Origin of the sequence: Streptomyces odontomachi, assembly GCF_024435355.1 — a bacterium.
GTDB classification, from domain to species: Bacteria; Actinomycetota; Actinomycetes; order Streptomycetales; family Streptomycetaceae; genus Streptomyces; species Streptomyces odontomachi.
Genome location: NZ_JAMJWG010000005.1, coordinates 1 through 115,343, shown reverse-complemented (window position 1 = coordinate 115,343; position 115,343 = coordinate 1). Strand labels below are relative to the sequence as shown.

Genomic DNA, 115,343 nt, shown 5'->3' with positions numbered 1-115,343 from the left:
ACAGCCGGGCGATCTCGTACCCCTCGTCCACTTCGAGGGCCTGCGTGAAGTCCGCCACGGCTTCCTCGTACCGCCCCAGCGCCTGGTACGCGAGGCCACGGTCCGAGAGCGTGACGCTGTCGCGCGGCTCCAGCTCCAGGGAGCGGCTGAAGGAGATGAGGGCCCCTTCGAAGTCGCCCATGAGGCGGTACGTTTCGCCGCGCCCGTAGTGCGCACGCGCGAGGCCGCCGTCCAGTTCCAGGGCGGCCACGTAGTCGCTGAGGGCCTCGTTGTACCGGTCGGCCCACCGGTGTTCCGTCCCGCGCACCGCGTACGCCAGGGCCCGCTGGTCGAACCGGAGCCCCGGTGCGGCGAGCAGGCGCGTCAGGAGGGTGACGGTGCCGGACTCCTCGTCTTCCGCGGCGTCCTTCAGGTACTGCCCCCAGTCGACGAGGGCGGGGGCGCCGGTGTCCTGCCCGGCCCGCAGGAGGGTCCGCGCCCATGCGCGCAGGGCGTCGGCGCCCGCGTCGGAGTCGCAGACGCTGATCAGGTCCGGCAGGGTGGCGGCCAGGGCCCCACCCGGGTCGGCGCACAGCCGGTCGTAGACGGCGTCGAGTCGGGGGTCCGGTCCGTCGGCCGCCGCATTCCGGTCGGCGTCCAGCTGCCCGTCGGAGCCCGGCCCCCGCGCCACCCCGCCGGTCTCCTGCCGTCTCCGTTCCCCGTCTGATCGCAAGGCTCCCCCGCCCCGTAGCCGAGGGCCGTCCCCCGCCCCCGTGGCCGACCGTGCACGTGCCGTCAGCAGAGCATAGCCAGCGACGGGTACGGGGACGGGCTGCGAGCCGGCCGCGTACGGGGGCGCCGGAGCGGGCCCGTGGGGTCACCGTCCGGGCTCCCGTCCGGCCCCCGGGCGGTCACATCGGCGGCTGGTTGAACCCGGTGACGGACAGCCAGATGGCGCTGAAGGCGACGCTCGGGCGGTCGTTGAAGTCGTCGCCGAGCGGGATCAGGTCCAGCAGGTCGAGCACGGCGGAGAGGTGACCGCACTCCGCTGCCCGTTCGATCAGCTGCGTGGTGGGCATCCGGCGCTTGGCGTGCGGGGTGCGCTGGAGTTCGGCGTACTCCTGGGCCAGGCACGCGATGTCCTCTTCCGAGGGGGTGCGGGGGCGTACCGGTGGGGTGCCGTGCGCGGCGGCCTCGCGGGCCTGGGCGAGCAGGTCGTCGGTGTACCAGTCGTGGCCGCCCCAGGTCTCCACCAGGTCGGCCCGGCCGATCTCGGCGAACACCTCCAGCACCTCGTACGGGACGGCCCAGCCGGGCAGCCCCTGGAACTCGGCGGCCAGGTCCAGGTGGCCGCTGCGGGCCAGGTGCACCAGCCATTCCGACTCGGCGTGGTAGCCCTCCGGCGGATGGCCGGCCCGGTCCGCGAGCAGTTCGCGTACCAGGTCCACGCGTCCGCACTCCAGCATCGCGCGGGCGACGGCGACGTGGTCCTGCCACGGGTTGGGTTCGACGGTGATGACCGAGCGGGCGTGCCGGAACCAGCCGTCGGCGCTGCCGACGTCGCCCAGGAGCTGGCAGGCGGAGGCGAACGCGGCGGAGGCGTCGGGGCCCAGCTCCTTGCCGTCGGCCTCGATGACGAGCGCGGCGGCGAGGTCGAACGCGGTGCGCGCCGGGGCGGGCAGACCGGCTCGGGCCAGGCAGACGGCGACGTCGGACAGCGCGGCGATCCGGTCGGGCAGGTCGGGGATGTCCTCGACCAGGGCCATGGCTCCGTCCGGCGCTCCCTGGCGGGCGCGCAGCCGGGCGGCGGCGCGCAGGTACGGGCCCATGGCGAAGCCCCAGCGGATCGGGTCGAGTCCGACGAGCGCACGGCGCGCCGCCTCGTACAGGTCGTCCAGGGTCGCGGTGTTCGGCGGCGGCCAGGCGGTGGGCCGCCAGGAGCCGGCAGGGCCCACGGTCCCGTCCGGTCCCACCGGTCCCACGGGCTCTTCCGGTCCCGCAAGACCCGCGAGACCGCCGGCGCCGGCCAGCTCCTCCAGCTCCTCCCGGTACTCCTGGAGCAGCTCGGCGTCCTCGGAGTCGGGGAGGTCGGCGGCGGACAGCGCGTCGGGCAGCACCGTCAGGTCGCCCCACCGCACCGGCCAGGCGTGGCGGCGGCCCACCGCCCAGGTCAGGACGGCGTCCAGGTCGTCCGCGCGGCCGGGTGGGGCGATCACGGCGCCGGGGTCCAGGGTCATCGCCCAGGTGTGCTCGTCGAGGGTGAAGATCTTCTCGCCGAGGTCGCAGGCCGCGTCACCCTCCACGGGGCGGGGTCCTTCGGGCACCCGCAGGAAGGTGAAGTCGCCGACGACCTCGCCGGTGTCGGCCCGCACGAACCGCACCCGGGTGGCGCCGATCTGGACGAGGGTGTTGTCGGCGCCCCAGTGCACCGCGTAGGTGTCCTCGATGGGCATGGTGCGCACCCGCCACGGGCGGGCCGGGTCGGACAGGTCCCACACCTCGACGACCTCTTCGGAGGTCATGCAGGCGGCACGCTGCCCGTCGGGCGCCCACGCCCAGGCGTTGCGGTCGCCGGTCCAGCGCTCGCCGTCCTCCCATTCCGGGTGCGGGATCGGGACGCTGCCCAGGTAACGGTCCTCGTCGAAGATGTGGGCCGTGGGCGGTGCGGTGGCGGAGCCGGGGGTGAGGGCGGCGAGCCGGTTGGTGCCGGCGGCCCAGCGCAGCGCGGAGGGGCAGCCGAGGACGTACGGGCCGCAGCGGATCCGGCCGTCGTCCGCGTCGCGGAAGAACAGGCCGCGGCGGGTGACGTGGGCGACGAGGCGGCCGTCCGGGCTGAGCCGGGCGTGCCGGGCCGGCCCGTACCACAGCACCCTGCGGGTCGCGGCGTCCACGCAGATCCCGTTGGACCCGTACAGCCGGGTGCCGTCGGGCGAGAAGACCGGGTCCTCGATCCACTTCCCGACGCGGAACTCGTCGCCCTCGTCGTCGGTCCCGTCCTCGTCGAACGCCCTGCGTACCGCGGGGGGCAGCTGCCGGGCCATCGCGAACGGGTGCTCGCCCGTGAGGCGGTTGGGGTCCCAGTACAGTTCGCCGCGGCCCAGCGGCACGAGGCAGCCCTGGAGCCCGCCGTCGCCGTTCGTCCCGCTGTGGTAGTAGACGCTCCGGCCGTCCGGCGCGAGGGCGTACGGGGACGGGCGGGAGTTGCCGTCGGAGACGCCGATGGTGGCGAGCGGGTCGGGGTCGTCCTCGACGGTGGGGTCCCACGCACCGACCATGTTGGTGTTGTGCAGCAGGGCGATGCGGGTGGCGTCGGCCGACCACTGGACGGTGCGCTCGTAGTCCGGCCAGCCGATGCCGCCGTTGATGCCGGTCACGGTGTTGACGCAGCGTCCGGTGGCGACCTCCCAGATCTGTAGGACGCCGCCCGCGTCGTAGTCGTCGCCGACCCAGCTGCCGGTGGCGAGCCAGCGCCCGTCCGGGCTCAGCGCATGGCCGACGATCTCCACGTCATGGCCGTACGGGTGGCGCAGCGTGGCCTGCCCGGTGTCCCTGAGCCGGCGGGTCGCCAGCCGGTGCGCCTCGGTGACGCCCTCCTCGCGCTCCACCTCGGTGAGCCGTGCCCGCAGCGGCGGCAGGTCGCGGTCCGGTGTGAACGCGGACCAGTCGGCCCCGTCCAGAAGGGCGCGCAGCGCGTCCGAACCGGCGGCGGCGTACGCGCCCGGCGCGAGGAACACCGGCGCTTCGGCCACGACGGACGCGGCGCCGCACCCGCGACCGCTCCCCTCCGCGCGCTCCACCAGGTCCACCAGCGCGTCCTCGTAGAGGTACGGCATGGCCGACATCGTGTCGGTGACCGGTACGGGCCCCCGCTCGCCTTCCGCACAGAAGATGAAGTCCGCCTGCTCGGCCGTGGCGTCCACCACCCGCACGCCGAGCGCCTCCAGCCGACGTATCGCCTCGTCCCGCCCGATACAGTCGAATTCGCCGTACAAGGCGGCGGTGCGCCCCCGTAGTTGCAAGTCCATAGGCATGGAACCCTAGGGGACGCGACTGACATGCCGCGGAATCCGACCGTCCGCCACCGTCCCGTCACCCCCTGGCGCCGGCGACCGCCGCGCTGTCCATGTAGTCGCGTACCCGCGTGAGCAGCCCGCCGCTGACGCGGAGTACGAGCAGGCCGGGGACCTCGAAGGCGGCGCCCCCCGGCAGCGTCCCCACCACCACGTGCTCGGCGACGATCACTTCCGGATCGACCGTCTCGTGGGCCGCGGTCCTCCTGACCTCCGTCACCTGCACGGGGCTCGCGCCCCACGCCGCCCGGTATCCCGCGCGCACGGCCGCACGCCCTTCGAAGCGCGGCGGGAAGCCGGGGGAGACGAACGGGAACTCGTGCACCGCGTCCTCTGCGTACAGGTCCGCGAGGTCGTCCGCGGACTTGTCGAGCATCGCCTGGTAGTAGCGGGCCAGCACCTCGCGTGCGGTGCGCACGCCTGCGGTACGGGCGGCAGGCGGCTTCAGGTCGTTCGGCTGGTCCTCGGACACGGCGTTCCCCCAGTGACTCAACAAGCGTTGACCCAATCACCGTAGCCGGCCGCCGGATATTCGGTCAACGCTCGTAGAGCGAACGTCTGTAGAGTGACGCCGTGCCCGCCCCCCACCAGTCCCGCGCCGACCGCCGACGAGCCACCGAGGCGCGCATCCTCGGCAGCGCCCGGACGCTGTTCGCCGAGAAGGGGTTCGACCGCACCACCATCCGAGCCGTGGCGGCAGCGGCGGGCGTCGACCCGGCCCTGGTCATGCAGTACTTCGGCTCGAAGCGCGAGCTGTTCGGCCAAGCCGTGCAGGCGGTGCCCGAGCCGCCGGCGACGGGGGACACCGAGGCGCTCGTCGATCAGCTCCTGACCTCGCTCGACCTCAAGCTCGGCGGCCTTCCCGAGGGCACCCTCGCGATGATGCGCTCCATGCTCACCGACCCGACGGCGGCCGATCACGTCCGCGACGCCCTCGGCCGGCAGATCGACGGCATCAGCGCGACCCTGCCCCCGTCCGAGGACCCGGAGTTGCGCGCCGCCCTGCTCATCACCACCCTGCTCGGCGTGACCATCGGCCACCAACTCCTGACCCTGCCCCCGCTCCGCGACGCCCCGGCCGACCGCATCGCCGCCCTGCTCCGCCCGGCCTTCGCCGCGTTGGCGGGGCCACCGGACTGAACGCCCGTAAACGCTTTCGTGCGTGCCGCACCCTTCGTGCCCTGGGGCGCATGGGACGACAAATTCGCTGACGCACACGAATACTCCGCAGACCGGATCCGCCACGTATGCGACGTGCTTCCCGGTTGCTCGTGGTCACCTGTGACGCACGCAAGAGACATCCGGCCATCGAGGTACCGCGGAGTTTCTCCGCCACGATCCTCACGCGATCCCCGCTCACCAAGGTGTACGTCGACGGGCGGCGAAATGGCGGCTGACGGCTCGGCGCCGGGCCTGATGCCGTGCCACCGGCTCAGCGGCGGGCTCGGCACCCCTGTCCGGGCGCGTATGCGACCGCGGCTGAATCTCGTAGGTCGCTCACGCAAACCCTGATTCGAGCCAGATCATCGTATCGAGTTAATGTCATCGGCTTTTTGGGCCAGCCGGGTGCACCGGCCACTAACGTTCCACGGGTTCTGGCCGGATTCCCGGATGTTTGCCCCCCTTTTCCTCTTTCCCGGTGGTGGGCACGTGTGTCCGTCACCGCCCTGCCGAAGGAGAGCTCGCCCGATGACCGTTGAGACCAGCCCGGAAGCGCAGCCCGAGTCGACTCAGCCGTCCAGCCTGAGCACAGCGGCTGCCCGCAACCTGGCGACCACGACCAAGTCCGCACCGCAGATGCAGGAGATCACCTCCCGCTGGCTGCTGCGGACCCTCCCCTGGGTCGAGACCAAGGGCGGCGCCTACCGGGTGAACCGGCGGCTCAGCTACACCGTCGGCGACGGACGCGTGGAGTTCGTCCAGGACGGCGCCGAGGTCCGGGTGATCCCCCGCGAGCTGGGCGAGCTGGCCCTGTTGCGCGGCTTCGAGGACGAGGAGGTGCTGACGGCGCTCGCCGGGCGGTGCGTCCAGCGTGACTTCCGGGCCGGTGAGACCCTGGTCGAGCGGGGTGCGCCCGCCGAGCACATCCACCTGATCGCGCACGGCCGCGTCAAGCACAGCTCCGTCGGCCGATACGGCGACGAGGTCGCCGTCGCGGTACTGGCCGACGGCGAGCACTTCGGTGAGCAGGTGCTGCTGGACGAGGACGCGCAGTGGGACTTCACCGCCACCGCCGAGACCGCGGGCACCCTGCTCACCCTCGCCCGCGCCGACTTCGCCACCGTGCTGTCCAGCGCGCCGAGCCTCCAGGCCCACGTCGAGCACTTCACCTCGCTGCCCCAGCAGCGGCAGAACCGCCACGGTGAGGCGGAGATCGCCATGTCCGCCGGCCACACCGGCGAGCCCGACCTGCCCAGCACGTTCGTCGACTACGAGCTGAAGCCGCGCGAGTACGAACTCTCCGTCGCGCAGACCATCCTGCGGGTCCACACCCGGGTCGCCGACCTCTACAACGGGCCGATGAACCAGACGGAGGAGCAGCTCAGGCTCACCATCGAGGCGCTACGCGAGCGCCAGGAGCACGAGCTGATCAACAACCGGGAGTTCGGACTGCTCCACAACGCCGACTTCAAGCAGCGCATCCAGACCTACTCGGGACCGCCCACCCCGGACGACCTCGACGAGCTGCTCTGCCGCCGCCGCGGCTCCAAGTTCTTCCTCGCCCACCCCAGGACGATCGCGGCGATCGGCCGCGAGTTCAACTCGCGCGGGCTCTACCCGAACCACGTCGACCTCGGCGGCCAGCAGGTCCCCGCCTGGCGCGGCGTCCCGATCCTGCCCTGCAACAAGATCCCCATCACCAAGGAGCAGACCAGCTCGATCCTCGTCATGCGTACCGGCGTGGAGAACCAGGGCGTCGTCGGCCTGCACCAGACCGGTCTGCCGGACGAGTACCAGCCGGGCCTGTCGGTGCGCTTCATGGGCATCGACGAGAAGTCGATCATCTCCTACCTGGTCAGCACCTACTACTCCGCCGCGGTCCTCGTTCCGGACGCGCTCGGCGTCTTGGAGAACGTGCAGATCGCCCGCCGGCAGGACTGAGGGAAGAGCCCTGCCCGGCGACCGGCACGGCCCGGGGGCCCCGGGCCGGCCGGGCCGGCCGAGCCGGTCCGGGGTCCAGGGCCGGCCCACCCACTTCACCAAGGAGCCGAGGAGTCAAGGAGCCATGGATGCCTGCCCCTGAGCCGTCCCCCGCGTGCCCTGCGCCCCCCGCGTCCCCCACGCGACCGAGCCTGCCTGCGGCGGCTCCCCACTCGTGGGCGTTCGACGTCCCCGCCGCCGAGGCGCCTGAGGTGCGCGAGGCGGGGACGGTGAGCACCGCTCTGGAACGGGTCCTGCGGGGGCCCAGCGGCCTGGGCACGGCGAGCCTGTACCTGACCCGGTGCGCGGAGCCACCGGCGCCGCCGCCAGCGTCGGAGACGTCGGGCGCACCGGCGGCAACGGAAGCCTCGGAATCCTCGGGCGCTCCGGCGAAGGGCGACCCGATCCCGGGCCTCTACCACCACCCGGTGCCGGAGCCCGACGCCGAGCGGGTGGCGGAGGTGAGCCGCAGGATCAAGGCCTGGGCGCTGGACGAGGTCAGCCTGTATCCCCACGAGTGGGAGGACCAGTTCGACGGCTTCTCCGTGGGCCGCTACATGGTCGCCTGCCACCCGGACGCACCCACCGTCGACCACGTGATGCTCGCCACCCGCCTGATGGTGGCCGAGAACGCGGTGGACGACTGCTACTGCGAGGACCACGGAGGCTCCCCCGTCGGCCTGGGCGGACGCCTCCTGCTCGCGCACACCGCCCTCGACCCCCTGCACACCACGCAGGAATACCAGCCGCAGTGGGAGGAGTCGCTCCACTCGGACGCGCCGCGGCGCGCGTACCGCTCCGCCATGGAGTACTTCACCCGGGAGGCCAGCCCGTCCCAGACCGACCGGTACCGGCACGACATGGCCCGGCTGCACCTGGGTTACCTCGCCGAGGCCGCCTGGGCGCAGGAGGACCACGTCCCCGAGGTGTGGGAGTACCTGGCGATGCGCCAGTTCAACAACTTCCGCCCGTGCCCCACCATCACCGACACCGTCGGCGGCTACGAACTACCGGCCGACCTGCACGCCCAGCCCGCCATGCAGCGCGTCATCGCGCTCGCCGGCAACGCCACCACCATCGTGAACGACCTGTACTCGTACACCAAGGAACTCGCCAGCCCCGGCCGCCACCTGAACCTGCCCGTGGTGATCGCCGAGCGGGAGAACGCCTCCGAACGCGACGCCTACCTGAAGGCGGTCGAGGTCCACAACGACCTCATGCACACCTTCGAGGCCGAGGCCGCCGCCCTGGCCGCCGCCTGCCCACTCCCCAGCGTCCAGCGCTTCCTGCGCGGCGTCGCCACCTGGGTCGACGGCAACCACTACTGGCACCAGACCAACACCTACCGCTACAGCCTGCCCGATTTCTGGTAAGCCGACCAAGGAGAACGGAACTGTCGATGACCAGTACCGACGTCACCCCCGTCACCGCCCCCGCGAACGCCGCCGCGCTCATCCCCACCCCGGCAACGCCCTACCAGGGCGACATCGCCCGCTACTGGGACCGCGAGGCCAGGCCGGTGAACCTCCGCCTGGGCGACGTCGACGGCCTCTACCACCACCACTACGGCATCGGCGACGTCGACCACGCTGCCCTCGGCGACGCCGAAGACAGCGCTTACGAGAAGAAGCTGATCGCCGAGTTGCACCGCCTGGAGTCGGCCCAGGCCGAACTCCTCCTCGACCACCTCGGCCCGATCGAACGCGACGACACGCTCGTGGACGCCGGCTGCGGCCGCGGCGGCTCGATGGTCATGGCCCACCAGCGCTTCGGTTGCAAGGTCCAGGGCGTCACCCTCTCCGCCAAGCAGGCCGACTTCGCCAACCAGCGCGCCCGCGAACTCGGCATCGCCGACCGCGTACGCGCCCGCGTCTGCAACATGCTCGGTACGCCCTTCGAGACCGGCCAGGCCCGGGCCTCGTGGAACAACGAGTCGAGCATGTACGTCGACCTGCACGACCTCTTCGCGGAGCACTCCCGTGTCCTCGCCGTCGGTGGCCGCTACGTGACCATCACCGGCTGCTGGAACCCGCGCTACGGCCAGCCCTCGAAGTGGGTCTCCCAGATCAACGCGCACTTCGAGTGCAACATCCACTCCCGCCGCGAGTACCTGCGCGCCATGGCCGACAACCGCCTCGTGCCCCAGGCCGTCATCGACCTCACCCCGGCGACGTTGCCCTACTGGGAGCTGCGGGCCACGTCCTCCCTGGTCACGGGCATCGAGGAGGCGTTCATCGAGTCCTACAAGGACGGTTCCTTCCAGTACGTGCTGATCGCGGCGGACCGGGTCTGACCTCGCTCCGGCAGAAGGAAGGGCCGGGTCCGTCGGTTTGACGGACCCGGCCCTTCCTTCGGAACGGCGACCTGACCTGCGCACAGCGGTGGTGAACGGGCTCAGGCCCCGGCGACGACCTCCGCGCGCAGCACGGAGTACTGGGCCATGTCGCGCCACACGCCGCCGCGGAAGTAGGCGCCGCGCAGGACGCCCTCGCGGGTGAAGCCGGCCCGCTCCAGGGCGCGCTGCTCGGGGATGTTCACCACTTCCGTGCCCGCCTCGATCCGGTTGGCCTTGGTGTGGGCGAACAGGTACTCGACGAGCTGACGCTGGGCGCGCGTGCCGTGGCCCTTGCCGCGTTCGGCGGTCAGCAGGGAGATGCCGATGTTCCAGCAGGGCGAGAGGAAGCCGTGCCGGACCTCATGCCACTGCACCTCGCCGATCAGCCTGCCCTCGTCCCCGGCGACCGCGAGCCGCCCGCCCTGGGGGGAGAGGAAACCGTTCTCGGCCCACTGGCGGCGCAGTTGCCTCGGATCACGGTAGCCGAAGAAGCCGAGCTCTCCGGCCTCCGCGGGGTCATCGTGAAGGCGTTCGAGCAGGTCGAGGTCCTGCTCGGTGATCGGGCGCAGGTGAACGTGATCGCTGTCGGGCATGGCGCCCAGACTACGGCCGGCGAAACCGGTCCACGGCCCGTCACAATCGCGCTGCACCTCGTGGCAACGTGATGCGCCGGGTCCGGCGGCGGACAACGATGATGTACATGCCACCGATGGATCCCAGGATGCCCGACCCGCGCTCGCCCGAGCCCACTCCGCCCGCGCAGTCCGCCACGCCGCCCGGCATACCGCCGACCGTGCCGAACACCAGGGCACCGGACGGTACCGGACGAACCGTCGGCGGCCGGTACAGGCTGGTGGAACGCCTGGGTGGGGGCGGCATGGGGACCGTCTGGCGTGCCGTCGACGATGTCGTCGGACGCACCGTCGCCATCAAGGAGCCGAGACTCCCGGAGTACCTGAGCGAGGCCGAGCGGGCGAACGCGCACGAGCGGATGCGCCGCGAGGCGAAGGCCGCGGCGGGCATCGCGCACCCCAATGTCGTCAACGTCTTCGACGTCGTGGTGGAGGGCGGCCGTCCGTGGATCGTCATGGAGCTGGTCCCCGGCCGTACCCTCGCCGACGAACTCACCGAGGGCACCCTCGCTCCGGGGCGCGCCGCCGAGATCGGCCTGGCCGTGCTGGAGGCGCTGGGAGCCGCGCACCGCGCCGGCATCCTGCACCGCGACGTCAAACCGGCGAACGTGCTGCTCAACCCCGACGGACGGGTCATCCTCACCGACTTCGGCATCGCCCGTATCGAGGGCGAGCAGCCGCTGACCCGCAGCGACGCGATCATCGGGTCGCCCGAGTACGTCGCCCCCGAGCGGGTGAACGGCCTGCGTCCCGGCCCGCCCGCGGACCTGTGGTCGCTGGGGGTGCTGCTCTACGAGGCCATCGAGGGCCTGTCCCCGTTCCGCCGTGGCACGGCGCTGACCACCATGCTCGCGGTGCGCGACGAGGACGTGCGCCCGCCGCGGCAGGCCGGACCGCTCACCAAGCTGATCACTGCTCTGCTGAAGAAGGACCCCGACAAGCGGCCCACCGTCGCCGAGGCCCGCCGCGCGCTGCGCGCCGCGGCACCGAAGCCGCCGGCCGGCGGGGACGACGACGCACCGCCCGTGCCGTGGTGGCGGCAGCGCCGCGTGCAGGCCATCGGGGGTGGCGGCGCCGTCGTCGTGGTCGCGCTCGTCGTGCTGTTCTCGCTCGCCTCGCCGTTCGGGGGCGAGGACGCACCGGGCGGCTACCGGCGTTACGACGAGCCGCAGTTGCACGCGAGCATCGCCGTCCCCAAGGACTACCGCCGCAAGCTCGCCGGGGGAAAGGCGGCCCAGACCCTTCACTTCACCGAGCCGGGGGGTGTCATCTCCGTCATCCTCTACCGGACGAAGGACAGCGACGACGCGCTGTCCGCGGCCGAGAAGTTCATGGACGGATACAAGGCGGACGACGTCCAGTACCAGTTGAATCAGTACAACACGCCCTCGGACGACGGAGCCTGGGTGAACCTCAGCAACACGCTGGTCGACGGCACGCACCGGTTCCACGGCTCCCGCGTGGGGACCATGGACTTCACGTACCAGAAGTGGGACACGGACTCCGACAAACCGAGCGAGCAGACGTACCGCCAGATGGAGATGGTCGCGGTCGGCAAGGACGGCTGGACGTACGACCTCTACGCGCAGTTCCCCGCCGACGGCACCCCGGGCAAGGAAGGCGCCGAGGTCTACCGAACGGTCCACGACAACCTGCACCTCGACGAACTCTAGAACGCCGGCACGCCGACGTCGCTCACGTCACGCACCCGCTACCTGAGCGCGGCCATGACGATGCGCTCGGCGACCGGGTTCATGTCCGTGCCCTTGGCGTCCGTGGAGTTGACCGAGTAGACGAAGGTGCGGCTCAGGTCGCGGGTGGCGGCGACGGCCGTGCTGTAGCCGTAGCGGGCGCCGGACTTGATCCAGTAGACCTTGTCGCCGTACTCGAAGCGCTGGAGGCCGGCGCTGTAGGTGGCGCCCGCGATGTTCGCGGGGACCGTGAACATCTCCTGCAACTGCGGCTCGGGGACGATCCGGCCCCGGAACAGCGCCGTGATCAGCCGCTCCAGGTCGGCGGTCGTGGAGATCATGTCGCCCGCCGCCCAGCGGTCCGCCTGGTTCCAGTCCGTGATGTCCACGAACCGTGTCGTCCCGTCGGCGTCCGTCACGAGCTGGTAGCCGTGGTTGTGGGGGCCGTGGAGGTACGGGTCCGCGCCCGGGAAGTACGTGTGGTGCATGCCGGCGGGGCGCAGGACCAGGCGGGTGGCCTCGGAGGCGTAGGAGTGGCCCGTCACCTTCTCGATCAGCATCGCGAGGATCGTGTAGTTGATGTTGAGGTAGTCCTGCCGCGTCCCCGGGTCGAACTCCGGGCCCTTGGCCACCGCCGACGCCACCACCTCGGCCGGTGTCAGCGTGTCGAAGCGGTGCGCGTACTGGTCGTCGAAGTCGTCGCCCCAGCCGTCACCGGCCTGGATGCCGCTGGTGTGGTTGAGCAACCGGCGTACGGAGATGGGCTGGAAGGCCGGGGTGAGGAGGGTGGGGAGGTAGTGCTGGATCGGCTGGTCCAGGTCCACTCTGCCCTGGGCGGCCAGTCGTAGCACCGTCGCCGCCGTCACCACCTTCGTCGTCGAACCGGCCCGGAAGAGGGCGTCGGGATCCGCCGCGCGCCCGCTCGCCAGGTCGTGCACGCCGGAGCTGCCCCGCCAGGTGCCGTCGGTGCCGCCGATGCGGACCAGCGCCGCGGTCGCGTCGGAGTCGGGAAGTCCGGCGAGTGCGGCGTTCAGGGCGTCCGCGTCGGGCCCGCCGGTCGTCGTCCGCGGCGTCGCCGCGATGGGCGCGGCGGCGGGCGCGGCGAAGGCGGGCGCCGCCAGCGGAGCGGCCACCAGGGTCAGGACCAGGGAGGCGGCGAGGACGGTGCCACGGCGGTGCAGTCGCATGCAGAACCCCTTGCAGAGTGGAAAGTCGACGTGCGGTTCGTCGACATCCTCTGGCGGTGTGTCGCCGCCGGAATCGTCGGCGAGGAGGGCGTCAGACCCTGGAAGGGCCCTGAAGGAGCCACCCCGCGCGCCCCGGAGTCCTCGGGGTCGCTCCCTAAGGGATCGTCGGATGACAAGGTGAGTGCCGCCGCCCCGGGGTTCATACGGACGGCGTCCACAAACCGGACCGGGCCTTGACTCGTGCGGGGGCCGGTGAGGGCCGGGCGGCGCTCGGCGGCTTGGTGCGAGCGCACGGTGGTACGGGACGGCGTCCGGCTCTCCTGCCGGGACTGGGGCGGGCGAGGGCGGCCCGTCGTCCTGCTGCACGGACCGGCGGGCCACGTCGGCGAATGGCTCTCTCGGACTTCCTCGCCGGGCTCGCCCGAGAGCACCACCACACCTGAGAGCGCCACTGCATCAGCGAGCAGGGTGCGGCGGGGCGGCTCAGGGCCATGGGGTGCCTTAAAGTGCGGCCGTGCACGAGCCGTATCCGTTGTTCGCCTGCCTTCGCGTCCAGCCGGTGCTGATCCACACCCCGGCGGCGTCGGGGTACACCCTGCGCTGCTGTCGGGACGACCACGCCGAGGGAAACGCCGAGGAACACGCCGACGGATACGCCGCGGAGCCGGATCCGGTGTTCCTCGGGCGGGACGGAGCCGTCTTCGCGTTCCGGTCGACGGGCACCCTCGTCGAGTTCCTCGGCAGCGGCGAGGCGCACGACCTTGCCGGGCTGCCAAACTGGGACCCGCCGGACTGGAACGAGGTCGCGCTGGTCGCGGACATCGCTCTGACGTACGTCGCGCACGAGCAGTATCCGGTGTGCCGGCTCGACGCCGACGCCATCGCCGGCGTCTTCCGGAGGGAGCCGTCGTTCGACACGGTTCAGGAGGCGCTGGAGACGTTCGGCGTCGCCCGCGAACTTGCCGTGTGCGCGGACCTCGGCCCGGTGCGGGAGGCGCTCGCGCCCGGGTCGGTACTCCGCCGCTTCGAGGATGACCTGCGCTGGGCCTACTTCACCAAGGCCGGGCTCCAGAACCGGCCGCGACCGGCGGACCACGACCACGACGCCCTCGCTGCCACCTGGGCGGAGGTCGCCGCGCGGGTGGTGCCGGTCGTGCGGTTCCGTGACTGACGGTCGCGACGATCACGTATGCCCTCGAGGTCACCGGGCCCGGCTACACCGCCCGGCGGCTCTTTCCCCGGCTGGCGGCGCGGATGTCGTGAGCAGATGTCGTGAGCGGATGCCATGAGGGAGCCGCTGGGGTCGGCGAGGGTGCGCCCCCGCCGATCCCCGCGGCTCCGGCGTCACCCCCCGTTCCCGTCCCGCTCCCAGTACGGCTTGCGCAGCTTGAACTTCTGGAGTTTCCCGGTGGCCGTGCGCGGCAGTTCGGTGCGGAACTCGACGCGCTTGGGGCACTTGTAGGAGGCGAGGTTCGCGCGGCAGTGCGCGACCACGTCGTCCGTGGTGAGGTCCGTGTCGTCGGTGACGACGAGGGCCGTGACCAGCTCGCCCCACTTGGTGTCGGGGATGCCGATGACGGCGACCTCGCGTACCGCGGGGTGGCTGGTGATGACGTCCTCCACCTCGATGGAGGAGACGTTCTCGCCGCCGCTGATGATGACGTCCTTCTTGCGGTCGGTGATGGCCAGGTAGCCGTCCTCGAAGACGCCGCCGTCGCCGGTGTGGAACCAGTCGTCCTCCTGCGCCGCCGCGGTCGCCTCCGGATCGTCCCAGTAGGCCTCCAGGTTGTGGTTGCTGCGGGCCAGCACCTCGCCGCCGGTGTCGATGGCGATCCGTACGCCCAGGCCGGGGGCGCCGGCCCGGCCGAGCTGGACCGCCTGCTCGTGCGGCTGGAGGTCGTCCCACTCCGCGCGCATGCGGTTCATGGTGAGGAACGGGGACGTCTCGGTGAGACCGTAGAGCTGGATGAACTCCCAGCCGAGTTCGGCACGGACGCGTTCGATGGTGCGGGTGGGCGGAGGGGCGCCGGCCACGACGATACGGGCCCGGTCGCGGCCCGGGATCTCGCCCTGCCAGGCCGGTGCGGCGTCCAGCACGGCGTTGACGACGGCGGGCGCGGCGCACATCAGGGTGACGCCGTGCCGGTCGATGCGGCGCAGGATCTCGGTGCCGTCGACCTTGCGGAGCACGATGTGCGTGCCGCCCATGGCGGTGACCGCGTACGGCATGCCCCAGCCGTTGGCGTGGAACATCGGCAGCGTGTGCAGGTACACGTCGCGGTCGGTGACGCCGGCGTGCCAGCCGAACACCGCACCGTTCAGCCACAGGTTGCGGTGGGTGAGCTGGACGCCCTTGGGGCGGGCCGTGGTGCCGGAGGTGTAGTTGAGGGTGGCGGTGGCGCCCTCGTCTGCCGTCCAGGGACGCGGCTCGGGGGTCTGTGTGGCGCCCACCCCCCAGATCGCCTCGTCGTCCTCGCCGAGGACGAACGTGTGCGGGGCGCCGATCTCCTTCGCGAGGTCCCGTAGCTCGGGGTCGATGAGCAGCACCTCGGCGCCGGAGTGGCCGACGATGTACTGGATCTCGCCTGCGGTCAGCCGGAAGTTGATGGGGACGAGCACCCGGCCCCAGCCGGAGACGCCGAAGAACGACGTCAGCAGTCGGGCGCTGTTCTGCGAGACGATCGCGACCCGACCGCCGACCGGCACACCGAGCCGATCGAGCCACGCGGCCTGCGCGGCGGCCCGGCGGCCGAGGTCGGCGTACGTCACCTCGCCCCAGGACGGGGCGGGCTGCTGCGCTTCGTCGACGATGCCGACACGCTCCGGGTAGACGGTGACGGCGCGGTCCAGGAAGTCCTGGACGGTGAGCGGGAACAACACGGCGCGGCTCCTTTGCCGGGAGAACACTCTGCGCCGAATGTTCCTCGGGTCGGGGTGGGGTATGCCGGTTTCGTTGAAGCCGTCAAGTAGCGGGGGTGCCGGGGCGGCGGGAGCCGGGGCGCGGACGCCGAGTCCGGCGCCGTCGCCGACGACGCCCGCGTGGTCGCTGTGCGCGGCGAGGGGGGAGAACGACGGGCGCGCGAACCCGGTGTTGTTCGAGCACATACGCGAGGCCCATCACCCATTCAGGTGACAGGCCTCGCTGTGGGACTCCCTTGAAATGGAACGTGCACGCGTATATCCGACGTCGACGTGCTGCGCACTCCGGCTCGCAGAAGGAATTCAGCCGATCCCTGAGCGTCCCTTTTCAGCGTTCAACCTTCGAAATCGCGATATCACGATATCGGGGGCGCAATTGCCGGGCGTGGGCGCGGCGTACGGCGCATTTGTTCGCCTTCGCGCCCCCGGTTCGGGGCCGGCCCTTGTGGCTGATCGCCCTGATCGCCCATCCGGCCGAGAGCACCGTCCCTCCCTCGGCACCTCGGCGGGTGGAGCGGGCGGCTCAACACGCGTTGGGCACGCCCCCGGTGCTGTCGCCGCTGAGGGCGATCGCGGTGACGTAGCCGTTGCTGCTGGGCCAGGTGCGGTCGAGCAGGACCCACTTGTTGCTGGTGACGCCGTGGAAGGTGATGAGCTCACCGTAGGTCCAGCAGATCGCGTCGTAGGTGTACCCATTGGCCACGGAGCTGATGACCTCGCTGTAGGAGTTCGGCTCCGAGTGGACGTTGGCGCCGGTCCACGCGTGGACCTGGGTGTTCTGGATCTTCTCCGTCGCCCCTGCGGGCTTCGTCTGCGGTGCCGCATCAGCCTGAGCCGTGGTGCCGGCCACGCCGAGCACGACGGCGGTTCCCAGCGCGCTCAGCGTAATCGAAATCTTCCGCATGAACCGTGCCTTCCATGTCTCAGACGCATCATCTTTCACCAGATGCATCAGATTCTTTCGGTGACGACTCAGCATTGCGCCACGGAAGGCGGCGGGGGAATACATTGCGCCAGAGTTGAGAATTTCGGGGACGCACCATTGCTTATGCCCCTCCCACACACCTGCGGGCGGGGAAAATCGGAGCCATGACGAGGTGGAGTTCGTTACCGGGGGATCTGCCACCGGAAGTCGTCGATCTCATCGGACGGCTCAGGGCCATGAAGGACATCGGCGAGCTGACGCTGGCCGCGCTGGCGTCCAGGACCGCATACAGCAGATCCACCTGGGAGCGTTACCTCAACGGCAAGAGGCTGCCACCCCGGGAGGCCGTGCGGGCGCTTGCCCTGCTGACCGACCCCGAGCAGGTGAAGCCACTGCTGCTGGCCTGGGAGCACGCCACGGGTGCCCAGGCGCACCGGGACTCCACGCCTGAGGTCGCCTCCCGCACGGCCTCGGCGGGTTCGGCTCACGCGCGACGTTCCCAACTGCTGGGCCGGCCGCTGAGGGTGGGCTTCGTCGCGGCGGAGGCCGCCATGCCCTACACCCAGCACATTCTCGCCGAGTACCGCCGTCTGCACCCGGAAAGCGTCGTGGAGGTGCACAGTGTCGACTTCTGCGGTCAGGTTGATGCCCTCCTCCACGGAAAGTTGGACGCGGCGTTCCTGCGCCTCCCGTTGCCCTCCTGCGTGCGCACCCTGCCCCTGGCGCTGGAACCCCGGGTGGTCTGCATGCCCGCCCACGATCCGCTGCTCGCCCGACAGCCTGTGACCCTGGGCGACCTGGCCGGCCGCGTGTTCGTCGACGTGGCCGGAGACGGCATGCGCGCCTGGTGGGACTACTGGCAGATCAATCCGCGCCCGGACGGGAGCCGTGTTCCCTACGGTCCCGTCGTCACCGACATCGAGCCCCTTCTCCTTGCCGTCTCGCAGGGTGAGGGAATCGCCTTCGTGCCGGCTGCCGCCCGCGCACTGTATCCCCGCCCGGGCGTGGCCTACGCGGAACTCACCGGCGTCCCCGCGGCCACCGCGGCACTCGCCTGGCTTCCCCGTCCGCACGCGCACCCCGGTGTGGCCGCGCTGTGCGAGGTGGCGAGGAAGAGGCGACCGTGACGTCGGTCGGGGCGTGGCGACGTGGCGATGGGGCTACCCCTGCCGTGCGTCACGTTCCTAAGCTGTTGCCCCAGGTACGGGCGGCACGGGGCGCGTCACGCGAACGGTGGCGTGAAGGGGGAGAAGTGGACGGCACTCCACGTGCGGGCGATGTGGTGGGCGACCGTTATCGACTGACCCGGCAGCTGGGTGCCGGCGGCTTCGGCCAGGTCTGGGAGGCGCACGACCCGGTTCTGGGTGTCGACGTCGCGGTGAAACGGGTGTCCATCGCCACTTCGGTGTCGGACGCGGAGCGGGAGAGCATCCTGGCCCGCGCCGCCAGAGAGGCACGCAACGCGGCCCGGCTGCGGGACCACCCCGGCATCGTCACGGTGTACGACGTCTTCTCCTGGGACGGCGCTCCCGCCATCGTCATGCAACGGGTGAAGGGCCGCTCGCTCGCCGAGCACCTGGACGCCGACGGGGCCATGCCCAAGGCCCGAGTGCTCGGCGTGGCCAAGGTGTTGCTGGGCGCCCTGGACGCGGCGCACCGTGAGGGCATCGTGCACCGCGACGTGAAGCCGGCCAACGTCATGCTCGCCGAGAACGGCGACACGCTCCTCACGGACTTCGGGATCGCCCTGGGCGGCGCCGACCCCAAACTGACCCGCACCAGCGCGGTCATCGGCTCCCCCGGCTACATGGCTCCCGAACGCTGGCGCGGCATGGACTGCGACGGGCGGGCCGACCTCTTCTCGCTGGGCGTCACGCTCTACGAAGCCGTGGAGGGTGCCGCGCCCTTCCCCGCCGACAACCCCACGGCCACGCTGACCGAGACGCCACGCCCCATGCGGCAGGCCGGGCCACTGGCCCCCGTCATCTCGGGGCTCCTGGAGAAGGACCCGGCGCTGCGTCTCACGGTCGACGGGGCACTGGCGCTCATGGCGTCGAACGGTGCGCCGTCCGGCTCCACGGAGCAGACGGAGCAGGAGGAGCACGACGACGGCTCGTCCGCGCCCACCGAACACATCGACCGCTCGTCCGCGCCGCCGACCCGCCCCTACACCACGGCCGGCGCCTCCGACGCCTCGGTGACCTTCGTGACCAACCGGGCGCGTGCGGCGCTCAGGTCGGTCGTCCAGTTCGGACTGGCCTTCGGGGTCGGCCTGGCCGTCCTCTTGGGTGTGATCGCTTTCATGGCGGCGCTCGCGGGTGAGGATCCGCCGGTGCCGGGAGCGAACCCCGTGGTCAACCTGCTGGCGGGGCTGGGGTTGGGCATCCTCTTCGGCGCGCCCCTGGGCGGCCTGACCGGCCTGATCGTGGGCCTGCGCCTCGCCCTGGACACCGTCACCGTCGACGCAGAGGCACTCAGGATCAACCACAAGGTGCTCAGGTCCAAGGCGGGCAAGAGGCTGATCAGCAACGAGGAGACCACGCTCACGGTCAGATGGGCCACGCTCCAGCGTGTGGCGATCGACCGGGCGTGGAACGGGGACCCGACCATCTCCGTCTGGTACCGGGACGAGAACCAGCCCGCCGAGAAGTGGCTCCACAGGAACCACGTGATCAGGCGCAACGGCGGTGGCTACTGCGTCTACGCCCACAACTGGGACACGCCCGAGGCCGTCCACCCCGAGCGGCTGCGCGATGCGATACGGCGCTTCGCCGGCGAGTTGTACGACGACCCCGACTACGCGCCGGAGCCGTGAGCCATCGGCCTCAGGCCTCAGACGGCGGTGGCGACGACCGCGACGACCAGCAGGACGGCGAGGACGGCCCAGGTCTCCCAGCGGAAGGCGTACCTGAGGACCACCAGCCACTGCGCGGCATCGGAGTGGCCCGACCCACTGGCGTAGTCGTCGGAGGACGTGTCATCGGACGTGTCGTGGGACGAGTCGTCGCTCATTGACTCATCGTGGCACACGGTCGGACAGGGCGGCGGACGACAGCTCCCGGGGCAACGCGCCGCTTCCGGCGCGCAGTTCGTTCGCGCGCCGGCGGACCGCCTGGGGGCCGAGGGCCCTGGCCCGCCATTCGATGATGTCGGGGTCGAGCAGGTGCGGCGCCGTCCTTCGGCAACCCCGCCCACCGGGTCAGGCTGACGTCGTCACCGTGGGGTCGGACAGACGGTGCGCCGTCGGGTCGCGAGACCTAGGCGAATGGTCCGACTCGCTGCCCGATGCGCTTCATCACGCCGACTGGTCGGATGGCAGGGTGAGTGATCTCGCCAACGAGCCAGGACCGGCGATCCGTCTGCGTCTGGCCGAAGAAAAGAACGTCTGGCTGTGCACCGTGCGCCCAAATGGTTCCGCCCACGTCACACCCGTCTGGTTCGTCTACCAGAGCTCCCGATGGTGGATCGGTTCGGACGACGGCTCCGTCAAGATCAGGAACATCCGTGCGGAGCCCCGCGTGTCCCTGGCTCTGGAGGACGGGCGGTTCCCGGTTGTCGCCGAAGGAGACGCCTCGCTGGTCCGTGAGGGGTTCCCCCGTGACGTCGTGGCCGCGTTCGAGCGGAAATACGGGTGGGATGTCTCCGCTCCCACCGGTCCCGGAAGCACGCGTGTGCTGGTTGAAGTGCAGGTACGTCGGTGGCTGCTGGCCGGCACGGCCCAGTGACGGTGATCGCGGCCAGGCATGCGCGGCCACCGGCCGGTGATCCCTCCACCGGCCACCAGGGTTATTGCCGACCGGCAGGAACGACCGCAGTAGTCCCCACTTCGCATCCGTCACGTCACCCCGCCGCACACCCAGGACAACGAGCCAGGGAGTGATCGGGCGGACAGGCCATAGCCGTTTCCCGCATCCGGCGCCAGGCGGAGCAGTAGCAGTGCGAGCACGTCACGGCTACAATTCGGCCAGCGGAAAACCCCGCTGCGGGGTGCAATGCGTGCGAGTGATGGTGCGCCATCGCCGCACCTTCACTCATTCGTCCGCTTCAAGCCGAGGAATGGCGAAACAGGTCATCACCTTGAAGTGATCTTGACTTTGTCCAGGCGACCATCGGCGCCTCAACGTCCACTGCACGGGATAGAACGGGTGGGGGAAACCTGTGAGAAGAACTCTGCGATCAGGCCTGGCTGCCGCGCTGATGGCTACCGCAGCCCTCGGTATCGCAATTCCGGGCACCGCCGACGCTGCCGACGACTCCGCCAGTCCGGCCAGTTCCGCCGCGTTCTCGTACCGCTGCGCGACGGGGTGGGCGGTATCGCTGGCCGACGGCGTGAAGATCCGGACCCAACCGAGAAATGACGCCGATGTCCTGGTGACCGTGACAAAGGGCAACGAGAGGCAGTGCCTTCAGGGTTATTACATTACCGGAGATCACTACAACGGGTGCGGGGTGTACGACGCCAGCGCTTGGATCTACCTGTGGACCCCATCCGGAAACGGCTATTCCGCCATGACGTGTTGGGGCGACGTCTATTCCTAGGAGCTGTCCGGTCGCTCGTGTGGCTGCTGCCGATGGCGGGATCACCCGCTGGCGATCGACGGGATCCTGACGAACCCCCATGCGAGCCGCCTCGGCCGTACGTCCACACAACACCCCGCCCCCGGCACGGAGTACGGCGCCGGGGGCGGGTCCCTGGGGACGGGGTTCGAGGGCGGGTGCGAGCCCCTGTCAGGCGCGCTTGGCCAGCAGCAACCGGTGCATCGGTGTGTCGATGAGCGCGATCCGTCGCAACCCCGCGTCGGCGAGCCAGCCGTCGTACTCCTCGACGGTGTACGCGTCGCCGCCGCCGGTCGCGAGCATCGAGGCGGCGAAGAGGCGGAAGAAGCGGTTCTGCACGGAACCCGTGCCGGCCGCGTCGGCGCCGTCCGACACGCCGGGCGCGCCGTGCGTGTCCTCGACGACGATGTGGTCGGCGATGGCGATGACCCCGTCCTCGTTGATCTCCTTGGCGGCCTTCAGCATCAGCTCGCGGGCGGACTCGGCGGTCTGGAGATGGAAGATGTTGACGAAGAGCGCCAGGTCACCGCCGCCCCAGGAGTCGTGGAAGAAGTCCACGACGGTCGGCTCGAAGCGGTCCGCGACGCCGAGTTCCTTCGCCTGCCGGATGGCGATGGGCGTGATGCGGGCGACGTCCAGGCCGCGCGCCGTCAGGAGCGGGAACTCGCGCAGCAGCAGCTGGCTGTAGATGCCGGTGCCGCAGCCGACGTCCAGGACCTTCGCGCCGTCGCCGGTGCTCCAGCCCTGCTCGCGCAGCGCGTCGGCGAGGGCGGAGACGATCGGCGGGGCCCAGAAGTTGATGCCGCGGACCAGGCTGGTGTACTCCTCCTCCGATATCTGGTTGAGCTGGTGCCCGCCCTCGGCGTCCCGTGCGCCGGTGCGCACGTTGTGGGCCAGGTCGCGCCAGGCATTCCAGGCCAGGCTCCGGTCGTAGTTGATCTTGCCGGCGAGGCTGTAGAGGCCGCCGGGCGAGAAGACGTCGTGCAGTTCGACCGGCAGCGTGTAGCGGATCTCGCCGTCCTCGGTCATGGCCCGCTCGACGATGTCGTACGCGTGCAGGCCGTCGAGCAGGACGCGGGTGGCACGCGGGTCGGTGTCCAGGGTGCGGGCCAGTTCTGCCGCGGTGGCGGGCCCCGAGGTCAGCGCGGCGAACGCGCCCAGGTCCTGGGCTGCCTCGATGACGCCCGGCGCCCACAGGGCGACCAGATGCTCGTAGACGCGGTGGGCCGCGCTCGACTGGGCGTCGGTGCCGGCCAGCCGGGACCGGTCGACCATCGGGTGGATGGAGGAGGCCGGTGCCGGTGCCGGCGCCGCCTTCGGCGTCGGCGCGCCTGCCGCGGCCGGTGTGGTGGTGGGCCCCGCGTGGGCGGTCAGGTCGGTCAGTACGGTCATGACGGGTGCTCCTTGCACTGTGGCTCGGGTCGAGGTCGGTGCGCTCGCTGCGATCGGCGCCGGCGATGCGGTGCGCGGGGTCACAGGACGATGCCGCCGTCGATGTGCAGCACGGACCCGGTGATGTACGCGGACTTCTCGGACGCCAGGAAGGCGACGGCTTCGGCGACCTCGTCCGCGGTGCCGAACCTGCCGAGTGGGATGGCCGAAAGGGCCTGCTTGCGCTGGGTGTCGGTGAGCGAACCGGTCATGTCCGTGTCGATCATGCCGGGGGCCAGCGCGTTGACGCGGACGCCGTAGCGTCCGACCTCCTTGCTGAGTGCCCTGGTCAGAGCGATGATTCCGCCTTTGGACGCGGAGTAGTTGCCCTGCCCCGGGTTGCCGTGCACGCCGGAGACGGAGGACAGGGTGACGATCGATCCAGACTTGCGCTTGACCATCGGGAAGAGCACGGCGCGGCACAGGTGGGCCACCCCGTCCAGGTTGGTGTCGATGACCTCCTGCCACTCCTCGTCGGACATCATCAGTAACGGCTTGTCGCGGGTGACCCCGGCGGACGCCACGGCCGTGGTGATCGGGCCCAGGTCGCGCTCGGTGCGGGCCACCCAGTCGCGTACGGCCGCGGGGTCCGCGATGTCGAGGCGGTGGGCCAGGGCGCGCACGCCGAGCTCGGCCAGCTCCTTCTCCAGGCCCTCGGCGGCCGACTCGTCGCTGCGGTAGCCGAAGCTGATCGCATGACCGTCGCGGGCGAGGCGCAGCGCCGCGGCGCGGCCGATGCCGCGCGAGCCGCCGCTGATCAGGGCGACCCGCTCGGTGTCACGGTGGTCGACGGATGCGCTCATCGGGCCTCTCCCAGCAGTCGCAGCACCGCGCAGGCGACGGTGCCGTCACGGTCCACCGAGGTGAGAACCGCGGTCCTCCCCGCCGCGGTGCCCTCCTCGGGTTCGTCTCCGGTTCCGGGCGCCGTACCGGCTGCCTCCGCCGCCGCCAGGGTGGCGGTGAGCTGGAAGGCGCCGGACGCGCCCGAGGTGTCGCCGAGCAGCTGGTGCACCGGGACCCGGTGCACCGCCGGCGCGCCGAACAGCCGGGTGAGCAGCGCCTGCTCGGCCGCGCCGGCCGGTCCCCCGAGCCCGCCGGGCACCGCGGCCCAGACGTCGCCGGGCGTGCTGCCGGAGTCGGTGAGCGCCGCTTCGACGCAGGCGGCGAGCGTGCCGGCCTGGTCGTCGTCGACGTCGGCCCGGGAGTCCAGGGCGAGCAGTTCGGCCAGCGGGGTGCGGCCCGCTCCGATCGCGTCCGCGGGCTCCATGAGCAGCACCGCGCAGCCCTCGCCGAGCGGTACGGGTTGCTCCTGCGGGCCGCGCAGGTGCCGCTCGTACGCGGCACGGGTCGGCGAGTACTCCTCGACGGCACCGACCAGGGCGCGCTCGGCGCGGCCTGCGGCCAGCAGCCGCCGGGCGTAGCCGAGGGCGAGCAGGCCCGCCGGACGGCCGCCGGCCAGCGTGGTGTTCGGGCCCCTGAAGCCGTAGCGGATGGCGCTGGCCGCCGCGGCGCAGTTCATCAGCACGCTGGGCATGAACTGGGCCGGCACGTCGTACGGCTTCTCCCCCTCGAACGAGGCCTGGATGAAGTCGTGCTGGCCCTGCACGCCGCCGACGGTGGTGCCGAGCACCAGCGCGGTGCCGGCGCCGGCGGGCACGGGTGCCCGGTCGGCCTCGGCCTCGGCGAGGAGTTCGCGCACGGCGGTGGCGGCGAGCCCGGTGGAGCGGTCCATGGTGCGGGTGCCGGCCTTGCCGAGCACCTTGCGCACCTCGAACCCGGGCACGAGCCGGTCGCCCGGCTCGCCGGCCGGCGCGGTCCCGGCGGGCTCCTGGTCCACGGCCTGGTCCACGGGCGCGGCCGGGGCTCCGGTCGCGAGGCCCGCGCGGTGCGCGGCGCGTCCCAGGCCGAAGGCGGAGACGGCCGACCAGGCGGTGATCACGGGGCGGTCCGTGCGGACCGCGGCACTGGTCATGAGCGGGGCTCCCGGTGTGTGCCGAGGACGACGGAGGCGTTGTTGCCGCCGAAGGCCAGTCCGTTGTTGATGACGACCCTGAGGTCGGCGTCGACGGCGTCGTTGGGGACGCAGTCGATGCGGCACTCGGGGTCGGTGCTGCGGTGGTTGACGGTGGGCGGGATGAAGCCGTGGTGCAGGGCCAGCGCCGAGGCGGCGGCGCCCAGCGCGCTGGCGGCGCCCATGCTGTGGCCGAGCATCGACTTCAGGGCGACGGTGCGCGGCGGGTCGTCGCCGAACACCTCGCGTACCGCCCGGGTCTCGGTGATGTCGTTGGTCGGGGTGCCGGTGCCGTGCGCGGAGACCAGGTCGACCTCGGACGGCTTCACCCCGGCGTCGTCCAGCGCGAGCCGCATGCAGCGGCCGACGTTCTCCTGGTCGGGCGCGGTGGGGTGGTGGGCGTCGCAGTTGAGGCCGTAGCCGAGCACCTCGGCGTAGATCCGGGCGCCGCGTGCCTGGGCCGTCTCCAGCGGCTCCAGCACGAGGACGCCGGCGCCTTCGGCGGTCAGCAGGCCCTTGCGGTCGGTGTCGAACGGGCGGCACCGGTCGGGCGCGACGAGACCGAGCCGGACGAAGCCGGCGAAGGTCCGCCGGGTCAGCGCGTCGGAGCCGCCGACCAGCGCGAAGTCGGCCTCGCCTGAGCGTACGGCGTCGTAGCCGTCGCCGATCGCGTAGTTGCCGGCGGCGCAGGCGGTGCCGAGGACGGAGGGCGCCGCGCGGCGCAACCGGAGCTCCTGCACGACGGCCAGGGCGAGCCGGTGGAACGGCAGCCGGCGCACCGTGACCGGGTCCAGGTCGGCCTGTGCGATGCCGCTCGTCTCGGCCTCCACGAGGTCGTCCAGGGTGCTCGCCTCGCCGTCGGTGGTGCCGACGGTGACGAGGCCCCTCTCGTTCCGGAGGTCGTCGGGGGCCAGGCCCGCGTCGGCGACGGCCATGCGGGCGGCGGCCACCGAGAACTGGGTGGCGCGGCCGAACCGGTCCGGGCTGGTGCGCTGGAACCACGCGGCCGGGTCGAAGTCCCGTACCTCGTGGGCCAGCGTCTCCCGGAAGCCCTCGGTGTCGAAGAGGGTGATGGGACCCGCCCCGCACCGGCCGGCGCGCAGACCCTCGGTGAAGGCCGTGACGCCGTTGCCGATGCTGGACAGGACCCCGATCCCGGTCAGGACCACGCGGCGCATGGTCATCGGGCCTCGGCCTGGGACAGCACGTCCAGCACGGCCCGCAGGTGGATCATGTTGGCCAGCTCGCTCTGCTCGATGGTGACGCCGAAGGCCTTCTCCAGGCCCGCCAGCATCTCGATGGCGCCGAGCGAGTCGGCCCCGTACTCCTCGGTGAACAGGGCGGTGGGTTCGATGTCGTCGGCCTCCATGTCCAGGCAGTCGGCGACGATCGCGCGGACCTTGGCCTCGGTGGCCGCGTCGATGGTGACGGCGCTCATGGGGTGTCCTCCGTTGGTGTTCTTCGGTCGGGTTCTTCGGTCGGGTTCTTCGGTGGTCCTGCCGGTGGCGTGATCGCCGGTGGGCGGCGGGCGCGTGGGTGCCCGCCTGTCGAACGTCCGCCGGGCCGTCAGGCGCCGGCCGCGATGAGGCTCTTGGGGCGCAGGTCGGTCCAGGTGCGCTCGATGTAGTCGAGGGCCTCCTGGCGGCTGCCCTCGGGCTTGACGACGTCCCAGCCGGCCGGGACCTCGGCGAAGGCGGGCCACAGGCAGTGCTGGCCCTCGTGGTTGGCGAGCACCAGGAAGGCACCGGACTCGTCGTCGAAGGGGTTGCTCATGGTCTCTTCTCTCCTTTCGATTGCTTTCCGGCTGCTTCCGGTTCCCGGCCCCCGGGAATTTTTTTCTGATAGTTCCAGGCGTTATTCGCTACCGCGTCGCCGCGGTTTTCCGCATGACTTCGTTGAGTACCGTCGCGATATGTGCGGCGGGCCGCGGATCGAGCAGGTCGTCGTGGGCCGCGTCGATGTCGTAGCGGACGATGCGGCCACTCACGTGGGGGGCCCAGGCGCTCTCGGTGGGGGCGCCGGGGGGCAGGTCCTGCGTGGCGGCGAAGAACAGCACGTCGCCCTGGACCGGCCCGGGGCGGTGGGTCGTGCTGATCTCGCTGAGGTGCCGGATCACCGAGGTCAGCTGGGTGATCCGGGTGTCGTCCAGCTCGGCGATGACCTTTCCGGCGGCGGCGAGGCGAGCCCTGACCTCCTGCTCGTGGATGGCTGCCACACCGGCCGGGGCGGCCTCGGCGGGGAAGCCGTCGAGGTTCGCCAGCAGCGCCACCTGGTGGCCGCGGCGCTGGAGCTGCCCCGCCATCTCGTGCGCGACCAATGCACCGAACGACCAACCGAGAATATGGTAAGGGCCGTTCGGCTGAATTTCCATCACCTTTTCCACATAACTCTTCGACAGCTCCGTAACATTCGCGGGCAGCGGCGCGGAAGTTCCAATTCCGGGCGCCTGGAAGGCGTATACGGGAATGTCGTTCGGCAGGTGCGCCGCGAGTTCCATGAAAGGCCAGCCGAGTCCGCCGCCGCCGTGCACGCAGAACAGCGGGGGCCGGCTGCCGGACGGGCGGATGGGCAGCAGCACGTCGAAGGCGCCGTCGCCGCTCCCCCCGCCGGCCGCCGCCCCGCCCGTCGCCCGCGCGCCCGTCGCCTTCGGGTCCGTCATCCGGGCGACCGCCGCGAGCCCCGCCACCGTCCGGTGCACGAAGACGTCGGCGGGCGTGAGCAGGTAGCCGGCGGTGCGGGCCTGCTGGACGAGGCGGATGGCGCGGATGGAGTCGCCGCCCCGGTCGAAGAACCCGTCGTCCGGGGAGAGGTGCGGGACGCCCAGCACCTCGGCGGCGATCCGGCACAGGGCCGCCTCCACCGGTGTCGCGGGAGCCCGGCCCGCGCTGGTGGTGGCGGCCGGGGCGACGGTGCCGGCGGGCGCGGGCAGCTGCTTGCGGTCCACCTTGCCGTTCGGGGTCTGCGGCAGCTCCGGCAGCGTGACGTAGTTCGCCGGGACCATGTAGTCGGGCAGATGGGCGGCGAGGTGGGCGCGCAGTGCCTGCTCCTCGCAGGTGGCGTGCGGTGCGGCCACGAGGTACGCCACCAGGCGCGGCTCGCCTGGCTGGTCCTCGCGGACCACGACGGTGGCCTGGGCGACGTCCGCGTGGCGCAGCAGCACCGCCTCGATCTCACCCAGCTCGATACGGAAGCCGCGGATCTTGACCTGGTGGTCGACCCGGCCGAGGTAGTCCAGGATCCCGTCGGGGCGGCGGCGCACCAGGTCGCCGGTGCGGTACATGCGGGAGCCTGCCGGCCCGTACGGGTCGGCGACGAACCGCTGCGCGGTCAGCGCGAACCGGTCGTGGTAGCCGCGGGCCAGGCTGATGCCGCCGATGTACAGCTCGCCGACCACGCCGTCGGGCACCAGGTGCAGGGCGCCGTCGAGCACGTAGGTGCGGTTGCCGGCCAGCGGGCTGCCGATGGCCGGGATGGGCAGGCTCCCGGAGGTCGGAATGGGGGCACCTCCCAGGCCCTTAAGGCTCTGGGGGACGTCCAGGTCGGCCACCGTGGACCAGATCGTGGTCTCCGTCGGTCCGTACAGGTTGGTCAGGCGGCGGCAGGCGCGGGCCAGGTCGGCGGCGAGGGTCGGGCTGATGGCCTCGCCGCCGGTGAGCACGTGGAGGTTCTTCAACGCCTTGGGGTGGGCGCTGACCAGGGCGTGCCAGAGGGTGGGGGTGGCCTGCATGGCGGTGGCGCGGGTGACCCGCAGCAGGGTGGCGAGCCGGTCCGGGTCGCGTACCGTCTCCTGCTCGGCGAGGACCAACACGCTGCCGGAGAGCAGCGGTACGAACAGCTCCAGGTTGGCGATGTCGAAGCCGAAGGTGGTCACCGACAGCAGCCGGTCCTCGGGGCCGAAGTCCATCAGCCGCCGCGCCTCGGTGAGGAAGTTGACGAACGTGCCGCGGGGCAGCACGACGCCCTTGGGGCGGCCGGTGGAGCCCGAGGTGTAGATGGTGTACGCGAGGTGCTGCGGGCCTGCGACGCCGTTGAGTTCGGCGTCGGTGAGGTCGCCGTCGGGGAGTCCGGCCAGCTCGGCACGGACCGCGGGGTCGTCCAGTTCGAGCCGGGCGACGGTGGCCAGGTCCGGGACGGCCGCGGTGACCTCCGAGGTGGTCAGCGCCAGCGCGGGGCGTGCGTCGGCCAGCATGTAGGCGATCCGGTCGGCCGGGTAGGTCGGGTCGATGGGCAGGTATCCGGCGCCGGCCTTCAGCACGGCGAGCGCGGCCACCACCATGTCGACCGAGCGCGGGATCGCCAGGGCGACCAGGCTGTCGGGTCCCGCACCGCCGTGCACCAGGGTGCGGGCCAGCTGGTTGGCGCGTGCGTTCAGCTCCCGGTAGGTCAGCGTGCGCCCCCCGCAGAGCAGTGCGGGACGGTCGGCGTGGGCCGCGGCCCGCGCCTCGATCTGCCGGGTCGTGGGGACGTCCATCGGGTGCGCGGGCGCGCTGCCCCAGACCTCGAGCAGCCGCTCGCGCTCGCCGGGCAGCAGCGCGGAGACGGTGCGCAGCTTCGCGTCGGGCACCGCGGTGACCAGGCCGAGCAGGTGTACAAGGCGGTCGGTCAGCGACCGGGCCGTCTCGGCGGTGAACAGGTCGTGGCTGAACTCCAGGCGCCCGGCGACACCGGCCTCGGCGCCGGTGGCGTCCTGCTCCTCCACCAGGTCGAAGGTGAGGTCGAAGCGGGCGGCGCCGGTGTGCACCCGGTCCACCTCGGCGGTGAGGCCCGGCAGCTCGACTCCGGCGGCGGCCGTGTTGTGCAGCGCGATCATGGTCTGGAAGAGCGGGTTGCGGGCCATCGAACGGGCCGGCGACAGCTCGTCCACCAGCCGCTCGAACGGCACGTCCTGCTGCGCGAACGCGGCCAGGTCGGCGCCGCGCACCCGCTCCAGCAGCTCCCGGAAGGTGGGGTCGCCGGAGACGTCGGTACGCAGCACCAGCGTGTTCACGAAGAACCCGATCAGCTGCTCCAGCGCCTCGTCGGTGCGGCCGGCGACGGGCGTGCCGAGCGGGATGTCGTCGCCCGCGCCGAGCGCGGACAGCAGTGCGGCGAGACCGGCCTGGAGCACCATGAACAGGCTGGCGCCGCCGTCCTTGGCGAGCGCTGCGGCCCGCGCGTGGACGTCCGCCGGGATGCGGAAGTCGACGGTGCCGCCCCGGTAGGAGGCGACCGCGGGACGCGGCTGGGCGCCCGGCAGCACCAGCTCGTCGGGGATCCCGTCGAGCGTCTTGCGCCAGAACGCGATCTGCTGCGCCTGGAGGGACTCGGGGTCGGCCGCATCGCCGAGCAGCTCGCGCTGCCAGAGCGTGTAGTCGGCGTACTGCACCGGCAGCGGCGGCTGGGCGGGGGCGCTGCCGGTGAGCCGGGCCGCGTACGCGGTGCACAGGTCACGGGCGAGCGGGCCGCTCGACCAGCCGTCGGCTGCGATGTGGTGCAGCACGAGGACGAGCAGGTGGTCCGTCTCGCCCGTCGAGAACACGGCGGCACGCAGCGGCAGGTCCTGCGCGAGGTCGAACGGGATCGCAGTGAAGGCGGCGACCGCGGTGGCGCACTCCTCCGGGACGATCCTGTGCAACGCCAGCTCCACGGAGGCGTCCTGCCTGATCAGCTGGTACGGCTCCGCGGTGCCGTCGTCGTCGCGGAACACGGTGCGCAGCGCCTCGTGGCGGGCCACCACGTCGTTCAGGGCCGCGGTCATGGCGGCGGCGTCCAGCTGTCCGGTCAGGCGGACCGTCCACGGCATGTGGTAGGCGCTGGACTCGCCCTCGAGGCGGCTGAGCACCCACATGCGCTGCTGGGCGAAGGAGAGCGGGATGCGCGCAGGGCGGGTGGTGGGGTCGAGCGCCGCGCGTGGGGTGGCGGCGGGCGCGGTGTCGGTTGCCGCCTGGCGGGCCGTGCGCAACGCCGCGCGAGCCGGTGCCGCGCCGGTGAGCAGGGCGGCGAGCCGTTCGGCGGTGCGGGCCTCGAAGACGGCGCGCATCGGCAGTTCGGCGCCGAGCAGCGTACGGATCCGGCTGACCAGCCGGGTCGCGAGCAGCGAGTGGCCGCCCAGGTCGAAGAAGTCCTCGTCGGCGCCGACCTCGTCGATGCCCAGCACCTCGGCGAAGGCCCGGCACACGGCCTCTTCGCCGGCGTTGCTCGGGGCGCGCCCCGCGGCGGTCGCGAGGGTGGGCTCGGGCAGCGCCTTGCGGTCGACCTTGCCGTTCGGGGTGAGCGGCAGGGCGTCCAGGTGGACGAAGGCGCTGGGCACCATGTACTCGGGCAGTACGGCCGCGGCGGCTTCCTTGACGGTGGCGGTGTCCGCCTCGCCGGAGACGTAGCCGACCAGGCGGGCCTCGCCGCGTGCGTCGCGCACCACGACCACCACCGCGTCGGCGACCCCGCGCTGGGCGCGCAGCACCGCCTCCACCTCGCCGGGCTCGACGCGGTGGCCGCGCACCTTGACCTGGTGGTCGCGGCGCTCCAGGAACTCCAGGCTGCCGTCGGGCAGGCGCACCACCCGGTCGCCGGTGCGGTACATCCGGGCCCCGGGCACCCCGACGAACGGGTCGGCGACGAACACGGACCCGGTGCGGCAAGCGTCGCCGAGGTAGCCGCGGCCCACGCCCGCACCGCCCACGTACAGCTCGCCGGGCACGCCCGCGGGCAGCGGGCGCAGGGCGTCGTCGAGGATGTACAGGCCCGTGCGGCGCACCGCCTTGCCGATGGGAGCAGTTACCCCGGGTACCGTCTCGGCGTCCGCGATCACGGCGTGCGTGACGTCGTCGGAGCACTCGGTGGGCCCGTAGGCGTTCACCATCGGGATGTCCGGGAAGTAGCCGAGCCAGCGCCGGCACAGGTCGGTGGGGAGCGCCTCGCCGGTGACGACGAGCTGGCGCAGGGTGCCGAGTTCGGGCAGCGCCGCGCCGGAGTCCCAGCTGTCCAGGGCGGCCCGCAGCAGCGACGGCACCACTTCGAGGACGGTGACGCCGTCCGGCGCGACGGTTCCGAAGAGCGCGGCCGGGTCGCCGGCGGTCTGCTTGGAGACCACCCGCAGCCGGCCGCCGGTGACCAGCGCGGTGAGCATCTGCCAGACGGAGATGTCGAAGGTGACCGGCGCGTTGTGGACGAGCACGCTGCGCCCGTCCATCGCCAGGTCCTCGATCTTGGCGTGCAGGTGGTTCACCATGCCGGCGCGGTGCACCATGGCGCCCTTGGGCTTGCCGGTGGACCCGGAGGTGAAGATCACGTAGGCGAGGTCGTCGGCGGCGCCGGTGACCGCCGGCAGGTCGCGGGGGCGGGCGTGCCGCCCGATGCGGGTGATGCCGGACAGCGGGGTCACGGGCAGGTCGAGCCCGGCGAGGGCGAGCGCCTCGGACGCCAGGTCCAGGTGTGCGGCGTCCACCAGCAGATGGCGGACCCCGGCGTCCGCGATGAGCGCGGCGATCCGGGCGGTGGGCACGGTGACGTCCAGCGGCACCCAGCCGGCGCCGGAGCCCAGCACGCCGAGCACCGCGGTGACGAAGTCGGCGCCGGGCGCGGCGAGCACGCCGACCAGCGTCCCGGCGGCGGTGTCGGCGCCGACCAGCCGGCGGATCACGGTGACCCCGGCGAGGTCTTCCGGCGCCAGGTCGGTGGTGTCGCCGCCGATGTCGCGGGTCAGGGCGCTGGAGCCGGTGCCGACCAGGCGGCGGGCCTCGGCGGTGGCCCCGGCGCGCAGCACCTCGCGGGTGACGGTGCCGGCCCGCTCGACCAGGTCGCGGTAGGTGAGCTGCTGGGTGTCGTCGACGACGGCGAGGGCTTCGGGACGGGTGGCCGCGAAGTGCCGGACCCGCTCGACGACGTCCGTGAACCGGTCGGGTGCGGCGGGCTCGGGCAAGGCCAGGAGCTGGGCACGCTCGCCCCGCACCAGCGCGTCCAGCTGCCCGAACGGCCTGTCGGGGTGGGCGATGGCGGTCCGCAGCAGGCCCTCGATGCGGGCGGCGACGACGATGGCGTCGTGCGCGGTGTACCGGTCGGGGTCGATGGAGACCACCAGCCGCAGCCGCTCGCCGGGCAGCACCATCAGGCTGAGCGGATAGTGCGTGGCGTCCTCGGCCTGGAGCCCGGTGACCCTGAGGCCGGGCGCGGGCGCGTCCAGCTCGGACGGGTCCATCGGGTAGTTCTCGAAGACCAGCACGGTGTCGAACAGCTCGCCCATGCCGACGGCCTGCTGGATCTCGGTGAGGCTGACGTACTCGTGCGGCAGCAGCCCGGTGCGGCGGCGGTTCAGCTCGTCGAGGATCTGCGGGAAGGTGGCGTACGGGTCCAGGTCGACGCGGACCGGGCAGGTGTTGATGAAGAGACCGACCATGGACTCCACGCCGTCCAGCTCCGGCGGACGCCCGGAGACGGTGCCGCCGAAGACCACGTCGCGCTGCCCGGTGAGGGTGCCGAGCACCGCGGCCCAGGCGCCCTGGAGCACCGTGTTGAGGGTGTGGCCGCGGCTGCGCGCCCAGGCGTTCAGCTCGGCGGTGAAGTCGGCGGGCAGGTCGAAGGTGTGCCGCTCGGGCAGCGTGCTCGCGCCGGTGGCACCAGGGGCGACCAGCGTCGCCTCGCCGAGCCCGTCGAGCGCCGTGCGCCAGGCGTCCAGCGACGCGGTGCGGTCCCGGCCGACCAGGTGCGCCAGGTAGTTCTTGTACGGCGCCGGGCTGGCGAGCGCGGAGCCGTCGTCCGCGTACAGCGCGAACAGCTCGCGGATGATCAGCGGCATGGACCAGCCGTCGAACAGCATCTGATGGGCCGTCAGCACCATGCGGTGGGAGCGCGGCCCGGTGCGCAGCAGCAGGTAGCGCATCAGCGGCGGGCGGGTCGGGTCGAACGGCTCGTCGCGCTCCTGGAGGGTGAGCAGCTGGATCCGAGGCGTCAGCTCCGGCTCGTCCAGGCCGCTCAGGTCCACCTCGCGCCACGGCAGGTCGACGCTGTGCGGCACCAGCTGCACCGGCTCGCCGTTGTCGCGGTAACGAAAACCCGACTTCAGGTTCGGGTGGCGGTGCAGCAGCCCCTCGGCGGCGCGCCGCAGGCAGTGCGCGTCCAGCACCCCGGCGAGGTCCAGGACGAGCTGCACGGTGTAGACGTCCAGCTGTTCGCGGCCGGAGACGGCGTGGAACAGCAGCCCTTCCTGGAGTGGGGTGAGGGGCAGGACATCGCTGAGATTCGAGCGGTTCACCCGCTTCAGCCGGGTATTCACAGTGCGGCCCCCCATTCGTCCATTTCCTTCTCGAAAGCGTCGATCTCGTCCTGGGTGAGCCGCACCAGCTCCACGTCGGACGGTGTGTGGCCGCCCGCGTCGGGCCGCCGGGCGTGCGTGACCAGGGCGCCGAGCGCCCGGAACCACGACTGCGCGAGGTCGTGCACGTCGGTGTGGGTGAGCACATCGGCGGCCCAGGTCCAGGTGGCCACCAGGCGCGGCCCGGCGGGCCCGTCCTCGGTGAACGCGTTGACGCCGAGCGCGTGCGGCAGCGGCATCGCGGCGTCGGCGCCGGCCGCGACGTCGGCGGACTCGGGCGTGGGCGCCCAGTCCTCCTCGGTGGGTGCCGGCAGCCGGCCCAGGTAGTTGAAGCCCAGCTCGGGGCGGCGGCCGGCCAGTTCGGGCAGGCCCGCCAGATGGCGCAGCAGGCCGTGCCCGAGGCCGTGGTCGGGCAGCGCCCGCAGCTGTTCCTTGACCCGCTTCAGGGCCTGCCCGGCGGCCGGGCCGCCCTCCCACGCGTCGGCGGCGTCGATCGGCCCGAGGTCGAGCCGTACCGGGTAGGCGGTGGTGAACCAGCCGACGGTGCGGGACAGGTCCACGCCCTCGGCGAACTCCTCGCGGCCGTGTCCCTCCAGCTCCACCAGCAGCGCGTCATCCTGCCGGACACGCTGGCCGCGCCGGCTGCGCCAGTCCCCGACGGCCAGCGCGAGCGCGGTCAGCATCACGTCGTTGACCTCGGTGTGGTACGCGGTCGGCACCTCGGTGAGGACGGCCTGGGTGGTGGCCCGGTCCAGGGTCAGGCGCAGGGAGCGGGAGGTTGCGGTGATGTCGCGGGTGGGGTCGAGCGGTGCGGCGCCGATCGCCGGCACGCTCTCGGCGAGCTCCTGCGTCGAGCGCCACAGCGGCAGTTCGGCGCGGCGTGCCTCGCCGGCGGCCTCCTCGGCGAGCAGGCCAGCCCAGTGCCGCAGCGAGGTGCCGACCGGGCGCAGCCGGGCCGGCCGGCCTGCGGCGGCTGCCGCGTAGGCCTCGGCCAGGTCCTCCACCAGGATCCGCCAGGACACCCCGTCCACGACCAGGTGGTGCAGGGTCAGCACCAGCCGTCCGGGGCGGCCGGCCCCGGCCTCCAGCCAGATGGCCCGCAGCATCGCGCCGTCGGTGGGCGCCAGCGACGCCTGCGCGGCCGTCGCCTGCCGCCGCACCAGCGCCGCCACGGCGTCGTCCGGAAGGCCGGCGGTGCTGTGCAGGTCGAGCAGCCAGCGGGCCTGCACCGTGCCGCGCTCGCGCACCCGCAGCGTCCAACCGCCGTCCTCGGGGGAGACGTCCAGGATCATGCGCAGCGCGTCGTGGTGGTCGATCACCGTTTGCAGCGCCTCGGCCAGCAGCGGCCGGGTGGCGTCGGCCGGGGTGCGCACCACGACGGCCTGGTGGAAGCCGTGCATCGGGCCGCCCAGGTCGCGCAGCCAGTGCATGATCGGGGTCGGCCGGAAGGTGCCCACGCCGTCGTCGGTACCACGCACCCGGGGCGCGTTCGCGCCGGTCCCGGCGGGCCGTGCGGCGCTCGCCAGGGCCGCCGGGGTGCGGTGCGTGAAGACGTCCTGCGCGGTGATCACCAGGCCGGCGGTGCGGGCCCGGCTGACCAGCTGGATGGAGCTGATCGAGTCACCGCCGAGGTCGAAGAAGTCGCTCTGCGCGCCCACCTTCGTGAGGCCCAGCACCTGCGCGAACACCCCGCACAGCGCCTCTTCCTGGGCGGTGCGCGGCCCGGGTCCCGCGGTGGCCTCGTCGACCGGGGCGGCCTGCGGCGCGGGCAGCGCCTTGCGGTCCACCTTGCCGTTGCCGGTGAGCGGCAGCTCCTCCAGCGTGACGATCGCCGCGGGCACCATGTAGTCCGGCAGCGAGGCCGCGACGTGCGACTTCAGCTCCTGGACGGACGGCGCGTCGCCGGCCGGCACGACGTACCCGGTGAGCCGCTTGTCGCCGGGGCGGTCCTCGCGGACCACGACGACCGCGCGTGCCACGCCCGGGTGGCCCAGCAGCGCCGTCTCGATCTCGCCGGGCTCCACCCGGAACCCGCGGATCTTCACCTGGTCGTCGGCCCGTCCGACGTACTCGAGACGGCCGTCGGGCAGCCACCGCACCAGGTCACCGGTGCGGTACATACGCGCCCCCGGCGCACCGAACGGGTCGGCGGTGAACCGCGTCGCGGTCAGCCCCGGGCGCCCCAGGTACCCCAGCGCGAGACCGGCGCCGCCCACGTACAGCTCCCCGGTGACGCCCACCGGAACCGGCGTCAGCGCGGGAGAGAGCACGTACACGGCGGTGCCCGCGAGCGGGCGGCCGATCGGTGGCTTGCCCCCGGTCAGGGGCTCGCTGACGGTGGCGCAGACGGTGGTCTCGGTGGGCCCGTAGGCGTTCAGCATCCGGGTGGCGGCGGCCCAGCGGCGCACCAGCTCCGGCGGGCAGGCCTCACCGGCGGTGATCACGGTGACCCCGGCGGGCATGCCGCGGTCCTCGGGCCAGGCGGTCAGCACCGCGGGCGGCAGGCACATCACGTCGATCCGGGCCCGGGTGACGAAGTCGGCGAGCGGCTCGCCCGGGGTGCGCTCGATGTCGTCGGGCAGCACGAGCGTGCCGCCGACGGTCAGCGTGGTGCACAGCTCCCAGGCCGCGGCGTCGAAGCTGAGCGCGGCGAACTGGAGCACCCGGGTGCCCTGCCGCACCCCGAACCTGCGCCCCTCGGCGACCAGCGCCGCCACCGAACGGTGCCCGACCAGCACGCCCTTGGGGCGGCCCGTCGAACCGGAGGTGTAGATGAGGTACGCCGGGCTCGCGGGCGTGAGCGGCACGGTCGGCGCGGTGAGGTCATGCGCGGCGATCTGCGCGACGGTCGCCGGGTCGTCGAGGACGAGCACGGGGGCGCCCGCGGGCACCCGGTGCCGGATCGCCGTGGTGGTGACGACGACGGCCGGACGGGCGTTCTCGATCATGTACGCGATGCGGTCGTCCGGGTAGGCCGGGTCGACGGGCAGGTACACGGCGCCCGCGGTGAGCACGCCGAGGGCCGCGGTCACCATCTCGGGCGAACGGGGCACCATCAGGGCCACCACGGAGCCGGGACCGACGCCGCGGTCGGCCAGGTGGCGGGCGAACCGGTTCACGCGCGCGAGCAGGTCCCCGTAAGCCACCTCACGGCCCTGGTACAGCAGCGCGGGCGCACCGGGCACGGCGGCGGCACGTGCCGCGAACAGCGCCGGCACGGTCGCAGGCTCGGCGCCCGGCACGCTTCCGCCGCTGAACTCCGCCAGCAGCCGCTCGCCCTCGCCGGGCAGCAGCGCGTCGATCCGGCTGAGCGGGAGGTCGGGCTCGGCGGTGAGCCGGAGCAGCAGATGCGCCAGGCGCTCGCTGATCCGGGCGGCCGAGGCTTCGGTGTACAGGTCGGATGCGTACTCCAGGATGCCGGTGAGCCCGGCGGCGGAGCCGCCGTCGTCGTGCCGCTCGGCGATCTCGAAGGCCAGGTCGAAGCGGGCGGTGCCGGTGGCGACGGTGGACACCTCGGTGCCGAGTCCCGGCAGCTCGATGCGTGCGTCCGCGTTGTTCTGGAACGCCAGCATCACCTGGAACAACGGCTGCCGGGCCAGCGACCGGTTCGGCCGCAGCGCGTCCACCAGCCACTCGAACGGCACGTCCTGGTGCGCGTAGGCCCCCAGGTCGGCGGCCCGGGTGCGGGCCAGCAGGTCGCGGAAGGTGGGGTCGCCGGAGACGTCGGTACGCAACACCAGCGTGTTCACGAAGAAGCCGATCTGGTGCTCGAGGGCGGCGTCGGTACGGCCGGCGACCGGGGAGCCGAGCGGGATGTCGTCGCCCGCGCCCAGCGTGCGCAGCAGCACCGCGAGCGCCGACTGCACCACCATGAACACGCTCGCGCCGCTCGCCCGCGCCAGCCGCACCGCCGCCTCGTGCGCCCGCGGACCCAGCTCGAACGGCACCTGGCCGCCCCGGTAGCTGGGCACCGCGGGCCGCGCGAAGTCGCACGGCAGCTCCAGGCCGTCGGGCAGCCCGTTGAGCGTCTCCTTCCAGTACGCGAGCTGCCGGCCGGCCAGCGAGTCCGGGTCGGACGCGTCGCCCAGCAGCTCGCGCTGCCAGAGCGCGTAGTCGGCGTACTGCACCGCGAGCGGCGGAAGGTCGGGCGCCGCACCGCGCACCCGCGCCGCGTACGCGGCGCGCAGGTCCTGTGCGAGCGGCAGCACGGACCAGCCGTCTCCGGCGATGTGGTGCAGCACCACGAGCAGGACGTGCTCGTCGGCACCGAGCGCGAACAGCTCGGCCCGCAGCGGCACTTCCCGCGTCAGGTCGAAGGGACGGGCGGCGTGCTCGGCGAGCAGCGCGTCCAGGTCACGCGGGTCGGTGCCCCGGCAGTCCGTCACCGGTAGCGGCACCCTGGCCTGCTCGGGCGCGAGCACCAGCTGGAGCGCGGTGCCGGCCTCCTCGGGGAAGACGGTGCGCAACGACTCATGGCGGGCCAGCACGTCCTCCAAGGCGTCCTGGAGGGCGGCGGCGTCCAGCCGGCCGGTGAGCCGGATCGCGCGCGGCAGGTGGTACGTGGCGGCCTCGCCGTCCAGATGGCGCAGGAACCACAGCCGCTGCTGCGCGAACGACAGCGGCAGCTGCTCGGGCCGCTCACGCGCCGTCAGCGGGGGTCGTACGTCGGCCTGCCCGCCCGGCCCGGCGCCCTGCCCGTCGGTCGCCCCGTCGCCCAGCTCGGTGGCGAGCTGCGCCACCGTCGGTCTGTCGAACAGGGTGCGCACCGGCACCTCGACGCCGAGCCCGACCCGGATCCGGCCGACCGCGCGGGTCGCGAGCAGCGAGTGGCCGCCCAGGTCGAAGAAGTCGTCGTGGACACCGACCCGTTCGACGCCCAGCACCTCGGCGAAGACCGCGCACAGCGCCTCCTGGAGGGGCGTGGTGGGCGCAGCGCCCTCCTGCCGTGCGGCGCCGAACTCGGGCGCGGGCAGCGCCTTGCGGTCCACCTTGCCGTTCGGGGTGAGCGGCAGCCGCTCCAGCAGCACGAAGGCGCTGGGCACCATGTAGTCCGGCAGCACCGCTGCGAGGCGTGCCTTCACCTCGGCGGGGTCCACGTCCCCGGCCAGGTAGCCGGCGAGCCGGCTGGTGCCGGCGCTGTCCGGGGCGACGGCGACCGCCGCGTCGGTGACGCCGTCGACGGCGCGCAGCGCGGCCTCCACCTCGCCCAGCTCGATACGGTGCCCGCGGATCTTGACCTGGTGGTCGACCCGCTCCAGGAACTCCAGCTGCCCGTCCGGCAGCCGGCGCACCCGGTCGCCGGTGCGGTACATCCGGGCGCCCGGCTGCGGCGCGTACGGGTCGGCGAGGAACGCCAGCGCGGTGCGCCGCGCCTCGCGCAGATAGCCGCGGCCGACACCGACCCCGCCCACGTACAGCTCGCCCGGGACCCCGGCGGGCACCGGGCGCAGGCCGTCGCCGAGCACGTAGAGCCGGGTGTTGCGGATGGCGCTGCCGATCGGGGCGCGGGCTCCGCCCACATCGGTTCCGGTGTCGATGACGGCGTGCGTGACGTCGTCGGAGCACTCGGTCGGGCCGTACGCGTTGACCAGCGGGATGCCGGGGAAGTAGGCGAGCCAGCGGCGGCACAGGTCGGGCGGCAGCGCCTCGCCGGTGACGACGAGGCGGCGCAGGGTGGCCAGCGACGGCAGCTGCGAGCCGGCGTCCCAGTCGTCCAGGGCCACCCGCAGCAGCGACGGCACCACTTCGAGGATGGTGATCGACTCGGCGTCCACCAGCGCGAACAGTGCCTTCGGGTCGGCCGCGACCTCGTGCGTGACGACCCGTGTGCAGCCGCCGGTGACCAGCGCGGAGAGCATCTGCCAGACGGAGATGTCGAACGTGACCGGGGCGTTGTGGACGATGGTGTCGGTGACCGTCAGGCCCAGGTCGTCGATCTTGGCGTGCAGGTGGTTGGCCATGCCGGCGCGGTGCACCATGGCACCCTTCGGCTTGCCCGTGGAGCCCGAGGTGAAGATCACGTACGCCAGGTCGTCGCCGGACGTGCGGACCGGCGCGAAGGCGCCGGTGGCGGTTGCGGCGGCCGAGACGTCCTCGATGGGCAGCAGACGCGGGCCGTCGCCGTGCGCTGCGACGGCGGCCTGGACCAGCCGCTCGGCGTACTCACGCTGGCCGGGACCGTACAGCAGCACCTCGGCACCGCTGTCGGCGAGCAGCGCGGCGCAGCGCGCCTCGGGGGCGCGCACGTCCAGCGGCACCCAGGCGGCGCCCGCGGTGAGCACGCCCAGCACGGCGGTGACGAACGGCACGCCCGGGTCGGCCGCGACCGCGACCAGCGAGCCGGTGCGCACGCCCGCCTGCGCCGACCTCCGCGTCTGCGCCGACGCGGAGCCGCATGAGACCAGCCGGCGGGCCAGCGCGTCGGCGCGGCCCACCAGCGCCTGGTAGCTGAGCGAGGTGCTGCCGTCGTCGACGGCGACCGCCTGCGGGGCGCGGGCGGCCAGCTGCCGCACCCGGGCCGGCACGTCGGCGAAGTCGCCGATCCGCACGGTGGCGTTGACGTCGGTGAGCTCGCGGCGCTTCTCGTCGGGCAGCGTGACGTCGAGCGTGCCGAGCGCGGTGTCGTCCGGGGCGAGCGCGAAGGCGGCCAGGTAGCCGGCGAGCCGGTCGGCGTGCGCGGCCAGCTCGTCCTCGGTGTACCGGGTCGGGTCGGCGTCGAGACGCAGCGTCCAGCTGCCGTCCGGGGCGTCCAGGTAGAGGATCTGGATGTCCGGCACCGGCCCTGTCGACAGGTTGTGCAGCCGCGCCGTGGTGGCGCCGAACGCCAGGTCGGCGTCGGCCTGGAGGACGTTCACGGTCGGCCCGAAGGAGGTGCCGGCGTCGCCCGTCAGGCCCAGGTCACGGCTGAGTTCGCCGGCGCGGTAGCCCTGGTGGCGCACGGTGCTGCGGATCTCGGCCGCGGCGTGCGCCAGCAGCTCGGCGCGGGTCAGCCGGGGCGGCAGGTCGAGCGGCAGCGGCAGGAAGTTGGCGCGCATGCCGGGCACCGCGCGGGCCACCGCGCCGGAGCGTGCGGTGACCGGCAGGGTGAGCAGGATGCGGCTGTTGCTGGTGAGCCGTGCGAGGCAGGAGCCGGTGGCGGCGATCAGCACGGTCGGCAACGTGACCCGGTGCTGCCAGGCGAGCCGGCCGAGCCCCTCGACGACGGTGGTGGGCAGCGCCCGCGTATGCCGCAGGCTGTGCCGGGCGTGCCCCGGGTGCCGCTGGGAGAGCCGGGTCGGCTCGGGCACCCCGTCGAACCGCCCGCGCCAGAAGGCCGCGTCGCGCGCGTACCGCTCGGAGGAGAGGTACGCCTGCTCGTCGGCGGCGAGGTCGGCGAGCGGCGCGAAGGGGGTGCCGACGGTGCCGGGGGCTTCGGTGGCCCCGGCACCCGCGCTCTCCGCGCCGTCCTCCGCTTCCGCGTACAGCTCCGTGAACCGGGTCAGGAACGGGCCGCGGCTGTAGCCGTCCAGCAGGGCGTGGTTGGCGCAGATGTAGAAGCGGTGCCGGTCGGTGCCGAGGACGTGCAGCTCGTGGCGGACCGCGTCGGCGCCGAGCGACGAGGGGCGCGCCAGGTCGGCCGCCATCAGCCGCCGGGACACCGCGTCCGGGTCGCGCTCGCCGGTGAGGTCCTTGACGGGGAAGTCCCGCTCCCCCAGGTCCACGATGGTCTGCACGGGCTCGCCGTCGCGCTCGGTGAAGACCGCGCGCAGCGCCTCGGTCTCCGTCAGCAGCCGCCACCAGGCACGCGCGAAACGGTCCACGTCGAGCGGGCCGGTCAGGTCGAGGTGGTCGGCCATCGTGAAGACCGGGTTGCCCGGGTCGCGCTGCTGGGCGTACCACATCTCCCGCTGCGCTCCGGACAGCGGCAGGCAGGCACCGGGGCCGGTCGCCGGGCCGCCGTCCGGGGCGGTGGCGGGCGAGGGGTGGTGGGTACGTGACTCACTCATGGTCAGTTGACTCCCGGGGTGACGGCGTCCGCGCCGGCCGACCTGGCGGCGGCGCACTCGTCGAGGCCGTAGATGTCCTGGACCCAGGCGGTCCGGTAGATGGTGTCGAGGTAGCGGTCACCGAGGTCGGGCGAGATCGCCACGGCGGGGACGTCCTCGCCGGGGTGGTGCCGGTCCAGCCAGCGCAGCGCCCCGGTGACGACGGTTCCGGTGGAGCCGCCGAACAGGAAGCCGCTGCGGGCCAGCCGGTGGCAGGTGCGGACGGTGTCCGCCTCGTGCACGCTGACCACGTCGTCCACGAACCGCGGGTCGAAGATCGGCGGGCGGACGCCGGCGCCCAGGCCCGGGATCATCCGGGGCCCTGGCCGGCCGCCGAAGGTGACCGAGCCGACGCTGTCCACGCCGACGACGGTGACCCGGGAGCCGACCACGTTCTTGAAGTACCGGGCGCAGCCCATCAGGGTGCCGGTGGTGCCCGCGCCGACGAACAGCACCCGCAGGCCGGGGAACTGGCGGTGGATGGCGGGCGCCGTGGTGCGGTAGTGGGCCTTCCAGTTGTCCGCGTTGGCGTGCTGGTTGAGCCAGACGTGCCGCGGGTCGGCGGCCACCAGGCGGCGTACGTGCTCGAGCCGGGCGCCGAGGAATCCGCCGGGCCCGCTGGCCTCGGTGATGAGGTGGACCTCGCCGCCCAGCGACTCGATGGCCTGCCGGGTGGTCAGGTTGGTCCGGGAGTCCACGACGCAGACGAACCGGTAGCCCCGGGCCGCGCAGATCATGCTCAGCGCCAGGCCCAGGTTGCCGGACGAGGACTCCACCAGGATCGAGTCACGGTCCAGGACGCCGGCCCGTTCGGCCGCGTCGATCATGGAGCCGGCCGCCTTCATCTTCACGGAGCCCGCGAAGTTGAAGCCCTCGCACTTGAGGTACAGGGGCCAGCCGTACAGCTCGCGCAGGTCGACGAAGAGCTCGTCCTCGTGGAAGTCCTGGGGAGCGCTGATGATGGGCACGATCGTGGTCCTTAGGTCCGCTGTCCGTAATCGCAATCCACTGATCCGCTGTCCGTGCGGCCTGCGCCGCTCACTGCCAGCCGGGTTCGAGCAGTGCGGGGGCCGAGGACGCCGGCCCGGAGCGGCCGGTCCCACGCGTGCCGCCCGCCACGACGGCCGCCGGGGAGAACGCCGCGGCGAAGAATTGCGTGGCATGCGCGGCAACGGAAACAACGGTGCTGCGTGACTGTGACAGAGCGGTGACATTTATTGCATTCATTGCGGTGCCGCCGGTGACGCTCATGGTGAAACTCCCATTTCAGCTCGGTAGAATCAGAACGGAACGGGGGATTCGGTTCTGTTACAGTTCCTCTGGTCCCCTGATAACTCAGGAGTTCCGTCGGGCGCATTCATTCTTATGCGAGCCGATATTCGAAGTCACGGCAGTCTTTTGACAGGGTCCTGCAACGACAGGGTTGTGCCAAGGCGTAATTGATGAAGACGCAGGCACCGCAGGAAACGTTGACTCTTCCGAGGAAGACGCGCGCGTGCGCACGAGGCGGACACGCGCGCGAGGGGGCTACGGCGGGCCTCAGGCCGCGACCTGCCACCCCAGCAGCTCGTCGTCGGCGAGCGACCGGTGCACGATGCGCTCGGCGAGGGCCGCGGCCCTGCGGCCGTTCGCGGCGCACACGAAGAGCACCACATCGGCGCCCTCGAAGTCGTCCTGGACGTAGACGTGTTCAAGTCCGTCGCCGGGGCCGGCCGCTCGGTACACCGCGCGGCGCAGCTGCCTATAGTCGATCACGGTGGTGCCGCGCAAGAGGCGCAAGGAAACAATGTGCATGAGGTTCCTCATGAAACGGTGCCGGGTGGGACAGGTTGAGCACAGTCAGGCCAACACCACTGCTTCACACACCCCTTACAGCCGTACGCTTCCCCGGCGATCAGGACACCTGCGACGAGGAGCGCCCATCAGGGCACAGGGGGAGCGCGCCTTAGGGCGACGCTTGGTGAAGGGGGACGACGTGCTGGGGATACTCGGCCTCAATGCGGACGGCGAAGAGATGTACCGGGCGATGCTTCAGCAACCCGGCAAGGGCGTGGTCGAGCTGGCCGAAAGCCTCGGCTGGTCGGTCGAGCGGACTCGGACCGCCATGGACGCCCTGGCCCAGCTCGCCCTGGTGCAGGGCGGTGACACCAGCGGCCGCGGCATGATGCTGGTCAACCCGAGCGTGGGCCTGTCGTCGCTGCTCACCCAGGAAGAGGCGCAGCTGGCCCGTCGTGCCGAGGAGATCGCGAACGGCCGCCGCGCGGTCAACGAGCTGATCAGCGCCTACAACGAGTGGTCCCACGTGCACCGCGGCGTCGACATCGAGCGGCTGACCGGCCTCGACGAGATCCGGATGCGGCTGAAGGAGCTCACCTACGACTGCCGCAGCGATCTGGTCGGCTTCGCACCCGGCGGCCCGCAGACCGACGACAACCGCTCGGCGGCCCGCCCGCTGGACAAGGAGCTGATCGAGCGGGGCGTCCACATGCGCACCCTCTACCTGCACAGCGCCCGCAGCGACGCGGCGACGGCCGAGCACCTGGACTGGCTGGTGAGCATCGGCGCCCGCATCCGCACCACGGCGACCCTGCCGATGCGCATGATCATCTTCGACCGGCAGACCGCCATGGTCCCGCTCAACCCGGAGGACTCCGCCGCCGGGGCCGTGGTGTTGCACGGTCGCGGCCTGGTGGATGCCCTGTACGCGCTGTTCGAGCACGTCTGGCAGCAGGCCACGCCGCACGGCACGGCCCCCGGCGTGGACCCGGCGACCGGTCTGACCAGTCAGGCGCGGGCGGTGCTGAGCCTGCTGGCGCAGGGCAACACCGACGAGGCGGTGGCCCGTAAGCTCGGCATCTCGGTGCGCACCTCGCGTCGCATCACGGCCGAGCTGATGGAGCGTCTCGGCGCCCGCAGCCGCTTCCAGGCCGGCGTGATCGCCGGCGAGCAGGGCTGGTTGCAGGGCGCCAGGAACCGCGCGGGCGCCGGCGCGCAGACCTGACCGCACGCCCCGTCCCGACCGGACTCCCGGCCAGACTCCCGACCGAACTCCCGGCCGAACTCGCCGGCCCGACCGGATGCCGGCGCCACGGTGGGCGCCGGCCGGCGGTGACGGGCGGCGCCCGGCGACATCACCGTGCCGCCGCATTGCGGAAGGCGCGCAGCGCCAGCGGGACCACGATCGCGAGCAGCGCCGCGAGGATGAGGCAGGCGGCCGGCAGCGGATGCTGCACCGGCAGGCTGCCCCCGGTGGTGTGCGGACCGTCGTCCCACAGCTGGCGGCCGGCCTCGGCCACCGAACTGACCGGGTTCCACTCGGCGACGGCACGCAGCCAGCCGGGCAGCTTGCCCAGCGGCATGAACGAGTTGGACAGGAACGAGAAGACCACCATCAACAGCGCGCAGACCCCGTTGATGGCCTCCAGGTTGCGCATCACCAGGCCGAGCAGCACGCCCAGCCAGAGCATCGTGTACGTGAACGCGAACAGCAGCGCGAAGGCGATCAGCGCGTCGAGCGGCGAGCCGTGGATGCGCCAGCCGATCCCGAGGCCCACCCCGGCCACCGCCACCATCGCCACCGCGCCGGTGGCCAGGTCCGCCGCGGTGTGCGCGAGCAGCACCGAGGAGCGCGCGATGGGCAGCGACCGGAACCGGTCGATCAGGCCACCCCGCAGATCGGACGCGACCCCGAGCGCGGTGACACCCACGCAGGCGAGCCCGACCTGCGCGAAGACGCCGGACATCACGTAGTCGACGTACTTCCCGTCGCCCGGCAGTTCGATGATCGGGGCGAAGAAGTAGCCCAGGATCACCACCATCGCCACGGGCGTGAGCGTCACCGAGATGATCTTCTCGGGGGTCCGGCGCAGATGTGTGACGTGCCGGCCGGTCAGTGCGAGGACGTCGCTCATGACACCGCTCCTTGCATGGGTGCAGCGGGTGTGGTGGATGCCGCGGGTGCGGTCGGTCCCGCGGGTCCGTCCCCTCCGGTGGGGCCCGTGGCGGTCTCGCCGGTGAGCTGGAGGAAGACGTCGTCGAGCGACGGGCGCACCAGGGCGAAGTCCTCGACGGGGATCTGGGCCAGCTCCAGCTCCATGGCGGCGGTGGCCACGGCGCCGAGGCCGTCGGCGAGTTGGACGCAGATCCGGCGGGCGGACTCGTCGACGCTGGGCGGCGCAGCGGCCACCCGGCTCAGCGCGGCGAGCGCCGGCTGGAGCGCGTCGGGCCGGGCGACGGAGACCTCGAGGCGCTCGTCGCCGACCTTGCGCTTCAGCTCGTCGGCGGTGCCCTCGGCGATGACCTGCCCCTTGCCGAAGACGGTGATGCGGTCAGCGAGCGCGTCGGCCTCCTCCAGGTACTGCGTGGTCAGCAGCACCGTGACGCCCTGGGCGACCTGTTCGCGCACCAGTTGCCACAGCAGCAGCCGGCTGGACGGGTCGAGCCCGGTGGTCGGCTCGTCGAGGAAGAGCACGTGCGGCCGGGCGATCAGGCAGGCGGCCAGGTCAAGACGCCGGCGCATACCGCCCGAGTAGGTCTTGGCGGTCCGGTCGGCGGCGTACTCCAGGCCGAAGGCGGCGATCAGCTCCGCGGCCCTGCGCCGTGCCGGGCGACGGGCGAGGCCGAGCAGCCGGCCCAGCAGGACCAGGTTCTCGCGCCCCGTCAGCAGCTCGTCCACGGCGGCGTACTGGCCCGCCAGGCCGATCCTGCGGCGCACCTCGCGCGGCTGGGAGACGACGTCGAACCCGGCGACACGGGCGTGCCCGGCGTCGGGCGCCACCAAGGTGGCCAGCGTGCGCACGGTGGTGGTCTTTCCGGCGCCGTTCGGACCGAGGAGTCCCAGCACGGTGCCGGGCGGCACGTGAAGATCCACGCCGGCGAGGGCGTCGTGATCTCCGTACCGTTTTCTCAGTCCTTCCGCGTGTATAGCGAATTCCATCTGGTTCCCCCTGGAAGGGCCTCAAGGCTTAAGGGCAGGGCTTCGTAGTCAGTGGAACCTAGCAGCGGAATTCCCCGTCCGGTGTCCGATGTGTCCGTTTCGGGGTGGCAGAACTCTGCAACCGCAGCATGCTGCACGCCCGCCGCCCCCAAAGAGCGGAAGCCGCGTTCTAGCTTTCTCGACAGAAACCTCCGGAGAACCGATGAGCGCTGGAGAGAACCTTTATGGCAAGCCGCCGTAACTTCGCAGCCAAACTGGGCGAGTGGAGCGCCGGGCACCGCAAGACAGCCGTTTTCGGCTGGCTGGTGCTGGCCGTCCTCGTCATGGTGTTCGGCATGGCGTCAGGCCAGGTCAACCTCACCGAAGCCGACTACGGCACCGGTGACTCGGGCCGCGCCGAACGCATCCTCCAGGACGCCGGGCTCACCGAGCCGGCACCTGAACTGATCCTCGTCCACAGCGACAAGCTCACCACCGACGACCCGGCCTTCCGCAAGGCCGTCACGGACACCCTGCACGCCGTCCAGGCCACGCACCTGGCGCAGCACATGCAGGACCCGGCCACCAACAAGCTCTACTCCAAGGACCACCACTCCGCCCTGATCCAGTACGAGATCAAGGGCGACCCGGAGACCGCCCCCGACCGGGTGCAGCCCGTCATCGACGCGGTCACCAGGACCGACGACGCCCACCAGGACGTCACCCTCGGCCAGTACGGCGAGGCCACCGGCGTCAAGGCCATCAACGACAGCCTCGGCACCGACTTCGCGCGCGCCGAGTACACCGCGCTGCCGGTGTCGCTGGCGATCCTGCTGGTCGTGTTCGGCGCGTTCGTGGCCGCGGTGCTGCCGCTGCTGCTCGCCGTCACCGCCTGCCTGGCCGCCATGGGCCTGCTCGCGCTGACCAGCCATCTGGTGCCGGTCGACGGCATGACCAACTCCGTGATGTTCCTGATGGGTCTCGCGGTCGGCGTCGACTACTGCCTGTTCTACCTGCGCCGCGCCCGCGAGGAGCGGGCCGCGGGACGGGACAACGCCGCCGCGCTGCGGATCGCCGCCGCGACGTCAGGACACTCGGTGCTGATCTCCGGTCTGACCGTGGTGGTCGCCATGGCCGGCATGTTCCTGTCCGGTCTCACCGTCTTCGAGGGCTTCGCCATCGCCACCATCGAGGTGGTCCTGATCGCCGTGGTCGGCTCGATGACGGTACTGCCGGCGATGATGGCCTGGCTCGGCGACCGCATGGAGAAGGGCCGCATCCCGTTCCTGGCCAAGCACCGCGCCAAGCAGGCCGCACGCGCCGCCGAGGAAGCGGCCTCCGGTGTCCGCCGCAAGGACAACGCCCTGCTGCGCGGAGTCGTCGGCCACCCCGGCGTCTTCGGTCTGCTGGCCGCCGTCGTGCTGCTGGCGCTGGCCGCCCCGGCGCTCGGCATCAAGACGGAGAAGCTCAGCACCGACAAGCTGCTGCCGAGCGACAATCCGCTGGTGACCGTCTCCCAGCAGATCGGCAAGGAGTTCCCGGGCGCCCCCGGCCCCGCCGACGTGGTCGTCAAGGCCGACGACATCAACGCGCCGGCCGTCAAGAAGGCCATCGCGGACTTCCAGGCGAAGACGGCCGCGTCCGGCCAGGCCGGCGGCCCGGTCCGGGTGACCGTGCACGCCAAGCAGAACATCGCCGAGATCAGCGTGCCGCTGGTCGGCAACGGCACCGACGCGAAGTCCAAGAAGGCGCTCACCGAACTCCGTGAGGACCTGATCCCCGCGACGTTCGACAAGGTCGACGGCACCACCGCGCTGGTCCGCGGCGACCTGGCCTTCTCGGTCGACTACAACGACCAGTTGCACAGCAGCATCGTGCCGGTCTTCGCCTTCGTGCTGGGCGTCACCTTCCTGCTGATGCTGTTCTTCTTCCGCTCGCCCGTCATCGCCCTGACCACGATCGTGCTCAACCTGCTCTCGGTGGGCGCGGCCTACGGCGTGATGGCGGCGGTGTTCCAGCACGGCTGGGGCGCGTCGCTGGTGGGCACCGAGAAGACCGGGGCGATCGAGTCCTGGATGCCCCTGTTCGTCTTCGTGGTCCTGTTCGGCCTGTCCATGGACTACCACGTGTTCGTGGTCTCCCGGATCCGCGAGGCCCACGACCGCGGCGCCACCACGCGGGAGGCCGTCGCACACGGCATCCGCTCCACCGCGGCGGTGGTCACCAGCGCCGGCCTGATCATGGTCGCCGTCTTCGCGGTCTTCGGCACGCTGGGCATGCAGGACTTCAAGCAGCTCGGCGTCGGCCTGGCGGTCGCCGTGTTCCTGGACGCCACGATCGTCCGCGCGGTGCTGCTGCCGTCGGTGATGCTGCTGCTCGGCCGGGCGAACTGGATCGGCGCCAAGCCGCGCGGCGGGGTGCCCGGCTCGGACGGTTCGGACGGCTTCGACGGCCCGAGCGGCACCGGCGCGGGGGATCCGCCGGTGGACGCCGGCGCCTTCGAGCCGGTCGCCGTGCTGCCCCGCGAGGACACCCTGGTCGTCCGGGCCCCGGTGCCGCCGCAGACGCCGGAGGACGTGCAGGGTTGGGCCTACCAGGCCCAGGCGCAGGCCACCCGGACGCCGTACGCGCAGGGCGCCCCGGCACCGCACGCCCAGCACGCCCCGGGGTCGTACGCCGGCGGCAGCACGGCACCGTACGCGGACGGCACGCCCGCCCCGTACGCCGAGGGCACCCCGGCGCCGTCCGCGCAGCCGCAGCCGCAGCCGCCGTACCCGCAGGGCCCGCGCCCGCCGCGGTTCCAGCCGGCGCGGCCGGCCCGCTCCTGACCGCACCCGTGCCCCGGCAGCCGGGCTCCACCGGCTGCCGGGGCACGGCCCGTGACACCAGACGACTCAATCAAACCAGAACAGCAAAAACCCTAATAAACAGAGCGAAAGGAAGACCGTGTTCGAGTTCAGCGTGGTCGGCGGCCGGGCGGCCCGGGACATCATCGGCCGCTCGCGGCCGGCCATCGTCGAGCAGGTCAGGGAGACCTACCTGGCGCACGACGCGGGCAGGACCATCAACCCCGACAGCTACTTCCTGCGCTTCCCCGAGAAGCCGGACAGCCGCATCATCGCGCTGCCCGCCTACCTCGGCGGCGCGGGGCACGACGTGGCCGGCATCAAGTGGATCAGCTCCTTCCCCGGCAACATCGACCAGGGCATCCCGCGCGCGTCCGCCGCCCTGATCCTCAACGACTACGCGACCGGCTACCCGTTCGCCGTCCTCGAAGCATCGCAGGTCAGCGCGGCCCGCACGGCGGCCTCCGCGGTACTCGCCGCCGAACAGCTCACCGGTGGCCGCAGCGCGGACCGCATCGCGGTGATCGGCGGCGGCATCATCGCCCGCAACATCCTGGAGTTCTTCGTCGCCCAGAAGTGGTCGGTGGGCCGGGTGGCGGTGTACGACCAGATCGCCGAGTACGGCACGGCCCTCGCCTCGTACACCCGCGAGACCCTCGGCTACCCCGCCGACCCGGTCGCGGACCTGGCGACCGCCGTGGCCGGCGCCGACGTGGTGGTCTTCGCCACCACCGCAGGTGAGCCGTACGTGCTGGACGCCGATGCGTTCGCGCCGGGCCAGGTGGTCCTGAACATCTCGCTGCGCGACATCGGCCCGGAAATCATCCACGACGCGTACAACGTCCTGGACGACGTCGACCACTGCCTGAAGGCGAACACCTCGCCGCACCTGGCCGAGCAGAAGTACGGCAACCGGGACTTCATCACCGGCACCCTCGCCCAGGTCATCCGCGGCACCGCCACGGTCGGCCGGGACCGCCCGGTGATCTTCTCCCCGTTCGGCCTCGGCGTGCTCGACCTCGCGGTCGGCACGTACGTGTACGAGCAGGCACGCGCCGCGGGGGATCTCGTCACGGTGGACGACTTCTTCGGCGAGACGTCACGCTGGTAGCGCGTCGCGCCCAAGGGGCGCGGGCCTGTGTCGATATACGGCTCCGCCGCAGGGGGCGCCGAAGGCGCCTCTAAGGGGCGCGGGGAACTGCGCGACCAGCCCACCACCGGCATGGGGGTACCTCCCGCTCGAGCGAAGCCGAGAGTGGGGGAGGTCCGGACACGACAGAAACAGCCCCTCCGGGCCGGAGACGACCCGCAGGGTCGCGTCGTGGCCGATCGCGCAGTTCCCCGCGCCCCTTTTCGGCGCACCCGACCTCCGGCATCGACCAGCCGGCACGGCAGTGCGACCGCATAGATTCGCCCACATGCCTTCCCCCTACACCTATATAGGTGTGTAATACAACTGAATAACCGCGCCGACGGGAGGACCACGCTTGACTCCGCACTCGCAGCACACCCCCGGCTCCGGCGGCCCCCCGGCCTCCCCGTTCCGGCAGCCCAAGGCCGTCTGGGCCGTCGCCTTCGCCTGCGTGATCTCCTTCATGGGCATCGGCCTGGTCGACCCGATCCTGCCGGCCCTCTCCAGCAGCCTGCATGCCTCACCGAGCCAGGTGACGCTGCTGTTCACCAGCTACCTGGTGGTCACCGCGGTGGCGATGCTGGTCACCGGCTTCGTCTCCAGCCGGATAGGCGCCAAGAAGACCCTGGTCGCCGGGCTCGTACTGATCGTCCTGTTCAGCGCCGCCGCGGGCGCGTCCGGCGGCATCGGCGGCATCGTCGGCTTCCGCGCCGGCTGGGGCCTGGGGAACGCCCTGTTCATCGCCACCTCGCTCGCCGTCATCGTCGGCTCGGCGAGCGGCGGTTTCGCCGGGGCGATCATCCTGTACGAGACCGCCCTCGGCATCGGCATCGCCGTCGGCCCGCTGCTCGGCGGCGAGCTGGGCGGCATCAGCTGGCGCGGCCCGTTCTTCGGCGTCTCCGCGCTGATGGCCATCGCGTTGATCGCCACCATCGTCCTGGTGGAGCCCACGCCGAAACCGGAGCGCAAGTCCTCGATCCTCGACCCGCTGAAGGCCCTGCGCCACCGCGGCCTGCTCACCATGGGCCTGACGGCGCTCCTCTACAACTGGGGCTTCTTCACCGTCCTCGGCTACGCCCCGTTCCCGATGAACCTGGGCACCCACCAGCTCGGCTACGTCTTCACCGGCTGGGGCGTCCTCGTGGCGATCTTCTCCGTGTGGGGCGCACCCTGGCTCCAGGCCCGGCTGGGCATCGCGAAGGCGCTCTACCTGAACCTGTTCCTCTTCGCGCTGGACATCCTGGCCATCGCGATCTGGACCGACCACAGGACGACGCTGATCGTGGCGGTGATCGTCGCGGGCGCGTTCATCGGCATCAACAACACGATCACCACGCAGGCCGTGATGACGGTCGCGCCGGTGGAACGCCCCGTCGCGTCCGCCTCGTACGGCTTCATCCGCTTCATCGGCGGCGGCCTCGCCCCGTACTTCGCGGGCAAGATGGCCGAGTCGTCCGGCGTCCACCTGCCGTTCTACGTCGGCGCGGCCTCCGTCGCCGCCGGCATCCTGGTCCTGGCCACCGGCCACTCGCTGCTCGCCGACGCCGAAAAGGCCCAGGCGGCGGACGCCGCGGCGCACGCGGGACCGCGGCGGGAGCGCGAGGAGCTTGAGGACCAGGCCATGGCGGACGAGATGGGCTCGGCGAGCTGAGGCGTCCGGCGTGACGTGACGCCGGCTGGGCATCGAAACTCGGCCTGGCCGGCTGGCCGACCAGCCGGCGGAGCCCCAGGCGTGACGTCAGGCCGGCGCCCCGGCTCCGGCCAGCAGCTCCCGCGCGGCAGCGGCTTGCAGCCGCCCCGCCTGGAACGCGGGCACCCACGCCGACGCATCCAACGGGTCCGTGCCGAGCGCCGCCGCCGACGCCTCGTCCGGGAACAGCGACACCACCGTCTCCGCGCCCAGCGCGGCCGACGCGTCCTGCTCGGGGGCCTGACGCGCCATGGGTTCCACGACGACGACCGTACGCGCACCGGCCGCGAGGTCCGTGTTGGCGCCCGCCCGCAGCGCGCCGTCGATGTAGTGGCGCCCACCGATCGAGACGGGCGGCGCCGCACCCGGGAACGCGCTGGAGGCCGCGACGGCAGCCGCCAGCGAGACACCGCTGTCGCGGTCCCAGACCACCGGCTCGCCGCTTCCCGCCGCCACGGCGGGGATGAGCAGGCGGCACCCGGCCGGCCAGGTGTCCGCGCCGACGAGCCGGTGCCGCGCCGCGACCAGGACCCGCTCGGCCTCCGGATCGGCCGCGTCGAGGGCGATCCGCCCGACCCGCCGGCGCGCCTCCTCCGGTGGCAGGCCGGCGTCGAGGACCGCGAAGACCTCACCCATGCGCTGTGGATCGGGCTGCGGCGACCGGGGACCGTCGCCGCGGGCGGGGTCGGTGAACCGCGCGAGGTCCTGGCCGGTGGCCAGCGCGGCGCCCACGATCGCGCCGGCCGAAGTACCGACGATGAGATCCGCGGCCCCCAGGTCGAATCCCAGGCCGCGCAGACCGTGGGCGAGCCCGGCCATCCAGGCGGTACCGACGGCCCCGCCCGGGCCGAGCACGAGCGCGCTGTCCGATGAATACATCGTTCCCCCATCCCTTGCACTGACGGTCCCACCCTAAGTTGGGGGTTCATCAGGCCCCCTTCCACTCTCTGCGCACCACCGCACTGCGCAACGGGGCCGCTTGGCGTCGAAGCAGCCCGGTCGCCGGGCCACTGCAAGGCCGGAATCAAATCCGGCCAGTATTTGATTGTGCAATCATCGCCTGTACCGCTAACCTCCACTCGGCTCACACATAACGGTCACGCCCGTGCTCCCCCCAGGCCCTGGCTGCCGACCAGTTCAGGCTCACCGGGAGAGTTCCATGCAGCTCCGTCATGTCCTTGCCACCGCCGCCGTCACGGCCGTCATCAGCCCCATGGCCCTGTTCACGGCACCGGCCGCGTTCGCGACAGGGGACGACGCTTCACCGACGCCCGCCGCCACCACGACGACCACGGCACCGGAACAGGCCGCCTCCGCCACTGCGGACGGCGGTACGTCCGAGTCGGCGACTCCGTCCGCGTCGACGTCGACGCCCGCCCCGGCAAGCACCTCGCCGACCCCTTCCGCGAAGTCCAAGAAGTCCACGAAGTCCGCGACCCCGTCGGACGCCAGCGAGCCCACCTGCTCGGGCCAGCAGGGTGACGACCGCGGCAGGACGTCGCTGCGCGACCTGCCGAGCCAGATCGTCGCGGGCTCCGGCTGGCACGCCTTCACCTACCGTGTGACCAACGAGTCCGACGTCGCGCTGAAGCAGACCGTCATCTCCCTCTACCCCGGCACCGCCGACCCGGACCTCGACGACATCGCCCAGCTGGGCCTCACCGTCCAGTGGCGCGACCCGGACACCGCGGAGTGGGTGCCGATCGAGGGCGGCGACGCCGACCCCCTCGCCAACTACGACTTCGCCGCCACGACCGACCTCGCCCCCGGCGAGTACGCGGACGCGGAGATGCGCGTCCAGGCCGGCGCGGACGCCCACGCGGGCGACGGCTACTTCTTCACCAACGGCTACTCGTACAGCGCGGACGGCCAGTGCGGCTTCGACGACATCACGGAGTACGACTTCACGGTCCTCGCCGCGACCAGCGACGAGAACACGGGAGGCACCGCCACGGGCAAGCCCGGCAAGGAGTCCGACCTCCCGGACGACGCCACCAAGGGCACGGGCACCAAGAGCGGCAACGCCCCCGCCCCGCAGGGCGACCACGCGGCCGTCCCGGTCAGCGGCAGGCTCGCCGAGACGGGTTCCCCGAGCGCCCTGCCGACGGTCGCGGGCGTCGCCGCTGCCGCGGTCGTCGTGGGCGCGGGGACCCTGGTCGTGGTGCGCCGCCGGCGGGCGGGTTCGGCAGGCTGACGACCAGTGCTTGCTTCGGCTCCTTCGGCCCGTTCCGCTTCTGCGGGGCGGGCCGTGTCGTCATCACGTCGCGCTCGCCCGTCTTCCGGGCAGGAACCGTTTCCGACCGGCACGGCGGAGAGCGTCATGAGGCAGATATATCGCGGACACCGTCCACGAAAGCCCTGAAGCTCGACGAACGGTTGTTCCCGGAGACATCCATGTGGGGACCGATTCGACGCCCCCAGTCCAGCTTCGACGCGATCCGGATATCGCGCGATCGAACACGGCAGCTGCAGATGTGGCTGCGTCGTGAGTTGAGGCTGGGTCAGCGGGGAGGCGGAGTGCCTGGGGACGGAATTAGCGGACGGAGGATCTCCCACTCCGGATCGGACGGATCCGTCGGGTAATGGGCATGCAGCCTTCACACCCCAGCCCCCGAACGTGCGCTACCACCCCGTCACCAGGGACCTGCCCGCTGACGGGCTTTGCAGACGCCCTCCAGGACGGCGGGTCAGGACGGGTTCTGCTGGCGGAGGGGGCGGAAGAATGTGCGGATCTCCTCGGCGAGGGGGCCCGGCGCCTCCATGACGCCGAGGTGTCCGCCCCGGGGCATGGTCGTCCAGCGGGTCACGTGGAAGGCGCGCTCGACCCAGCTTCGTGGCGGCATCGTGTCCGCCGGGAACGAGGCCACCCCCATGGGCGGCAGGACGCGCTCACCCGCCTCGAAGTGATTGGGGCGCAGGCTGTTCTCGCGGTAGAACCGCATGGACGAACCGATGGTGCCGGTGAACCAGTAGATCGAGATGTTGGTGAGGATGGCGTCCATCGTGAAGGCGCGCTCCACGTCACCGGCGCAGTCGCTCCAGTTCCGCATCTTCTCGACGATCCATGCCGCCAGGCCGACCGGTGAGTCGGTCAGCCCGTAGGCGGGCGTCTGCGGCTTCGTCGACTGGAGGCGGTGATAAGCGCCCTCCGCGTCGAACCATGCCGCGGCCCTCTCACGGAAGGCCTTCTCTTCCGCCGTCAAGGACGGCTGGCCTTCGCCCAGCGGGGGCCGGTAGAAGCCGGGGATGAAGTTCACGTGCAGCCCCGATACCCGTTCGGGGAAGCGGGAGGCGAGCCACATGGAGACGGCCGCGCCCCAGTCGGAGGACTGTGTGCCGAAGCGGTCGTAGCCGAGCCCGGTCATCAGTTGTGTCCACATCTGTGACACCCGTTCCGGGCCGAACCCCGGCCGGGTCGGCCGCTCGGAGAATCCGTAGCCGGGCAGCGAGGGGACGACGACGTCGAAGGCGTCGGCCGGGTCCCCGCCGTGGCTTGCGGGATCGGTGAGGAGCGGGATGAGCTGCTCCATGTCGAAGCCGGTGCCCGGCCAGCCGTGGGTGATCACCAGCGGATAGGGGTCGGGGCCGGTTCCACGATGGTGGATGAAGTGGATCCCAACGCCGTCCAGGTCCGCGACGAACTGCGGGAAGGCGTTCAGCCTGGCCTCCTGCGCCCGCCAGTCGAACCCGGTCAGCCAGTACTGCGTCAGCCGCCGGAGGAAGGTGAGGTCCGCGCCGTCCGTCCACTCCATGTCCGGCAGGGAGTCGGGCCAGCGGGTGTGCCGCAGCCGGCGGTCGAGGTCGTCGAGCTGCTCGTCGCTGACCGAGATCGTGAAGGGCTTCATGTGCATGAAGGTGTGGACTCCGATTTCGTGGGGCGGGTACCTGCGTTGCCCGGGAAAACCTGCTCGTGCGCGTTTCACCTGGGCAGCACAGCCCGCAGCTAGACTTTCGGACTATGAGTCCATCACAACGTAACACCTTTTCGGACCGGCAGTCCAAAACTGTCGGCAGACGTCAGGGCCGGCCACCCGCGTCACGCGAGGGCGTCCTCGGCGCCGCGGACGCACTGTTCTCGGGCACCGAAGCCCCTCAGTCGGTGTCGATGGACGCCATCGCCGCGGCGGCCGGCGTCGGGAAGGGCACGCTGTTCCGGGCATTCGGTGACCGGGACGGGCTCCTCGACGCCCTGGCCGCCGCGAAATTCCAGCCGCTGCGCACCGCCGTGGAGTCCGGCTCGCAACCTCTCGGGCCCGACACGCCGGCCTCCGACCGGGTGGTGGCGTTCCTGAACGCGGTGCTCACCTTCAAGCTGGAGAACCGCAACCTCATGCGCGCCCGTGAGGCGGCCGCCACCGGGAACCTCCGGTCGGAGCGCTACCGCTGGATGCACACCCTGCTCCAGGGCCTGGTCCGCGAGGCGACACCCACCCGCACGGCGAGCGAAGCCGGATACACAGCACACGCCCTGCTCGCGGCGCTACACATCGACCTGATCGACGAGTTGCTCGACACCGGCCACTCCTCCGAAGACGTCCGCCGGTCCCAGGCGGCCCACGCCCGCGCCGTCCTCGGAGCCGCCCCCCGTTGTGAATGAAGAACGAGTCAGGTCCCAGCACCGCGAGGACGGCGGACACGACCCTCGCCGCTCTGCCGGCTGGCCGCATACCGGACCAGGACCCTTACGCCGCCGGCTCGCTGCCCGCCACCACGGCGACCTGGTACCTGCACAGGGTCGATGTGATGGATTCCGCCGGCCTGCACCTGCTGGGGCACAGTGACACGGCAGCTCTAGTTCCTCGATCGGTGGTGTGTCGTTGCTGGTTCAGATCGTTGTGGTGGCGGTGATGTTGTTCCATCTCCGGTGGGCTTCGCCGGCCTGGTGTTGGTGGTGGCGGCGCCAGGCGGACCAGTGCAGGAGGTGGTCGCGGTCGCGTCGGGGGCGGGGCAGGGCGGTACTCATGCCCACAGGCACCCCGCCACCCCGCTGACCAGCCTCAACTCGCGACGCAGCCACATCTACAGCTGCCGTGTCGAAGCACCCTTTCGAAGGCGTCCGAACACTTTCCGGGGACTACGCCAGCATTGCCGCGGTAAGCCTTTGGAATATCGCTGGAAACCTTCGGAAATCCCTTGCGCACGGCGCTCCAGTCACCGAAGTATCAACTCTCCAACTCCCGTGACGCAATCCGGTTGAGCACGTGGAAGACGCTGCCTTCTCCTCTGTCGGCCCGCGGGATCAGACCGGACTTTCGCGCCACTGCGTCCAGGTTTCAGTAGGTCAGGCTTACCCCGAAACGGATGGATTTTTACCCGCATCGATACACCCTGCAGAATGCTGGGTAGCAGTGCCTTCAATGCTTCGCATGCCGACTGCTCCTCCACTAAGACTTCAAGTTGCGCAAGGGGCTGAGGCCTTTTTCGCGGACGAGCCCCTGGGGGGCCTTCCGCGTCATGACTGTTCATCCGGATCGTTGACCGGGGTTGCCGCCTGTCCAGCGACCGATCGCTGCTGCCAGGCCCGGAAGGACCGTGGGGTAGAGATGGTTCTCCGGCTCCTCGATCCCGATGAAAGGGGCAGGGTCAGGGTCTTTGAGGAGAGTCAAGTAGGAAAGGAGTTTGAGTGTACCGTCGGATGCGTTCCCGGCCAGTACGGGTTCGTCGAAGGGAGCGTCCTTGATGAGCAGTACGAGCCTGCCGTCCGGCGAGGTGTCGTAGTCAACGCGTTCCAAGGTCGGCGCCGTGTCCTGCAGAGCCGTCATGACTGACTCAGGCCGCACCGGGTGATTCTCCTTCAAGTACTGGAGAAGGTTAGTGATGTTGTCTCCCGACTGCGACAGTCGCTCCTGCGGCCCTGCGTCCGGAGGATGCCGCTCATCGGCTACGGAGAGATAAGAGAGACACCAGCCGGAGATGAAACGGCGCAGCGCGGCAAGCCTGGGGTGCGACTTGAGCTGCCCCAGCACGTTCACCGCAAGTTTGTCGCTCCCGTCGAGATGATCCTGACGATCTCACCTGTTTCGTCATCCACTACGTCACCGTCGCCGTGCCGAAAATCCAGGATATGGCTGGGACGCCCCGGGCCCGGAGACCGTGAGCACCGGAGAAGCTCTCGGCTCACCACCGGACGGCCACGCTCCTCGTCGATCTCCAATCGGTAGGTCATGAGTCGACTCTGGGGTGTCTCGCGATAGGAAATCTGAATGGAGACGGGCCCCTTGGCCCCTCGCGACCGGAGCTGCCGCAGACCGCCCCGCCTGTCCCACGCGTGCCGGATACCGGATGTGAAACAGGTCTCCATGAAAGCGAACACGTCGAAGAGTGTTGATTTTCCGCTTCCGTTGGGTCCCACGAGTACCGTGAACGGTTTGAGCTTGTCGATCTCCACATTCTGCAAGGCTCGGTAGTTCTCGATTTTGATCGACTCGATAACGGGTGGACGCATGGCTGCTCCTCGTCGTACCCGTGCCCGGACCTTGTCAGCGCTCTGCGGGCAAAGATTGTCGATCAGCATCGCAGGGCCTCTGAATCTCCGGGCGCCGGGCCTCAGTCCTGGTGCATGCCTCATTCTCCGGCCCCGGCATCCGGGCCCGGAGCCGCCCGCCCGGTTAGAACTCACGGATCGAGGCGTTCCGTGAGGTCCAGTTCCGCGGAAACCGTCTTTCCCGGAGCCTGCGGGCGCGGACGTACCTGCCAGCGGGTGGCGAGGGCGGCGACCAGCACGAGGCCGCGGTGGTCCTCGGCCAGCGGCGCGGGCACCGTCAGTGCGGCCGGGTCCGGTGGGCGGCGGTCGGTGCGGGTGTCGGAGACGTCGATCCGGAGGGTGCGGTCGGTCAGCGTCAGGACCAGCTCGAAGTCGCGGCCCGGGACCCGGCCGTGCGTCGCGGCGTTCGCAGCGAGTTCCGCGACGACCGCGGCTGTCCGCTCGGAGACCTGTGCGCCGTGCGGGATGCCCCAGCGCTCCAGCTGATGCAGGGCGAGGTGGCGGGCCAGCCGGGCGCCGAGCGGCGTCGAACTGAAACGCTGGCGGAACGTACGTACGATTACGCCCCGTTCCGCCGAACCTGCGTTGCCTGCGCCACCTGCGGCGCCTGTGGGGGTTTGCGTCATGGCCGCCAATGTGGCGGCGGACACGTTCGGCCCGCCAGGGCGACACCTGGTACGCGCGGCAGCGTACGAGTCGGGGGCGCGCAGCGTACGAGCCGAGGCCGTAACTCCGCTGCTCCGAGGGCCGTTTGACACCTTGACCATTACGGAGGGAGAGGGGAACGGCATGGCCGAGGAGCCGGAGACATCCGACAGCATGTGCGCGTTCGGCGCCGTCGTCAAAGCCTTACGGGAACACGCCGGGCTCAGCCGCGACGAGTTCGGGCGACGGGTGAAGTTCTCGCCGCACACCGTGGCCTCGATCGAGCAGGGCCGCCGCCTGGCCGACCTCGGTTTCGTCAAGGCGGCCGAGGACGCGACGGGCAACACCGGCGCGATACGCGAGGCGTTCCGACACGTGGCGCGGCAGCAGGGGCTTGCGGTCTGGGTACGGGTGTGGGCGGAGCACGAGGCGGAGGCGATCCGGCTGTGCACGTATGAGTGCCGGCTGGTGCCCGGGTTGCTTCAGACGCCTGCGTATGCGCGGGTGTTGTTCGAGAACCGCGTTCCGCTGCTGAGTGAGGAAGAGGTGGAGAAGCAGCTCACGGGACGCGAGGTTCGGCGGAGCCTGTTGACGGAGCATCCGGACGCGGCGTTCAGCTTCGTCATCGAAGAGCACACGCTGACACGCGGCACGGGCGGCCCGGACGTCACTCGGGAGCTTCTGGATCACCTGCTGGAGCTGATGGACAGGCGGAACGTCGAGATCCAGGTCCTCCCGCACTGCAAGGGCGTCCACCCGGGACTCGGTGGGCCCTTCAGGCTGGCGGAGATGCCTGAGCATCAGTGGTTCGCCTATACCGAAGGGCAACGGGCCGGCCTGATGATCACTGACTCTGAGTCGATCAGAGTGCTCCGGACGCGCTACGAGACGCTGCGAGCCGAGGCCCTCACCACCGACGAAACTCGCGAGTGCTTGAAGCGCCTGCGAGGGAGACTATAAATATGAACATTTCTCAGCTTGCCTGGTTCAAGAGCAGCTACAGCAGTGCCGACGGCGACGACTGCGTAGAAGTAGCCCTGACCTGGCACAAGTCCAGCTACAGCGGCTCGTCGGGCGACGCCTGCGTAGAGGTCGCCCCCACCCCCTCCACCGTCCACATCCGCGACTCCAAGGACAAGAACGGCGCCACCCTCGCGATATCGCCCGCCACCTGGACCGCCTTCGTCCCGTACGCCGCCACCGCGGCGATCGGCTGACCCCGCGGACGCCGCAGCGTCACCGCACCGGCCCACCCGGCCGGCACGCGCGGCGTCCGCACCAGCGCCGGCCGCTGGCTACCGATCACCGATCCCGGGTCACCGGGACCACGCCTCGATCAGGTCCGACGGGCCGTACTCCGCGTCGTGCCGCCCCTCGTTGTGCACCTACTCCACCGAAAGGAAGACCGAAGTTAGCAACATGCATGTTAGTAACGTTTGAGTTACTGAACTTCTTCCGTCGGCTGATCCGTCGCCACCGTGATCACGGGCCTCTCACCCCACCCCACCCTCACACCCCCACCGGCGTCAGCACCCCCACCCGCCGCTCGACCGCCTCCGCAGCCGCCAGGCACAGGTCCTCGCGGTACATCGGGCCGATCAGCTGGACACCCTGCGGCAGACCGCCGAAGACGCCGCCGGGCACGGCGACCGCCGGCAGGCCGGCGAGGCTGGTCGCGGTGCACAGCCGCATCGCGACCGTCACCCGCTCATGCCCCTCCGGACCGCTGGACTCCAGCCCCGGCTCGACCGGCGGCTCGGTGAACACCGGGCCCAGCACCAGCGGACGCTCCCGCAGGAAACCGGCCCAGTCCCGTTGGATGCCGAGCCGCACCCCCGTCAGCCGCAGGTACTCCGCGAGCGCGACGGGCCCGGACCTCGCCATGCCCAGGTCGATGTAGGCCCGGCTGCGCTCCGGGAGGATCCGCCGGATCATCGGCCAGGCCTGCGCGAACTCGGTCATGACCAGGCCCGTGTACGCCTCCAGGCTCTCCGCGAGCCGCGGCACGTCGGGGACCTCGCGCACGTCGTACCCGGCGTCCGCGAGGGCGTCGGCGGCCGACGTGACCGCGGCGCGCACGTCCGGGTGCACGCCCTGCCCGCCGGGGTCGGCCACCACGGCGACGCCGAGCGGCGTGCCGGGGTCCGGCCCGTACAACGGCGCCGGAACGGCACGCGGATCGCGCGGGTCCGCGCCGGCCAGCACCTCGTAGGCCAGCCGCAGGTCACCGACCGTACGGGCCAGCGGGCCGTCCACCGGGAACAGTTGGGACGCCAGGCCCGGGTCCTCGGGGCCCATCCGGTGGTCGGCGGCGAAACGGCCGTACGACGGTTTCAGGCCGGCGGTCCCGCAGAAGGCGGCGGGGATGCGGACCGAGCCGCCCGCGTCGTTGCCGAGCCCCAGCGGCACCATGCCGGACGCCACGGCGGCACCGTCGCCCCCGCTGCTGCCGCCCGGGGTGCGGCCCGGATGCCAGGGGTTCGCGGTCCCGCCGAACAGCTCGCTGTGCGTGTGCATCCCGCCCAGGGTCAGATCGGGCATGTTGGCGTGCCCGACCGGCACGGCACCCGCGGCGCGCAGCCGGGCCACCGGCGGGGCGTCCACCGGGGCCACCATCTGCTTGAACCGGGCCAGACCGTGCGTGGTCGGCACCCCGGCGACACCGATGTTCTCCTTCACCGTGAACGGCACCCCGGCCAGCGGCCCGAGCTGCTCCCCCGCGGCACGCCGCCGGTCGAGGTCCTCGGCGGCCCGGCGCGCCCCGTCGGCGAGCGACTGCGTCACCGCGCCCACCACGGGGTTCACCTCGGCGATCCTGCCGAGATGGCTCTCGACCACCGCCACGGCACTGACCTCGCCGCTGCGCACGGCGGCGGCGAGATCGACGGCGGTGTGCTTCCAGAGGGGGCCGTTCATGTCCGTCCTTGCGGTCGTGGGGCGCGGCGGATCGTTCCGATACACACGCATCGGAACATCGGAGACGGATCGTAGAACACGATCCGATGCAGCCGCATCGGATTAATATCCCCCAGGGACCGGGCGGACCGGTGGACCAGGCCGGCCGGTGGACCAAGCCGGCCGGTGGACCAGACCGGCCGGTGGATCGGGCGAGGACAGGGACAGGGGCTGGGGCATGCCCAAGCAGGTGGACTACGAGCGGCGCCGCGAGCAGGTGATCGAGGCGGTGTACCGGCTCGCCGACCGGCACGGTCTGGAGGGCGTGACCCTGCGGGACGTCGCGCAGGAGGCCGGCGTGTCCATGGGGGCGGTGCAGCGCTGCTTCCGCACCAAGGACGAGATGCTCCTGCTCGCCCTCAGCCACGTCAGCGAGCGCTTCACCGCGCGCGTGCAGGCGGCCGCCGCCGAACCGTCCCCGGCCGCGCTGTCCCGGATCGCCGCCGACCTCGCACTGATCCAGACCGGCCGGCGTCCCGAAGCGCAGGTCTGGCTCGCGTTCGTGGCGCGCGCCGCGGTCACGCCGGCCCTGGCGGAGATCCTCCGGGACGGCTACCCGGCGGCGCACGCCCTGCTCGCCCGTCTGATCCGGGCGGTGGCCGGCCCCGACGGCGGCGTGGACGCGGATCTCGCGGCCCGCACCCTGCTCGCCCTCGCCGACGGCCTGACCGTGCAGACGCTCCTCGGCCAGCTCACCCGGTCCGAGGCGCGGCGCGTCCTCGACGCCCATGTGGCGGCGCTCCGGGCGGCCGGGCCCGCGGACGACGGGCCTGATGGGCCCGACAAAGCCGGGCGGGCGGCCCGGTGAGCGGCGGGCCGGTGAGTCGCGGCGACGGCCAGAGTTGGCGCAACGCTCCTCTGGCACCCCCGGAGCACCCGACGTAGCTTCGTGGGGAGGGGCTGCGGGAGGAGGCGGTCATGGTGGTCCGCAACGTCCTCGGGTCGGTGATCGCGGCCATCGGTGCGGCCGCGGCCGTGTGGAGCCCCTTCAGTGCCTGGTACGACGGCCGTGAGGGCCGCGACTTCGGGCTGTCGGACCTGTTCTCCGCCTCCGGGATCACCGGGCACCACCCCGAGCTGTTCGCCTCGCTCTTCCTGTCGTTCCTCGCGGCCGCGGTGATCACCCTGGCGGGCATCGTGCTGCGGTCCCGGCTGCTGGTGGCGGGGGCGGGGGTGGTGGTGCTGGCGTTCACCCTGCTGTGGATGGTCCGGGAGGGCCAGGCCGAGGGCAGCCTCGCGGTGGACTCCAGCGGCAACGGACTCGGCCTCGGTGTCGCCCGCGCAGTCGGCGGCGGTCTGTTCCTCCTGCTCGGTGCCCTGGTGATGCGGGGGCGGCGGGGACCGGGCCGGCACAGCAAGGCGTACGGCGTGCCGCGGGAACCGTACGAACGGCATGGCCAGGGCCGCCCCGCCGACGAGCCCGAAGACGGCGAGTACGGCCCCGAGCCGCCCCCGTGGCAACAACCCCGGCGCCCCCCACCCGGCGAGGACGAGCGGGAGTAGCGCCCCGTCGGCGGCCGACGCCCACCGGATGTCAGACGGGCTGCGCGACGGATGCTGGCGCGGAGGGCTCGTTGTGCGCCTTGCCGGTCTCGCGGAGGATCAGCAGGCCGTTGATCGCGATCACCACCGAGGTCAGGCCGTGAATGCCGAACGCGGCGGCGACGGAGCCGTGGTGCGCCAGGACGTTGATCATGTCGCCGAACGGGGCGACGGCCTCCATCAGCAGGACCCAGCCCAGGGCGCGACGCTGGCCGGTCACCAGCAGGATGCCGATGACCAGGCCCATCGCGAATTCGCGGGTGCCCTTCATGATGAGGAAGCCTCCGCCGTCGCCCGCGGGCCGGTCCGGCAGGCCGACACCTTGGGTGGACGCCTCAGGGGCCAGGATGAAGGACAGCCCGAGGTAGAGCACGAAGAGCGTGCAGGCGGTGGCCAGGACGGTGTTGACGTTCTTCAACGACATGGTGCGTCTCCTTTGACCGGTGAAGTCGGAGTGGGACGGGGTTCGGCGGCGGACCGGGCTGCGTCCGGGGCGCACGGCCGAGCGGTTGCGGCCGGCGACCGGGCGGGCGGGGCCCGTGGGCTCAGGCGAGGGCGGTGACCAGCAGGGCGAAGGCGGCGACGAGGACGGCGACGCGGACGTAGTGGAGCCGCTCCCAGCGGTTGAGCTGCTGCTTCCAGTCGGCGGGCCGGTTCTCGGGGGTCCATGTCTTGCCCCGGTTGTTGATCGGAACGAGCAGCAGAACCGACATGAGCACGCTGACGATCAGAAGCGCGCCGGCGGCGACGACGAGGCCGGCGCCGTGGCGGTGCCACCCGGCGACAGCCCAGATGCCGGCGAGGACGAGCGAGCCGATGTACCAGAACGGCATCACGGCGCCGAGCATCCGACCCCCGTGGGAGTGGCCGAGTTGGCCGCTGTCCTCCGGGAGGGCGTTGAGGATCCGGCTCATGACGAAGGCGACGGAGAACTCCACCCCCACCATCACGCCGACGACCACGGTGGTGACGACCTCAAGTGCGTTGAGCATGACGATCCCCCGGCATCTAGTGCTGCTAGCTGATGAGTCAACGCTAGTACTGCTGCCGCTCTCTTGTCTAGCGGTGCTAGACTCACATCATGTCGGTACAGGAACGCAAGCGACGGGAACGGGCGGAGCGCGAGCGCCTCATCGTGGCGACGGCCCGTGAACTCGCCGAGCGGGAAGGCTGGGACGCGGTCACCACCCGCCGGCTCGCCGAACGCATCGAGTACAGCCAGCCCGTCCTCTACAGCCACTTCCGCGGCAAACGCGAGATCATCGGCGCCGTCGCCCTCCAGGGCGCCACCGAGCTGGCCGCAGCGGTGCGGGCCGCGACCGCCGCCGTGCACGGCCCGCGCGCGCGGGTCGCCGCCCTCGCGCACGCCTACCTCGACTTCGCCGCCCGCAACCCGGCGGTCTACGACGCCATCTTCCAGCTCGACGGCGGTCTGGCGTACGCGCAGGAGGACACTCCGGAACCCCTCAAAGACGCCTTCGCCGCACTACTGGAGAGCCTCGGCAAGGTCGCCGGAGACGGCGTCGCCCCGGAGCTGTTCACCGAGGTGTTCTGGGCGTGCCTCCACGGGGTGGCCACCCTGACCCGATCAGGACGGCTGCCGCCGAAGGAAACGGAGCACCGGGTGGAACTGCTGGTGAACCGCCTCGCCATCACCTGACACGCCGCCCCGCCGGCCAGGAGACAGACGTCACGACGGACCGGCAGCCGCGCACGAAACGCGAGGTGCCGTGGGGGGATGTGCACGCACATCCCCCCACGGCACCGCCCCCGATAAGGGGCGCGGGGAACTGCGCGACAAACCCAAACGAAACGACCAGACCGCAACGCACCCACCGGGGCACCCCGAACCGGGGGGTGCCGCAAGGCACCCTGAGCCCCCGGAACAGGGGCAGGGAACCTGAGCCCCCCGGAACAGGGGCAAGGAACCTGAGCCCCCCGGAACAGGGGCAGGCAAGAGGGCAGACGGGAAATCCGTCACCCCCGAGCCGTGCCGGTCCCCTTCTCCGCGTCCAACGCATACACGCACCGATCCTTGCTGCACGCGTACACCACCCCGGCCTCGACCACGGGCGCCCCGGTGATCTCACCGCCGGTGGCAAGCTTCCAGCGCAGCCGGCCGTCGTCGGACTTCAACGTGTAGAGCAGGTGGTCCGTGGACCCGAAGTGGATCCGGCCGTCCGCCACGACCGGCGAGCCGACCACCTCGCCACCCGCCTGGAAACGCCACTTCGGGGTGCCCGTGACCGCGTCCAGGGTGTACAGGCCCTTGCCGCTGCCGACGTGCACATGGCCGTCGACGATCAGCACCGGTTCGATGGAGGCACGCGCCTCCGTGGCGATCCGCCACCGGTCCCGGCCGTCCGTCGCGTCCAGCGCGTACACCGTGCCGAGGTAGTCGGCGAGGTACACGCCGCCGCCGGCGACCGCGGGTCCGGGCGCGAAGGCGGGCGGCGAGAGGAAGACCGCGGGCGCCTCGAAGTGCCAGCGGACCTGCCCGCTCGCGATGTCGATGGCGAGCGCACGGGTACCGGCGCACACGTACACGTAGCCGTCCTGCGCCTGGGTGAGCCGCACCGGCACGCCGCCGCAGGACGCGGCGTCCCCGATCGGGTATGACCAGCGCTCGTCGCCGGTGCGTGCCTCCAGGGCGCGCAACCGCGCGTCCTGCCACACGTAGACCGTGCCGTCGTGCACGGCGGGCCCGGACTCCGGGGTCTCGAAGTCGGCCTGGGCGCCGTGCACCTCCCAGAGCCGCTGGCCGTTGGACGCCTCCCAGGCCTGCACGCCACCGCCCCGGGTGCCGGTGATCACGGTGCCGCGCTCGGCGCGCAGGGAGTAGACCCAGCCGTCCGGGGACAGCCGCCACAGGTCGTTGCCCTCGCGGGCGTCGAGGGCGTAGAGCGTGGGGCCGTCGGAGGCGTGGATGCGGCCGTCGGCGACCGCCATCGACCAGGCGACGTCCCGGGTCTTGAACCTGCGCCGCCCGCTGGCCACGTCCAGGGCGTGCACCTCGAAGGACGTGACGTAGACGAGGTCGCCGGCGACCGCGGGGGTGCCCCAGACGTCGTTCGACATCCGGAAGCGCCAGGGCCGCCAGCCGGCCGGTTCCTGGGCGGGCAGCGGGGGCGCGACGGTGGCCGACGCAGGGCCGGTGACGGGACCGGGCGCGCCGTGGCCGACCGGGTCGCCGTTGACCCCGGCGCCGGCCGCCGCCGCGGCACGCGACCAGGAGGCGGCCAGGCCCGAGGGGTCGGCTGCGGGTGGCGCGGTGGCCTTCGCTGCGGCCCGCGGCCCCGGCCCGATCGGCAGGGCGGCCCCGGCCAGCTGCACCGACTCGCCGTCCGGCACGCCCGTGACACCGGGACCGGACATCGGATGGGGAATGGGACCGGGCCCGGTCGGACCGGCCGGCCCGGCGCCGTCACCGCCGCCGGTCACGGGCAGCGGCGGCTGGGGCGGAGCGTGCCGAGGGCGCGGCGGCTGCGGCGCACTGCCGCGCCCGCCACCACCGGCCTGCGCCCCTCCCGCGTTCTGCGCGCCGGTGGGCTTCACCCGGGGGCGCCCGGCACGCCGCGCCTCGATCAGTTCCACGGCGGCCTCGGGCAGCCACGCGGACGCCGTACCGCTGTCGTCGGAGCCGTCCCCGGCGAACAGGTGCGGCGCGAGCTGGGCCTGGAGGTCGGCGGGGCTGGGCCGGCCGGTCGCCTCCATCTGCATGCAGGAGTCGATCAGCGGACGCAGCTCGTCCGGCAGCCCCGCCAGGTCGGGCCCCTCACGCAGCAGCATGAAGACCGTCTCGACCGGGTTGGCGCCGTGGTACGGCGCATGGCCGGTGGCGGCGAAGACGAGGGTGGAGCCGAGCGAGAAGACATCGCTCGCGCCCGTCACGCTGCGGGAGTCCTTCGCCTGCTCGGGTGACATGTAGGCGGGGGTGCCCACGGCGACGTTGGTCATCGTCAACCGGGTGTTGGACACGCCACTCGCGATGCCGAAGTCGATGACCCGCGGGCCGTCCTCGACGACGAGCACGTTGGACGGCTTCAGGTCACGGTGCACCAGGCTGGCGCCGTGGATCGACTGGAGCGCCTCCGCGATGCCGGCGGCGAGCCAGCGCACGCCCTGCGCGGGCATCGGCCCGGTCTCGTTCACTATCTCTTCGAGAGAGGGCGCCGGGACGTAGGCGGTGGCGAGCCACGGCACTGCGGCCCGTGGGTCGGCGTCGACGACGGCCGCCGTGTAGAAACCGGAGACGGCACGCGCCGCCTCCACCTCGCGGGTGAAGCGGACGCGGAACAGCTGGTCCTCGGCCAGCTCGGTTCTGACCGTCTTGATCGCCACGCGCCGGCCGGATGCCGAGCGTGCGAGATAGACGAGGCCCATGCCTCCGGCGCCGAGGCGACCGAGCACCTCGAACGGCCCGATCCGTCTCGGATCGGTCTGCGTCAGCTGATCCACTTGCCTGCCACCTCCCCGTGCGGGCCGTGTGCCTGGACGGCCCCGTGCAGCGTCTCACCACCGAACCGCCGTGGCGGCACGCACCCTGATTCTTCCTGGCTCGGGTGCCGGTTGCGAACCCGGGGCCTGACCAGGGTGTCTCGGACAAAGAAGGACGTATCAAGTAAGGAAGGGGGAAAACAACCCCCCTCCGAGCCATCCGCCCCCTCCCCCGAACCGGTGTCCCGGGTGGCGGACCGGGGTGGCGGTGGGGGGTGAGGCGGCGAGTGACACAGGGGTCCGCCCCGGATAGGCCTGGACCAATACCGAAAGATTTCCGCCAGGCTTCACCCCCTCTTCTCACCCCTCATCACCCCCTTCCGAAACCCGAACGGCCGTAGATGCACACCGGAACCGCCGTTCCGGCCCGCCCAAATGCCCACACCTGGGCGGAAGAGCCCCATTTGCAGTCGGTCGAATCGCGCTGGGATCACCCGTCGGTAAGCTGACGGCATGACAGGACAAGTGCGTACCGTCGACGGCCGGGTGGCCGGACGACGAGGTCAGGCGACGCGTCAGAAACTGCTGGACTGCCTCGGCGAGATGCTCCGTACCTCCCCCTACCGCGACGTCAAGGTGATCGACGTCGCCCGAAAGGCGGGCACCTCTCCGGCCACGTTCTACCAGTACTTCCCGGACGTCGAAGGTGCCGTCCTGGAGATCGCTGGACAAATGGCCGCCGAGAGTACGGGGTTGGGCGAGCTGCTGGAGGGCCGTTCGTGGGCCGGTAGATCGGGCTGGCAGACCGCACAGGATCTGGTCGACGGATTCATGGACTTCTGGCGGCGCAACGAAGCGATTCTGCGCGTGATCGATCTCGGCGCCGCCGAAGGGGACAAACGGTTCTCCAAGATCCGTATGAAGATGCTCAGCTCGATCAACAACTCCCTCGCCGAGAGCGTCAAGGAGCTCCAGGGCAAGGGCCGCATCGACTCCGACGTGAGCCCACCGGCCGTCGCCGGCTCCCTGGTCGCCATGCTCGCCGCGGTGGCCTCGCACCAGAAGGCGCTGCAATCCTCGGGCGTGAAGCAGACGGAACTGAAGCCGAACCTTGCGTGGTTGGTGCACCTGGGGGTGACGGGCAGGAAGCCGACGAAGTGAGCCACGCGGCCGCCACGTCGACGGCGTCGAAGCCGTGGCACCTCCGCTGCGCCCCGGTCCCGTAGGCCCCTTTCCGTCCCCGCCGACCTCGGAGGCCTGCGAGGAGACCCCTGCGCCTCCGCGGCCCGCGTCTGCGCGGCCTGCGTCTCCGCGGCCCGCGCCTCGGCAGTCTCCGCGTGCCCGTGACGACGAGGACGTCGTTCGAAGGGCCAAAGGAAGCGGTCCGCCGCCCTCCCCATCCGCCTGTCAGTGGGTGGCCCTACCTTGCCGCCATGGATCTTCACCGGAAAACAGTGGTGTTGATGGGCCGGTTCCACAACATCCCGCATGCCGAAGCAAAGGCCGGCCTGGAGGCGCTGGGCGCACGGGTGACGAAGACGGTGTCCAGCAGGACGGACCTGATCTTCCACGCGCACGACGTGGCAGGTCACCGGCTCGGTGAAGCGAGTCTGCTCGGGATACCGATATACGACCGGAAGGCGTTGCGGGCCCTGCTCAGGCAGCAGGCGACCGGGGCCCCGGCCGGCGAAGGGTCGCCCGACGCCGGCGCGACGAGCGCTTTCGTGGACCATGCCGCACTGGCGTCGGCCGCTGACCCGGACGCGTTGCTGAGCCTGCTGCGGGAGGCCGACTGGTCCGCCTTCGCACCCGAGCGCGACCTGCTGCCGCTGCGGGGGCGGTTGCAGGAATGGGAGCCGGCGTTCGGGGTCACCGAGGCCCACCGGTACGCCACCGACCGGATACGCGGCCTCGGCCACACCCGGCTCCAGCATCCGTTCCGCCACTTCACGGAGATCCAGGACCACGCCGTCAGCCCCTGCGGACGCTACCTCGCGACCGGCAGTTGGTGCGGCGACGACTACCACCGCGGCGGGGTGCTACAGATCTGGGAGATCGCGAGCGGCCACTGCGTGAACGTGCTCGACCGGATCGAGGGCGGGGTCGGCTGGCCCGGCCACGAGGACACCATCCAGTGGTCGGCCGACAGCAGGCGCGTGGGCCTCGCGTACCACACCAACCAGATAGGCGTCTTCGATCCGTTCGACGACGCCACGTACACCTACCCCATCGCCAGCGCGTCGGTGACGGACGGCGGGAACAGGCCCCCGGACTGGGCCCTGGCCCCTGACGGCCGCAGCGCGTTCATCGAGTCGGCGTCCTCCTCCGCGGTCAAGGGCTGCGTCGTCCCGCTGGAAGCCGGTGACCTGTTCTGGCTGCCCTCGTACGCGCCGCCCAGGCACCCGTATCTGCTGACGGAAACGCTCCCCGAGGAGTTCGGGCAGCAGGGCGACGAGCTCTGGCCGGAGGGCGTCAGCTGGTCACGCGACGGTGGTCGGCTCCTCATGTACGACGCGAAGCACCGGCGGACCCTCGCGATCGACCTGTCCGCCAAGCAGCTGCACGAGCTGACCGAGGAGGAGCGAAAGGAGGCGGATGCGTGGCACGGCGCCTCGGCCGGTGGTGACACGGGACGGGTCCGGGTCTCCGTGAGCGAGACCGCGGTGACCTTCCACCGGACCGACACCGGCGGCGTGCTGAGCCACTTCGAGTTCCTCCGCGAACCGCCGGAGCCCCGGTGCGTGGAACACGAGTTCGCGTTCGACGAGTGCCCCGTCAACTTCGCGCTGGACGAGGACACCTGGTGCGCCGCCTTCGAAGAAGGGGTGGTCATCGCGCCTGCCGACCGCAGAGCAGACCTGGAAGCGGTCCTGACCTGGTCGGTCGACCGGCGCTTCGGCTGGCCGGTGCGCTGGGGCGGGCTCACGATCGTGCCGGACGCGAAGGACGCCGCCGAACTGCTCGGAGAAGACGGTCTCGGCTTCTTCGTACGGGAGTACGTCGAGCGGCAGGCCCGCGACGCGGAGACGAACTCCCAGGCGCCGGACGGTGCGGCCTGGCCACCCCCCAACACGGCGACGGTGCAGGACCTGTTCGCGGCCGCACTGGACTCCGTGTCCGAACTCGGCAGCAGCTCGAACCACCACGTCTGCACGCACCTGCGTCACGCGGCACGGCTGCGGGCCCGCCGCGGGGAGGTGAGCGGCGTCGTGGCCCTGCTCGACGCGCTCCCCGAGCCGGACCAGCACGTCGCGACCTGCGCCGACGTGGCGATGATCCTCGCCCGGGCGGGCCGGACCGACGAGGCACGGACGTTCTTCGCCGAGGTCGAGTCGGGCGCCGAGGCGGCCCTCGATCCGTACAACGTCGCCGATCTGGCGTCTTCGGTCGGCGGCGCGTACCAGGCCATGGGCGACACGGCCTCCGCCGACGCATGGTTCACCCGCGCACGTGACGCGATCGAACCGGAGACCAACGCGTGGCAGAACCGGCTCACGGTCAGCTGGGCGCTGACCGAGTGCGGGCGCGAGGACGAGGCGCGGGCGCTGTGGGCGCACGACGGGGAGGAGTGGCGACGTGACCCCGGCATCTTCTACTCCGTACCGTGGCTCCTCCATCTGCTGGGCACCGGCCGGATCGACCTGGCGGCGGACTTCCTCACCGCGTGCGACGTGGACTGGGACTACTCGATGGCCCCGGTGATCGATGTCCTCGCCGACCTCGGCCGGACCGACCTGCTCCGCCTGGGCCAGTCCGGACTCCCGGACTCGCTGGCGGAGCGGCGCTACGAAAAGGCCCTGCGGATGGCCGAGGAGCGCACGAGGCGGGCCCACCCCGCGACGCCGGACGAGGCCGACCTCGCGGCCCTCGCCGAAGCCCACGCCGAGCTGCTCCGGACCCCACGTGCGCACCGCGAGAGGCCCACCGAACTGCTCATCGAGCAGGCGGCGCGGTGCGGGCACCTCAGCGCGGTACTGGACCTGCTCGGCACGCTCCCCGCGCCCCGCGACTTCAACGGCCGTCCGGCGTCGGCGTTCTCCGCACTGTGGCGCACCGCCACGGGCCATGACGTGGCCCCGTGGTGACGGGTGGCTACGGGGTCGTCGAGGCGGTGGCGGCGGTTGTCACACCGGGCGGCGGCGTGAAGGCGTGCTTGTCGAAGTCGGTGACCGGGCGGTAGCCGATGCGCTGGTAGAGGGCGTTGCTGGTGGGGTTGGCGAGGTCGGTGAAGAGCAGCACCTCCGTCACGCCCGCATCGCGCAGGCGCCGGCTCACCGCCGCGGTCGCCGCCCCGGCGTACCCACGGCCGCGCCGTTCGGGCGGGGTGTAGACGGGCGCGACGCGCACCTGCCCGACGACCGGCGGCGTGGCCCCCGCCATGGACACCGGAAGGCCGTCGGGCGTCTCCCACAGCGTGACCCCGCCGTAGGAGATCCGGCTGTCGACCCAGCCGCCGGGGTCGTGGAGGGGCGCGCCCCCGATGTCCCGTTGGAACTCCGCGGCCCAGCGGACGAGCAGTTCGCGATCGGACCGGGTGGCGATACGGGCGCGGCCGGGCGGCGGGGGCACGGGTGGGGTGAGGGTGCCGAGCCGGTGGAGCCGGAGGTTCTCCCTCGGCGCGTGCGTCGCGCCCGTGCGGCGCTCCCAGGCGGCTGCGAAGGCGGCGGCCGTGGCACGGTCGGAGGAGACGCCGGCCAGGTCGGGGACGCGTGCGGCGAGACGGTCGGCGAGCACGGTGACGGCGCGCTCGCGGTCCCGGGCACCGGCCGCGTCGCCACCGGAGCCGTTCGCGGCCCCGTCCCCGGCCGACCCCGTGGGCAGCGGGCTGAGGAGCAGATCGAGCGGCGGAGTGCGGACGAAGGCGCCGGCCACCCGCCCCGCCCCGGCCACCCAGGCCCCGAAGTGCGGCGTGCCCGCACCGAAGGCGTGCGCTCCGCGCGTCCGGAGGGCGTCCGTCACCGTGAGCAGCAGCGTGTGCAGCGCGGGGGCGCCGTGCAGGAAGGCGCCGGCCCGGTCGAGGAAGGCGTCCAGGTCCTCGGTGAGCCACCAGTCGTAGGCGGCATCGTGTGGCGCGGGCTCGACCGGCGCTGGGCAGGCCTCCCCCGCGGGAGCCTCCCGCACGGCGCCGTCCGCTGCCGCTTCCTGTACCGGCCGATGCGTCATGGCCCCTGCCTACCAGCCGCGGCCGGCGCCGGCCCACCGGTTTTCCGCGGGCCGAGTTGCGAACCGGCTCCCCGGGACGGGCCCCGAGCCGGACTCCCGGCAAGGCCCGGGTTCGCACATACCGTCGTACACGTAATCCTTTCGCAATCGAATTCGCCCTTGACCGAGCCACATCAACCAGGTGCGGGGTTACGCTCCCGAACATGGCCGCAGACTCGACCGCGAGGGGCGATGCGCACCGGACGCAGCAGCGCACCTCCCACCACAACCCGGTCTACGTGATAGGCGGCGGGCCCGGCGGGCTCGCCGTGGCGCACGCCCTGCGGGCCCGGGGCATACGGGCCGTCGTCCTGGAGAAGTCCGGCAGCGTGGGCGCGTCCTGGCGCGGGCACTACGACCGGCTGCGGCTGCACACCACCCGCAAGCTCTCCTCGCTGCCCGGCCTGACGATCCCCCGCGCCTACGGGCGCTGGGTCCGGCGGGACGACGTCGTGCGGTACCTGGAGCAGTACGCCGAGCACCACAAGTTGGAGATCATCACCGGGGTCGAGGTCTCGCGGGTGGAGCGGGCGTCCGACGCCGTGCCGGTGCACGGCGCGTCCGACGGGCACTGGGTGCTGCGCGCCACCGGCGGCCGGGAGCTGACCGGCAGCGCCGTGGTGATCGCGACCGGCTACAACCACACGCCGTACCTGCCCGACTGGCCCGGCAGCAGCCGCTACCAGGGCGAGCTACGGCACGCCGGCACCTACCGCAACGCCACCCCGTACGCGGGCAAGGACGTGCTGGTCGTCGGCGCGGGCAACACCGGCGCCGAGATCGCCGTCGACCTCGCGCAGGGCGGCGCTGCACGGGTACGGCTCGCGGTGCGCACCGTCCCGCACATCCTGCGCCGCGCCACGCTGGGCTGGCCCGCGCAGCGCAGCGGCATCCTGTGCCGGCGGCTGCCCACCCGCCTGGTCGACCGGCTGGCCCGGCGGATCGCCCGGATGAGCGTGCCGGACCTGGCCGCGTACGGACTGCCGCGTCCGGACACGGGCCTGTACACCCGCGTCAGGCAGGGGGCGATCCCGATCCAGGACGTGGGGCTGATCGACGCCGTGCGCGCGGGCCAGGTGGAACCGGTCGCGGCCGTGTCGTCGTTCGAGGAGAGCAAGGTGGTGCTGGCCGACGGCAGCGTCATCGCACCCGACGTGGTGATCGCAGCGACCGGCTACCGCCGGGGACTCGAGGGACTGGTCGGCCATCTCGGCGTGCTCGACGAACAGGGCCACCCCGTCGCACGCGGACCGCGCAGCCCGCGCGATGCGACCGGCCTCTACTTCACGGGGTACACCAACCCGATCAGCGGCATGCTGCGCGAACTCGCCCGCGACGCCAACCGGATAGCCCGGGCGATCGCGCGCGCTTCACGGTGACTTCCCGGGCGCCCCGATGGCACGGGGCGCCCGGTCGGCGACGCCGCCCTACCCCGCGCTCACCGAGTCGCCCGCCGCCGCAAAGGGCCCCCGGCGCACCACCAGCGACATGAGCGCCGCCCCCGCGCACAGCGCCCCGCTCGCGTACCACACCACGTCGTACGAGCCGAAGGTGTCGCGGGCGACGCCGCCGAGGAACGCGATGACGGCCGCGCCGACCTGGTGGGAGGCCATCACCCAGCCGTAGACGATGGCGCTGTCGGCGCCGAAGTGGGCGCGGCACAGGGCGAGGGTGGGCGGCACGGTGGCCACCCAGTCCAGGCCGTAGAAGACGATGAAGAAGACCATCGACGGGTGGACGCTCGGCCCGAACAGCACCGGCAGGAACAGCAGCGAGAGCCCGCGCAGCGCGTAGTAGCCGGCCAGCAGCCGGCGCGGCTCGAACCTGTCGGTGAACCAGCCGGACGCCACCGTGCCGACCACGTCGAAGATGCCGACCACCGCGAGCAGGGAGGCCGCGGCCGTGGTGGGCATGCCGTGGTCGTGGGCGGCGGGCACGAAATGGGTCTGCATCAGCCCGTTCGTGGACGCGCCGCAGATCGCGAAGCTGCCGGCCAGCAGCCAGAAGGTGTTGGTGCGTACCGCGCCGAACAGCACCCGCACGCTGCGCCGGGCGGCGCCCGGGATCGGATCCGGCTTGGGCACGAACGTCGGCGCCCCGTACGGCTTCAGACCCACGTCGGCCGGATGGTCGCGCAGCAGCAGCCAGACGAAGGGCACCACGGCGAGCGCGGCGAGCGCCACGGTGACCGCCGCCGAACGCCACCCGTGGGCCTCGGTGAGCCAGGACAGCACCGGCAGGAAGACCAGCTGGCCGGAGGCGGAGGCGGCCGTGAGGATGCCGGTGACCAGGCCGCGCCGCTCGGTGAACCAGCGGTTCGTGACGGTGGCGGCGAAGACCAGCGCCATCGAACCGGCGCCGAGGCCGACGAGCAGGCCCCAGCACAGCAGCAGTTGCCAGACCGCCGTCATCCACACGGTGAGGCCGGCGCCGAGTGCGATGACGGTGAGCGCGACGGCGACCACGCGGCGGATACCGAAGCGGTCCATGAGCGCGGCGGCGAACGGGGCGGTGAGACCGTAGAGCGCCAGGTTGATCGAGACCGCGAGGCCGATGGTGCCGCGTGACCAGTGGAACTCCTCGTGCAGCGGGTCGACCAGCAGACCGGGGAGAGTACGGAAGGAGGCCGCCCCCATGATCGTCACGAAGGCGACGGCCGCGACGAACCAGGCCCGGTGCACCGTCGCCCTGCGCCCGGCACGCCCAGCGGGATCGCCACGCCCGGCACGCGCGGCCGGCGCGGCATGCTCCGCCGGCGCCTCGGGGACGCCGGTGGCCTGGGGCTCTGCCATGGAACTGCGGGGTTCGGTCGTCTGTGTCACCCGGACAGGCTCACCGACGACGGCAGCCGGAACGAGTGGCCCGAGGGACAGCATTGTCTAGGATCGGGCCATGGTTGCCAGGACTGCACACCCTCCGGAGACCGGGCACGCCGGAAACGGCGCCGGGCCACACCGGGCCGAGACGACGCACGCCCAAGCGACGCACGCCCAAGCGGCACGCGCCGAAGCGACACACGCCCAGGCGATCGCTCCGGGCGCGCCGGCGCCGACCCCGCCGGTGCGCCGGCACCGTGTCGTCGTGCTGGCCCTCGACGGTCTGCTCCCCTTCGAGCTGGGCATTCCGCAGCGCATCTTCGGCAAGGCGGCGGACGCCGCCGGCCGGCGCCTGTACTCCGTCACGACCTGCTCCGTCCGGCCGCCGGGCCCGGTCCGCACGGACGCCGACTTCGCGGTCCTGGTGGAGCACGGGCCCGAGGCGCTGGCCGCCGCCGACACCGTCGTGGTGCCCACCTCGTACGAGCTGGGCCCGGTCTTCGAGGAGGGCAGGCTGACCCCGGAGTTGGCCGCCGCGCTCGCGCACATCACCCCAGGCACCAGGCTGGTCTCCATCTGCACCGGCAGCTACGTGCTGGCCGCCGCCGGCTACCTCGACGGCCGACCGGCCACCACCCACTGGTCGTCGGCGGAGCACTTCCAGCGGCTCTTCCCGAGGGTCAGGGTCGATGCGGACGTGCTCTTCATCGACGACGGCGACGTGCTCACCTCGGCGGGGGTGGCGGCCGGCATCGATCTGTGCCTGCATCTGGTGCGCCGTGACCACGGCAGCGCCGTCGCCAACGAGGTGGCACGCCACACCGTCGTCCCACCGCACCGCGACGGCGGGCAGGCGCAGTACATCCGGCGACCGCTGCCCGAGCCACGGCAGGCGACCACGGCGACGGCACGCGCCTGGGCCCTGGAGCGCCTCCACGAGCCGCTCCAACTGCGGGACCTGGCCGAGCAGGAGGCCATGTCGGTACGGACCTTCACGCGCCGGTTCCGCGACGAGACGGGCGTGAGCCCGGGACAGTGGCTGACGCAGCAGCGCGTCGAACGGGCCCGCCAGCTACTGGAGTCGACCGACCTGCCCATCGACCGGGTGGCCGCCGACTCCGGTTTCGGCACCGCGCAGTCGATGCGGCAGCACCTTCAGACCACCCTCGGGGTCACCCCCACCGCCTACCGCCACACCTTCCGCCCGAGGAACGCGGGGAACTGCCCGACCGACCACACGAAACCTGCCGGTGCGTGATTGCGCGCTCCCCACCGCCGCGAAGCCATGGGGGGTACTCCCCCACTGCCCTGATGGTGTGGGAGGCGCCCCCACCCACGCCCGTTCAGGGCAGTGGGGGATCAGTTCCCCGCGTCCTTCAACGGGGCGCACCGGCTCCAAGGCCCTGACCGTGGAGGCCGACGCCACAGGACGACCCGCACTCGCCGAGCGCGTGCCCATCGGCCCTCGGCGTCCCCTCGCGGCGAATCGCTGACCACAAGCGTGATCAAACGGACACGCGGCGTCAACACCCGATTAAGGATTAGTGACGCGCACCACCTTCCCGCTCGCACACCAGCTCACCCATGGGACAGGAGGGACACGGGTGGCTGACGGCCCCGGGCCCTCCGGAGGCACCGCGCTTCCCCGGCCGCGGGCTTGAGCCGTGGACTACCGTGGAGAGACTGCCCCGCAGTGACGGGCGCGACGGGACGGGCCAGAGGGAACGGACGGAACGGGCAGCATGGCCGGGATCAACGAGGTCGACGGGGACGAGTGGCAGAGCGACCGCCTGGATCTGGCGGCCTACCTCGCCAGGATCGGCGAAGGAGGCGGCCCTCCCACGACGGCGACCCTCGACCGGCTGCACCGGGCGCATGTCGCCTCGGTCCCGTTCGAGAACTTCGACCTGGTGCTCGGCCGCGAGATACGCGTCGACATCGACGGCGTGGCCCGCAAGCTGGTCCATGGTCGCCGCGGCGGCTACTGCTACGAGCACGGGGTGCTGTTCGCCGCAGCGCTGGAGCAACTGGGTTTCCGCGTCCGGCGTCTGCTGGCGCGCGTCGGCCATCACCCCGAACGCCCGCGCGCCCGTACCCATATGACGCTGCACGTGCGGGCCGACGACGGGGAGCGGCTCGCCGACGTCGGCTTCGGCTCCGGGCTGCTGGCGCCGCTGCCCTGGGACGGGGACGAGCACCCCCAGGACGGCTGGGCCTACCGGCTCGTCACGCTCGAGGACGGCGCCCGGGGGCTCCAGGAGCGGGGCACCGGCGACTGGTCGACGCTCTACGGCTTCTCCCCCGAGCCGCAGCACGCCTCGGACGTGGTGATGGCCAACTACTTCACCTCCACGCACCCCTCGTCACCCTTCGTCGGCCGCCCGGTGGCCATGCGGCGCCTGCCCGACCAGCGCATCCGGCTACTGGGCCGGACCCTTCAGACCAGCAGCCCCGACGGCACGGAGAAGCAGCGGGCGATCACGGACGACGAACTGCCCGGCCTGCTCGCCGACACGTTCGCCATCCCGCTGTCGGACGCGGAGCTGGCGACGCTGGTGCGGCGGCTCCCCTCGGAGTGATGCCGCGCCCGGACGAGCCGCCGCCCGCCGCCAACACGCCGAGCCGCCGGTGCGGGTGAGGCGGCGTCGGGTGCGCCGGCGCCGCTCAGGCGCACTCGAACGCCAGCAGCGCGCTGCCGCCGTACGCGGCACCGCGCTCGGGCGTCCCCGAGGGTCGTGCGGACCGTGCCGGGCCGCGGTCGAGCTCGCACCAGATCCGCTTGCCGGCGCCGGACGGCTCCCAGCCCCAGCGGTCCGCGAGGCCGTCGACGAGGGCGAGGCCCCGGCCGCCGGTCGCGTCGTCGTCGACGTGCCGCGGGCGCGGCGGTCGGGCGCAGTTGTCGGCGACCTCGATCCGCACGGATCCGACGACGAGTTCCGGGCCGCCGGATCCTTTCGGCTCGCCCGTACCGCGCCCACCGCACGCGTCGCCGCCCGGCGTGCCACGGCCCCGGGGCGGGGCGGCGCCGTCCGATCCGGCGGCGGGGTCCGTCTCCGGCGCGGCGTTCGGCGTACCGCGCAGCAGGATCCGCAGCACGGCCGGACAGCCGGTGTGTACCACGGCGTTGGTGACGAGCTCGGAGACGATCAGGACCAGCGTCTCCGCGATCGGCTCGTCGGCCGCTATACCGGAGCCGGCCAGCCGGGAACGCGCCCATCTTCTTGCCCGTCCCACCTCGGCGGGATCGGGCCGGACCTCCAGCTGTACTTGAAGCACCTGCACTGCTCACACCATCCGAACCGGCCCGGGGCTGCCCCCCGGGCTCGTCAAGCTCCCCTCAGGGACGCTCCCCAGACACTTCGGGCTCCCCCAGTGCCTGATGAACACCCCCGGGGAGAACATCGCCTCGCGCCTCCGATGAGCAACAAGGATCACGGAACGTGATCCCCTTGAGAGACAGCATGGTTGACGTACAGTCACCCCAACAAGCGCTTCGGGCATATTCCAGCGCGAAGGAGTACGCGTGCGGCATACTGTGCGACGCGCACCGCGGGGAGTCGAACACGCCGGCGCGACACATCGCCCTGCGCTCTGAGCGGCACACATGCCCGATTTCGGGGCCACCGCAAGGGCGGCTCCGGCGATCCTCGGGCGGCGAACCACTCGCATGGCACTCAAGGTACCGGAGTACACCGCCGACTCCATGCCGTGACCACGCACGCGTCCGACACACGTCGACATCAACGCTCCGTAAGCGTAATCGGCTACGCTCCGTCACCACGGTGCCGTTGTCCGGCGCCCGTACGGAACCGAGCCGGATCGGGCCGGATCGATCCGTATCGGGCCGGGCCCGACCGGTCGTGGCGGGGTGCGTCGGGGCTACTCCGGCACCGTGAAGTACTGCGCGAACGCGGACACGATCTCGTCCTCCGCGATCCTGCCGTCGCCGTCCCCGTCGAGGGCAGCGGCGGCGACCTCGGCCACGGTCGGGCTCACGCCCAGCACCCGCAGGACGCGTCCGACCTCGGGGACGGAGACCGCGCCGTCGCCATCGGCGTCCGCGATGGCCAGTGCGGCGTGCAGGAAGGGCCGGGCGATGGCGGCGAACCGGTCGGGGTTGTCATGCAGCCGCTTGACCGCGCCGCCGACGAACTCGTCGCGGGTGATGCGCTGGTCGCCGTCCCGGTCGGCGATGCCGGCCATGCCCTGCCAGAACGCCTCGGCCCCTATGAAGAGGGCCTGCCCCTTGTCCGAACGGGCCGTGGTGCCGAATTCGGCGAGCAGCGCCCGTGCCGCGGCGCTGAAGTCCTCGCGGTCGATGTAGCCGTTGCCGTCCTGGTCGAAGCCGGCGAATCGGCTGGCGATCCTGCGCTCGTACTCGGGACTGGACATGTCGTGTGGGCCGCCTCACATATCCGGTGGATGCATCTGCGGGACTCCCTCGTGCTCGACGACCCGGGAGGTGTCCCGCCCGGCGCCTCGGGGGCCGGAAGGAATCCAGCGCCTCAAGGGCCTGGGCGTGACTCCCGGCTGACGCGGAGCCTACGTCCTTGTGACGGGAGAGTACGTCGTCACGCCGTGGCGCACGTATGCCTCTTGCGTATGGAAGGGAGTTCCGATACGCGCGTGGGGCGCAGCAGACGGCGCACCGGGGGGCGTACGGAGACCGAGCGTCATGCGGAGAGCGGCTCGGCCGTATCGTCGGTGGCGTCCGCCACATCCGCGTAGGTTTCGAACAGGCGGCGCACGCCGAGCGCGGAGAGCACGCGGTTGACGTGCGAGCCGTCCTCGGCGCCGTGCGCCGGCAGCACGACGCGCAGTCGACCGCGGCAGGAGCGCATCAGACGGCGCGTGGCCACCAGCACACCGACGCCGCTGGAGTCGCAGAACTGCACACCGGACAGGTCGAGGACGAGGCTGTGCCGACCTTCGGCCACCGCCTCGTGCACCCGCTCGCGCAGCAAGGGGGACGTCACCAGGTCCATCTCACCCGACACCCGCAGCACGGCCCACCCGCCCTGCGCGTCCTGGGTCATCTTGAGCGCCACGCCCCACACAGCCTTTCGCTCGTCATCCGGAAGCAACTCCTACGCTTCCAACTCCGCGGCTGCCCACGGTGTCGAACCACGAAACACCCGTACGGGGATCCCACGACAGATGTCTCGAACATCCGCGGTCTTGTTTCGGCACGGATAAATCATCAACGGACCATACAGAGTCACACTAGGGCGCCAATGCAATGAAAACACAATGAAAACAGACAGGATGACGCACAGACGGTGACGTGCCCCTTACCACCTGCGGCCCGTGCTCGGGCGTGCATTGCCGCAAAGGGGCGTCCATTTTCGGCCCCGGCGACTACATTTCAGAGGGACGGCAACACCGTCCGTGCACCTCTCCGGTGAGGCATGGCACACGGCCGGTGCAGAGCAGACGGAAGCGCGGGACACGGGCAAATGGAGCTCGGCGGGGAGCACAGCAGAGAGCGGGCGGGGCACCGACCAGACCACGAGTACGCCGGCGATCAGGCGCCGGACACAACGAGTCGGGGAAGTCGCATGGCGCAAAACGCACCGCCACTGTGGGATCGGACACTGCACCGGCGCCTGGTGGCCGGGGAGGCCGCTGCGCTCGGGGAGGCGTACGACCGTTTCGCCTCGCTCGTACACGGACTCGCCCATCACGTACTCGCCGACGAGGCGGCCGCCGGCCGGATCACCAGCGAGGTCTTCGGCCACCTCTGGGCGCACCCGGAGGAGTACGACCCCGCGCTGGGCCCGTTGCGCTACTGGCTCGCCGAGCTCACCCATCACCTCGCGGTGCAGCGGGTGCGCAGCGCCGGCGGCGCGGTGCCGGCCGGCGGCCGGCGGGACCCGTACGGCGCCGTGGGCGCGGACGACCCGGACGGCGCGGCGGAGCTGGAGCGCACCGTGCGCAGGGCCTCGACGGCGGCGCGCGCCGACCGTCTCGTGACCTCGATGCCGGCGCCGTTGCGCGCCGCGCTCGACCTGGCGTACTTCGAGCGCCGTGACTGCCGGCAGGCCGCCGCCGACCTGGGCATCAGCGAGGCGGAGACCCACCAGCGCCTCCGGCTCGGCCTACGGCTGATCGCCACGGCGCACGGCGCGGGCCCCACCCCACCGTCCGCGGGCGCGGGTCCCACCGCGCCGTCCGCCCCCGACACCACCCCCTCCACGCCGGACGCGCCCTCCGGACACGGCCACGGGAGACCGATGTGAGCAACCCCGACCACCCCGGAGGCCGCCACCCCGTACCGCCCGGTAGACCGGACCACACCTCGGGGCCGGGGCCCGAGCGGCCCACCCGGTCCGGACAGCCCGCCCAGCCGGACCACGCCCCGCACCACGCCCCCGCTCCCGCCCCGGCGCCGGCGGCCGAGGCCCGTCCCGCGCCCACCGTGCGGTCGCACCGTGCCCTGAAGGCGCTGCTCGGCGCGTGGGCGCTGGCCGCCTGCTCGGCGGAGGAGGCGGCGGCGGTGGAGCACCACCTCGGCGGCTGCGGGGCCTGCGCCGAAGAGGCGGTGATGCTGCGGGAGGCGGTCGGCCTGCTGCATCCCGCGGAGAGCCTCGACCTCGATCCGGCGCTGCGCGCCCGCGTCCTGGAGACGAGCCTGGCGCGCCGGCCGCCGCGCATACCGGTGCCCGGTTGGGCCACGCCGTACGACGCGGAGACCGCCCGGCTCGACGCGCTGCTCCAGGACATCGGCGCCCCGGAGTGGCATGCGCCGGTACGGCTGCGCTGGTACGCGTACGACCGCGCGATCAGCCGCCGGACGACCGTCGCCGCGGTCCTCGGCCACCTGCTGAGCGTGGACGGCCTGGTCGCCGTCGCCCTCGGCCTGGACGACCCGCTGGGCGCCGGCGTCGCGCCCGGCCTGGATCCCGTGCAGCGCACGGAGGCGTACTGGCGCACCTCGCACCTGCCGCCGACCATCGCCATCCGCACCCCGTGGCGCGACCAGAGCCACCGCCTCGTCCGCACGGCGGCGTTCGCGGCCGGCGGCGGCGCGGGCGACGAGGTCTCCGCGGTGCCCGTTCCGTACGGCGACTTCACCCTGCCGTTGTGTGACGCCCTGGTGGAGCGGGCCTTCGAGTGCTGGATCCACGCCAGCGACATCGCGGCCGCGGTCGACTACCCGTACGGCCCGCCCGTGCCGCGCCATCTGCGCCGCATCATCGACCTCACGGCGCGCCGGCTGCCGGACGCGCTCGCCGGGCACCACCGCGCCGGCGCACCGAGGACTCCGATTCCGCCGTTCGCGCCCCAGGGGCATGCGGTGGACGATCCCGGCCGGGTTCTGCGGTTGGAGATCGAGGGGGCGGGCGGTGGCGAGTGGCTGATCTCACTGGACGGCCATGCGGCGGGATCGGACGCGTGCCAGCACGCCCGCGAGGTCGCCCATGTCGCACTGGACGGCTTCGAGTTCTGCCGGCTGGCCGCCGGCCATGTCACTCCGGAGGAGGCGACAGCGGGCAGCACCGGCAACCGGGACGCCGTCACGGCCTTCCTGGTCGCCACGGCGTCCCTGAGCCGGATGTGAGCGGGATGCGAGCCGGCGCGGGTCGTCGGATGTGAGCCGGCGCGGGGTGTGAGCGCGCTTACGCGAACACCACGGTCCGGCGCCCGTTGAGCAGGATCCGGTGCTCCGCGTGCCAGGCGACCGCGCGGGCGAGCGCCTGGCACTCCACGTCGCGCCCGATGGCGACCAGTTGCTTCGGGGTGACGCCGTGCCCGACGCGCTCGACCTCCTGCTCGATGATCGGCCCCTCGTCGAGGTCGGCCGTCACGTAGTGGGCCGTGGCACCGATCAGCTTCACCCCGCGCGCATGGGCCTGGTGGTAGGGCTTGGCGCCCTTGAAGCTCGGCAGGAAGGAGTGGTGGATGTTTATGATCCGGCCGCTGAGCTGCTTGCAGAGATCGTCGGAGAGCACCTGCATGTAGCGCGCGAGCACGACCAGCTCCACCTGCTCCGTGCGGACCAGTTCGAGCAGCTCGGCCTCGGCCTCCGCCTTGTTGTCCGCGGTGACCGGAATGTGGCGGAACGGAACGTTGTAGGAGCCGACCAGCTCCGCGAAGTCGGTGTGGTTGGAGACCACGGCCGCGATCTCCACCGGAAGCGCTCCGGTCCTGGCCCGGAACAGCAGGTCGTTCAGGCAGTGCCCGAACTTGGACACCAGCAGCACGATCCGCATCTTCTGGCCGGCCCGGTGGATCTGCCAGTCCATGTGGAACGAGTCGCCGACCGCCGCGAAACTGGCCCGCAGCTTCTCCACGGTCACGGGCTCCTCGGCGGAGAAGTGCACCCGCATGAAGAACAGCCCCGTGTCGTCGTCGCCGAACTGCTGGCTGTCCACGATGTTGCACCCGGTCATGAACAGGTAGCTCGACACGGCGTGCACGATGCCCTTTTTGTCCGGGCAGGACAGGGTCAGCACGTACTGCTCGGCGGGCGCGGGGCGCGCGGTGTCACGGTCGGGCTGCTCGCTCATGTCCGCAAGAATCGCACATCCGGCACAGCGGGCAGGCCCGGCCGCAGGGACTCAGGCGGACCGGGTCATGATCTGAAGCACTTCAAGCGACTTCGGCATCTCGTCGGGATCATCGCCGTCGCTGGTGGCCAGGCGCACATGCGCATCCCGCGCGGCCCGCACCGCCTCGGGCCAGGCGTGGTGCTCCAGATACGCCGAGACGGGCGCGTCAGGTCCCACCTGGTGCATGATCCGGAGCACCCTCAGCACGGCCACGTCGACCAGCGAAGCCTCCTGGGAGTCGCGGAAGATCGTCCCCACGTACTTCTCAGCGGACCAGTTGTCCAGCCAGGTGTCCTCGACGAGGCGGTAGACGGCGTCGGTGACGTCGCCGTACTCGGCGCGGCCACTGAGCCAGCACTCATGCTGGAACCTCGGATCGGAGAGCATGTGCAGCGCCGAGCGCACATTGCTGCGCCAGCGCCACCACGGCATGTCGTTCACGGGCATGCCGTCCATGGTGAAGGAGCCACGGCGGTGACGGGAAGGCTTCTCGGAAGTCTGCACGGTGTGTGATCATACGTACGCTCCGAAAAAGCCCGTCCGGCACCCCGGAAAAGCCCGGCCGACGCCGCGGAAAAGCCCGGCCGACGCCGCGGGAACGGCCATCCGACGCCGCGGGAACGCCCGAACGTCGCACCTGGTCTTCACCCTGCTGTCACTTTCCGTTACCCGGGTCGCCGGCGCCGATTATCTGGACGGGGCCATCGTGCGGTTCCATGACCGGTCGGCGAAGCAGGCGCTCCTCCCTCCTTTCCGCTCTTTCCCGCCTCCCACGGCGCACGGGCACACCAGCGCTACGCCCCCTGCGCACCGGCGCGGCGCTGGCGTTGTGCGCGGCGCTCACCGCGGCGTGCGGAGCACTGCCCGGGGACCGCGGCTCCGAAGCGCCGATCAAGGTCATGACCTGGGCCCCGGAGAACACCACGGCCACCAACAAGCCCGGCATGCCCGCGCTGGCCCGTGCCTACGCCCGCTGGGCCGACTCCGAAGGCGGCCTCGGCGACCACCCCCTCACGGTGCTCACCTGCAACGACCACAACTCCTCGGCGGGCGCGGCCGCCTGTGCCCGCCGCGCCGTCAAGGAGAAGGTAGTCGCGGTCGTCGGCTCCTACAGCCAGTACGGCAACTCCTTCATCCCGCCGTTGGAGGGCGCCGGCATCCCGTACATCGGCGGCTTCGGCCTCACCGACGAGGAGTTCTCCAGCTCGGTGTCCTACCCCGTCAACGGGGGCCAGCCGGCGCTGCTCGCGGGCAACGGCCACCAGCTCGGCTCCGGCTGCTCCAAGGTGGCGCTGGTGCGCCCCGACACCATCGCGGGCGACAGCCTCCCGCCGCTGCTCGACGCCGGCCTGCGCGCCAAGCGGCATGACCCGGCGGCCGACATCCGGGTCCCGGAGGACGCCAACGAGTACTCCGCCATGGCCGGCCAGTCGCTGTCCCGGGCGACCGACGGCGGTGTCGCGGACGGCGGTTGCGTGTCGGTCGCACTCGGCGACCGCACGGACACGTTCTTCGACTCCTTCCGCCGCACCCGCGACTCGTACCCGAAGGTCAGGGTCGGTTCGGTGCTCGGCAGCGTCGACCAGTCCGTGCTGGACCGCACCGGGGGCGCGCACAGCCCGTACGAGGGCGCGTACATCACCGGCTGGTACCCCGTGGCCACCGATGCGAAGTGGCACACGATGCGCCGGGTCATCCGTACCCACGCCTTCGGGGACAACCGCATCGACCCGTCCGACGCGGGCGTGCAGACCACGTGGATCGCCTACACGGTGCTCCGCAAGGCGGTCGAGTCACTCGGCGACCAGCCCGTCACCGGCAACTCCCTGCGGCATGCCTTCGACAACGGCCTCCGCGTCGGCACCGACGGTCTGACCCCCACCCTGAGCTGGCGCTTCGAAGACCTGCTGGCCGCCGAGGACTACCCGCGCGCGATCAACACGGACGTCACCTTCCAGCAGGTCAAGGGCGGCCGGCTGGTGGCCGAGCGAGAAGGGTTCGTCAACGTGTCCGCCACGCTGGAGAGCGCGGACTCGTGACGACCCGCCGGCGCACACCGGCGCCAACCCCGCCCGGCGACCCCGGGTTGAGCTGGAGCAGGACGTACCCCGAGTACCAGAGTGCCCCGTTGACCTAGAGCTGGGACTTGTCCCGAGTGGTGAGCCCGTACTTGTTGGCGATCACGTTCCACAGGTCCGCCGCACGGCCCTTGGCCTCCGTTGCCTCTCCGCTCGCCTTGTTTCCGGCCCCCGCCTGCGCCGTGTTGCGCGCATGCCCCTTGTGGCAGGCCTTCTTGTTGCCGGCGATCTGGTCGGCCCAGGCCGCGTAGTGGTTGTCGGCGGAGGCGGACGCGTGCCAGGCGTCGTTGAGCGCTGAGGTGAGCTTGTCGTGGTCGGGCAGCTGGTCGACGGCGACCCCGGAGAGCCGGGTGACGAGCCCGTTGCGCTGCTTGGCCGCGTTGCGCAGGTCGGTGGCGGACTGGCCGAGGTTCTTGCACGCCTTGACGTTGGCGACCGCGTTGATCACCGCGTCACGGCTGTTGTTGCTGTCCGCGAGGAGCTTGTCGAGCTGGGTGGCCTGCGCCTCGGCGGGGTCGGCGCTGGGCGATCCGGTGTCGGCGGGGGCGGTCGTGGCGCCCCGCGCGTCGTCGTGGGGCTTGTCGCCACCGCTGGTGCTGAGCAGCGCGCCCACGCCGACGCCGAGCACCACGATGCCGACGCCCACCGCGATCAACGGCGCCTTGCTGCGCTTCGCGGGCCGCTCGTCGTCGTCATACCCGGCGGGTGCGTACCCGCCCGGGCCGCCGTACTCGCCGCCGTACCCCGGCGCGTACGGGCCCTGTGGTGCCGGTCCCGGGCCCTGCGGGTGGTCGATGCGCGGCAGCTGCTGGGTCGAGGCGGCCTCGCCCGGTCCAGGCTGGGTGCGGAAGAGGTTGTCGAACTCGGCCGGCGGCTGTCTGCCCGGCCCCCCGTCCGGATCCAGCCCGGCGCCGGCGCCCTGCGCCCCGGGCGCACCGGGCCGGACCCCGTACGGGGCGCCCTGCGGCCCGCCGGGGACGGGTGCGATGTACTGGGTGGGCTGGTTGTCGGGGTCGGCCCCCGGACCTGGCCGGGCCGCGCCGCCAGGCACGCCGGGACCGCCCTGCGGGTTCGCGCCCGGATGCCGCGGCACCCTGCCCAGCTGCTGGGTGGCGTCCGCGGGCAGCTCGGGCGGCAGGGCACCGGGCATGCCGTGACCACCGGGTCCACCGGAACCGGCGGGTGCCCCCGGTCCACCGGGACCGGACGGGGCACCCGGCCCGCCGCCGGCGATCGGAGGCAGGTACTGGGTCGCCGCCTCGTCACCGGCAGGTCCGGCCGGCGGCACGGGGCTGCCGTGGGCGCCCGGAAGCGGACCGGCGTGCGCACCGCCGGGGCCCTGGGCGCCGGTCATGTCGGGGCGTCCCGCCGGGTCGGCGGGCGGCAGCGGCCCCGCCCCTACGGGCGGCAACGGTCCGGGCCCCGCGGGCGGCAGGCCACCCGGGTGGGGCATGGCGGACGGCACCTGCCCGGTGCCTTGGGGAGCGTGCGGCTGCGCGCCGTACGAAGCGTGTGGTGCGTGTGGTGACGCGTCGCCCGGGCCCGAGGAGGGCGGCAGCGCACCGCCGGGGTAGCCGTATCCCGCTCCCGCGGAAGCCCCCGCGCCGTGCGGTCCGAAACCCTCGCCAGGTCCGTTGGGCGCACCGGGCGGCGGGAAAACGGGGTCGGCGGCCGGGGGCAGCGGCACCGGCCCGGCGGCCGGAGGCAGCGGCGCGCCCCCCAGCGACTGTTGCCCGAACGCGTCCATCGGCTGGTGGGGATACCCGTAGGCGGCGGGCGGCTGCTCGGCCGCGCCGGACGCCGGGCCCCAGGCCTGTCCGGGTGCCGTGGGCGGGGCCGTGGGCGGCATGGCGGTGGAATCCGGTCCCCACGGCTCACCCCAGGGCGTACCGCCCGCAGGAGTCGTCTGGTCTCCGGCGGTACCAGGCACCACGGGCCCGCTCCCGTCGGCGGGCAGCACGATGCCCTCGCGCGGCTGCCGCACCGAGGGAAGATGCGGTTCCTCGCCCTGTCCGCTGTGCGTCACCGGGACTCCTACGTAGGGGGACTATCGAACCGTCGGATTACGCTACCGGTTGCCCGGAGCCGGGTGCCACGCAGCGCAGACCCTCCCCGCGCGGGGGCGAGGCACGACCGTGGAAACGGGACGGTGCTCATCACGCATACCCGCTGTCCACAGACTCTTTTCGGCCAACTCTATCGGGGCACGGGGCCGAGCCATGGCGTGCGTCACATCGCCGGGGCACCCGCGACATCACCGGGGCACCCGCGGCGCTCGGGCCCGCCGGCGGGCGGGGCCCGGCGGACGGGGCCCGACGGCCCGGCCCGCCCACGCACCGCCCCGCACCCCACCCCTTCCTCGCTTCCACGGGGATGCACGCCTCATCCCGCACACATCAGGCCCACACATCAGGCCTACGCGTCAGGCACCCGCGTCAGGCGCAGTCACCAGACCCATGTGTCAGGCCCGGTCGTCACGCCCACACACCGGGCCCACTCGTCACGCCGCACCACATCCCCAACGCCGCGTATGGGGCCCGTTCCCAGCAGTCCGATCCGCATCCGCACGGCCCCGTCCGCATACCTGCGCCGTGGGGCCCCAGGCCGCGCCGCGTCGTCGGCCCACGTAAGCGCCCGCCGGGAACCCGTCTCACGCCGCCTGGAGTTCCAACCGGGCGCCGAACTCGCGTACCACCGCCTCCTCCCGGAACGGACCGAGGCGCTCTTGGAGGTCCTCCAGGTATTCGGCGCCGCGGTTGGAACGCAGGGTGCTCAGCAGTTCGACGGCCTGGAGGCCGGTGTGGCAGGCCTGTTCGATCTCGCGCTGCTGCACATGGGCGGTGGCGAGCAGCACGTAGCCGATCGCACGCCGTCGCGCACGCGACTCGGGGTGCCCGGCCAGCGCCTGACGGGCGTACCGGGCCGACGCCTCGGCCTGCCCGAGGTCGCGGTAGCAGTGCGCCAGTTCGTCGGCGAGATACGCCTCGTCGAAGTGCTCGATCCAGTCCGGGTTGTCGTCCGCATCCTCCTGCCCCGTGGCCCGCTCCATGGCTTCGACGGCTCGGCCCGCCACCTCCTGGGTGCGGCGCGCGTCGCCCAACAGCGCATGGCCGCGTGCCTCCGCCGCGTAGAACATCGCCTCCACACGCGGCGGGACACGGTCGCGGGTGCCCTCCTGCGCCGCGCGGGCCAGTTGGGCGATCTCGCGCGGGTTGCCGAGTTGGGCCGCCAGGTGGCTCATGGAGGCGGCCAGGACGTATCCGCCGTAGCCGCGGTCCCCGGCCGCCTGGGAGAGTCGCAGCGCCTGGATGTAGTAGCGCTGGGCGAGACCTGGCTGACCGGTGTCGACGGCCATGTATCCGGCGAGTTCGGTGAGCCGCGCCGACGCCGCGAACAGCTCACGGCCCACCGTCTCCGGATAGGAGCCGGCCAGCAGTCCGGAGACGACGCTGTTGAGGTAGTGCACGACGACGGGGCGTACCTGCCCGCTGCCGTACTGGTGGTCGAGGTCGACCAGGGCGCGCGTCATCGCCCGCACCGCGGCCACGTCCGAGTCCCCGACCCGCGGCCCCGCGGTACGCGCGACCTGGGCGTCGGAGGTGGAGATCAGCCAGTCCCGGCTGGGCTCGACGAGCGCGGAGGCGGCGACCGCCGACCCGTTCAGGAAGTCCCGGCGGCCCACGTCGCTGCGCCACAGCTCGCAGACCTGCTCGATGGCGCCGAGCACGGTCGGCGCGAACATGAGACCGACACCGGAGGCGAGGTTCTTGCCGTTGGCCATGCCGATCTCGTCGATGGTGACGCTCCGGCCGAGCTTGCGGCCGAGCGCCTCGGCGATGACGGCCGGGGCCCGGCCGCGCGGCTGCTGCCCGCGCAGCCAGCGTGCCACGGATGTCTTGTCGTATCGCAGGTCGAGGCCGTGCTCGGCGCCGCAGAGATTGACCCGGCGGGCCAGTCCTGCGTTGGAGCACCCGGCTTCCTGGATGAGCGCCTGCAACCGTTCGTTCGGCTGCCGCGCGACGAGCGGCCTTGCGGCCATGGTGTCGTACCCCCTGTGGCTACGGTCGTGCCGTATCTGCACTGTGCACGGATCGATGACGTGCCGGCCTGTGACGGGCCGGTCAGCCATCTGCTGGTCAGTTGAGTGGTCGTCGGTCGGGAGATGGTCAGTCGAGAGATGGTCGGAAGAGCGGTGGTCGGAAGAACGGTGGCCGCGGAGATCGCGGTGGTCGATTGTGTGCTGGTCGGTCATGTGGCTGGGACGGCCGCTGGGTGGTCGCTGGTTCTGGCCATACGTCATGTGGGTGGGTGGTGACCGGTGGCGCGGAAGCCGGTCGGCCAGGTGGACGGCGGCGGCGAGTCATGGGTGAGGGGTCATGAGTCTCCAACGCGTCACGTGCGGCATGTACGTCCTAGGTCATGGGTCATAGGTCATGGGTCATGGGTCTCCAGATCGCAGGCGGGGCGCGCGGTGGTCATTCGCCCGTGGGCCGTCGCTGAGCCGTCAGCTGTCCGTCGACGGTCCGTGGCCTCCGCTGCGGGCCGCAGGGCGGCCGGGTTGTCCGGGCCCCACCGGGCTCCCCTGGAGCCGTTCGCCGGGCGCCTGTCGGGGTGCCGGGGGACGTCGGGCGCGCTCCGGGCGTATCGGGGAAAGCCCCACGGAGCCTGGCATGTCCTCGCGGACCCGGTCCCGGGCCGGCGAGGTCCTTCCGCAGAGCCTTCGCCGTGATCGATGCCCAGCAACCAAGGGGTCAATGCGGGACATACGGGTAATGCCCGATAAGCGCCGTTCAATGCCGCTGTTCCGGCCATGGGTCGTCCCGCCCCTTCCCCTGGTTACCCCGCGGCCGTCGCCGTTCCGCATGCGCGCCCCCACCCGTGCTTCCGTGCGCCCCACATGCCGAGGCAATGCTCCTGTGCTGCGCTCCGCCGTGCCGTAACCCCGTGTTACTACGGGAGTTGAGACGAACATGAAAGAGACCATCGGAGTGACTTCCACCAGCCCCTCGGCCCCCTTTCCGGCCATGTCCACCACCACGACGCCGATATCAACCGCACCCTCCCCTTCCGGGAAGTCCCGGACCAGCCCACCCATGACCCGCCGGACTCCCTCACCGCTCCCCCAGCGATACGACGACGCCCTTTTGGACACGGCCGCACGCTACGCGGAAGAACGTCACTGGGACGTCCTCCCCGGCACCTGGCTGGAGGTGGCCGACGGCACCCAGCGCTGCTCCTGCGGCGATGCCGCCTGCCCCGCGCCGGGCGCCCACCCCGCGCGGGAGGACTGGTCGTCGGAGGCGACCGGCAGCCCGATCGTGGCCCGCCGCATGTGGGAGCAGCGCCCCACCGCGTCGGTGCTGCTGCCCACCGGACACACCTTCGACGCGCTCGACGTGCCGGAGACCGCCGGGCTGCTGGCGCTGGCCCGCATGGAGCGCATGGGGCTCACGCCCGGCCCCGTGACCCGCACCCCCCTGGGCCGTCTGCACTTCTTCGTCCTCCCCGGCGCCGCGGCCAAGCTGCCCGGGTTGCTGCGGCAGGCCGGCTGGGGGTCCGGCCGGCTCGACCTGACCGCGCTCGGCGAAGGCGGCTACGTCCCGGCGCCGCCGACCCGGTACGGCGGCCGGGGCGTCGTGCAGTGGGTCTGCCACCCGACCACGGCGAACCGCTGGCTGCCGGACGTGACGGAACTCTTCGCCCCACTCGCCTACGCCTGCGGGCGCGAGGCCCGCCTCTGACGAAGGCCCCGCCGGCCCTCCGCGGATCTTCCCCATTATGCGCAGATCCGTCGTAGCCCGATCAGTTATCCACAGGCCCTCTGTCCACGGCAACGTTATCCACAGGCTTTCGGGCGCTGTGGGCAAACCCCGTATCGTGCATCGAGCGAGGCAACGACGACGGGGAGGGGCGATCCGGTGACAGGCGGAGAGCCGGCGAGGACCGCAGGCAAGACGAGCACGCCGGCCGCGGCGGACGGCACGGGCACACCCCCGGAGCCTGACGTGCCAAGGCCGGCGGAGGCGTCCGGGGCGACACAAGCTCCCGACGCCACCGAACCGAAGGATCCGGCCACCGCGCCATCCGCCGCTGACCAGGCGGAGCACCCGGTGTCCGGACCCGGCGGCTCCGCGGCGTCCGGGTCCGCGCTCGCGGTGCGCGTCCAGGGCCTGTGGAAGCGCTTCGGGCAGCAGACCGCGGTCGCCGGCATCGACCTGGACCTCCCCGCGGGCCACTTCATCGGCCTGGTCGGGCCCAACGGAGCGGGGAAGACCACCACGCTCTCCATGATCACCGGCCTGCTCCGGCCGGACGAGGGCACGGTGCAGATCGTCGGCCGTGACGTGTGGCGGGACCCGGTGGACGTGAAGTCGCGGATCGGGGTGCTGCCCGAGGGGCTGCGGATGTTCGAGCGACTCTCGGGCCGCGAGCTGCTCGGGTACACGGGCCGGCTGCGCGGTCTGCCCGGCTCCGAGGTCGACAAGCGGGCCACCCAGCTGCTCGATGTGCTCGGCCTCGCCGGCTCCCAGCACAAGCTGGTGGTGGACTACTCGACCGGTATGCGCAAGAAGATCGGTCTCGCCTGCGCCCTCCTCCACAACCCTGAGGTGCTCTTCCTGGACGAGCCCTTCGAAGGCGTCGACCCGGTCTCCGCCCAGACCATCCGCGGCGTCCTGGAGCGCTACACGGCCACCGGGGGGACGGTCGTCTTCTCCAGCCATGTGATGGAGCTCGTCGAGTCGCTGTGCGACTGGGTCGCGGTGATGGCCGCCGGTCGGATCCGCGCCCACGGCCCGCTCGCCGAGGTGCGCGGCGACGCCACCTCCCTCCAGGCGGCGTTCCTGGAGCTGGTGGGCGCCCAGAGCGGCGACACGGGCGACTCGCTCGACTGGCTGGGCGGGGGCACCCGATGACCGCGCCCGCGCCCGCCGACGCCCTCAGCCCGGTGGCGGGACCGCCCGTGACCGGCGTCCCCGGGGGAGCGCTCACCCCCGTGATGGTCCGGCTGAAGCTGTCCCTGCTCCGCAACGGCCTGCGCCGGTCGGCGGGGCGCCGGGTCGTCTACTTCGTCAGCATGGCCGTGGTGCTGCTGTTCGCCGCGCTGCAACTCGTCGGACTGGTCCTGCTGCACGGCAATGCGCACGCCGCCACCGTCGTGGTGCTGTTGGCAGCGGTGCTGACACTCGGCTGGGCGGTGATGCCGCTCTTCTTCCCCAGCGGTGACGAGACCCTCGATCCGACCCGCCTGGTGATGCTGCCGCTGCGCCCGCACCCCTTGATCCGCGCCCTGCTGGCCGCATCCCTGATCGGTATCGGCCCGCTGTTCACGCTCTGCCTGCTGGTCGGGTCCGGTATCGCGGTGGCGCGTGGGGTGGCGGCGGCGATCGTCGCGGTGCCCGCCGTCGTGTTGACCCTGCTGGTCTGCGTGGCGCTCGCGCGCACCGTCGCGGTCGCCAACATCCGGCTGCTGACCTCCCGCAAGGGCCGCGACCTCGCGGTGCTCAGCGGCCTGATCATCGCCGTCGGCATCCAGGTGGTGAACTTCAGCGCCCAGCGGCTCGGCGCCGCAGGCGGTGTGGGCAAGCTCGACCCGGCCGCCGACGTGGTGCGCTGGATCCCGCCCGCCTCGGCGCTCGGTGCGGTCGACGCGGTGGGGGACGGGGCGTACGGCACGGCCGCCGCCCAGCTGGCGCTGGCGGTGCTCGCGCTGCTCGCCCTGCTGTACGTGTGGCAGCGTCACATGACGCAGCTGATGACCGCGCCCGACGGCTCCACCATCGGCGCCGCCGAGAACACCCGGGAACACTCGGGCCGCACCTCCGGCCTGGCACGCCTGCTGCCTGCCGGGCGGGTGGGGACCGTCATGGAGCGCAGCCTGCGCTACATCTGGCGCGACCCGAAGACCAAGGCCGCGTGGGTGACGTCCCTGGTGATCGGCCTGATCGTGCCGGTCTTCAACGTGGTGCAGCACAAGGGCTCGGTCTACTTCGCCTGCTTCGCCTCCGGGATGCTCGGCATCCAGATGTACAACCAGTTCGGGCAGGACTCCTCCGCGTTCTGGATGATCGCGACGACGGTGTCCGACACACGCGAAGCCTTCCAGGAGCTACGCGGCCGTGCCCTGGCCCTGATCCTCATCACGGTTCCGTACGCCTCACTGGTGACCGTCGTGACCACGGCCATCGTCGGCAAGTGGCATGCCCTGCCGGAGGTGCTGGGCCTGTCCTACGCGTTGCTCGGCGCGCTCCTTGCGACGGGCGCCTGGTCCTCCGTCCGCTTCCCCTATTCGATACCGCGCGAGGGCTACAAGAACGTCGCCCCCGGGCAGGGCGCGCTGAGCGGCCTCTCGATCCTGGGCGGCATGTTCTCCTCCGCCCTGCTCTGCGCACCGGTGATCGGCACCACGATCGGCCTGCACATAGCGGACGCGACCGACCTGAGCTGGCTGGTACTCCCGCTGGGCGCGGTCTACGGCGCAGCCGCCGCCATCGTGGGCCTGCGCACCGCGGCCCCGGTGATGGCACGCCGGCTCCCGGAGATCCTGACGGCAGTCGACAAGGGGTGACGACCACGGCCCTGGGGCGTCCCCAGGGCCATGCGTCCCCAGGGCCCATGAGGGCGTTTCCTCGGCGGCGGCGTCCTCACGCCGTGAGGACGCCCTCCAGGAACGGTTCGACGGCGGCGCGCCAGGCGTCCGGTTGGTCGTAGTGGGCGAGGTGGCCCGCGTCGGGGACCTCCGCGTAGGCACCGCGGGGTAGGACGCGGACCATCTCCTGGGCCTCGGCGCGCCCCAACTCGCCGTCGGGGCCCCGGACGACGAGGGTCGGGCAGGTCACCTGGGCGAGCTCCTCCCAGTGCGCCTCGTACACCCAGGTCTCCCGGGAGGCGAGCATGTGGGCGGGTTCGAAGACCGGACGCCAGCCGTCGTCGGCCTCGGCCATCACCTCGGCGTAGTAGCTGCCGCGTGCCGGGTTGGGCCGCTCCAGCCAGGGGTCCTGTTCGCCGAACCAGGCGCGTACGTCGGCGAGCGTCGCGAAGGGCACCGGCCAGGATCTGAACCAGTCCTCCCACTCCCGCTGGGAGGCGACGCCGAGCGCGGATGCCCGCATGTCGTAGAGGACGAGGCCGCGCACCAGGTCCGGTCGGCTGGCGGCGAGTTGCCAGGCGGTCAGCGCTCCCATGGCATGGCCGATGACGACGGCAGGGGCGAGGCCGAGCTGGACGATGGCGGCCTCTGCGTCGCCGACGTAGGCGTCGCGGTGGTACGCGCCCTCGGCGGGCTTGCCGCTACGGCCGTGTCCCCGCTGGTCGAGCGCGACCGCGCGATGCCGAGCGGAGAGCCAGCGAGCCGTGCTGGCCCACTGCGAGGCGCGCCCCATCAACCCGTGCAGTAACAGCAGGCCGGACGCATGGGCGGTGTCCTCGCCCTCGGGAGGGTCGCCAAACTCCCACGCCGCGAGGCGGACGCCACCTACGCCCTTGACATCGATGCGCCGTGCCATCGATGAGCACCCCCTGTGTCAGCGGCCGACGTGCCGTGGTCCGTGCAGTGGTACGTACCGTGGTCCCCGGAGCACCGGGCGGCCCTGGAGCACCGGGAAGCCCCAGAACACCTGATGGATCCAGGCCTGAAGCACTCGCACATTATCGAACCTGTATTCGAAATTCGGCCTGGCGGCGTCAATACCCCTCGTTCGAGTGACCGCACACGGGGATTGATCGGCGCGGCCGAGGGGAGATCTTCAGCGGGAGGCGGACCGCTCGGGGACATCGGTCCGAGGGGATTGACCCTGAGAGCTCGGGGCTCCGGGTCAGCACTGGGGAGGATGGGTCCCGGCGCCCAGCGGCGCCGGGACCTCTGGTTTTGCGACGACAGGTCGGCGCCGCGCCCCGCCCGCGCGCCCACCGCCCTTCCACACTCGTACGGCACGCCCCACGCCCCCTACTTCAGGCCACACGACGGCCCGATCCTGGACGTGGCGACAGCCCAGGCTCGTGGCCCCATGGCAGGCCAGGTCACGCACCACCCGTGCCCACCGAACCCCTCGCGTACTCAGCTCAGTCGGAGACAGCCCATGAGGGCATATGCCTCTGTCTGCCCCACAGCCTTGCACGCTCAGCGACGAAACGCTGTAGTTCCGCGTACAGAAATGGTTGAATTTTGCATCCGGTGCGCGGATCCCCTCTGCACAGGGAAGCGTACGGCGGGTAACCCCACCGGACACGTCGGACAGCCGTCATGCCGGTGGCCGCGCGCGAGCGCAAACGACATCAGCAAGGGGCCGGGTGGCCCACTCGCAGCCGTCAGCGCTTGGCGACGAAGACGTGGGAGGCGGTGTCCGACTCCAGCTCGGCGGCCTCGCCTCCGCTGCCGACCAGGACGCCACCCGCCGACTCCGTCACGCTCACCACCGAGCCGGGCTGCACGCCCGCACGCCGCAGCGTGTACATGAGCTGGGCGTCGGTCTGGATCGGCTCGCCGATACGGCGCACCACGACCGTCTTCCCCTCGGAACCCGGCGCGAGGTCGGCGAGGGAGACCATGCCCTCGTCCAGGAACGGGTCGGCGGCCAGGTCCTTCTCGCCCAGCTCCTCAAGGCCCGGAATCGGGTTCCCGTAAGGCGACTCGGCGGGGTGGCGCAGCAGCTCCAGAACGCGGCGCTCCACGGCCTCGCTCATCACGTGCTCCCAGCGGCACGCCTCCGCGTGCACCTGCTCCCACTCCAGGCCGATCACGTCGACGAGCAGGCACTCGGCGAGCCGGTGCTTGCGCATCACGCGGGTGGCCAGCCGGCGGCCCTCGTCGGTCAGCTCCAGGTGACGGTCGGCGGCGACGGCGACCAGGCCGTCACGCTCCATCCGCGCCACGGTCTGGCTGACCGTGGGGCCGCTCTGCTCCAGTCGCTCGGCGATGCGGGCGCGCATGGGGACCACACCTTCCTCTTCCAGCTCAAGGATGGTGCGGAGATACATCTCCGTGGTGTCGATCAGTCCGGACATACGTGCCCCTCGATTTGGCTCGTGGCTCTGGTGCCTGCCCCCGCTGGCGATCCAACCAGGGGTGTCGCCTGGCCCCACTCAATTCTGACGCATCCCACGGACAACCGGGCCTATGGCAGGCACCCGAGCCTCGTGCCGGCACCCGCACAGGCCAGGGACGGGAGACCGCACGGCGGCAGAATGCGCGCCGGGCGTGGCGAGTCCAGCGGTTGACAGGACACTGGTCCAGACCGCACCGTGATCCGCGGCACACCGCGGGGTGCGCCATGGTGCGCCCAGGGCCAAGCACGTATCCGGCCCGTTCTCGGACTGGGAGGTTCCGGATCTCAGGAGTCTGCCAGGAGATCCAGGGACGTGCCAGGGGATCCAGGATCACGCAAGGGGATCTCGCGACACGCACGGGGTCGGGCATCCGCCCGGGGCGCCCCCTGACGTCGCCCAGACCCCGTGGGTCCGGAACGGATCCGGACAGCCCGACCGTGGAGATCCGGACGACGGTTCCAGCAACATCCGGACACGCGGGCGTCACCTCCCGACCCGAAGGGACTGCGCGGATGAGCGACAGGAATCTGGCCGACCGGTACTTCGACGCCGCGATCGCGCTGCTGGAGCGGGTACGCGACGACGGCGCCGACGCCGTCCAGGCGGCCGGTTCCCTGCTCGCCGACACGGTGGCCGCGGGCGGCCGGCTCTTCGCCTTCGGCGCCGGGCACTCCTCGCTCGCCGCCCAGGACATCGTCTACCGCGCCGGCGGCCTTGCGGTGATGAACCTGCTCGTGGTGCCGGGGGTCGTCGGCGTCGACGTCAGGCCGGCCACGCTCGGCTCCGCACTGGAGCACGTCGACGGGCTCGCCGACGCGGTGCTGGGCGTGAGCCCGGTACGGGCCGGCGACGCGCTGGTGGTCATCTCGCTCTCCGGGCGCAATGCGCTGCCCGTGGAGATGGCGCTGAAGGCCCGTGAGCGCGGTCTGAAAGTGATCGGCGTGACCTCCGTCGGCTACGCCACCGCCACCAGCTCACGGCACGCCTCGGGCACCTTCCTCAAGGATCACTGCGATGTCGTCCTGGACAGCGGGATCCCGGTCGGCGACGCGGAACTCACCCTTGAGGGCATCCCGGCGCCGTTCGCCCCCGCGTCCACCGTCGTCACCAGCGCCCTGCTCCAGGCCGCGGTGGCCACCGCGGCGGGCGCGCTCGCCGAGCGCGGCATCGAGCCACCGCTGCTCCGCTCGGCCAACGTCGACGGCGGCCGCGAGTGGAACGAGCAGATCCTCAACGAGTACCGGGACCGGATCTTCCACCAGCACTGATCCCGCCCACCGGCGCCCCCGTACGTCCCCGTACATCCCTGTATGTCTCCGTACGTCTCCGCGGGACACGTAGAACCCCGTGGACCCGGCGGAACCACGTGCAAAGCAGCACATCGACCTGGCTGGTTTCAATCGGCCACTCGCCCGGCCTGGCACGCGCCCGGCCGGGCACGGCGCGCTCGGGCCGCCGTTCGGCCGGCCGGCTCAGCCCCGGGCCGCCGGTTCAGGCCCGGGCCGCCGGTTCAGGCCCGGGCCGCCGGCTCAGGCCCGGGCCGCCGGCTCAGGCCCGGGCCGCCGGCTCAGGCCGTTCGGCCACCCGCCCACGCCACGCGCCCGTCACGCCATCCCGCCGCCGTCCAGCACCCGCGAGAGATCCAGCGCCGCGGCGATACGGACCGCGACGCTCTCCGCGTACATCGCGTCCGCGCGGTCGAACGGTGGGCGGCTCGCGCCGCGCAGGAACGTCACCACGCCCAGGGTCCTGCCCCGGCTGCGCAGCGCCGTGCACAGGGCGTGTACGGCATCGTCGGGCCACTGCCGCTCCGCCGCCCACCCGGGCTCGAAGGCGTTTCCGGAGGCGGTGGAACGGTCCGCCGGGGGGCGCCCGGCGCCGGTGGAGCGGTCGGAGGGCTCGGAGCGGTAGGAACCGGGTGAGCCGGGTGAGCCGGCGGCGCCGCCGCGGGCGCCCGCGTGGCCCGATCCCGGTCGGCCGTGCTGGGCGCAGGCGCTCGCCCGTACCGACCCCTCGCGCTCCACGCACTGCAACGCGGGATGTCCCGCGCCGTAGCGCACCGGGAGCCCGGCGCCGCCCGCGGGGACGCTCGGGCCCGGAGCACCGGACGGCGTCGCCACGGCCCGGACGAGCCGCACCGGGCCGTCGTCGTGCGCACCGTGGGCGTGCCCGTGGCCTTCGTGCGGGCCGTGGCCCACGAAGCCGCCGCCCGAGGTGATCAGGTCGATCAGGGCGTGGTCGGCGAAGCCCGCCAGCGCGAAGTCCAGCTGGACGGAGGCCGCTTCGGCCGGGTCCTCGCACTCGGCGGCGGCGCGGGCCGCGCGGTGCAGTTGGTTGGCACGGAACCGCAGCTGGGCGGCTTCCTGGGCAGCCTGCTTGGGCTCCGTCACATCCGTGAAGAGCCAGCCGACGCCCAACGGCACCGGCTCTTCGGCGAGCGGCGACGCAAGCCGCAGGAACCCGCTGCGCCAGCAGCGCCGCCGCTCCCCCTCGGGCGTGCGCAGGGTCACCCACATCTCGGCGGGTGCGGGCGGTGCGCCCTCGGCGAGCACATGCGTCAGGGCGCTCTCCAGCTCCTCCACGCCCTGCGCGAGCCACTCCCCCAGGGGACGCCCCAGCAGGGCGGTGCGGCCGCAGCCCAGGGCGCGGGCCGCGTAACTGTTGACGACGGCGGGCCGCAGGTCGGCGTCGACGAGGACGACGCCCCAGGCGGCGTCCTCGAAGAGCGCCTCGCTGAGCGCGATGGAACGCTCCAGGTCGATCTGCGCGTGCACCTCGCTGAAGGCGCAGTAGACCCCGGCGGGCTGCCCGTCGGCGCCCCGCACGGCGGCGGACTGGGTGCGGACGAGGACCCGGCCGCCGTCCTTGGTCAGCAGCGCGAACTCGTGCACCTGGCGGCCCGGCGCCCGCATGGCCGCGAGCAGCCGGCCCTGCACCTCCTCGGCGTCCGCGGGCCGCACCGCCCAGCCCGAGAAGCCGTGCCGGCCGACCGCCTCGGCAGCGCTCCAGCCGAGTATCCGTTCCGCCTCGCGGTTCCAGTGCGTCACCACGCCTTCGGCGTCGAAGGCGCACAGGGCCGCGTCCATGCCGTCGAGCAGCGCGGCGAGCAGGTCCGCCCCGTCCCGCCCGGGATCGGGTGGCCCCAGCTCGTCGGTGGTTTCGCTGCGCCGGGAAGCACTCACCGGGGTACCCCCTGCCGGCTGATGGGATGGGTGAAGTGCGCGGAGTGGGCGTGCGTGAAGCACGGGCACTCCAGGTCATTCAACTCGAACGTGACGGAGCCCACATGCCGTTCCTGGAAAATCATTGGAACGTGAAAATCCGGCACTTCCGGCAGCTCAGCCATGGCACACACCTTTTCTTCCGCCCTTGATGATGGCCCTCATCCCGCTCCCCGAACAACTGCTCGTGGAGCGGAAAAGCTGCGCGGGACGCGGGTAGCGCGGTCGGGCGCAGGGCGACGCACCGGGTGAGCGGGGCCTTGGCGGGGCGGTGGCGGCGGGGCGCAGGCGGCGGGTGCGGCAGGAGGACAAATAAATGCTTGAGCACGGCGCGGGGGCGTGCGTAGGCTGACAGCACTCGGGAAAGGAGGTGGTTCGGCAGATGTATGACAACCGGACGCGAGAGGTGACTGCGGGCTAGCGGCCCGACATCACACTCCTGTGCGGTGCCGGACCAGCGCGCGTGGGGTAAGACCCACACCCGCCACGTAGTGGTGGAGCGCAGCCGGCCAGTTCCACACAGTCACCCAACCCGCGAGCCGCCGGTAACGTCCGGCCGGCTCCCTCCGCCCCGGCGGAGGGACCAGGCTCGCGGGTTGTGCTGTTTTGTTCAAAGCTCGGTTCGCCTCCGGGCTCCCCCACGCTCGAACCTGCTCGCGCGGGAGGTACCCCCATCAGCCGGGGGTCGAGACGACAACCGTGCTCAGCCCTCCTACGTCGGGCCTCCGCGCGGTTGGCTTCTCGACACCGTCGCGCCCTTCGGCTCACTCGCCGGCCGTGGGAACCGTTTGACGCTGCTTGACGCCGTACCGAACCCGGCTCGGGGATGCGGCCGGAGTCCAGGGATGCAGCCCGGCTCAGGGATACAACCGATCGACGCGCCAAGCGCCCTCCGGGGTGCGGGTGTAGCGCAGGCGGTCGTGGAGGCGGTTTTCGCGGCCCTGCCAGAACTCGACGGTCTCCGGGGCGATCCGGAAGCCGCCCCAGTGCGGCGGGACCGGGACCGACTCGCCTTCCGGGTAGCGGGTGGCCAGCTCGTCGTAGGCGCGGTCGAGAGCGGTGCGCGAGGCGACGGGCGCCGACTGCTCGCTGGCCCAGGCGCCGAGCTGGGAGCCGTGCGGGCGGGTGCGGAAGTAGGCGGCGGTCTCGTCGCGGCCGGTGCGGGCGGCGACACCGGTGATCATCACCTGGCGGGCCATCGGGTGCCAGGGGAACAGCACCGCGACGCGCGGGTTCGCGGTCAGCTCGCGTGCCTTGCGCGAGGTGTAGTTCGTGTAGAAGACGAAGCCGCGCTCGTCGTACTGCTTGAGCAGCACGGTGCGGGAGCTGGGGCGGCCCTCGGGGTCGACGGTGGAGACCACCATGGCGTTGGGCTCGTAGAGCCCGCCCTGCTCGGCGACCTGCGCGGCTTCCTTGAACCAGCGGGCGAACTGCTCCATGGGGGTGGGTGCGAGATCCCGCTCGGCCAGCCCCTCGGCGCGGTAGTGCGCGCGCATGGCAGCGGGGTCGACGGCGCCCGGTGGCACCGGCACCTCGGGATGCGCTGCGGCGTCGATGGCGGCGGCATCGGCCGCGGCGGCCGCGGCGGCGGTCCGCTCGTCCGGGGTGGCGTGCTCGCTGGCGTCGGATGCTCGGTGTGCGCGGTCTGTCACGCAGTCATCTTGCCGTACGGACCGTGCCGGCGGACGGGGGAGGGTGCCGAATGGAATCCGTGTACGGATTTTCCCGCCCCCAGGCGAGTCCCGGGCGAGCGGCGCGGGGCGAGGCACCGTCGCGCGCCGGAGCACGGACGGCGCACCATAGCCTTCTCCTATGGTCGTGATCCCTGCTTGATCTCCGGTTGATCCCTGGTTGATCGTTGGATCACCGTTTCCGCCCGATCGTCGCCGTTTGATCTTTCGCTGATCGCCTGTTGATCGCCCGTTGATCGTTCCATTTACGTCCGCGGGCAGTGAGGAGCCGTCCGATGTCCGATTTCGTACCCGGCCTTGAGGGAGTCGTCGCGTTCGAGACCGAGATCGCCGAACCGGACAAGGAGGGTGGCGCCCTGCGGTATCGCGGCGTCGACATCGAGGACCTGGTGGGCAAGGTGTCGTTCGGGAACGTCTGGGGCCTGCTGGTCGACGGGGCGTTCAATCCGGGGCTGCCCCCTGCGGAGCCGTTCCCGATCCCGGTGCACTCCGGTGACGTCCGGGTGGACGTGCAGTCGGCGCTGGCCCTGCTCGCGCCCGTGTGGGGCCTGAAACCGCTGCTCGACATCGACGCGCCCGAGGCCCGCGACAACCTGGCGCGCGCCGCCGTCATGGCGCTGTCGTACGTGGCCCAGTCCGCCCGCGGGCAGGGCCTGCCGATGGTGCCGCAGCGGGAGATCGACAAGGCCGGCAGCATCACGGAGCGGTTCATGCGGCGGTGGCGCGGCGAGCCGGACCCGAAGCACGTGGCGGCCGTGGACGCGTACTGGACGTCGGCCGCCGAGCACGGCATGAACGCGTCCACGTTCACCGCGCGGGTCATCGCCTCGACCGGCGCCGATGTCTCCGCCGCACTGTCCGGAGCGGTGGGGGCCATGTCGGGGCCGCTGCACGGCGGGGCGCCGTCGCGGGTGCTCGGCATGATCGAGGAGATCGAGCGCACCGGCGACGCCGAGGCGTACGTGAGGCACGCCCTGGACCGCGGTGAGCGGCTGATGGGCTTCGGGCACCGGGTCTACCGCGCGGAGGACCCGCGCGCCCGGGTGCTGCGGCGCACGGCGCGCGAGCTGGGCGCGCCGCGCTACGAGGTGGCCGAGGCCCTGGAGCAGGCGGCGCTCGCCGAGCTGCACGCCCGCCGTCCTGACCGGGTGCTGGCGACCAACGTGGAGTTCTGGGCGGCCATCGTGCTGGACTTCGCCGAGGTGCCGGCGGCCATGTTCACGTCGATGTTCACCTGCGCGCGTACGGCGGGGTGGGCGGCGCACATCCTGGAGCAGAAGCGGACCGGCCGGCTGGTCAGGCCCTCCGCCCGGTACGTGGGACCGGGGCCCCGGTCCGTCCGGGACGTCTCCGGGTACGAGGCGATCGCGTAGCCAACGGGGTGGGCGCCGTGGGGCTCACCCCAGCGCCTCGTCCAGGAGGGTCGCCCACTGTGCGACGACGCGTTCGCGGCGTCGGGTGTCATCGGTGAGGAGGGTGGCGAGGCCGAGGCCGCGTGCCATGTCCAGCAGGCCCTGGACGGTTTCACGGGCGCCGGGGCGTGACTCGTCGACACCGAGGAGTTCGACGGCGATGCGGTGCGCCTCGCGGCCCACCCGGGCCTCGAGTTCGGCGACCCGGTGCCGGAGCGGCTCCTCGTTGGCCGCCGCCACCCACAGGTGGAGGGCGGCGCGGAACACCGGGCCCGTATAGAGGTCGACGATGGCGACCACTATGGCCGCACGGTCCCGTGCGCCGTGCGCGCCGTGCGGGAACAGGGCTCTAAGGGCGATGGAACGCTGCTCCGCGACGTATTCGACGGCGGCCGTGAAGAGCTCCTCCCGGGTGCGGAAGTGGTGCTGGGCGGCGCCCCGGGAGACCCCGGCGCGCTCGGCCACCACGGACACCGTGGAGCCGCCCCAGCCGCGTTCGGCGAGGCAGGTCACGGCGGCCTCCAGCAGCCGCTGCCGGGTGAGGCGGCTGCGGTCCTGCTTCGGCGTGCGGTCGGCCGCTGTCACCGCGTCCCCGTGCAGGTCCACGAGGGGTCACGACGTTCGAGGAAGGCCGTCATGCCCTCGTGGGCCTCCTCGGCGGTGAACAGCCGGGCGGTGAGCTCGGTGACGGCCTTGCCTTCGGTGTCGAAGGCGTGCAGCACCCTGGCGTTGACCAGTTCCTTGGTGGCCCGCAGTGCCCCGGGGGCGGCCCTGCGCAGCCCGTCGAGCACCGGGGCCAGGGCCGTGTCGGCGTTCGGCGCCGCGGCGGTCAGCAGTCCGATGCGGGCGGCCTCGGCGGCGTCGAAGACCTCCCCGGTGAGGAAGTAGCGCGCGGCGGCACGCGGATCGAGGCGGGGCAACAGCGGCAGGCTGATGACGGCGGGCGCCACCCCGATGCGCACCTCGGTGAACGCGAAGGTGGCGGACGCGCCCGCCACGGCGATGTCGCACGCCCCGAGCAGTCCGAGGCCGCCCGCGCGTGCATGCCCCGTGACCCGGGCGACGACCGGCGTCGGCAGGGTCAGCAGCAGCCGCAAGAGGCTGAGGAAGGCGCCCGGTGGGGGCGGGTCCTTGAGGTCGACGCCCGCGCTGAACGTGCCGCCGGTGTGGGTGAGCACGATCGCACGGGTGCCGTCGTCCGCGTCCGCCGTGTGCAGTGCGTCCGTCAGTGCGCCCAGCAGCGCCCCTGAGAGGGCGTTGCGGCGCTCGGGGGCGTCCAGGGTGAGGGTGGTGACGCCGCGCTCATGTGCCGTCGTCACGGGTGCGGTCACAGGCGGCTCCTGAGTTCTCGGCGGAGGATCGTGCCGGCGGCGGCGCAGGGCACCGCGTCGATGAACTCTACGTGCCGGATCTTGTGGAACGGAGCCACTGGTTCAGCCACGTAGCACACCGCGGACGGCCTCCACAGCGCTGACGACCTCATAAGGGCAACGGGCCCCGTGACGGCAACCGGTCTCAATAGGACTTCGGCAGGCCCAGGGTCTGGTGGGAGACATAGTTGAGGATCATTTCCCGGCTGACCGGCGCTATGCGTGCCACCCGGGAGGCGGTGACGAGGGAGGCGAGGCCGAACTCGCGGGTGAGCCCGTTGCCGCCCAGGGTGTGCACCGCCTGGTCGACGGCCCGCACGCAGGCCTCGCCCGCCGCGTACTTGGCCATGTTGGCGGCCTCCCCGGCGCCGGCGTCGTCACCCGCGTCATACAGGTGGGCCGCCTTCTGCATCATCAACCGGGCCATCTCCAGGTCGATGTGGGCCTGCGCCAGGGGATGCGCGATGGCCTGGTGGGCACCGATGGGGCTCTGCCAGACGGTGCGTTCCCTGGCGTAGTCGACGGCACGCGCGAGCGCGTAGCGGCCCATGCCGATCGCGAACGCCGCCGTCATGATGCGCTCCGGGTTGAGCCCCGCGAAGAGCTGGAGCAGGCCCGCGTCCTCGTCGCCGACGAGTGCCTGGGCGGGCAGCCGCACCTCGTCCAGGACCAGTTCGAACTGCTTCTCGGCCGCGTGCAGTTCCATGTCGATGCGCTGCCACCCGAAGCCCTTGGCGGCGCGCTCCACGATGAACAGGCACGGCTTGAGCTTCCCGGTGCGGGCGTCCTCGGTGCGCCCCACGATCAGGGTCGCGTCGGCGGCGTCCACTCCGGAGACGAACACCTTGCGGCCGCCGAGCACCCAGTCGCCGGTGCTCCTCTCCCGGCGGGCGGTGGTGGTGATGCGGTGCGAGTTGGAGCCCGCGTCGGGTTCGGTGATGCCGAAGGCCATGGTGCGGCTGCCGTCCGCGAGCCCGGGCAGCCAGGCGCGCTTCTGCTCCGCGGTGCCGAACCGTGCGATGACGGTGCCGCAGATGGCCGGCGAGACGACCATCATCAGCAGCGGGCAGCCCGCGGCGCCCAGCTCCTCGAGGACGATCGACAGCTCGGTGATGCCGCCGCCCCCGCCGCCGTACTCCTCAGGGAGACTGACACCGAGGTAGCCGAGCTTCGCGGCGTCCCGCCACAGCTCGTCCGGGTGGCCCCCGGCGGCTATCACGGAGTTCATGTAGGCACGGCCGTACCGCTTGCCGAGTGCGGCGACGGCGGCGCGCAGGGCCTGGTGCTCCTCGGTCTCGAGGAGGGCGTGGGTACGGGGCCTGGTGCTGCTCATACGGATCCTCCTCGGGTTTCGGGCGGAGCCGACTCCTCACTCACCACGGCCGCCGCACTGGCCACGGCCGCCTCACCCACGACGGCCAGCAGGGCGCCCTTCTCGACCTGGTGACCGGGGGCGGCGTGCAGGGCGGTGACGGTGCCGGAGACGGGCGCCCTGATCTCGTGCTCCATCTTCATCGCCTCCAGCCACAGCAGCGGCTGTCCCGCCCGCACCGGCGCCCCGGGCACGATGTTCGCGGCGAGCCGTACGACGGTGCCCGGCATGGGCGCGAGCAGCGACCCGGGGGCCTGCTCCGGGGCGGCCGGGTCGGGCAGCCGGGGCAGCGCGGTGAACGCCGTGTTCCCCACGTACACCCGGTCACCGTGCACGGCGACGTCGAACGTGCGCCGCACCCCGTCGACGTCGAGCACGACCTGCTCGGCGGCGACGCGCACCACCCGCACGTCACCGGTCTCGGGCCAGGCAGAGGCGTCCCTGGCGCCCTCGGACGGCTGGTCCGAGGCGCCCTCCGCGTCCTCCGCGGCCTCCGCCACGACGCCGTCCGCCGCCACACCGTCGCGGGTGTGCCGGTAACGGACCGTGTACGTCGGGCCGTCGGGCTCGGCCCGGTAGCGCCGGGTCTGCGCCTGCGAGGGGACGTTGCGGAAGCCGCCGAAGCGGGAGCGGCCCTGTGCGGCGGTCAACGCGGCGGCCAGCGGGGGGTACGGGTCGAGGGCGTGCGCGGTGAGGGCGGCGAGGTGCCGGTCGTAGAAGCCGGTGTCCATGCGGGCGGCGGCGAACTCGGGATGCCGCAGGGACCGCAGGAGCAGCTCCCTGTTGGTGACAGGACCCTGTACCCGGGCGTGCTCCAGCGCGGCGGCCAGCCGGCGTATCGCCTCGGCCCGCGTGGGCGCCCAGGCGACGGCCTTGGCGAGCAGCGCGTCGTAGTGCACGCCGATGCGGTCACCGTCCGCGTACCCGGTGTCGAGCCGCAGGCCGACCTCGGGCCCCGCGGCGGGCCCCTGGGCGGACGGTTCCGACATCCGCCCAGGGAGTGCGGTCCCGGGCCGGGCACCCGGTACCGCGAGCCGGTGCAGGACACCGGCCTGCGGGGCCCAGTCACGCGCCGGATCCTCCGCATAGAGGCGGGCTTCGACGGCGTGCCCGCGCGCGGGCGGCGGGGTGCGGTCCAGCGGGTGGCCTTCGGCGATGCGGATCTGCCAGGCGACCAGGTCGAGCCCGAAGACGGCCTCGGTGACGGGGTGCTCCACCTGGAGACGGGTGTTCATCTCCAGAAAGTGCACGACTTCCTCACCGGCATCGTCCTCATTGGCATCGTCCTCACCGGCCCCGTCCGCACCCGCCGTCACCAGGAACTCGACGGTGCCGGCGCCCCGGTAGCCGATGGCCCGGGCCGCCCGCTCGGCGTCCGCGTACAGCCGCGCCACGAGGTCCGGGGCGAGGCCGGGCGCCGGGGCCTCCTCGATGACCTTCTGGTGGCGGCGTTGCAGCGAGCAGTCACGGGTGCCGAGCGTCCACACCGTCCCGTGGGCGTCGGCCAGCAGCTGCACCTCCACATGGCGGCCGTCCGCCACGTACGGCTCCACGAAGACGGTGCCGTCCCCGAAGGCGGCGTGCGCCTCGGCGCGGGCGGCGGCCAGCTCGGCGGCGAGCGCGGCCGGCTCCCGCACCATCCGCATGCCGCGCCCACCACCGCCCGCCGCGGCCTTCACCAGCACCGGGAAGTCCGCCTCGGTCAACCGCTCCGGGTCCGTCACCGAGGGCACGCCCATGAGCTCCTTGGCGCGGGTCTTGGAGGCCATTGCCTCGATGGCGTGCGGCGGCGGCCCGATCCAGACCAGACCCGCGTCGAGCACGGCACGCGCGAAGTCCGCGCTCTCGGAGAGGAACCCGTAGCCCGGGTGCACGGCGTCGGCGCCGGCCGCAAGGGCGGCTTTCACGAGCAGCTCGCCCCGCAGGTAGGTGTCCGCGGGGGCATCCCCCGGGAGGCGTACGGCGACGTCCGCCACGCGCGCGTGCAGCGCGTCGGCGTCCGCGTCGGAGTGCACGGCGACCGTAGCGATGCCGAGGTCACGGCAGGTGCGCACGACACGGCAGGCGATCTCGCCCCGGTTGGCGACGAGCACGGAGCTGATCGTCACGGGTGCGCCGCCGTCCACGATCCCTCGGTCCCCCTCGTCCGTACGCATACCGACCGCCCCCACCGTCTCGTCCGCGTCCCCGTCCGCCATCTACGTGCCCTCACATCCGGAAGACGCCGAAACCGCCACGCGCACCCTCATAAGGCGCCGTGTGAATGGCCGAGAGGCACAGGCCCAGGACGGTGCGGGTGTCGCGCGGGTCGATCACCCCGTCGTCGTACAGCCGTCCGGAGAGGAACATCGGCAGCGACTCCGCCTCGATCTGCTGCTCCACCATGGCCCGCAGCCCCGCGTCGGCCTCCTCGTCGTACGGCTTCCCGCGGGCCGCCGCCGACTGCCGCGCCACGATCGACAGCACCCCGGCGAGCTGCCCGGGCCCCATCACGGCGGACTTGGCGCTCGGCCAGGCGAACAGGAAACGCGGGTCATAGGCGCGCCCGCACATGCCGTAGTGCCCGGCACCGTAGGAGGCGCCCACCAGGACGGACAGGTGCGGGACGCGGGAGTTGGCGACGGCGTTGATCATCATGGCGCCGTGCTTGATGATGCCGCCCTGCTCGTACTGGGTGCCCACCATGTAGCCGGTGGTGTTGTGCAGGAACAGCAGCGGGATGTCGCGCTGGTTGGCGAGCTGGATGAACTGGGCGGCCTTCTGGGACTCGGCGCTGAACAACACGCCTTGGGCGTTGGCCAGGATGCCCAGCGGATAGCCGTGCAACGTCGCCCAGCCGGTGACGAGACTGCTCCCGTAGCGCGGCTTGAACTCGTCGAAGTCGGAGCCGTCCACGATGCGGGCGATGACCTCGCGCGGATCGAACGGCACCTTCAGGTCCTCCGGAACGATGCCGAGCAGCTCACCGGCGTCGTACACGGGCGGCCGGACACCGTCCAGGGGTGGATCCGGGTACGCCTTGCGGTGGTTGAGCCGGGCGACGACACGGCGGGCCTGCCGCAGGGCGTCGTACTCGTCGACGGCGACGTGGTCGGCCAGCCCGGAGACCGAGGCGTGCATGGCGGCGCCGCCCAGGGACTCGTCGTCGGCGTCCTCCCCGGTGGCCATCTTCACCAGGGGCGGTCCCCCGAGGAACACCTTCGAGCGCTCCTCCACCATGATCACGTGGTCCGACATGCCGGGCACGTAGGCGCCGCCCGCGGTCGAGTTGCCGAAGACCACGGCGATCGTGGGGATACCGGCGGCGGAGAGCCGGGTGAGATCGCGGAAGAGAGCGCCGCCCGGTATGAAGATCTCCTTCTGGGACGGCAGATCAGCGCCGCCGGACTCGACGAGGCTGATGCACGGCAGCCGGTTGGCGTAGGCGATCTCGTTGGCGCGCAGCGCCTTCTTGAGGGTCCACGGGTTGCTGGCGCCGCCCCGCACGGTGGGGTCGTTCGCGGTGATCAGGCACTCCACGCCGGCGACGACACCGATCCCGGTCACCATGGCGGCGCCCACGGTGTAGTCGCTGCCCCAGGCGGCCAGCGGCGACAGCTCCAGGAAGGGCGCGTCCGCGTCGAGCAGCAGCTCGATCCGCTCACGGGCGAGCAGCTTGTCCCGGTCACGATGGCGCCGGACGTACTTCTCCCCACCACCGGCGAGCGCCTTGGCGTGCTCGGCGTCCACCTCAGCGATCCTGTCGAGCATGACCGCACGGCGGGCGGCGTACTCGGGAGCGGCGGTGTCCAGCGCGGAGGTCAGGACGGTCACGGCTGCTCCTCGGGCGCGCACGGGGCGACCGGCTCCTCGGCGGCGTACGAGACGGCCGACGGTTTCCTGGGAGCGGGTACGGGAGCCGACCTGGGAGCACGCGGGGCCGCCGCCGAGCCCCGGCTCCGTGACCGGGCGGCGACCGGTCGTGCCACCTCACGCCCGAGCGACTCCTCGGGCACATCCTCGAGCAGCTCCTCCGGAACGTCGACGAGCCGCGCGCGCAACCATTCCCCCAGGGCCTTGGCCTGCGGGTCGAAGCGGTGCCGAGCGGCGACGCCCTCGCCGAGCAGTCCCTCGACGACGAAGTTCACCGCCCGCAGGTTCGGCAGGACATGCCGGACGACGGTCAGCTGCGCGCACTCCGGAAGCAGGGTGCGCAACCGGTCGACGGTGAGGGTGCGCTCCAGCCAGCGCCAGACGGCGTCGGTACGGTCCGGGTGGGAACCGTGCCGGGCCCAGACACCGATGTTGGCGTCCCCGCCCTTGTCACCGCTGCGGGCACCGGCGAGCACCCCCAAGGGGACACGTCGGGTGACGCCGCCACCTTCCGGGCCACCGTCCGACGCGGCCACGGACCCCCTGCTCGGGTCGGAGACCGAGTCGAGGACAACGGACGCTTCGGGCACCGGCGTCGGATCGACTTCCCTGGTCACCGTGGGCGCCGGGATGCGCTCCTCGCGCCCGTCCGGCAGCACGGCGACGTGCTCCACGTCCTGCTGCGGCACGTAGGCGGCCTGGAACACCGCATAAGGCGTGCCCTTGACGGGCGGCGCCGTGACGTGGAAGCCGGGGTACGAGGCGAGGGCGAGTTCCACGGCGGCGGCTCCCAGGGCGCGCCCCACGACCGCCTCGTCCGGGTCGCGTGCGACGAGCCGGAGCAGCGCGCTGGCGGCCTCTTCGGTGCCGGGGTCCGGATGGTCGGTGCGGGCCAGCTCCCACCGCAGCACGGCAGGCCGCCGCCCGACCAGGGCATCCTCCATCTGCGCCCGCACCAGGGCGGCCTTGGCGTCGACGTCCAGCCCTGTCAGCACGAAGACGACCTCGCCGCGCCAGCCGCCGAGCCGGTTGAGGCCGACCTTCAGGGTGGGCGGTGGCGGCTCGCCGCGCACGCCGTCGATGCGCACCCGGTCCGGGCCCTCCTGGGTGAGCCGAACGGTGTCCAGACGTGCGGTCACGTCGGGTCCCGCGTACTGGGCGCCGGCCGTCTCGTACAGAAGCTGCGCGGTGACCGTGCCGATGTCGACGAAGCCGCCGGTGCCGGGGTGCTTGGTGATGACGCAGGAGCCGTCCTCGTGCAGCTCGGCGAGCGGGAACCCCGGTCGGCGGACCCGGTCGGCTCCGGACGCTCCACCGTCCTTGCCCGGTGCGGCGAAGAAGGCGTAGTTGCCGCCGGTGGCCTGCGCGCCGCACTCCAGGACATGCCCGGCGACGACGGCGCCCGCCAGCCGGTCGTGCGTGCCCGGGTCATCGGGGTCCCACCCGAAGCGCCAGGCGGCGGGCCCGGTGACCAGCGCGGCATCGGTGACCCGGCCGGTGACCACGATGTCGGCGCCGGCGCGCAGGCAGGCGGTGATGCCATGACCGCCGAGGTAGGCGTGCGCGGTGACCGCGCCGGCGCCCCAGTCCTCGCGCGCCGCCGGGGCGTTGCGGGCGCCGGGGCGCGCGATCAGATCGTCACCGGTGACATGGGCGACGCGGACCGGGATACCGAGCCGGGCGGTGAGTTCACGGATCCGCTCGGCGAGCGCGGCCGGGTTCACGCCCCCCGCGTTCGTCACGATGCGCACGCCGCGGTCGTACGCGGTGCCGAGACAGCCCTCCAGCTGCTTCAGAAACGTCCTGGCGTACCCGAGCCCCGGGTCGCGCATACGGTCGCGCCCGAGGATCAGCATGGTCAGCTCGGCGAGGTAGTCCCCGGTGAGCACATCGAGCGCGCCACCGGTCAACATCTCGTACAGGGCGTCGAACCGATCTCCGTAGAAGCCGGAGAAGTTGCCGATACGCAGCGGCAGGGAAGGCGGCAGGGCCGCGGAGGTGGCCGGGCTGGGCGGTCTCACCGGGCGCCCTCCCCGTCAGCGCCGTCATCGTCGCCGCCACGCACCACACGGGCAACGCGGACGGGCAGGGCATCGGCCACGACACGCTCCCTCACGACGGCGCCGCGTCCACGGGTGGGGGACGGCAATCAAGGGACCCGGATCCCCGGACACGGCGATGTGTGGGGGGAGCATGGCATGCACCAATGACCAAAACAAGCACGCGTGCTTGGATTTTCAGCCGCGGAGCATACGGGGCCTATTGGGCATACGGGATGCACCATCCAGGGAAAGCCTCCGGGAACAGCAGAGCCAGAACAGCCACCCCACCAGCAAACCGGGCCTTTGAACCCGCGAACCACACCCCGCGAGCCCCCACCCCCCGAAACCCGGGAGCCGGGCGCGCAGCTCGACCCGTTCTCACTTGCCCTACTCCCCGGTATCTTGTCATGCACACGAACACTCCACGCCCCCTGACGCCCCACCACCGACCGCGCACCAGCACCACATCCAGACCGCCGCAGCACCACCCGCAGACCAACCGGGCAAGACCGCTGCCGCCCACCGGCAGCAGGCCACCGGCTGCATCAGGAAACGTCCACAGGGCACGTCCACAAGGACGCGTCGGCAAAACGCACGTGCACAAAGGCACGCCCGCAAGGACGCGTCGACAAAAGCACGTGCACAGAGGCACGTCCGCAAAGGCACGTACGCAAGGGCACCACCCCCCACCACCGGGCGCCTCCCCACCGGAGGCCCCGCCCCACGGCATCAGGAGCTCCCATGCGCAAGAGACTCGCGGCCTCCGCCGCACTCGCCCTCGCCCTCACCGCCTCCGCCGCACTGGCCTCCCCGGCCCTGGCGAAGGCCGGCCCGGCCGCCCCCGACCTCGGCCATGTCTCCGTACTCACCCATGGCTCGACGTCCGGCACGGCCGTGGTCAGCGGCCACAACGAACCCGGCACGAAGGCACACGCCGACGCGGTGCGCACCAAGTCGGCGCACACCCTGTCGATCGACTACCAGGTCCAGGAGACCGGCTACTGGTGCGGCCCCGCGGCCACCCGTATCGCGTTGTCGGCCCGCGTCGCACCGCCCAGCCAGTCCGCGCTCGCCTCCGAACTGGGCACCACGACGAACGGCACCGACTGGATCGGCCAGGTCACCGGCGCCCTCAACGCCCACGTCGGCACGGGCTGGTACGAAACCAAGGAGATGCCCAACGACCCGCCCACGCAGGCCCAGATCGACCTGCTCTGGAGGGACGTCGTCCTCGACATCGACAACAACTACCCGATCGTCGCCAACATCGTGGCCCCGCCCGGCAACCAGCCCCCCGGCTACCCGTCGAACCAGACGATCTACCACTACTTCACGGTCATCGGCTACGACGACGCCAACAGCACCGTCCTCATCGCGGACCCCGCGTCCTTCAGCGGCAACCAGATCTACTGGCTCTCCTTCGCCCAGCTCGCCACCCTGATCCCCCCGAAGGGCTACTCGGCCTGACCCCGCCCCGGATGGCCCCCCGGTGGCCCCATGGAGCCTCATACGCCTGCGCGCGACACCCGGAACGGGGAAGCGCAAGGAACCGACCACCGGGGGAGAGCCGCGACTGAGACGGAAGGTGCCGTGGGGGTATGTGCTCCCCCACTGCCCTGAGGGCGTGGGAGGTACCCCCAGCAGGACCGCCGCCGAGTGCCGGTGAACTGACGGTCCAGGACCATCGCGCCGGCCGATGGGGGTACCTCCCAGGCATTAAGCACTGGGGGAGTACATACCCCCGCGGCACCGACCCACCCACCCCACCGAACGCGGCCCTTCGGCACCCCGAACGGCGCGACGCCCGAGTTCAACGGCACCCCCGGAGCCCTCGGTCCGCCCCACCCCCGCACCACCT

At 72.2% G+C, this 115,343-nt stretch carries 86 protein-coding genes (1 of these 86 running past the window's edge); 35 read left to right on the top strand and 51 right to left on the bottom strand.

The features are described 5' to 3' along the window. The 3 genes from NQO67_RS13340 to NQO67_RS13330 all read right to left on the bottom strand — a co-directional run. Window positions 1-670, bottom strand: partial view of a tetratricopeptide repeat protein gene (locus tag NQO67_RS13340; RefSeq protein WP_255950125.1) — the start only. The gene continues 1,691 nt to the left of window position 1, outside the view; 670 of the gene's 2,361 nt are visible here — the first part of the coding sequence; it begins with the start codon at window positions 668-670; its stop codon lies beyond the left edge, outside the window. A gap of 220 nt (window positions 671-890) precedes the next feature. Then, window positions 891-4,010 (bottom strand): WD40 repeat domain-containing protein, encoded by a 3,120-nt coding sequence (locus tag NQO67_RS13335; RefSeq protein ID WP_255950124.1) that lies wholly within the window; start codon window positions 4,008-4,010, stop codon window positions 891-893. A 58-nt stretch (window positions 4,011-4,068) separates the two neighbouring features. After that, entirely contained in the window at window positions 4,069-4,521 is a 453-nt protein-coding gene (locus tag NQO67_RS13330; RefSeq protein ID WP_255950123.1) for a nuclear transport factor 2 family protein, read from the bottom strand. Window positions 4,522-4,622: 101 nt separating this feature from the next. Here NQO67_RS13330 and NQO67_RS13325 point away from each other — a divergent pair, with 101 nt between their 5' ends. The 4 genes from NQO67_RS13325 to NQO67_RS13310 all read left to right on the top strand — a co-directional run bounded on the left by NQO67_RS13325 (window position 4,623) and on the right by NQO67_RS13310 (window position 9,483). After that, window positions 4,623-5,189 (top strand): TetR/AcrR family transcriptional regulator, encoded by a 567-nt coding sequence (locus tag NQO67_RS13325; protein WP_255950122.1) that lies wholly within the window; start codon window positions 4,623-4,625, stop codon window positions 5,187-5,189. A gap of 549 nt (window positions 5,190-5,738) precedes the next feature. Continuing rightward, a complete protein-coding gene (locus tag NQO67_RS13320; RefSeq protein WP_255950121.1) occupies window positions 5,739-7,151 on the top strand; it encodes a family 2B encapsulin nanocompartment shell protein in 1,413 nt (470 codons plus the stop codon). Window positions 7,152-7,279: 128 nt separating this feature from the next. Next, window positions 7,280-8,563: a family 2 encapsulin nanocompartment cargo protein terpene cyclase gene (locus tag NQO67_RS13315; RefSeq protein WP_255950120.1), complete on the top strand. Its 1,284-nt coding sequence runs from the start codon at window positions 7,280-7,282 to the stop codon at window positions 8,561-8,563. 26 nt (window positions 8,564-8,589) lie between these two features. Further along, window positions 8,590-9,483, top strand: a complete 894-nt coding sequence (locus tag NQO67_RS13310; RefSeq protein WP_255950119.1) for a geranyl diphosphate 2-C-methyltransferase — start codon at window positions 8,590-8,592, stop codon at window positions 9,481-9,483. A gap of 101 nt (window positions 9,484-9,584) precedes the next feature. Here the strand turns inward: NQO67_RS13310 and NQO67_RS13305 are convergent, their stop codons facing one another. Then, complete coding sequence (locus tag NQO67_RS13305; protein WP_255950118.1) at window positions 9,585-10,118, bottom strand: GNAT family N-acetyltransferase; 534 nt, start codon at window positions 10,116-10,118, stop codon at window positions 9,585-9,587. A gap of 128 nt (window positions 10,119-10,246) precedes the next feature. Here NQO67_RS13305 and NQO67_RS13300 point away from each other — a divergent pair, with 128 nt between their 5' ends. Then, a complete protein-coding gene (locus NQO67_RS13300; RefSeq protein WP_255950117.1) occupies window positions 10,247-11,830 on the top strand; it encodes a serine/threonine-protein kinase in 1,584 nt (527 codons plus the stop codon). Window positions 11,831-11,868: 38 nt separating this feature from the next. On the opposite strand, the gene NQO67_RS13295 is transcribed toward NQO67_RS13300, so the two are convergent. After that, window positions 11,869-13,035 (bottom strand): serine hydrolase domain-containing protein, encoded by a 1,167-nt coding sequence (locus tag NQO67_RS13295; RefSeq protein ID WP_255950116.1) that lies wholly within the window; start codon window positions 13,033-13,035, stop codon window positions 11,869-11,871. Between the two features lie 514 nt (window positions 13,036-13,549). On the opposite strand from NQO67_RS13295, the gene NQO67_RS13285 reads away from it, so the two are divergent. Further along, on the top strand, window positions 13,550-14,206 hold the full coding sequence (locus NQO67_RS13285) for a SatS C-terminal domain-containing protein (protein ID WP_255950115.1): 657 nt from the start codon (window positions 13,550-13,552) through the stop codon (window positions 14,204-14,206). Between the two features lie 173 nt (window positions 14,207-14,379). On the opposite strand, the gene NQO67_RS13280 is transcribed toward NQO67_RS13285, so the two are convergent. Both NQO67_RS13280 and NQO67_RS13275 read right to left on the bottom strand, forming a co-directional pair. Further along, window positions 14,380-15,915, bottom strand: a complete 1,536-nt coding sequence (locus NQO67_RS13280; RefSeq protein WP_255950114.1) for an AMP-binding protein — start codon at window positions 15,913-15,915, stop codon at window positions 14,380-14,382. A 562-nt stretch (window positions 15,916-16,477) separates the two neighbouring features. Beyond that, window positions 16,478-16,858, bottom strand: coding sequence for a hypothetical protein (locus NQO67_RS13275; RefSeq protein ID WP_255950113.1), 381 nt, complete (start codon window positions 16,856-16,858; stop codon window positions 16,478-16,480). A gap of 185 nt (window positions 16,859-17,043) precedes the next feature. Between NQO67_RS13275 and NQO67_RS13270 the strand changes: the two genes are divergently transcribed. Beyond that, a complete protein-coding gene (locus NQO67_RS13270; RefSeq protein WP_255950112.1) occupies window positions 17,044-18,006 on the top strand; it encodes a LysR substrate-binding domain-containing protein in 963 nt (320 codons plus the stop codon). A gap of 125 nt (window positions 18,007-18,131) precedes the next feature. Next, window positions 18,132-19,694, top strand: coding sequence for a serine/threonine-protein kinase (locus NQO67_RS13265; protein WP_255950111.1), 1,563 nt, complete (start codon window positions 18,132-18,134; stop codon window positions 19,692-19,694). Window positions 19,695-19,711: 17 nt separating this feature from the next. Here NQO67_RS13265 and NQO67_RS13260 read toward each other — a convergent pair whose 3' ends face one another. Continuing rightward, window positions 19,712-19,891: a hypothetical protein gene (locus NQO67_RS13260; RefSeq protein WP_255950110.1), complete on the bottom strand. Its 180-nt coding sequence runs from the start codon at window positions 19,889-19,891 to the stop codon at window positions 19,712-19,714. 308 nt (window positions 19,892-20,199) lie between these two features. On the opposite strand from NQO67_RS13260, the gene NQO67_RS13255 reads away from it, so the two are divergent. After that, window positions 20,200-20,604 carry a pyridoxamine 5'-phosphate oxidase family protein gene (locus NQO67_RS13255; RefSeq protein ID WP_255950109.1) on the top strand — a complete coding sequence of 135 codons (405 nt, stop codon included), beginning with the start codon at window positions 20,200-20,202 and terminating at the stop codon, window positions 20,602-20,604. A 433-nt stretch (window positions 20,605-21,037) separates the two neighbouring features. Continuing rightward, the gene (locus NQO67_RS13250) at window positions 21,038-21,418 is read left to right on the top strand and encodes a hypothetical protein (protein ID WP_255950108.1); all 381 of its coding nucleotides are present in this window, start codon (window positions 21,038-21,040) and stop codon (window positions 21,416-21,418) included. A gap of 189 nt (window positions 21,419-21,607) precedes the next feature. Here NQO67_RS13250 and NQO67_RS13245 read toward each other — a convergent pair whose 3' ends face one another. From NQO67_RS13245 to NQO67_RS13190, 11 genes are all read right to left on the bottom strand, one after another. Continuing rightward, window positions 21,608-22,828, bottom strand: coding sequence for a class I SAM-dependent methyltransferase (locus tag NQO67_RS13245; protein ID WP_255950107.1), 1,221 nt, complete (start codon window positions 22,826-22,828; stop codon window positions 21,608-21,610). Between the two features lie 80 nt (window positions 22,829-22,908). Next, window positions 22,909-23,670 carry a 3-oxoacyl-ACP reductase FabG gene (fabG, locus tag NQO67_RS13240; protein WP_255950106.1) on the bottom strand — a complete coding sequence of 254 codons (762 nt, stop codon included), beginning with the start codon at window positions 23,668-23,670 and terminating at the stop codon, window positions 22,909-22,911. Further along, on the bottom strand, window positions 23,667-24,839 hold the full coding sequence (locus NQO67_RS13235; RefSeq protein WP_255950105.1) for a beta-ketoacyl synthase N-terminal-like domain-containing protein: 1,173 nt from the start codon (window positions 24,837-24,839) through the stop codon (window positions 23,667-23,669). Before NQO67_RS13235 ends, fabG begins: the two co-directional genes overlap by 4 nt. Next, window positions 24,836-26,062: a beta-ketoacyl-[acyl-carrier-protein] synthase family protein gene (locus NQO67_RS13230; RefSeq protein WP_255950104.1), complete on the bottom strand. Its 1,227-nt coding sequence runs from the start codon at window positions 26,060-26,062 to the stop codon at window positions 24,836-24,838. The genes NQO67_RS13235 and NQO67_RS13230 overlap by 4 nt, the downstream gene beginning before the upstream one ends. After that, window positions 26,059-26,316: an acyl carrier protein gene (locus NQO67_RS13225; protein WP_255950103.1), complete on the bottom strand. Its 258-nt coding sequence runs from the start codon at window positions 26,314-26,316 to the stop codon at window positions 26,059-26,061. Before NQO67_RS13225 ends, NQO67_RS13230 begins: the two co-directional genes overlap by 4 nt. 128 nt (window positions 26,317-26,444) lie before the next feature. After that, entirely contained in the window at window positions 26,445-26,651 is a 207-nt protein-coding gene (locus tag NQO67_RS13220; RefSeq protein ID WP_255950102.1) for an MbtH family protein, read from the bottom strand. 88 nt (window positions 26,652-26,739) lie between these two features. Further along, a complete protein-coding gene (locus NQO67_RS13215) occupies window positions 26,740-34,104 on the bottom strand; it encodes a non-ribosomal peptide synthetase (RefSeq protein WP_308295656.1) in 7,365 nt (2,454 codons plus the stop codon). A gap of 17 nt (window positions 34,105-34,121) precedes the next feature. Further along, window positions 34,122-42,149: a non-ribosomal peptide synthetase gene (locus NQO67_RS13205; RefSeq protein ID WP_255950100.1), complete on the bottom strand. Its 8,028-nt coding sequence runs from the start codon at window positions 42,147-42,149 to the stop codon at window positions 34,122-34,124. A 2-nt stretch (window positions 42,150-42,151) separates the two neighbouring features. Beyond that, window positions 42,152-43,156 (bottom strand): 2,3-diaminopropionate biosynthesis protein SbnA, encoded by a 1,005-nt coding sequence (gene sbnA / locus NQO67_RS13200; protein WP_255950099.1) that lies wholly within the window; start codon window positions 43,154-43,156, stop codon window positions 42,152-42,154. A 70-nt stretch (window positions 43,157-43,226) separates the two neighbouring features. Next, window positions 43,227-43,439 (bottom strand): hypothetical protein, encoded by a 213-nt coding sequence (locus NQO67_RS13195; RefSeq protein WP_255950098.1) that lies wholly within the window; start codon window positions 43,437-43,439, stop codon window positions 43,227-43,229. Between the two features lie 288 nt (window positions 43,440-43,727). Next, window positions 43,728-43,982 carry a hypothetical protein gene (locus NQO67_RS13190; RefSeq protein ID WP_255950097.1) on the bottom strand — a complete coding sequence of 85 codons (255 nt, stop codon included), beginning with the start codon at window positions 43,980-43,982 and terminating at the stop codon, window positions 43,728-43,730. 181 nt (window positions 43,983-44,163) lie between these two features. Between NQO67_RS13190 and NQO67_RS13185 the strand changes: the two genes are divergently transcribed. Next, window positions 44,164-45,189: a LuxR C-terminal-related transcriptional regulator gene (locus NQO67_RS13185; protein ID WP_255950096.1), complete on the top strand. Its 1,026-nt coding sequence runs from the start codon at window positions 44,164-44,166 to the stop codon at window positions 45,187-45,189. Window positions 45,190-45,319: 130 nt separating this feature from the next. On the opposite strand, the gene NQO67_RS13180 is transcribed toward NQO67_RS13185, so the two are convergent. Continuing rightward, entirely contained in the window at window positions 45,320-46,099 is a 780-nt protein-coding gene (locus tag NQO67_RS13180; RefSeq protein WP_255950095.1) for an ABC transporter permease, read from the bottom strand. After that, window positions 46,096-47,124, bottom strand: coding sequence for an ATP-binding cassette domain-containing protein (locus tag NQO67_RS13175; RefSeq protein WP_255950094.1), 1,029 nt, complete (start codon window positions 47,122-47,124; stop codon window positions 46,096-46,098). Before NQO67_RS13175 ends, NQO67_RS13180 begins: the two co-directional genes overlap by 4 nt. 224 nt (window positions 47,125-47,348) lie before the next feature. Here NQO67_RS13175 and NQO67_RS13170 point away from each other — a divergent pair, with 224 nt between their 5' ends. The 3 genes from NQO67_RS13170 to NQO67_RS13160 all read left to right on the top strand — a co-directional run bounded on the left by NQO67_RS13170 (window position 47,349) and on the right by NQO67_RS13160 (window position 52,732). Continuing rightward, window positions 47,349-49,931 carry an MMPL family transporter gene (locus NQO67_RS13170; protein WP_255950093.1) on the top strand — a complete coding sequence of 861 codons (2,583 nt, stop codon included), beginning with the start codon at window positions 47,349-47,351 and terminating at the stop codon, window positions 49,929-49,931. Window positions 49,932-50,049: 118 nt separating this feature from the next. Continuing rightward, a complete protein-coding gene (gene sbnB, locus NQO67_RS13165; protein ID WP_255950092.1) occupies window positions 50,050-51,060 on the top strand; it encodes a 2,3-diaminopropionate biosynthesis protein SbnB in 1,011 nt (336 codons plus the stop codon). 376 nt (window positions 51,061-51,436) lie between these two features. Beyond that, window positions 51,437-52,732: an MFS transporter gene (locus NQO67_RS13160; RefSeq protein ID WP_255950091.1), complete on the top strand. Its 1,296-nt coding sequence runs from the start codon at window positions 51,437-51,439 to the stop codon at window positions 52,730-52,732. Between the two features lie 87 nt (window positions 52,733-52,819). Here NQO67_RS13160 and NQO67_RS13155 read toward each other — a convergent pair whose 3' ends face one another. Next, complete coding sequence (locus NQO67_RS13155; protein ID WP_255950090.1) at window positions 52,820-53,650, bottom strand: patatin-like phospholipase family protein; 831 nt, start codon at window positions 53,648-53,650, stop codon at window positions 52,820-52,822. Window positions 53,651-53,930: 280 nt separating this feature from the next. On the opposite strand from NQO67_RS13155, the gene NQO67_RS13150 reads away from it, so the two are divergent. Next, complete coding sequence (locus NQO67_RS13150) at window positions 53,931-54,965, top strand: LAETG motif-containing sortase-dependent surface protein (RefSeq protein ID WP_255950089.1); 1,035 nt, start codon at window positions 53,931-53,933, stop codon at window positions 54,963-54,965. 493 nt (window positions 54,966-55,458) lie between these two features. Here NQO67_RS13150 and NQO67_RS13145 read toward each other — a convergent pair whose 3' ends face one another. After that, a complete protein-coding gene (locus tag NQO67_RS13145; protein WP_255950088.1) occupies window positions 55,459-56,616 on the bottom strand; it encodes an epoxide hydrolase family protein in 1,158 nt (385 codons plus the stop codon). Window positions 56,617-56,729: 113 nt separating this feature from the next. On the opposite strand from NQO67_RS13145, the gene NQO67_RS13140 reads away from it, so the two are divergent. Then, entirely contained in the window at window positions 56,730-57,368 is a 639-nt protein-coding gene (locus NQO67_RS13140; protein ID WP_255950087.1) for a TetR/AcrR family transcriptional regulator, read from the top strand. A gap of 228 nt (window positions 57,369-57,596) precedes the next feature. Here NQO67_RS13140 and NQO67_RS13135 read toward each other — a convergent pair whose 3' ends face one another. The 4 genes from NQO67_RS13135 to NQO67_RS13120 form a co-directional block, all read right to left on the bottom strand. Beyond that, a complete protein-coding gene (locus tag NQO67_RS13135; protein ID WP_255950086.1) occupies window positions 57,597-57,734 on the bottom strand; it encodes a hypothetical protein in 138 nt (45 codons plus the stop codon). 499 nt (window positions 57,735-58,233) lie between these two features. Further along, on the bottom strand, window positions 58,234-58,743 hold the full coding sequence (locus tag NQO67_RS13130) for an AAA family ATPase (protein ID WP_255950085.1): 510 nt from the start codon (window positions 58,741-58,743) through the stop codon (window positions 58,234-58,236). Then, a complete protein-coding gene (locus NQO67_RS13125; protein WP_255950084.1) occupies window positions 58,740-59,285 on the bottom strand; it encodes an AAA family ATPase in 546 nt (181 codons plus the stop codon). Before NQO67_RS13125 ends, NQO67_RS13130 begins: the two co-directional genes overlap by 4 nt. A 101-nt stretch (window positions 59,286-59,386) precedes the next feature. After that, entirely contained in the window at window positions 59,387-59,881 is a 495-nt protein-coding gene (locus NQO67_RS13120) for an ATP-binding protein (RefSeq protein WP_255950083.1), read from the bottom strand. Window positions 59,882-60,044: 163 nt separating this feature from the next. On the opposite strand from NQO67_RS13120, the gene NQO67_RS13115 reads away from it, so the two are divergent. Beyond that, window positions 60,045-60,860 carry a helix-turn-helix domain-containing protein gene (locus NQO67_RS13115; protein WP_255950082.1) on the top strand — a complete coding sequence of 272 codons (816 nt, stop codon included), beginning with the start codon at window positions 60,045-60,047 and terminating at the stop codon, window positions 60,858-60,860. A gap of 2 nt (window positions 60,861-60,862) precedes the next feature. Then, window positions 60,863-61,117, top strand: a complete 255-nt coding sequence (locus NQO67_RS13110) for a DUF397 domain-containing protein (RefSeq protein WP_255950081.1) — start codon at window positions 60,863-60,865, stop codon at window positions 61,115-61,117. 292 nt (window positions 61,118-61,409) lie between these two features. On the opposite strand, the gene NQO67_RS13105 is transcribed toward NQO67_RS13110, so the two are convergent. After that, window positions 61,410-62,816 carry an amidase gene (locus NQO67_RS13105; RefSeq protein ID WP_255950080.1) on the bottom strand — a complete coding sequence of 469 codons (1,407 nt, stop codon included), beginning with the start codon at window positions 62,814-62,816 and terminating at the stop codon, window positions 61,410-61,412. A gap of 217 nt (window positions 62,817-63,033) precedes the next feature. On the opposite strand from NQO67_RS13105, the gene NQO67_RS13100 reads away from it, so the two are divergent. Together NQO67_RS13100 and NQO67_RS13095 are read left to right on the top strand one after the other, a co-directional pair. Beyond that, a complete protein-coding gene (locus tag NQO67_RS13100; RefSeq protein WP_255950079.1) occupies window positions 63,034-63,663 on the top strand; it encodes a TetR/AcrR family transcriptional regulator in 630 nt (209 codons plus the stop codon). 110 nt (window positions 63,664-63,773) lie between these two features. Then, a complete protein-coding gene (locus NQO67_RS13095; RefSeq protein ID WP_305125772.1) occupies window positions 63,774-64,358 on the top strand; it encodes a hypothetical protein in 585 nt (194 codons plus the stop codon). 31 nt (window positions 64,359-64,389) lie between these two features. Here the strand turns inward: NQO67_RS13095 and NQO67_RS13090 are convergent, their stop codons facing one another. Together NQO67_RS13090 and NQO67_RS13085 are read right to left on the bottom strand one after the other, a co-directional pair. Continuing rightward, window positions 64,390-64,821: a DUF4267 domain-containing protein gene (locus NQO67_RS13090; protein WP_255950078.1), complete on the bottom strand. Its 432-nt coding sequence runs from the start codon at window positions 64,819-64,821 to the stop codon at window positions 64,390-64,392. Window positions 64,822-64,942: 121 nt separating this feature from the next. Beyond that, the gene (locus NQO67_RS13085) at window positions 64,943-65,389 is read right to left on the bottom strand and encodes an anthrone oxygenase family protein (protein WP_255950077.1); all 447 of its coding nucleotides are present in this window, start codon (window positions 65,387-65,389) and stop codon (window positions 64,943-64,945) included. 89 nt (window positions 65,390-65,478) lie between these two features. On the opposite strand from NQO67_RS13085, the gene NQO67_RS13080 reads away from it, so the two are divergent. Further along, window positions 65,479-66,057, top strand: coding sequence for a TetR/AcrR family transcriptional regulator (locus NQO67_RS13080; protein WP_255950076.1), 579 nt, complete (start codon window positions 65,479-65,481; stop codon window positions 66,055-66,057). Window positions 66,058-66,374: 317 nt separating this feature from the next. Here NQO67_RS13080 and afsK read toward each other — a convergent pair whose 3' ends face one another. Next, window positions 66,375-68,855 (bottom strand): protein serine/threonine kinase AfsK, encoded by a 2,481-nt coding sequence (afsK, locus tag NQO67_RS13075; RefSeq protein ID WP_255950075.1) that lies wholly within the window; start codon window positions 68,853-68,855, stop codon window positions 66,375-66,377. Window positions 68,856-69,359: 504 nt separating this feature from the next. On the opposite strand from afsK, the gene NQO67_RS13070 reads away from it, so the two are divergent. Together NQO67_RS13070 and NQO67_RS13065 are read left to right on the top strand one after the other, a co-directional pair. Next, a complete protein-coding gene (locus NQO67_RS13070; protein ID WP_255950378.1) occupies window positions 69,360-69,995 on the top strand; it encodes a TetR family transcriptional regulator in 636 nt (211 codons plus the stop codon). A gap of 272 nt (window positions 69,996-70,267) precedes the next feature. Then, the gene (locus tag NQO67_RS13065; RefSeq protein ID WP_255950074.1) at window positions 70,268-72,919 is read left to right on the top strand and encodes a hypothetical protein; all 2,652 of its coding nucleotides are present in this window, start codon (window positions 70,268-70,270) and stop codon (window positions 72,917-72,919) included. Between the two features lie 7 nt (window positions 72,920-72,926). On the opposite strand, the gene NQO67_RS13060 is transcribed toward NQO67_RS13065, so the two are convergent. After that, on the bottom strand, window positions 72,927-73,997 hold the full coding sequence (locus tag NQO67_RS13060; RefSeq protein ID WP_255950073.1) for a GNAT family N-acetyltransferase: 1,071 nt from the start codon (window positions 73,995-73,997) through the stop codon (window positions 72,927-72,929). Window positions 73,998-74,200: 203 nt separating this feature from the next. Between NQO67_RS13060 and NQO67_RS13055 the strand changes: the two genes are divergently transcribed. Then, window positions 74,201-75,415, top strand: coding sequence for a flavin-containing monooxygenase (locus tag NQO67_RS13055; protein WP_255950072.1), 1,215 nt, complete (start codon window positions 74,201-74,203; stop codon window positions 75,413-75,415). Window positions 75,416-75,463: 48 nt separating this feature from the next. Here NQO67_RS13055 and NQO67_RS13050 read toward each other — a convergent pair whose 3' ends face one another. Continuing rightward, window positions 75,464-76,828, bottom strand: a complete 1,365-nt coding sequence (locus NQO67_RS13050) for an MFS transporter (RefSeq protein ID WP_255950071.1) — start codon at window positions 76,826-76,828, stop codon at window positions 75,464-75,466. A 100-nt stretch (window positions 76,829-76,928) separates the two neighbouring features. Here NQO67_RS13050 and NQO67_RS13045 point away from each other — a divergent pair, with 100 nt between their 5' ends. Continuing rightward, entirely contained in the window at window positions 76,929-78,110 is a 1,182-nt protein-coding gene (locus tag NQO67_RS13045; protein WP_255950070.1) for a GlxA family transcriptional regulator, read from the top strand. A gap of 484 nt (window positions 78,111-78,594) precedes the next feature. Next, window positions 78,595-79,431 (top strand): arylamine N-acetyltransferase family protein, encoded by an 837-nt coding sequence (locus NQO67_RS13040; protein WP_255950069.1) that lies wholly within the window; start codon window positions 78,595-78,597, stop codon window positions 79,429-79,431. Between the two features lie 85 nt (window positions 79,432-79,516). Here NQO67_RS13040 and NQO67_RS13035 read toward each other — a convergent pair whose 3' ends face one another. The 3 genes from NQO67_RS13035 to NQO67_RS13025 all read right to left on the bottom strand — a co-directional run bounded on the left by NQO67_RS13035 (window position 79,517) and on the right by NQO67_RS13025 (window position 81,888). Next, complete coding sequence (locus NQO67_RS13035; RefSeq protein WP_255950068.1) at window positions 79,517-80,134, bottom strand: ATP-binding protein; 618 nt, start codon at window positions 80,132-80,134, stop codon at window positions 79,517-79,519. A gap of 597 nt (window positions 80,135-80,731) precedes the next feature. After that, a complete protein-coding gene (locus NQO67_RS13030) occupies window positions 80,732-81,244 on the bottom strand; it encodes an EF-hand domain-containing protein (RefSeq protein WP_255950067.1) in 513 nt (170 codons plus the stop codon). 281 nt (window positions 81,245-81,525) lie between these two features. Beyond that, window positions 81,526-81,888, bottom strand: coding sequence for an STAS domain-containing protein (locus tag NQO67_RS13025; protein ID WP_255950377.1), 363 nt, complete (start codon window positions 81,886-81,888; stop codon window positions 81,526-81,528). 522 nt (window positions 81,889-82,410) lie between these two features. Here NQO67_RS13025 and NQO67_RS13020 point away from each other — a divergent pair. Then, window positions 82,411-83,091 carry an RNA polymerase sigma factor gene (locus tag NQO67_RS13020; RefSeq protein ID WP_255950066.1) on the top strand — a complete coding sequence of 227 codons (681 nt, stop codon included), beginning with the start codon at window positions 82,411-82,413 and terminating at the stop codon, window positions 83,089-83,091. Then, window positions 83,088-84,413: a zf-HC2 domain-containing protein gene (locus tag NQO67_RS13015; RefSeq protein ID WP_255950065.1), complete on the top strand. Its 1,326-nt coding sequence runs from the start codon at window positions 83,088-83,090 to the stop codon at window positions 84,411-84,413. Before NQO67_RS13020 ends, NQO67_RS13015 begins: the two co-directional genes overlap by 4 nt. Before the next feature lie 58 nt (window positions 84,414-84,471). On the opposite strand, the gene purU is transcribed toward NQO67_RS13015, so the two are convergent. Further along, window positions 84,472-85,362, bottom strand: coding sequence for a formyltetrahydrofolate deformylase (gene purU / locus NQO67_RS13010; protein ID WP_255950064.1), 891 nt, complete (start codon window positions 85,360-85,362; stop codon window positions 84,472-84,474). A 51-nt stretch (window positions 85,363-85,413) separates the two neighbouring features. Continuing rightward, window positions 85,414-85,860 carry an SCO4402 family protein gene (locus tag NQO67_RS13005; RefSeq protein WP_255950376.1) on the bottom strand — a complete coding sequence of 149 codons (447 nt, stop codon included), beginning with the start codon at window positions 85,858-85,860 and terminating at the stop codon, window positions 85,414-85,416. A gap of 260 nt (window positions 85,861-86,120) precedes the next feature. On the opposite strand from NQO67_RS13005, the gene NQO67_RS13000 reads away from it, so the two are divergent. Further along, window positions 86,121-87,443: an ABC transporter substrate-binding protein gene (locus tag NQO67_RS13000; RefSeq protein WP_255950063.1), complete on the top strand. Its 1,323-nt coding sequence runs from the start codon at window positions 86,121-86,123 to the stop codon at window positions 87,441-87,443. 94 nt (window positions 87,444-87,537) lie between these two features. Here NQO67_RS13000 and NQO67_RS12995 read toward each other — a convergent pair whose 3' ends face one another. Continuing rightward, window positions 87,538-89,508 (bottom strand): hypothetical protein, encoded by a 1,971-nt coding sequence (locus tag NQO67_RS12995; protein WP_255950062.1) that lies wholly within the window; start codon window positions 89,506-89,508, stop codon window positions 87,538-87,540. Between the two features lie 624 nt (window positions 89,509-90,132). Further along, window positions 90,133-91,521: an NsdA family TPR-like regulatory protein gene (locus NQO67_RS12990; protein ID WP_255950061.1), complete on the bottom strand. Its 1,389-nt coding sequence runs from the start codon at window positions 91,519-91,521 to the stop codon at window positions 90,133-90,135. 1,054 nt (window positions 91,522-92,575) lie between these two features. Between NQO67_RS12990 and NQO67_RS12985 the strand changes: the two genes are divergently transcribed. The 3 genes from NQO67_RS12985 to NQO67_RS12975 all read left to right on the top strand — a co-directional run bounded on the left by NQO67_RS12985 (window position 92,576) and on the right by NQO67_RS12975 (window position 96,048). Next, window positions 92,576-93,223 (top strand): bifunctional DNA primase/polymerase, encoded by a 648-nt coding sequence (locus tag NQO67_RS12985; RefSeq protein WP_255950060.1) that lies wholly within the window; start codon window positions 92,576-92,578, stop codon window positions 93,221-93,223. Between the two features lie 369 nt (window positions 93,224-93,592). After that, complete coding sequence (locus NQO67_RS12980; RefSeq protein ID WP_255950375.1) at window positions 93,593-94,396, top strand: ABC transporter ATP-binding protein; 804 nt, start codon at window positions 93,593-93,595, stop codon at window positions 94,394-94,396. Continuing rightward, window positions 94,393-96,048 carry a transporter gene (locus NQO67_RS12975; RefSeq protein WP_255950059.1) on the top strand — a complete coding sequence of 552 codons (1,656 nt, stop codon included), beginning with the start codon at window positions 94,393-94,395 and terminating at the stop codon, window positions 96,046-96,048. The genes NQO67_RS12980 and NQO67_RS12975 overlap by 4 nt, the downstream gene beginning before the upstream one ends. A gap of 76 nt (window positions 96,049-96,124) precedes the next feature. Here NQO67_RS12975 and NQO67_RS12970 read toward each other — a convergent pair whose 3' ends face one another. Together NQO67_RS12970 and NQO67_RS12965 are read right to left on the bottom strand one after the other, a co-directional pair. Then, entirely contained in the window at window positions 96,125-96,985 is an 861-nt protein-coding gene (locus NQO67_RS12970; protein ID WP_255950058.1) for an alpha/beta fold hydrolase, read from the bottom strand. A gap of 802 nt (window positions 96,986-97,787) precedes the next feature. Continuing rightward, window positions 97,788-98,483, bottom strand: coding sequence for an iron-dependent transcriptional repressor DtxR (locus NQO67_RS12965; RefSeq protein ID WP_255950057.1), 696 nt, complete (start codon window positions 98,481-98,483; stop codon window positions 97,788-97,790). Window positions 98,484-99,037: 554 nt separating this feature from the next. On the opposite strand from NQO67_RS12965, the gene NQO67_RS12960 reads away from it, so the two are divergent. Beyond that, complete coding sequence (locus NQO67_RS12960; protein ID WP_255950056.1) at window positions 99,038-99,793, top strand: SIS domain-containing protein; 756 nt, start codon at window positions 99,038-99,040, stop codon at window positions 99,791-99,793. 336 nt (window positions 99,794-100,129) lie between these two features. Here the strand turns inward: NQO67_RS12960 and NQO67_RS12955 are convergent, their stop codons facing one another. The 3 genes from NQO67_RS12955 to pdxH all read right to left on the bottom strand — a co-directional run bounded on the left by NQO67_RS12955 (window position 100,130) and on the right by pdxH (window position 103,242). Then, window positions 100,130-101,707: a PAS domain-containing protein gene (locus NQO67_RS12955; RefSeq protein WP_255950055.1), complete on the bottom strand. Its 1,578-nt coding sequence runs from the start codon at window positions 101,705-101,707 to the stop codon at window positions 100,130-100,132. Then, the gene (locus tag NQO67_RS12950; protein ID WP_255950054.1) at window positions 101,704-101,871 is read right to left on the bottom strand and encodes a hypothetical protein; all 168 of its coding nucleotides are present in this window, start codon (window positions 101,869-101,871) and stop codon (window positions 101,704-101,706) included. Before NQO67_RS12950 ends, NQO67_RS12955 begins: the two co-directional genes overlap by 4 nt. 732 nt (window positions 101,872-102,603) lie before the next feature. Next, on the bottom strand, window positions 102,604-103,242 hold the full coding sequence (pdxH, locus tag NQO67_RS12945; protein WP_255950374.1) for a pyridoxamine 5'-phosphate oxidase: 639 nt from the start codon (window positions 103,240-103,242) through the stop codon (window positions 102,604-102,606). Between the two features lie 470 nt (window positions 103,243-103,712). Here pdxH and NQO67_RS12940 point away from each other — a divergent pair, with 470 nt between their 5' ends. Then, window positions 103,713-104,810 (top strand): citrate synthase 2, encoded by a 1,098-nt coding sequence (locus NQO67_RS12940; protein WP_255950053.1) that lies wholly within the window; start codon window positions 103,713-103,715, stop codon window positions 104,808-104,810. Window positions 104,811-104,834: 24 nt separating this feature from the next. Here the strand turns inward: NQO67_RS12940 and NQO67_RS12935 are convergent, their stop codons facing one another. The 6 genes from NQO67_RS12935 to NQO67_RS12910 form a co-directional block, all read right to left on the bottom strand. Beyond that, window positions 104,835-105,434, bottom strand: coding sequence for a TetR/AcrR family transcriptional regulator (locus NQO67_RS12935; RefSeq protein ID WP_255950052.1), 600 nt, complete (start codon window positions 105,432-105,434; stop codon window positions 104,835-104,837). After that, window positions 105,431-106,180: an enoyl-CoA hydratase family protein gene (locus tag NQO67_RS12930; protein WP_374118975.1), complete on the bottom strand. Its 750-nt coding sequence runs from the start codon at window positions 106,178-106,180 to the stop codon at window positions 105,431-105,433. Before NQO67_RS12930 ends, NQO67_RS12935 begins: the two co-directional genes overlap by 4 nt. A gap of 184 nt (window positions 106,181-106,364) precedes the next feature. Continuing rightward, window positions 106,365-107,552 carry an acyl-CoA dehydrogenase family protein gene (locus NQO67_RS12925; protein WP_255950050.1) on the bottom strand — a complete coding sequence of 396 codons (1,188 nt, stop codon included), beginning with the start codon at window positions 107,550-107,552 and terminating at the stop codon, window positions 106,365-106,367. Further along, window positions 107,549-109,747, bottom strand: coding sequence for an acetyl/propionyl/methylcrotonyl-CoA carboxylase subunit alpha (locus NQO67_RS12920; protein WP_255950373.1), 2,199 nt, complete (start codon window positions 109,745-109,747; stop codon window positions 107,549-107,551). The genes NQO67_RS12925 and NQO67_RS12920 overlap by 4 nt, the downstream gene beginning before the upstream one ends. Before the next feature lie 52 nt (window positions 109,748-109,799). After that, complete coding sequence (locus tag NQO67_RS12915; RefSeq protein WP_255950049.1) at window positions 109,800-111,404, bottom strand: acyl-CoA carboxylase subunit beta; 1,605 nt, start codon at window positions 111,402-111,404, stop codon at window positions 109,800-109,802. After that, a complete protein-coding gene (locus tag NQO67_RS12910) occupies window positions 111,401-113,464 on the bottom strand; it encodes an acyclic terpene utilization AtuA family protein (RefSeq protein WP_255950048.1) in 2,064 nt (687 codons plus the stop codon). The genes NQO67_RS12915 and NQO67_RS12910 overlap by 4 nt, the downstream gene beginning before the upstream one ends. A 762-nt stretch (window positions 113,465-114,226) precedes the next feature. Between NQO67_RS12910 and NQO67_RS12905 the strand changes: the two genes are divergently transcribed. Next, on the top strand, window positions 114,227-114,952 hold the full coding sequence (locus tag NQO67_RS12905) for a C39 family peptidase (protein WP_255950047.1): 726 nt from the start codon (window positions 114,227-114,229) through the stop codon (window positions 114,950-114,952). Window positions 114,953-115,343 lie beyond the last annotated feature (391 nt).

Bases quoted from the DNA above. Each gene is read 5' to 3' on its own strand.
- NQO67_RS13120 (WP_255950083.1), bottom strand. From the start codon at position 59,881: ATGACGCAAACCCCCACAGGCGCCGCAGGTGGCGCAGGCAACGCAGGT.
- NQO67_RS12905 (WP_255950047.1), top strand. From the start codon at position 114,227: ATGCGCAAGAGACTCGCGGCCTCCGCCGCACTCGCCCTCGCCCTCACC.
- NQO67_RS13140 (WP_255950087.1), top strand. From the start codon at position 56,730: ATGAGTCCATCACAACGTAACACCTTTTCGGACCGGCAGTCCAAAACT.
- NQO67_RS13080 (WP_255950076.1), top strand. From the start codon at position 65,479: ATGTCGGTACAGGAACGCAAGCGACGGGAACGGGCGGAGCGCGAGCGC.
- NQO67_RS12965 (WP_255950057.1), bottom strand. From the start codon at position 98,483: ATGTCCGGACTGATCGACACCACGGAGATGTATCTCCGCACCATCCTT.
- NQO67_RS12975 (WP_255950059.1), top strand. From the start codon at position 94,393: ATGACCGCGCCCGCGCCCGCCGACGCCCTCAGCCCGGTGGCGGGACCG.
- NQO67_RS12950 (WP_255950054.1), bottom strand. From the start codon at position 101,871: ATGGCTGAGCTGCCGGAAGTGCCGGATTTTCACGTTCCAATGATTTTC.
- purU (WP_255950064.1), bottom strand. From the start codon at position 85,362: ATGAGCGAGCAGCCCGACCGTGACACCGCGCGCCCCGCGCCCGCCGAG.
- NQO67_RS13145 (WP_255950088.1), bottom strand. From the start codon at position 56,616: ATGAAGCCCTTCACGATCTCGGTCAGCGACGAGCAGCTCGACGACCTC.
- NQO67_RS13125 (WP_255950084.1), bottom strand. From the start codon at position 59,285: ATGCTGATCGACAATCTTTGCCCGCAGAGCGCTGACAAGGTCCGGGCA.
- NQO67_RS13220 (WP_255950102.1), bottom strand. From the start codon at position 26,651: ATGAGCAACCCCTTCGACGACGAGTCCGGTGCCTTCCTGGTGCTCGCC.
- NQO67_RS13230 (WP_255950104.1), bottom strand. From the start codon at position 26,062: ATGACCATGCGCCGCGTGGTCCTGACCGGGATCGGGGTCCTGTCCAGC.
- NQO67_RS13055 (WP_255950072.1), top strand. From the start codon at position 74,201: ATGGCCGCAGACTCGACCGCGAGGGGCGATGCGCACCGGACGCAGCAG.
- NQO67_RS13095 (WP_305125772.1), top strand. From the start codon at position 63,774: ATGGTGGTCCGCAACGTCCTCGGGTCGGTGATCGCGGCCATCGGTGCG.
- NQO67_RS13270 (WP_255950112.1), top strand. From the start codon at position 17,044: ATGACGAGGTGGAGTTCGTTACCGGGGGATCTGCCACCGGAAGTCGTC.
- NQO67_RS13105 (WP_255950080.1), bottom strand. From the start codon at position 62,816: ATGAACGGCCCCCTCTGGAAGCACACCGCCGTCGATCTCGCCGCCGCC.
- NQO67_RS13195 (WP_255950098.1), bottom strand. From the start codon at position 43,439: ATGAGCGTCACCGGCGGCACCGCAATGAATGCAATAAATGTCACCGCT.
- NQO67_RS13100 (WP_255950079.1), top strand. From the start codon at position 63,034: ATGCCCAAGCAGGTGGACTACGAGCGGCGCCGCGAGCAGGTGATCGAG.
- NQO67_RS13000 (WP_255950063.1), top strand. From the start codon at position 86,121: ATGACCGGTCGGCGAAGCAGGCGCTCCTCCCTCCTTTCCGCTCTTTCC.
- NQO67_RS12920 (WP_255950373.1), bottom strand. From the start codon at position 109,747: ATGCGTACGGACGAGGGGGACCGAGGGATCGTGGACGGCGGCGCACCC.
- NQO67_RS13305 (WP_255950118.1), bottom strand. From the start codon at position 10,118: ATGCCCGACAGCGATCACGTTCACCTGCGCCCGATCACCGAGCAGGAC.
- NQO67_RS13275 (WP_255950113.1), bottom strand. From the start codon at position 16,858: ATGCGGAAGATTTCGATTACGCTGAGCGCGCTGGGAACCGCCGTCGTG.
- pdxH (WP_255950374.1), bottom strand. From the start codon at position 103,242: ATGCGCGCGCACTACCGCGCCGAGGGGCTGGCCGAGCGGGATCTCGCA.
- NQO67_RS13205 (WP_255950100.1), bottom strand. From the start codon at position 42,149: ATGAGTGAGTCACGTACCCACCACCCCTCGCCCGCCACCGCCCCGGAC.
- NQO67_RS13245 (WP_255950107.1), bottom strand. From the start codon at position 22,828: ATGACCGTACTGACCGACCTGACCGCCCACGCGGGGCCCACCACCACA.
- NQO67_RS13135 (WP_255950086.1), bottom strand. From the start codon at position 57,734: ATGAGTACCGCCCTGCCCCGCCCCCGACGCGACCGCGACCACCTCCTG.
- NQO67_RS12960 (WP_255950056.1), top strand. From the start codon at position 99,038: ATGAGCGACAGGAATCTGGCCGACCGGTACTTCGACGCCGCGATCGCG.
- NQO67_RS13170 (WP_255950093.1), top strand. From the start codon at position 47,349: ATGGCAAGCCGCCGTAACTTCGCAGCCAAACTGGGCGAGTGGAGCGCC.
- NQO67_RS13025 (WP_255950377.1), bottom strand. From the start codon at position 81,888: ATGACCCAGGACGCGCAGGGCGGGTGGGCCGTGCTGCGGGTGTCGGGT.
- NQO67_RS12990 (WP_255950061.1), bottom strand. From the start codon at position 91,521: ATGGCCGCAAGGCCGCTCGTCGCGCGGCAGCCGAACGAACGGTTGCAG.
- NQO67_RS13235 (WP_255950105.1), bottom strand. From the start codon at position 24,839: ATGACCAGTGCCGCGGTCCGCACGGACCGCCCCGTGATCACCGCCTGG.
- NQO67_RS13155 (WP_255950090.1), bottom strand. From the start codon at position 53,650: ATGTATTCATCGGACAGCGCGCTCGTGCTCGGCCCGGGCGGGGCCGTC.
- NQO67_RS13065 (WP_255950074.1), top strand. From the start codon at position 70,268: ATGGATCTTCACCGGAAAACAGTGGTGTTGATGGGCCGGTTCCACAAC.
- NQO67_RS13320 (WP_255950121.1), top strand. From the start codon at position 5,739: ATGACCGTTGAGACCAGCCCGGAAGCGCAGCCCGAGTCGACTCAGCCG.
- NQO67_RS13110 (WP_255950081.1), top strand. From the start codon at position 60,863: ATGAACATTTCTCAGCTTGCCTGGTTCAAGAGCAGCTACAGCAGTGCC.
- NQO67_RS13225 (WP_255950103.1), bottom strand. From the start codon at position 26,316: ATGAGCGCCGTCACCATCGACGCGGCCACCGAGGCCAAGGTCCGCGCG.
- NQO67_RS12940 (WP_255950053.1), top strand. From the start codon at position 103,713: ATGTCCGATTTCGTACCCGGCCTTGAGGGAGTCGTCGCGTTCGAGACC.
- NQO67_RS13175 (WP_255950094.1), bottom strand. From the start codon at position 47,124: ATGGAATTCGCTATACACGCGGAAGGACTGAGAAAACGGTACGGAGAT.
- NQO67_RS13060 (WP_255950073.1), bottom strand. From the start codon at position 73,997: ATGACGCATCGGCCGGTACAGGAAGCGGCAGCGGACGGCGCCGTGCGG.
- NQO67_RS13335 (WP_255950124.1), bottom strand. From the start codon at position 4,010: ATGCCTATGGACTTGCAACTACGGGGGCGCACCGCCGCCTTGTACGGC.
- NQO67_RS13315 (WP_255950120.1), top strand. From the start codon at position 7,280: ATGCCTGCCCCTGAGCCGTCCCCCGCGTGCCCTGCGCCCCCCGCGTCC.
- fabG (WP_255950106.1), bottom strand. From the start codon at position 23,670: ATGAGCGCATCCGTCGACCACCGTGACACCGAGCGGGTCGCCCTGATC.
- NQO67_RS13310 (WP_255950119.1), top strand. From the start codon at position 8,590: ATGACCAGTACCGACGTCACCCCCGTCACCGCCCCCGCGAACGCCGCC.
- NQO67_RS13115 (WP_255950082.1), top strand. From the start codon at position 60,045: ATGGCCGAGGAGCCGGAGACATCCGACAGCATGTGCGCGTTCGGCGCC.
- NQO67_RS13295 (WP_255950116.1), bottom strand. From the start codon at position 13,035: ATGCGACTGCACCGCCGTGGCACCGTCCTCGCCGCCTCCCTGGTCCTG.
- NQO67_RS13150 (WP_255950089.1), top strand. From the start codon at position 53,931: ATGCAGCTCCGTCATGTCCTTGCCACCGCCGCCGTCACGGCCGTCATC.
- NQO67_RS13045 (WP_255950070.1), top strand. From the start codon at position 76,929: ATGGTTGCCAGGACTGCACACCCTCCGGAGACCGGGCACGCCGGAAAC.
- NQO67_RS13090 (WP_255950078.1), bottom strand. From the start codon at position 64,821: ATGTCGTTGAAGAACGTCAACACCGTCCTGGCCACCGCCTGCACGCTC.
- NQO67_RS13190 (WP_255950097.1), bottom strand. From the start codon at position 43,982: ATGCACATTGTTTCCTTGCGCCTCTTGCGCGGCACCACCGTGATCGAC.
- NQO67_RS13020 (WP_255950066.1), top strand. From the start codon at position 82,411: ATGGCGCAAAACGCACCGCCACTGTGGGATCGGACACTGCACCGGCGC.
- NQO67_RS13180 (WP_255950095.1), bottom strand. From the start codon at position 46,099: ATGAGCGACGTCCTCGCACTGACCGGCCGGCACGTCACACATCTGCGC.
- NQO67_RS13040 (WP_255950069.1), top strand. From the start codon at position 78,595: ATGGCCGGGATCAACGAGGTCGACGGGGACGAGTGGCAGAGCGACCGC.
- NQO67_RS13300 (WP_255950117.1), top strand. From the start codon at position 10,247: ATGCCCGACCCGCGCTCGCCCGAGCCCACTCCGCCCGCGCAGTCCGCC.
- NQO67_RS13030 (WP_255950067.1), bottom strand. From the start codon at position 81,244: ATGTCCAGTCCCGAGTACGAGCGCAGGATCGCCAGCCGATTCGCCGGC.
- NQO67_RS13085 (WP_255950077.1), bottom strand. From the start codon at position 65,389: ATGCTCAACGCACTTGAGGTCGTCACCACCGTGGTCGTCGGCGTGATG.
- NQO67_RS12925 (WP_255950050.1), bottom strand. From the start codon at position 107,552: ATGAGCAGCACCAGGCCCCGTACCCACGCCCTCCTCGAGACCGAGGAG.
- NQO67_RS13050 (WP_255950071.1), bottom strand. From the start codon at position 76,828: ATGGCAGAGCCCCAGGCCACCGGCGTCCCCGAGGCGCCGGCGGAGCAT.
- NQO67_RS13005 (WP_255950376.1), bottom strand. From the start codon at position 85,860: ATGGACGGCATGCCCGTGAACGACATGCCGTGGTGGCGCTGGCGCAGC.
- NQO67_RS13260 (WP_255950110.1), bottom strand. From the start codon at position 19,891: ATGAGCGACGACTCGTCCCACGACACGTCCGATGACACGTCCTCCGAC.
- NQO67_RS12985 (WP_255950060.1), top strand. From the start codon at position 92,576: ATGACCCGCCGGACTCCCTCACCGCTCCCCCAGCGATACGACGACGCC.
- NQO67_RS12970 (WP_255950058.1), bottom strand. From the start codon at position 96,985: ATGGCACGGCGCATCGATGTCAAGGGCGTAGGTGGCGTCCGCCTCGCG.